98 protein-coding genes, 1 tRNA gene, 2 rRNA genes, 1 other RNA gene and 2 riboswitches (2 of these 104 only partly in view) are annotated in these 115,343 nt (G+C 61.5%); of the genes, 45 read left to right on the top strand and 57 right to left on the bottom strand.

Going from position 1 to position 115,343, the window contains the following annotated elements:
- A protein-coding gene (locus ACSMXM_RS15885; protein ID WP_460317410.1) for a cation:proton antiporter crosses the window boundary here: on the bottom strand, nucleotides 1–592 show its 5' end (the start). 1,301 nt of this gene lie to the left of the window's left edge; 592 of the gene's 1,893 nt are visible here — the first part of the coding sequence; its start codon is at nucleotides 590–592; its stop codon lies off the left edge, out of view.
- Nucleotides 593–731: 139 nt separating this feature from the next.
- On the opposite strand from ACSMXM_RS15885, the gene recJ reads away from it, so the two are divergent.
- Together recJ and ACSMXM_RS15875 are read left to right on the top strand one after the other, a co-directional pair.
- Nucleotides 732–2,480: a single-stranded-DNA-specific exonuclease RecJ gene (recJ, locus tag ACSMXM_RS15880; protein ID WP_460317409.1), complete on the top strand. Its 1,749-nt coding sequence runs from the start codon at nucleotides 732–734 to the stop codon at nucleotides 2,478–2,480.
- Between the two features lie 93 nt (nucleotides 2,481–2,573).
- Entirely contained in the window at nucleotides 2,574–4,688 is a 2,115-nt protein-coding gene (locus ACSMXM_RS15875; protein ID WP_460317408.1) for a malate synthase G, read from the top strand.
- A gap of 6 nt (nucleotides 4,689–4,694) precedes the next feature.
- Here ACSMXM_RS15875 and ACSMXM_RS15870 read toward each other — a convergent pair whose 3' ends face one another.
- A complete protein-coding gene (locus tag ACSMXM_RS15870) occupies nucleotides 4,695–6,464 on the bottom strand; it encodes a sensor domain-containing diguanylate cyclase (RefSeq protein WP_460317407.1) in 1,770 nt (589 codons plus the stop codon).
- A 187-nt stretch (nucleotides 6,465–6,651) separates the two neighbouring features.
- Between ACSMXM_RS15870 and ACSMXM_RS15865 the strand changes: the two genes are divergently transcribed.
- Complete coding sequence (locus ACSMXM_RS15865; RefSeq protein WP_460317406.1) at nucleotides 6,652–7,956, top strand: UDP-glucose dehydrogenase family protein; 1,305 nt, start codon at nucleotides 6,652–6,654, stop codon at nucleotides 7,954–7,956.
- Between the two features lie 65 nt (nucleotides 7,957–8,021).
- Nucleotides 8,022–9,092, top strand: coding sequence for a quinone-dependent dihydroorotate dehydrogenase (locus ACSMXM_RS15860; protein ID WP_460317405.1), 1,071 nt, complete (start codon nucleotides 8,022–8,024; stop codon nucleotides 9,090–9,092).
- An 11-nt stretch (nucleotides 9,093–9,103) separates the two neighbouring features.
- Here ACSMXM_RS15860 and ACSMXM_RS15855 read toward each other — a convergent pair whose 3' ends face one another.
- Nucleotides 9,104–10,513: an NAD(P)H-dependent flavin oxidoreductase gene (locus ACSMXM_RS15855; RefSeq protein WP_460317404.1), complete on the bottom strand. Its 1,410-nt coding sequence runs from the start codon at nucleotides 10,511–10,513 to the stop codon at nucleotides 9,104–9,106.
- A 311-nt stretch (nucleotides 10,514–10,824) separates the two neighbouring features.
- On the opposite strand from ACSMXM_RS15855, the gene ACSMXM_RS15850 reads away from it, so the two are divergent.
- Nucleotides 10,825–13,569, top strand: a complete 2,745-nt coding sequence (locus ACSMXM_RS15850; RefSeq protein ID WP_460317403.1) for a TonB-dependent receptor — start codon at nucleotides 10,825–10,827, stop codon at nucleotides 13,567–13,569.
- Nucleotides 13,570–13,605: 36 nt separating this feature from the next.
- Here the strand turns inward: ACSMXM_RS15850 and ACSMXM_RS15845 are convergent, their stop codons facing one another.
- The 13 genes from ACSMXM_RS15845 to rpmI form a co-directional block, all read right to left on the bottom strand.
- Complete coding sequence (locus tag ACSMXM_RS15845; RefSeq protein WP_460317402.1) at nucleotides 13,606–14,340, bottom strand: ribonuclease T2 family protein; 735 nt, start codon at nucleotides 14,338–14,340, stop codon at nucleotides 13,606–13,608.
- Nucleotides 14,327–15,172, bottom strand: a complete 846-nt coding sequence (nadC, locus tag ACSMXM_RS15840) for a carboxylating nicotinate-nucleotide diphosphorylase (protein WP_460317401.1) — start codon at nucleotides 15,170–15,172, stop codon at nucleotides 14,327–14,329. Before nadC ends, ACSMXM_RS15845 begins: the two co-directional genes overlap by 14 nt.
- Nucleotides 15,173–15,191: 19 nt before the next feature.
- On the bottom strand, nucleotides 15,192–16,541 hold the full coding sequence (locus ACSMXM_RS15835; RefSeq protein ID WP_460317400.1) for a DUF2254 domain-containing protein: 1,350 nt from the start codon (nucleotides 16,539–16,541) through the stop codon (nucleotides 15,192–15,194).
- Nucleotides 16,542–16,550: 9 nt separating this feature from the next.
- Nucleotides 16,551–18,701 carry a prolyl oligopeptidase family serine peptidase gene (locus ACSMXM_RS15830; protein WP_460317399.1) on the bottom strand — a complete coding sequence of 717 codons (2,151 nt, stop codon included), beginning with the start codon at nucleotides 18,699–18,701 and terminating at the stop codon, nucleotides 16,551–16,553.
- 4 nt (nucleotides 18,702–18,705) lie between these two features.
- A complete protein-coding gene (nadA, locus tag ACSMXM_RS15825; RefSeq protein WP_460317398.1) occupies nucleotides 18,706–19,740 on the bottom strand; it encodes a quinolinate synthase NadA in 1,035 nt (344 codons plus the stop codon).
- A gap of 67 nt (nucleotides 19,741–19,807) precedes the next feature.
- A complete protein-coding gene (locus ACSMXM_RS15820) occupies nucleotides 19,808–20,440 on the bottom strand; it encodes a DUF4230 domain-containing protein (RefSeq protein WP_460317397.1) in 633 nt (210 codons plus the stop codon).
- Entirely contained in the window at nucleotides 20,422–21,300 is an 879-nt protein-coding gene (locus ACSMXM_RS15815; protein ID WP_460317396.1) for an MBL fold metallo-hydrolase, read from the bottom strand. Before ACSMXM_RS15815 ends, ACSMXM_RS15820 begins: the two co-directional genes overlap by 19 nt.
- 202 nt (nucleotides 21,301–21,502) lie before the next feature.
- Nucleotides 21,503–22,720 carry an acyl-CoA dehydrogenase family protein gene (locus ACSMXM_RS15810; protein WP_460317395.1) on the bottom strand — a complete coding sequence of 406 codons (1,218 nt, stop codon included), beginning with the start codon at nucleotides 22,718–22,720 and terminating at the stop codon, nucleotides 21,503–21,505.
- A gap of 9 nt (nucleotides 22,721–22,729) precedes the next feature.
- Nucleotides 22,730–23,836 (bottom strand): acyl-CoA dehydrogenase family protein, encoded by a 1,107-nt coding sequence (locus tag ACSMXM_RS15805; RefSeq protein WP_460317394.1) that lies wholly within the window; start codon nucleotides 23,834–23,836, stop codon nucleotides 22,730–22,732.
- A 128-nt stretch (nucleotides 23,837–23,964) separates the two neighbouring features.
- Nucleotides 23,965–26,340: a phenylalanine--tRNA ligase subunit beta gene (gene pheT, locus ACSMXM_RS15800; RefSeq protein WP_460317393.1), complete on the bottom strand. Its 2,376-nt coding sequence runs from the start codon at nucleotides 26,338–26,340 to the stop codon at nucleotides 23,965–23,967.
- Nucleotides 26,337–27,431 carry a phenylalanine--tRNA ligase subunit alpha gene (gene pheS, locus ACSMXM_RS15795; RefSeq protein ID WP_460317392.1) on the bottom strand — a complete coding sequence of 365 codons (1,095 nt, stop codon included), beginning with the start codon at nucleotides 27,429–27,431 and terminating at the stop codon, nucleotides 26,337–26,339. Before pheS ends, pheT begins: the two co-directional genes overlap by 4 nt.
- 91 nt (nucleotides 27,432–27,522) lie before the next feature.
- The gene (rplT, locus tag ACSMXM_RS15790; protein ID WP_460317391.1) at nucleotides 27,523–27,888 is read right to left on the bottom strand and encodes a 50S ribosomal protein L20; all 366 of its coding nucleotides are present in this window, start codon (nucleotides 27,886–27,888) and stop codon (nucleotides 27,523–27,525) included.
- 45 nt (nucleotides 27,889–27,933) lie between these two features.
- Nucleotides 27,934–28,134, bottom strand: coding sequence for a 50S ribosomal protein L35 (rpmI, locus tag ACSMXM_RS15785; protein ID WP_460317390.1), 201 nt, complete (start codon nucleotides 28,132–28,134; stop codon nucleotides 27,934–27,936).
- 149 nt (nucleotides 28,135–28,283) lie between these two features.
- Between rpmI and ACSMXM_RS15780 the strand changes: the two genes are divergently transcribed.
- The 4 genes from ACSMXM_RS15780 (at nucleotide 28,284) to rpoN (ending at nucleotide 34,609) form a co-directional block, all read left to right on the top strand.
- On the top strand, nucleotides 28,284–30,266 hold the full coding sequence (locus ACSMXM_RS15780) for an AsmA family protein (RefSeq protein ID WP_460317388.1): 1,983 nt from the start codon (nucleotides 28,284–28,286) through the stop codon (nucleotides 30,264–30,266).
- Nucleotides 30,267–30,300: 34 nt separating this feature from the next.
- A complete protein-coding gene (locus tag ACSMXM_RS15775; RefSeq protein WP_460317387.1) occupies nucleotides 30,301–32,190 on the top strand; it encodes a M1 family metallopeptidase in 1,890 nt (629 codons plus the stop codon).
- A gap of 92 nt (nucleotides 32,191–32,282) precedes the next feature.
- Nucleotides 32,283–33,083, top strand: a complete 801-nt coding sequence (lptB, locus tag ACSMXM_RS15770; RefSeq protein WP_460317386.1) for an LPS export ABC transporter ATP-binding protein — start codon at nucleotides 32,283–32,285, stop codon at nucleotides 33,081–33,083.
- Nucleotides 33,083–34,609: an RNA polymerase factor sigma-54 gene (gene rpoN / locus ACSMXM_RS15765; RefSeq protein ID WP_460317384.1), complete on the top strand. Its 1,527-nt coding sequence runs from the start codon at nucleotides 33,083–33,085 to the stop codon at nucleotides 34,607–34,609. Before lptB ends, rpoN begins: the two co-directional genes overlap by 1 nt.
- A 40-nt stretch (nucleotides 34,610–34,649) precedes the next feature.
- Here rpoN and gmk read toward each other — a convergent pair whose 3' ends face one another.
- The 7 genes from gmk to ACSMXM_RS15730 form a co-directional block, all read right to left on the bottom strand.
- Nucleotides 34,650–35,264 (bottom strand): guanylate kinase, encoded by a 615-nt coding sequence (gene gmk, locus ACSMXM_RS15760; RefSeq protein ID WP_460317383.1) that lies wholly within the window; start codon nucleotides 35,262–35,264, stop codon nucleotides 34,650–34,652.
- A gap of 27 nt (nucleotides 35,265–35,291) precedes the next feature.
- Complete coding sequence (gene fumC, locus ACSMXM_RS15755) at nucleotides 35,292–36,680, bottom strand: class II fumarate hydratase (RefSeq protein ID WP_460317382.1); 1,389 nt, start codon at nucleotides 36,678–36,680, stop codon at nucleotides 35,292–35,294.
- 132 nt (nucleotides 36,681–36,812) lie between these two features.
- Nucleotides 36,813–37,328 carry an SspB family protein gene (locus ACSMXM_RS15750; RefSeq protein WP_460317381.1) on the bottom strand — a complete coding sequence of 172 codons (516 nt, stop codon included), beginning with the start codon at nucleotides 37,326–37,328 and terminating at the stop codon, nucleotides 36,813–36,815.
- Nucleotides 37,329–37,659: 331 nt separating this feature from the next.
- Nucleotides 37,660–39,948 carry a CDC48 family AAA ATPase gene (locus ACSMXM_RS15745; protein ID WP_460317380.1) on the bottom strand — a complete coding sequence of 763 codons (2,289 nt, stop codon included), beginning with the start codon at nucleotides 39,946–39,948 and terminating at the stop codon, nucleotides 37,660–37,662.
- 144 nt (nucleotides 39,949–40,092) lie between these two features.
- Nucleotides 40,093–40,450: a transfer-messenger RNA gene (ssrA, locus tag ACSMXM_RS15740) on the bottom strand.
- Nucleotides 40,436–41,236 (bottom strand): sulfotransferase family protein, encoded by an 801-nt coding sequence (locus ACSMXM_RS15735; RefSeq protein ID WP_460317379.1) that lies wholly within the window; start codon nucleotides 41,234–41,236, stop codon nucleotides 40,436–40,438. Before ACSMXM_RS15735 ends, ssrA begins: the two co-directional genes overlap by 15 nt.
- Nucleotides 41,233–42,384, bottom strand: coding sequence for a glycosyltransferase family 4 protein (locus tag ACSMXM_RS15730; protein ID WP_460317378.1), 1,152 nt, complete (start codon nucleotides 42,382–42,384; stop codon nucleotides 41,233–41,235). Before ACSMXM_RS15730 ends, ACSMXM_RS15735 begins: the two co-directional genes overlap by 4 nt.
- A gap of 20 nt (nucleotides 42,385–42,404) precedes the next feature.
- On the opposite strand from ACSMXM_RS15730, the gene ACSMXM_RS15725 reads away from it, so the two are divergent.
- On the top strand, nucleotides 42,405–42,710 hold the full coding sequence (locus tag ACSMXM_RS15725) for a hypervirulence associated TUDOR domain-containing protein (protein ID WP_460317377.1): 306 nt from the start codon (nucleotides 42,405–42,407) through the stop codon (nucleotides 42,708–42,710).
- A 93-nt stretch (nucleotides 42,711–42,803) separates the two neighbouring features.
- On the opposite strand, the gene rpoC is transcribed toward ACSMXM_RS15725, so the two are convergent.
- From rpoC to queG, 5 genes are all read right to left on the bottom strand, one after another.
- Complete coding sequence (gene rpoC, locus ACSMXM_RS15720) at nucleotides 42,804–47,024, bottom strand: DNA-directed RNA polymerase subunit beta' (RefSeq protein WP_460317376.1); 4,221 nt, start codon at nucleotides 47,022–47,024, stop codon at nucleotides 42,804–42,806.
- A 149-nt stretch (nucleotides 47,025–47,173) separates the two neighbouring features.
- Complete coding sequence (gene rpoB, locus ACSMXM_RS15715; protein ID WP_460317375.1) at nucleotides 47,174–51,544, bottom strand: DNA-directed RNA polymerase subunit beta; 4,371 nt, start codon at nucleotides 51,542–51,544, stop codon at nucleotides 47,174–47,176.
- A 248-nt stretch (nucleotides 51,545–51,792) separates the two neighbouring features.
- Nucleotides 51,793–52,785, bottom strand: a complete 993-nt coding sequence (locus ACSMXM_RS15710; protein WP_460317374.1) for an adenosine kinase — start codon at nucleotides 52,783–52,785, stop codon at nucleotides 51,793–51,795.
- A 96-nt stretch (nucleotides 52,786–52,881) separates the two neighbouring features.
- Nucleotides 52,882–53,826, bottom strand: a complete 945-nt coding sequence (locus tag ACSMXM_RS15705; RefSeq protein ID WP_460317373.1) for a hypothetical protein — start codon at nucleotides 53,824–53,826, stop codon at nucleotides 52,882–52,884.
- 66 nt (nucleotides 53,827–53,892) lie between these two features.
- Nucleotides 53,893–54,978 carry a tRNA epoxyqueuosine(34) reductase QueG gene (gene queG, locus ACSMXM_RS15700; protein WP_460317372.1) on the bottom strand — a complete coding sequence of 362 codons (1,086 nt, stop codon included), beginning with the start codon at nucleotides 54,976–54,978 and terminating at the stop codon, nucleotides 53,893–53,895.
- A gap of 140 nt (nucleotides 54,979–55,118) precedes the next feature.
- Between queG and ACSMXM_RS15695 the strand changes: the two genes are divergently transcribed.
- The 6 genes from ACSMXM_RS15695 to ACSMXM_RS15670 all read left to right on the top strand — a co-directional run bounded on the left by ACSMXM_RS15695 (nucleotide 55,119) and on the right by ACSMXM_RS15670 (nucleotide 60,879).
- Nucleotides 55,119–56,063, top strand: a complete 945-nt coding sequence (locus ACSMXM_RS15695) for an ABC transporter ATP-binding protein (protein ID WP_460317371.1) — start codon at nucleotides 55,119–55,121, stop codon at nucleotides 56,061–56,063.
- Nucleotides 56,060–57,541: an ABC transporter permease gene (locus ACSMXM_RS15690; protein ID WP_460317370.1), complete on the top strand. Its 1,482-nt coding sequence runs from the start codon at nucleotides 56,060–56,062 to the stop codon at nucleotides 57,539–57,541. The genes ACSMXM_RS15695 and ACSMXM_RS15690 overlap by 4 nt, the downstream gene beginning before the upstream one ends.
- Nucleotides 57,542–57,791: 250 nt before the next feature.
- Nucleotides 57,792–58,382 (top strand): GNAT family N-acetyltransferase, encoded by a 591-nt coding sequence (locus ACSMXM_RS15685; protein WP_460317369.1) that lies wholly within the window; start codon nucleotides 57,792–57,794, stop codon nucleotides 58,380–58,382.
- A 1-nt stretch (nucleotide 58,383) separates the two neighbouring features.
- The gene (locus tag ACSMXM_RS15680; protein ID WP_460317368.1) at nucleotides 58,384–58,848 is read left to right on the top strand and encodes a RidA family protein; all 465 of its coding nucleotides are present in this window, start codon (nucleotides 58,384–58,386) and stop codon (nucleotides 58,846–58,848) included.
- 37 nt (nucleotides 58,849–58,885) lie between these two features.
- Nucleotides 58,886–59,638: a glycerophosphodiester phosphodiesterase family protein gene (locus ACSMXM_RS15675; protein ID WP_460317367.1), complete on the top strand. Its 753-nt coding sequence runs from the start codon at nucleotides 58,886–58,888 to the stop codon at nucleotides 59,636–59,638.
- A gap of 92 nt (nucleotides 59,639–59,730) precedes the next feature.
- On the top strand, nucleotides 59,731–60,879 hold the full coding sequence (locus ACSMXM_RS15670; RefSeq protein WP_460317366.1) for a GNAT family N-acetyltransferase: 1,149 nt from the start codon (nucleotides 59,731–59,733) through the stop codon (nucleotides 60,877–60,879).
- Nucleotides 60,880–60,888: 9 nt separating this feature from the next.
- Here ACSMXM_RS15670 and ACSMXM_RS15665 read toward each other — a convergent pair whose 3' ends face one another.
- Nucleotides 60,889–61,218 (bottom strand): hypothetical protein, encoded by a 330-nt coding sequence (locus ACSMXM_RS15665; protein WP_460317364.1) that lies wholly within the window; start codon nucleotides 61,216–61,218, stop codon nucleotides 60,889–60,891.
- A 739-nt stretch (nucleotides 61,219–61,957) separates the two neighbouring features.
- Here ACSMXM_RS15665 and ACSMXM_RS15660 point away from each other — a divergent pair.
- The 12 genes from ACSMXM_RS15660 to ACSMXM_RS15605 all read left to right on the top strand — a co-directional run bounded on the left by ACSMXM_RS15660 (nucleotide 61,958) and on the right by ACSMXM_RS15605 (nucleotide 72,795).
- Nucleotides 61,958–62,857 (top strand): DUF7146 domain-containing protein, encoded by a 900-nt coding sequence (locus ACSMXM_RS15660; protein WP_460317363.1) that lies wholly within the window; start codon nucleotides 61,958–61,960, stop codon nucleotides 62,855–62,857.
- Nucleotides 62,838–64,169 carry an AAA family ATPase gene (locus tag ACSMXM_RS15655; protein WP_460317362.1) on the top strand — a complete coding sequence of 444 codons (1,332 nt, stop codon included), beginning with the start codon at nucleotides 62,838–62,840 and terminating at the stop codon, nucleotides 64,167–64,169. Before ACSMXM_RS15660 ends, ACSMXM_RS15655 begins: the two co-directional genes overlap by 20 nt.
- A gap of 286 nt (nucleotides 64,170–64,455) precedes the next feature.
- Nucleotides 64,456–65,067: a recombinase family protein gene (locus tag ACSMXM_RS15650; RefSeq protein ID WP_460317361.1), complete on the top strand. Its 612-nt coding sequence runs from the start codon at nucleotides 64,456–64,458 to the stop codon at nucleotides 65,065–65,067.
- Between the two features lie 88 nt (nucleotides 65,068–65,155).
- Nucleotides 65,156–65,863 (top strand): hypothetical protein, encoded by a 708-nt coding sequence (locus tag ACSMXM_RS15645; protein WP_460317360.1) that lies wholly within the window; start codon nucleotides 65,156–65,158, stop codon nucleotides 65,861–65,863.
- Between the two features lie 5 nt (nucleotides 65,864–65,868).
- On the top strand, nucleotides 65,869–66,339 hold the full coding sequence (locus ACSMXM_RS15640) for a terminase small subunit-like protein (protein WP_460317359.1): 471 nt from the start codon (nucleotides 65,869–65,871) through the stop codon (nucleotides 66,337–66,339).
- Entirely contained in the window at nucleotides 66,336–66,692 is a 357-nt protein-coding gene (locus ACSMXM_RS15635) for a hypothetical protein (protein ID WP_460317358.1), read from the top strand. Before ACSMXM_RS15640 ends, ACSMXM_RS15635 begins: the two co-directional genes overlap by 4 nt.
- Nucleotides 66,693–66,704: 12 nt before the next feature.
- Nucleotides 66,705–68,252: a terminase large subunit domain-containing protein gene (locus tag ACSMXM_RS15630; RefSeq protein ID WP_460317356.1), complete on the top strand. Its 1,548-nt coding sequence runs from the start codon at nucleotides 66,705–66,707 to the stop codon at nucleotides 68,250–68,252.
- Nucleotides 68,253–68,753, top strand: a complete 501-nt coding sequence (locus tag ACSMXM_RS15625) for a phage virion morphogenesis protein (RefSeq protein ID WP_460317355.1) — start codon at nucleotides 68,253–68,255, stop codon at nucleotides 68,751–68,753.
- Nucleotides 68,750–71,665: a phage tail length tape measure family protein gene (locus ACSMXM_RS15620; protein WP_460317354.1), complete on the top strand. Its 2,916-nt coding sequence runs from the start codon at nucleotides 68,750–68,752 to the stop codon at nucleotides 71,663–71,665. The genes ACSMXM_RS15625 and ACSMXM_RS15620 overlap by 4 nt, the downstream gene beginning before the upstream one ends.
- Complete coding sequence (locus ACSMXM_RS15615; protein ID WP_460317353.1) at nucleotides 71,662–72,012, top strand: hypothetical protein; 351 nt, start codon at nucleotides 71,662–71,664, stop codon at nucleotides 72,010–72,012. Before ACSMXM_RS15620 ends, ACSMXM_RS15615 begins: the two co-directional genes overlap by 4 nt.
- Before the next feature lie 10 nt (nucleotides 72,013–72,022).
- Nucleotides 72,023–72,238 (top strand): hypothetical protein, encoded by a 216-nt coding sequence (locus tag ACSMXM_RS15610; RefSeq protein ID WP_460317352.1) that lies wholly within the window; start codon nucleotides 72,023–72,025, stop codon nucleotides 72,236–72,238.
- The gene (locus ACSMXM_RS15605) at nucleotides 72,238–72,795 is read left to right on the top strand and encodes a hypothetical protein (protein WP_460317351.1); all 558 of its coding nucleotides are present in this window, start codon (nucleotides 72,238–72,240) and stop codon (nucleotides 72,793–72,795) included. Before ACSMXM_RS15610 ends, ACSMXM_RS15605 begins: the two co-directional genes overlap by 1 nt.
- A 3-nt stretch (nucleotides 72,796–72,798) precedes the next feature.
- Here the strand turns inward: ACSMXM_RS15605 and ACSMXM_RS15600 are convergent, their stop codons facing one another.
- Nucleotides 72,799–73,014, bottom strand: coding sequence for a hypothetical protein (locus ACSMXM_RS15600; RefSeq protein WP_460317350.1), 216 nt, complete (start codon nucleotides 73,012–73,014; stop codon nucleotides 72,799–72,801).
- A gap of 212 nt (nucleotides 73,015–73,226) precedes the next feature.
- The gene (locus ACSMXM_RS15595) at nucleotides 73,227–73,655 is read right to left on the bottom strand and encodes a type II toxin-antitoxin system PemK/MazF family toxin (RefSeq protein ID WP_460317348.1); all 429 of its coding nucleotides are present in this window, start codon (nucleotides 73,653–73,655) and stop codon (nucleotides 73,227–73,229) included.
- Nucleotides 73,656–73,761: 106 nt separating this feature from the next.
- Between ACSMXM_RS15595 and ACSMXM_RS15590 the strand changes: the two genes are divergently transcribed.
- Both ACSMXM_RS15590 and ACSMXM_RS15585 read left to right on the top strand, forming a co-directional pair.
- Nucleotides 73,762–74,337: an SOS response-associated peptidase gene (locus tag ACSMXM_RS15590; protein WP_460317347.1), complete on the top strand. Its 576-nt coding sequence runs from the start codon at nucleotides 73,762–73,764 to the stop codon at nucleotides 74,335–74,337.
- Nucleotides 74,338–74,520: 183 nt separating this feature from the next.
- Nucleotides 74,521–74,793, top strand: coding sequence for a hypothetical protein (locus ACSMXM_RS15585; protein WP_460317346.1), 273 nt, complete (start codon nucleotides 74,521–74,523; stop codon nucleotides 74,791–74,793).
- Between the two features lie 231 nt (nucleotides 74,794–75,024).
- On the opposite strand, the gene ACSMXM_RS15580 is transcribed toward ACSMXM_RS15585, so the two are convergent.
- Together ACSMXM_RS15580 and ACSMXM_RS15575 are read right to left on the bottom strand one after the other, a co-directional pair.
- Nucleotides 75,025–75,405: a DUF2513 domain-containing protein gene (locus ACSMXM_RS15580; protein WP_460317345.1), complete on the bottom strand. Its 381-nt coding sequence runs from the start codon at nucleotides 75,403–75,405 to the stop codon at nucleotides 75,025–75,027.
- On the bottom strand, nucleotides 75,402–75,530 hold the full coding sequence (locus ACSMXM_RS15575; protein WP_460317344.1) for a hypothetical protein: 129 nt from the start codon (nucleotides 75,528–75,530) through the stop codon (nucleotides 75,402–75,404). Before ACSMXM_RS15575 ends, ACSMXM_RS15580 begins: the two co-directional genes overlap by 4 nt.
- Nucleotides 75,531–75,680: 150 nt before the next feature.
- On the opposite strand from ACSMXM_RS15575, the gene ACSMXM_RS15570 reads away from it, so the two are divergent.
- The 5 genes from ACSMXM_RS15570 (at nucleotide 75,681) to ACSMXM_RS15550 (ending at nucleotide 78,784) form a co-directional block, all read left to right on the top strand.
- Nucleotides 75,681–76,157: a hypothetical protein gene (locus ACSMXM_RS15570; protein ID WP_460317343.1), complete on the top strand. Its 477-nt coding sequence runs from the start codon at nucleotides 75,681–75,683 to the stop codon at nucleotides 76,155–76,157.
- Nucleotides 76,154–76,726 (top strand): hypothetical protein, encoded by a 573-nt coding sequence (locus ACSMXM_RS15565; protein ID WP_460317341.1) that lies wholly within the window; start codon nucleotides 76,154–76,156, stop codon nucleotides 76,724–76,726. The genes ACSMXM_RS15570 and ACSMXM_RS15565 overlap by 4 nt, the downstream gene beginning before the upstream one ends.
- A 129-nt stretch (nucleotides 76,727–76,855) precedes the next feature.
- The gene (locus ACSMXM_RS15560) at nucleotides 76,856–77,512 is read left to right on the top strand and encodes a hypothetical protein (protein ID WP_460317340.1); all 657 of its coding nucleotides are present in this window, start codon (nucleotides 76,856–76,858) and stop codon (nucleotides 77,510–77,512) included.
- Nucleotides 77,512–77,754, top strand: a complete 243-nt coding sequence (locus ACSMXM_RS15555; RefSeq protein WP_460317338.1) for a hypothetical protein — start codon at nucleotides 77,512–77,514, stop codon at nucleotides 77,752–77,754. Before ACSMXM_RS15560 ends, ACSMXM_RS15555 begins: the two co-directional genes overlap by 1 nt.
- Nucleotides 77,747–78,784, top strand: a complete 1,038-nt coding sequence (locus ACSMXM_RS15550) for a tyrosine-type recombinase/integrase (protein ID WP_460317337.1) — start codon at nucleotides 77,747–77,749, stop codon at nucleotides 78,782–78,784. Before ACSMXM_RS15555 ends, ACSMXM_RS15550 begins: the two co-directional genes overlap by 8 nt.
- A gap of 55 nt (nucleotides 78,785–78,839) precedes the next feature.
- On the opposite strand, the gene ACSMXM_RS15545 is transcribed toward ACSMXM_RS15550, so the two are convergent.
- Nucleotides 78,840–79,637 (bottom strand): sensor histidine kinase, encoded by a 798-nt coding sequence (locus tag ACSMXM_RS15545; RefSeq protein ID WP_460317336.1) that lies wholly within the window; start codon nucleotides 79,635–79,637, stop codon nucleotides 78,840–78,842.
- A gap of 91 nt (nucleotides 79,638–79,728) precedes the next feature.
- Nucleotides 79,729–80,325 (bottom strand): DUF4136 domain-containing protein, encoded by a 597-nt coding sequence (locus ACSMXM_RS15540; RefSeq protein WP_460317335.1) that lies wholly within the window; start codon nucleotides 80,323–80,325, stop codon nucleotides 79,729–79,731.
- A 119-nt stretch (nucleotides 80,326–80,444) separates the two neighbouring features.
- On the opposite strand from ACSMXM_RS15540, the gene galE reads away from it, so the two are divergent.
- Entirely contained in the window at nucleotides 80,445–81,446 is a 1,002-nt protein-coding gene (galE, locus tag ACSMXM_RS15535; protein ID WP_460317624.1) for a UDP-glucose 4-epimerase GalE, read from the top strand.
- A gap of 9 nt (nucleotides 81,447–81,455) precedes the next feature.
- Here galE and ACSMXM_RS15530 read toward each other — a convergent pair whose 3' ends face one another.
- Entirely contained in the window at nucleotides 81,456–82,205 is a 750-nt protein-coding gene (locus ACSMXM_RS15530) for a metallophosphoesterase family protein (protein WP_460317334.1), read from the bottom strand.
- Nucleotides 82,206–82,342: 137 nt separating this feature from the next.
- On the opposite strand from ACSMXM_RS15530, the gene ykgO reads away from it, so the two are divergent.
- Nucleotides 82,343–82,468 (top strand): type B 50S ribosomal protein L36, encoded by a 126-nt coding sequence (ykgO, locus tag ACSMXM_RS15525; RefSeq protein ID WP_011415100.1) that lies wholly within the window; start codon nucleotides 82,343–82,345, stop codon nucleotides 82,466–82,468.
- A 6-nt stretch (nucleotides 82,469–82,474) separates the two neighbouring features.
- Nucleotides 82,475–83,080, top strand: coding sequence for an HAD family hydrolase (locus ACSMXM_RS15520; protein ID WP_460317332.1), 606 nt, complete (start codon nucleotides 82,475–82,477; stop codon nucleotides 83,078–83,080).
- Here ACSMXM_RS15520 and ACSMXM_RS15515 read toward each other — a convergent pair.
- The 13 genes from ACSMXM_RS15515 to ACSMXM_RS15455 form a co-directional block, all read right to left on the bottom strand.
- Nucleotides 83,077–84,213: an acyl-CoA dehydrogenase family protein gene (locus tag ACSMXM_RS15515; RefSeq protein WP_460317330.1), complete on the bottom strand. Its 1,137-nt coding sequence runs from the start codon at nucleotides 84,211–84,213 to the stop codon at nucleotides 83,077–83,079. The two genes, ACSMXM_RS15520 and ACSMXM_RS15515, sit on opposite strands and share 4 nt — an antisense overlap.
- 47 nt (nucleotides 84,214–84,260) lie before the next feature.
- The gene (locus ACSMXM_RS15510) at nucleotides 84,261–85,454 is read right to left on the bottom strand and encodes an acyl-CoA dehydrogenase family protein (RefSeq protein ID WP_460317328.1); all 1,194 of its coding nucleotides are present in this window, start codon (nucleotides 85,452–85,454) and stop codon (nucleotides 84,261–84,263) included.
- Between the two features lie 66 nt (nucleotides 85,455–85,520).
- On the bottom strand, nucleotides 85,521–87,575 hold the full coding sequence (locus ACSMXM_RS15505; RefSeq protein WP_460317327.1) for a 3-hydroxyacyl-CoA dehydrogenase NAD-binding domain-containing protein: 2,055 nt from the start codon (nucleotides 87,573–87,575) through the stop codon (nucleotides 85,521–85,523).
- A gap of 152 nt (nucleotides 87,576–87,727) precedes the next feature.
- Nucleotides 87,728–88,966 carry a serine hydrolase domain-containing protein gene (locus tag ACSMXM_RS15500; RefSeq protein ID WP_460317326.1) on the bottom strand — a complete coding sequence of 413 codons (1,239 nt, stop codon included), beginning with the start codon at nucleotides 88,964–88,966 and terminating at the stop codon, nucleotides 87,728–87,730.
- Between the two features lie 56 nt (nucleotides 88,967–89,022).
- Nucleotides 89,023–89,799: an acyl-CoA thioesterase gene (locus ACSMXM_RS15495; protein ID WP_460317325.1), complete on the bottom strand. Its 777-nt coding sequence runs from the start codon at nucleotides 89,797–89,799 to the stop codon at nucleotides 89,023–89,025.
- A gap of 72 nt (nucleotides 89,800–89,871) precedes the next feature.
- Complete coding sequence (locus ACSMXM_RS15490) at nucleotides 89,872–92,208, bottom strand: patatin-like protein (RefSeq protein ID WP_460317324.1); 2,337 nt, start codon at nucleotides 92,206–92,208, stop codon at nucleotides 89,872–89,874.
- A 53-nt stretch (nucleotides 92,209–92,261) separates the two neighbouring features.
- Nucleotides 92,262–92,732 (bottom strand): DUF4112 domain-containing protein, encoded by a 471-nt coding sequence (locus tag ACSMXM_RS15485; protein WP_460317323.1) that lies wholly within the window; start codon nucleotides 92,730–92,732, stop codon nucleotides 92,262–92,264.
- 5 nt (nucleotides 92,733–92,737) lie between these two features.
- On the bottom strand, nucleotides 92,738–93,304 hold the full coding sequence (locus ACSMXM_RS15480; RefSeq protein WP_460317322.1) for a superoxide dismutase family protein: 567 nt from the start codon (nucleotides 93,302–93,304) through the stop codon (nucleotides 92,738–92,740).
- A gap of 74 nt (nucleotides 93,305–93,378) precedes the next feature.
- A complete protein-coding gene (locus tag ACSMXM_RS15475; RefSeq protein WP_460317321.1) occupies nucleotides 93,379–94,803 on the bottom strand; it encodes an NAD(P)(+) transhydrogenase (Re/Si-specific) subunit beta in 1,425 nt (474 codons plus the stop codon).
- Nucleotides 94,804–94,806: 3 nt separating this feature from the next.
- The gene (locus ACSMXM_RS15470) at nucleotides 94,807–95,118 is read right to left on the bottom strand and encodes a proton-translocating transhydrogenase family protein (protein WP_460317320.1); all 312 of its coding nucleotides are present in this window, start codon (nucleotides 95,116–95,118) and stop codon (nucleotides 94,807–94,809) included.
- Nucleotides 95,119–95,128: 10 nt separating this feature from the next.
- Nucleotides 95,129–95,497, bottom strand: a complete 369-nt coding sequence (locus ACSMXM_RS15465; protein ID WP_460317318.1) for a PH domain-containing protein — start codon at nucleotides 95,495–95,497, stop codon at nucleotides 95,129–95,131.
- Nucleotides 95,497–96,627, bottom strand: coding sequence for a Re/Si-specific NAD(P)(+) transhydrogenase subunit alpha (locus tag ACSMXM_RS15460; protein ID WP_460317317.1), 1,131 nt, complete (start codon nucleotides 96,625–96,627; stop codon nucleotides 95,497–95,499). Before ACSMXM_RS15460 ends, ACSMXM_RS15465 begins: the two co-directional genes overlap by 1 nt.
- Complete coding sequence (locus tag ACSMXM_RS15455) at nucleotides 96,628–96,765, bottom strand: aa3-type cytochrome c oxidase subunit IV (RefSeq protein WP_460317316.1); 138 nt, start codon at nucleotides 96,763–96,765, stop codon at nucleotides 96,628–96,630. It lies immediately after the preceding gene.
- A gap of 136 nt (nucleotides 96,766–96,901) precedes the next feature.
- On the opposite strand from ACSMXM_RS15455, the gene ACSMXM_RS15450 reads away from it, so the two are divergent.
- Nucleotides 96,902–98,401 carry a sigma-54-dependent transcriptional regulator gene (locus ACSMXM_RS15450; protein WP_460317314.1) on the top strand — a complete coding sequence of 500 codons (1,500 nt, stop codon included), beginning with the start codon at nucleotides 96,902–96,904 and terminating at the stop codon, nucleotides 98,399–98,401.
- A gap of 21 nt (nucleotides 98,402–98,422) precedes the next feature.
- On the opposite strand, the gene gcvPB is transcribed toward ACSMXM_RS15450, so the two are convergent.
- The 5 genes from gcvPB to gcvT all read right to left on the bottom strand — a co-directional run bounded on the left by gcvPB (nucleotide 98,423) and on the right by gcvT (nucleotide 103,819).
- Nucleotides 98,423–99,991: an aminomethyl-transferring glycine dehydrogenase subunit GcvPB gene (gene gcvPB, locus ACSMXM_RS15445; protein WP_460317313.1), complete on the bottom strand. Its 1,569-nt coding sequence runs from the start codon at nucleotides 99,989–99,991 to the stop codon at nucleotides 98,423–98,425.
- 46 nt (nucleotides 99,992–100,037) lie between these two features.
- Nucleotides 100,038–101,405 carry an aminomethyl-transferring glycine dehydrogenase subunit GcvPA gene (gene gcvPA / locus ACSMXM_RS15440; protein WP_460317312.1) on the bottom strand — a complete coding sequence of 456 codons (1,368 nt, stop codon included), beginning with the start codon at nucleotides 101,403–101,405 and terminating at the stop codon, nucleotides 100,038–100,040.
- Nucleotides 101,406–101,524: 119 nt separating this feature from the next.
- A complete protein-coding gene (locus ACSMXM_RS15435) occupies nucleotides 101,525–102,268 on the bottom strand; it encodes a class I SAM-dependent methyltransferase (RefSeq protein ID WP_460317311.1) in 744 nt (247 codons plus the stop codon).
- Nucleotides 102,269–102,326: 58 nt separating this feature from the next.
- On the bottom strand, nucleotides 102,327–102,698 hold the full coding sequence (gene gcvH, locus ACSMXM_RS15430) for a glycine cleavage system protein GcvH (RefSeq protein ID WP_460317310.1): 372 nt from the start codon (nucleotides 102,696–102,698) through the stop codon (nucleotides 102,327–102,329).
- A gap of 11 nt (nucleotides 102,699–102,709) precedes the next feature.
- Nucleotides 102,710–103,819, bottom strand: a complete 1,110-nt coding sequence (gene gcvT, locus ACSMXM_RS15425; RefSeq protein WP_460317309.1) for a glycine cleavage system aminomethyltransferase GcvT — start codon at nucleotides 103,817–103,819, stop codon at nucleotides 102,710–102,712.
- A 61-nt stretch (nucleotides 103,820–103,880) separates the two neighbouring features.
- Nucleotides 103,881–103,986, bottom strand: a riboswitch (glycine riboswitch).
- 5 nt (nucleotides 103,987–103,991) lie between these two features.
- Nucleotides 103,992–104,095, bottom strand: a riboswitch (glycine riboswitch).
- Between the two features lie 112 nt (nucleotides 104,096–104,207).
- Between gcvT and ACSMXM_RS15420 the strand changes: the two genes are divergently transcribed.
- The 6 genes from ACSMXM_RS15420 to ACSMXM_RS15395 all read left to right on the top strand — a co-directional run bounded on the left by ACSMXM_RS15420 (nucleotide 104,208) and on the right by ACSMXM_RS15395 (nucleotide 112,687).
- Nucleotides 104,208–104,885, top strand: coding sequence for a hypothetical protein (locus tag ACSMXM_RS15420; protein ID WP_460317308.1), 678 nt, complete (start codon nucleotides 104,208–104,210; stop codon nucleotides 104,883–104,885).
- Between the two features lie 68 nt (nucleotides 104,886–104,953).
- A complete protein-coding gene (locus ACSMXM_RS15415) occupies nucleotides 104,954–107,749 on the top strand; it encodes an ATP-dependent DNA helicase (RefSeq protein WP_460317307.1) in 2,796 nt (931 codons plus the stop codon).
- Between the two features lie 70 nt (nucleotides 107,750–107,819).
- Nucleotides 107,820–109,073: a murein transglycosylase A gene (mltA, locus tag ACSMXM_RS15410; protein WP_460317623.1), complete on the top strand. Its 1,254-nt coding sequence runs from the start codon at nucleotides 107,820–107,822 to the stop codon at nucleotides 109,071–109,073.
- 3 nt (nucleotides 109,074–109,076) lie between these two features.
- Entirely contained in the window at nucleotides 109,077–109,613 is a 537-nt protein-coding gene (locus ACSMXM_RS15405) for a Smr/MutS family protein (protein WP_460317306.1), read from the top strand.
- Nucleotides 109,614–109,751: 138 nt separating this feature from the next.
- A complete protein-coding gene (locus ACSMXM_RS15400) occupies nucleotides 109,752–110,750 on the top strand; it encodes a GlxA family transcriptional regulator (RefSeq protein WP_460317305.1) in 999 nt (332 codons plus the stop codon).
- A 149-nt stretch (nucleotides 110,751–110,899) separates the two neighbouring features.
- Nucleotides 110,900–112,687: a putative bifunctional diguanylate cyclase/phosphodiesterase gene (locus tag ACSMXM_RS15395; protein WP_460317304.1), complete on the top strand. Its 1,788-nt coding sequence runs from the start codon at nucleotides 110,900–110,902 to the stop codon at nucleotides 112,685–112,687.
- Nucleotides 112,688–112,834: 147 nt separating this feature from the next.
- Here the strand turns inward: ACSMXM_RS15395 and ACSMXM_RS15390 are convergent.
- The 3 genes from ACSMXM_RS15390 to ACSMXM_RS15380 form a co-directional block, all read right to left on the bottom strand.
- Nucleotides 112,835–112,911 (bottom strand) — tRNA-Met (locus tag ACSMXM_RS15390).
- A gap of 74 nt (nucleotides 112,912–112,985) precedes the next feature.
- Nucleotides 112,986–113,100: ribosomal RNA gene (rrf, locus tag ACSMXM_RS15385) — 5S ribosomal RNA — on the bottom strand.
- Between the two features lie 119 nt (nucleotides 113,101–113,219).
- Nucleotides 113,220–115,343: ribosomal RNA gene (locus ACSMXM_RS15380) — 23S ribosomal RNA — on the bottom strand (it continues 669 nt past the right edge of the window).

Raw genomic sequence — 115,343 nt, 5'->3', positions numbered from 1 at the left:
CGATGGCGAACAGAGACGCCAGTCCGACATGCATGCCGATATCGGCCAATGCACTGCCCGGGCTCACCTCTGTCGTATTCACATAAGCGAGCGTCAGCACGGCAAGAAGCGCGCCGATGGGATCGTTTACGATGCCTTCCCATTTAAGAATATCGCGAGGGCGGTTGCCGATGCGCAACTGCCGCAGCATCGGCCCGATCACAGTCGGACCGGTGACCACCAATATGCCGCCGAACAGAATCGCAGGCTCCCACGCTATATCGGCGGCGTAGTGCAATGCCGCGGAACCGAGGCCCCAGGCAATCAACGTGCCCAGCGTCACAAGCCGCGCCACCCCCCAGCCCGCATGTTTCAACTCGCGGAAATTCAGGCTCAGACCGCCTTCGAACAGGATGATCGCCACCGCCAGCTTCACCGCCGGCTGGTACAGCGCGCCAAAGTCCTGTTCCGGATTGATGAAGCCGGTGATTGGTCCGGCGATAATTCCGCCTGCCAGCATCAGCGCAATCGCGGGCCAGCCGGTCCGCCATGCAACCCACTGGGCGAAGATGCCGATGGCGCCAATGGCGGCCAGCTTTACGGTCAGGTCCATAGCTGAGTCACGTGCACCAAGTGCCCCCCAAATTGCAACATTGCCAACAGCAACGCAGCTCCGCGCCATGTGTTGCCGAATGGATCACCCGCGTCAAAGGATTCCCAAACCGCCCGTCTCCTTCTAAAAGCGGAAAATGATGAACAATTCCGTTTTTGGTATCAGCGAATCGGTCTCGGGGCGCAGCTGGCGCTGGCGCGGAGGGCGGGCGACGGAAACAGGCCACGATCTGGTGCGGCAATTATTCCTGGCCCGCGGTGCACATGCAGACAGCATAGAGAGGCTGCGCGCGCCGACGATCCGCGACCTTTTGCCCGACCCTTCCATCTTCCTCGGCATGGATGTCGCCTCCCGCCGTACGGCAGATGCGATTTTGAAGGGCGAACGGATCGTCATTTTTGGCGATTATGACGTTGACGGCGCAACCAGTGCCGCCCTTTTGATCCGGCACATCAAGGCATGCGGAGGCACGGTCGGCCATTATATCCCCGACCGCCTGCTGGAAGGGTACGGCCCCAGTGCCAGCGCCCTGTCGGCATTGAAGGAATCCGGCGCGGACCTCGTCATCTGCGTTGATTGCGGCACACAGGGTTTCGCGGCGCTGGAGGCCGCTGAGGCCTGCGGTTTGGAAGTGATCGTCGTCGACCATCACAAGGCATCGACCGCGCTGCCGCCCGCCATTGCCATCGTCAATCCGAACCGGATGGATGAGTGCGTGGAGGCGGCGGCATACGGTCATCTTGCGGCAGTGGGCATGGCATTCCTCCTCGCAGTTGCCGTGTCCCGCGACCTGAGGGGACGCGGCCATTTTGGCGGTCAGGCAGAGCCCAATCTGATGGGCCTCCTCGACCTCGTAGCGCTCGGCACGGTTGCCGATGTGGTCCCCCTGACCGGACTTAACCGCGCTTTTGTCGCACAGGGCCTGAAGATCATGGCCGCGCGCGGGAATCGCGGGCTTGCGGCGTTGACCGCCGCCGCCGGGCTGGAGCGGTCTCCGGGCGCGGGCGACCTCGGATTTGCGCTTGGCCCGCGCATCAATGCCGGTGGCCGCGTGGGCCGGGCCGACCTCGGTGTGCGTCTGCTGACCAGCGAAGGCGACGAGGAATGCACCGGCCTTGCTGAAGAACTAAATCGTCTGAATCAGGAACGCCGCGCCATTGAGGCGGATGTGACAGAAGGCGCGCTCGCTGCCGCTGCCCGTACCGGCAACATGCCGGTCGTCGTCGTGTCGGGCGCAGGCTGGCATCCCGGTGTGATCGGCATTGCCGCCAGCCGCCTGAAGGACCGGCTCGGCCGCCCTGCCATCGTTATAGGCACGGATGAACATGGCGTCGGCAAGGGGTCCGGTCGCTCGATCGCGGGCGTCGATCTGGGCGGTGCCATCCTGTCGGCAAAAGAGCACGGACTGATTTCTGCCGGGGGCGGGCATGCAATGGCGGCGGGGCTGACGGTGCAGGCCGATGGCGTCGAGCGTCTGGCCGACTTCCTGTGCGAACGCCTGGCAAAGCAGGTCGCGCAGGCGGAGGGAGAGCGGTCGCTCGACCTCGACTTGGCCCTGGCACCGGGCGGCGTGACGCCAGACCTGGCGGAGGAACTGGAGGCGGCGGCCCCCTATGGCGCGGGCTGGCCAGCCCCCCGCATCGCCGCGGGACCGGTCACCGTCGTCGATTGCGGCGTCGTGGGCAGCGGACATGTGCGTGCGGTATTGGCTGGCGCCGACGGGCGCAGAATGAAGGCCATCGCCTTTCGTGCAGAGGATACGCCGCTGGGCGCCGCCATCCTGACGGCGGCCGGACGGCGCCTTTACGTCGCAGGCCGGGTGAAGCGCGACGACTGGAACGCGACACCGCGTGCGGAACTGCACCTGGAGGATGCCGCCTGGGCCTGAAGCGTCCATTTTATCGTCAAGGTAGCGAAAATCGGCGCTTTCCTGTAGCGGCGTCGCACGCATCCAGTCTCTACATCTAAATCAAGGCCAGACATGACCCACAGCACCCGTGCGAACATCAGCGTTGACGATCGCCTGATCGAGTTTGTCGAGAACCGCGCCCTGCCCGGCACCACCGTTGACAAGGACGCATTCTGGAACGGCCTGTCCGCCATCGTCCGCGATCTGGCGCCGGTGAACGCAAAGCTGCTGTCGAAACGTGATGTGCTGCAAAAACTGCTGAACGAATATTATGCCCGGCAGAAGGGCCAGCCCTTGGATGTGGATGCCCAGATCAAGGAACTGACCCGTATCGGCTACCTCGTCGAGGCGCCGAAACCTTTCAAGATCGAGACGAGGAACGTCGATCCCGAACTGTCCACCATTGCCGGTCCGCAACTGGTCGTGCCCGTCACCAATGCCCGCTATGCGCTGAATGCGGCCAATGCGCGCTGGGGCAGCCTTTATGACGCCCTTTACGGCACCGATGTTCTGGGATCGCGGCCGCCCGCAGGCGACTATGATGCCGACCGGGGGCAGCAGGTCATCGCCTATGCCAAGGCTTTCCTGGACAAGAATTTCAAGCTGGCGTCCACCACGCATGATCGCCTGCCGGCGTACAAGGTGGTCGGTGGCCAGCTGGCGCCGACGCTGAAGCAGCCGGAACAGTTCGTCGGCTGGCGCGGGGATGCGGACGCCCCGACCGCCATTCTTCTGAAGAACAACGGCCTGCACATCGAAATCCAGATCGACCGCGACAACCCCATTGGCAAGACGGACAAGGCGGGCGTGGCGGATATCCTGGTGGAAGCCGCGATTTCCACCATCATCGACTGCGAAGACAGTGTCGCCGCCGTCGATGCGGAGGACAAGGTGCTGGCCTATGGAAACTGGCTGGGCCTGATGCAGGGCGACCTTTCCGAAAGCGTCACGAAAGGAAGCAAGACCTTCACCCGCGCGCTTGCTGAGGACAGGGACTATACCGCGCCCGACGGTTCCACGCTGACACTGATGGGGCGGTCGATGCTGCTGGTCCGCAATGTGGGCCATCATCTGATGACCGACATGGTGCGCGACGCCAATGGCAACAAGGTTCCCGAAACGCTGGTCGACGCCGCCATCACCGCGCTCTGCGCCCTGCACGACCAGGGCACGAACAGCCGCGAAGGGTCCGTCTATATCGTCAAGCCAAAGCTGCACGGCCCGGAAGAGGTCGCCTTTGCCTGCGATCTGTTCGACCGCGTCGAAAAGATCCTCGGCATGGCGCCCAACACGCTGAAGATCGGCGTCATGGACGAGGAACGCCGCACCAGCGCCAATCTTGCCGCCTGCATCCATGCGGCCAGAAAGCGCCTCGTCTTCATCAACACCGGCTTTCTCGACCGTACCGGCGATGAAATCCACACGGTGATGAAGGGCGGCGCGGTCAAGCGAAAGGCCAATATCAAGCAGGATCCGTGGATCGACGCCTATGAGGCTCGCAATGTCGGCATCGGCCTCGCCTGCGGGCTGAAGGGGAAGGCGCAGATCGGCAAGGGCATGTGGGCCGCGCCCGACATGATGGCCGACATGATGGAACAGAAGATCGGTCATTTGCGCGCGGGCGCCACCTGCGCCTGGGTGCCCAGCCCCACGGCCGCCACGCTGCATGCGCTGCATTATCATCAGGAGGATGTGCTCGCACGTCAGGATGAACTGGCGCGCGATCCGGTAACCGGGCGCCTCGGCGACCTTCTGACGCCGCCGCTTGCCCAGGGCCATAATTGGTCGGCAGACGAAATAGCCGAGGAGCTTGAGAATAATTGCCAGGGCATTTTGGGCTATGTCGTTCGCTGGGTCGATGCGGGCGTCGGCTGTTCAAAAGTACCCGACGTTCACGATGTCGGTCTGATGGAAGACCGCGCCACCCTGCGCATCAGCGCCCAGCATATCGCCAATTGGCTGCTGCACGGCGTTGTCACTGAAAAGCAGGTCAGAAAGACGCTGCACAAAATGGCGGAGGTCGTCGACCGGCAGAATGCGAAAGACCCCACCTACACCCCCATGGCGCCGGGCTTTTCCGGCCCCGCCTATCGCGCGGCAGAGGCGCTGGTCCTGAAGGGTGCGGCACAGCCGAATGGCTACACCGAATTCCTGCTAACCGAATGGCGACAGAAGGCGAAGGCCTAGGTCCGGTCAGGCCGCGAAACGCAGGGTATTGCGGCCTGAATTCTTCGCTTCGTACAGGGCTTTGTCCGCCCTTCTGAGGAGGGTGTCCGCGTCACAGCCTGGGCTGAACGTAGCGACGCCAACGCTGATCGTGGCTGAGGGCAGTGCGGCGTTGTTTTTATCCGCGCGCTCGATACTGGTGCGCACGCGTTCGGCGACGCTGCGGGCGGTTGCCGCGTCGGCGATCGGTAGGATGATGACAAATTCCTCCCCACCCAGGCGGCCGACAAGGTCTTGTTCCCGAACCGAGCGGGCTACTGTCTGCGCCACGTGAACGATAATCTCGTCGCCGACATCATGTCCATAGGTGTCGTTGATCGCCTTGAACCGGTCGATGTCGAAGATTGCGACCGACATCGCCTCTCCCGTCGACTCTGCCAGCTCCACGGCTTCGGTCAGGGCGGCGATTGTACGGCGACGGTTCGGCAAATCGGTCAGTTCGTCGGTATTGGCCAGGCGCAGGGCGGCTGCCGTCGCCTCCTCCGCCAGTTCGCGCGCTTCCAGCAATTGCGCCCGCGCCTGAACTTCCCTGGTGATATCGCGGAAGATACCGAACATTGCAGTCGCTTCGCCCTTCATGTTGAATTCTGGCTGCCCATAGGACCGGACGATGCGGATGCTGCCGTCCGGACGCACGATCCTGCCCTCGAAATCGAAGGGCGCGCCTGTCGCCATGCTTTTTTCCAGGACCGCCTCAATTGCGATACGATCTTCCTCTAGAAAGGCGTTCAGGCCCTCGTTTGGAACCACCGCCGATCCTTGGGGCAGGCCGTAAATGCGATACACTTCGGGCGACCAGAAAAGGGTTTTCTGAACCATGTTCAAGCGCCAATGACCCACGGCGGCGATCATTTCCGCCTGGCTGAGCATCGTGTTGGCGTTTTCCAATTTGCGAATCAGCCGCGTACGCGCATTCAGCAGCACCGCTATCGGGAACGCACTGAGCAGCAGGACCAGCAAGTAGAATTGCAGGAAATAGAACCGCATCGCCTCGGTGCCGCCGATGAACTGAATGGGGCCGCTCCCCTCTCCTGTCAGGAAGGCGCCGGTGATGGCGACGATCATTACGCTGGCGGCGGCACCGAATGGACCCAGCCGATAGGTTGCGGCCAGAACCGCAAACGGCGGCAGAAACAGGATCGGCAGCGATGTCTGGCCAAAGGTGATGATGGACACTGCCAGCGTCGCCAGACCGATCAACGTCGCCTCTGATGCAGTTTTGCGCACGATGTCCGCGCGCGTGCCGCGTTCCGTCAGGCTGACCAACGCCAGCAGCAGTGGCGTCGTGATCATCATGCCCAGGAAAACCGTGCACATCCATGAGAGGAAGAACCCTGTCGTGCCACCGGTCAGGAATGTTGCCAGGGTGGCGCTGAGCAGTCCTGCAATGGCAGACGCCCCCAACAGGCGAATCAGCGAACCGATACGGAGAACGGACACATGCCGCGCGCCCTCCTGACGCAGCAACGTAGCTGCCAGAAGTCCTTCGCAGATGTTCGCGATCGTATATGCAGCAGCGACCGGCGCGCTGGCGCCGCCCACCATATTCGCTGCAACGCTGGCAATGGCAACCGTTGCTAAATAGCCCGGCCAGTGGCCCCGCCATGACAGGATCAGCGTCGCCAGCAGAACGCCGCTGGCTGGCCAGATCGTGGCGATGCCGCCCAGGTTCCTTGTCAGCAGAATTCCAAGAACGGCCGCGCCGAAATAGGCGGCGCCCAACGAACCGCAGAGCACCAACTGGCGCCTGCGTGGTAATCCAAGCACACTCATCCGCAAATGGGTAAACGCGCACGGTTTATTCTAGGTTAATGCAAAAATCCGGTCGTGTTGCCCCCGTTTGAATTTAGGGGCTCTTCAACTTGATGAACCTGCGGCATCGCTCTAACGGGCATCGCTCACCTCGGAAAAAACGGGATATCCCATGCGCCTCACCATGATCGGCACCGGCTATGTCGGCCTTGTTTCGGGGGCCTGCTTTTCGGAATTCGGCCATCACGTCGTCTGTGTCGACGTCAATCCGAAAATCGTGGAGCGACTTCAGGCGGGCGAAATTCCGATTTACGAGCCAGGTCTCGACAGATTGGTTGCACGCAATGTGGAGGCGGGGCGTCTGCGCTTCACCACCGATTTGGACGAAGCGGTTGGCGATGCGGACGCGGTGTTCATCGCCGTGGGCACGCCCTCCCGGCGCGGCGACGGCCATGCCGATCTGTCGTTCGTATATGCCGCCGCCGAACAGGTCGCGCGGGCGGCCCCCTCCCCCTGCCTGATCGTGAACAAGTCGACAGTGCCGGTCGGCACCGGCCGAGAGGTTGAGGCAATCGTCCGGCGCACCGCCCCCGAAAAGGCAATCAGCGTTGCCTCCAATCCCGAATTTCTGCGGGAAGGGTCGGCCATCAAGGATTTCATGCACCCCGACCGCGTGGTTTGCGGCGTTGCCGACGAACATGCGGAGCGCATCCTGCGCGGCATCTACCGGCCCCTGTCTCTGCGCGACGTTAAGATCCAGTTTGCGGAGCGGGAAACGGCGGAAGTCATTAAATATGCCGCAAATGCATTTCTGGCGGTGAAAATAAGTTATATCAATGAGATGGCTGATCTTTGCGAACAGGTCGGCGCCAATGTGCAAGAGGTTGCGAAGGGCATCGGCCTCGACAATCGCATCGGTCCCAAATTCCTGCATCCCGGGCCTGGCTATGGCGGATCCTGCTTTCCTAAGGACACGCTGGCGCTGCTGAGAACTTCGGAGGAGGCGGGAACGCCGCTGAAAATCGTGCAGGCTACGGTCGACGTAAACAATGCGCGGAAACGCGCCATGGCGGACCGGGTGGTAAAGGCGCTGGGCGGAAATGCGAAGGGTAAGCGGGTTGCGGCGCTCGGCCTCGCCTTCAAACCGAATACGGATGACATGCGCGATTCGCCGTCGCTCGACATTCTTGCCGCACTGATCGAGGCGGGAGCCACCGTGGTCGCGCACGATCCGGCGGCCATGGAAGCGGCGGCGCCTTTATTGCCCGCGGTTGAAATGGCTGGCTCGGCCTATGATGCGCTGGCCGGGGCGGATGCCGCCGTTCTGATCACGGAATGGAACGAATATCGTGCCCTGGATCTGCAGAAGGTGAAATCAGCTATGGCGTCGCCCGTTTTCGTTGACCTTCGAAATGTCTACCCTCCCGAGGATATGCGAAGTGCCGGGTTTACCTATTCCAGCATTGGGCGCTCATAAAACCATAGGGCGCTTGTCCGTGGGCCGGACAGGTTCGCGTTAATTTTCGAACAGGAGCCGCCGGCATGCCCCACGCTTTTCATCTGGCTCGCCCCCTCATCTTCCGCATGGATGCGGAGCGGGCGCACCGGGCGACGATCTCCGTCCTGAAATCCGGACTTCTGCCCGCCCGGCGGTTTGTCGATCCTGCGCTTGAAACAAATGTCGCCGGACTCAGCTTCCTGAATCCCCTGGGTATGGCAGCCGGATTCGACAAGAATGCGGAGGTGCCGGGCGCACTGTTGGGATTGGGTTTTGGTTTCGTCGAGGTAGGGACGCTGACCCCTCGCGCCCAAGAGGGCAATCCGAAGCCGCGCATCTTTCGCCTGAAGGCTGATCGCGCCGTCATCAATCGACTGGGATTCAATAATGACGGCATCGACCGGACAATAAAGCGCCTGCGCCGTCGCGCCTATCGGGCACCCGGCGGGGAAATGATCGGTGGCCGGGGCCGGATCGGCGTCAATGTGGGCGCCAACAAGCATTCGTCCGACCGTATTGCAGACTATGTGATGGGCGTCGAAAAGGCGGCAGGCGTCGCAGACTATCTGACCGTGAATATTTCCAGCCCGAATACGCCGGGATTGCGGGAACTGCAGTCCCGCGATGCCCTTTCGGAGCTCCTCACCCGCACTCTTGCGGCGCGCGGAGGACGCGACATACCACTATTTGTGAAGGTTGCGCCCGATTTGTCCGACACCGACGTTGCCGACATAGCCAAAGTCGCGGGCGAGACTGGTGTCAGCGGCATCATCATCTCCAACACGACCACGGATCGGCCTGTCGATTTGAAATCGCGCCAGCGCGAGGAGGAGGGCGGCCTGTCGGGACGGCCGCTGACCGCCCCGGCCCTGGCGCGGCTGAAGGACTTTCGGCAGGCCGTCGGACCAGACCTGCCCCTGATCGGGGTCGGGGGCATTTCCAACGCTGACGACGCCTATGCCCGCATCCGTGCGGGGGCCAGCCTGATCCAGCTATATACTGCCATGGTGTACGAGGGGCCCGGTCTGCCTAACCGCATATTGAAGGGCCTGGCGGCACATTTGAAGGCGGACGGCTTTCAGTGCCTCGCGGATGCCGTCGGAGCCGATTTGTAAACCAACCAGATTCAGTCGCCCGTCAGGATACGGTCCACCAACTGTTTCACAGTGGGCACGAACCCGTTCGAATAGAACGGATCGGTCGAAAAATGATGCGCCGAATGTCCGGCGAACATCAGATTGTCGTCGGGATCGCCGCCATGGGCGATGTCCTGCAGCGTCTTCTGAATGCAGAAGCTGCGCGGGTCGGCGAGGCGCCCCGTCGAGTGCTTCTCATTATGTTCGGCCCAGGAAGAAAATTTGCACTGCGATAGACAGCCCATGCAATCGGCCTGATCCTTTCGCAGGATCTTCGCCATCTCCTCTGTTTCGAACACCAGCGTATCGTCCGGCGTTTTCATGGCGTCGGTATAGCCCTGTGCCACCCAGCCGCGGGCATGAATCAGATCGTCCTTCGTCACCCAATAGGTCTTGTTGCCCTTGAAGCCGACATCCAGCTTATGGGTGCGATGATCGCACTGGACAGTGGCAAAGGCGATCTGCCGTTCGGAGCGATGCTGCATTTCCATCAGGAACGGCGTCTTGACGGCGCTGGAATAAAATCCCGTCGGGCTGAAGGGGTGAAGCAGGATGTCGCCTTCCTTCAACAGGGGCAGACGCTCCTTCCAGATTTCCGGTATCGGACTTTCCTTCGTCAGCAGCGGACGCGATCCGAACTGAAACGCGATGGTGCCCAGCTCCGGATTGTCGATCCAATCCTCCCATTCGCGCAAATACCAGACCCCGCCCGCCATGATGATGGGAACATCGTCGGAAATGCCACCCGCGCGCATAACGTCACGCACCTCTTTTACGCGGGGATATGGATCCTGCGGGACCTTTGGGTCTTCGGCATTGGAGAGGCCATTATGCCCCCCGGCCAGCCAGGGATCCTCGTAAACGACGGCGCCAAGCCATTCCGGGTGCTTCGAATAGGATCGCTTCCAAAGGGCGCGGAAGGCACGGCCTGAAGATATGATCGGATAATAATATTTGCCATGCGTCGCGCTGATTTCCGCCAGCTTGTAGGGCATTCCTGCGCCGCATGTAACGCCGTCGACAAGAGCGCCAGCCTCGGATTCGAAGATCCCCTCCAATATGCGCTGCGCGCCGCCCATTTCCCACAGGACATTGACGTTTATGACCGCGTCGGGACCGGCGAGTTCACGCGCCTGCTTCACCTGCTCGACGCCACCATCAATGCCGTATTTCACCAGCTCTTCATGCCGGTCATCGCGGGTGCGACCGTGATAGATTTGCGGAATGATATTGCCATCTTCATCATAGCTGTCGGCATTGACGGCGCTGACGGTACCGATGCCGCCTGCGGCGGCCCACGCACCCGACGACATGCCGTTCGTGGCGCTGACGCCCTTGCCGCCCTCGACGAGGGGGAGGACGTCGTGCCCACCCATCCTGATAGTATTAACGGCCTTCATAAAAATCCTGTCTTCCCAATCCCAGGCCGATATAGGGAGACGCGCGCGCTTTAGCGACCACTATTGGCACGAATGCCGATAAAGAAGGATGGCATCATTGCCGCCGGGCGACGTGTTTCCGCGCTCTCGGTTTTCACCGCATCCAAGAGGTGCCGAAGGCGGGACGAAGACGGCGAACGCGTTCATATCGATGGTGAGACATTCTCGCCACAGTGGAATTAAATAGCCTCACACAGATACTACACCCCTCTAAGAGTGATATAAAGAACAGGCCTGAAAAGCAGGCACGACGTTTTCTTGGGGAGAATTCGATGAGACATGCACTTCTTTGCAGCGCTGCGCTTCTGGCTTTCGCTGGTCCTGCATTTGCCCAAACAGAGGTCGCGGAGACCGCCAGTGTCGATCCAACACCCGCGGTCGACGCAGAACTCGATTCGGAAGTAATCGTCGTGACCGCACAGGGACGATCGCAACAGCTTGCCGACGTTCCTATTGCCATTTCTGCCGTGTCTTCTGAACAATTGCAGAATTCGGGCGCGAACGACATCCGCGAACTCAACCAGCTCGCACCGTCGCTGCTCGTATCCTCCACCGGCAATGAATCGAATGGATCTGCTCGTATTCGTGGCATCGGCACCGTGGGCGATAATCCTGGCCTCGAAAGCTCGGTCGCCCTGTTCATCGACGGCGTTTACCGCTCGCGGACGGGCAATGGCCTTTCCGATCTGGGGCCGATCGACCGGGTCGAGGTTTTGCGCGGCCCGCAGGGAACGCTCGGCGGCCGCAATTCGTCTGCAGGCCTTCTCAACATCTTTACCGAGGCACCAAGCGATATCTTTGAAGGCTACGGTGCGGCAACCTACGGTAATTACGACCATTACAGGTTCGAGGGCGGCGTCAACGTCCCCTTGGGAGAGCGTATCGCCGCCCGCGTGGACGGGCTCTATTCAAAGCGTGACGGCTTCTATCGCGATGTTGTCAACGACACGGACGTCAATAATCGCGATCGTTACCTGATCCGCGGACAGATCGCCGCCGATCCCACGGACACGCTGTCGCTGCGCCTGATCGCGGATTATTCCAGCAAGGACGAGGCATGCTGTGCGGCGACATTCCTGCCGGCCAGCGAAGCGCCTTTGGCACGGGTGTCTCCGGCCCTTGACCAGTTCGATCCCAATGTCGCGGGTCAGCCGGGCCTGACCAGCACCGGCAACCCTATTATTCCCGTTCTTCTGGGGCTTGGGCAAAACCCGGCCGCACTCGGGGACGATATCTATGACCGCAACATCTATGTGACACCCGGCCGCTCCTATGAGGGCGAGACGGAAGATTATGGCATTTCGCTGCAGGCCGACCTGGACCTCGGAAATATCAACCTGACGTCGATCACCGCCTATCGCCAATTCGAAAACACGCAGGGAATGGATGCAGACTATACCCAGATCGATATCCTGCATCGCAATCCTGGCCCCGATGCCGGATCCCGCCGTTTCAAGACGTTCAGCCAGGAATTGCGCCTGAACGGCACCCTGTTTGACAACCGGCTCGACTGGCTGATCGGCGGCTATTACGCGCAGGAGGATCTGCTCGTCCGCGACAATCTCAGCTTTGGCGATCAATATGGGCAGTTCGCTCAGTGCCGCCTTGCGCTTGGCCTGAACGATTCGCTGTCGCCCTTCGCCGGTGGCTCCGTGGTTTCGCCGGGCAGTGCCCGCTGTCTGACGCCGACTGGTAATGCCATTCTGGGCAGTGGCGCCGTGTTCGGAGCAGCCACTCCCTCAATCCTGGCCGGTATCGACCGCCTGAACGGGATTGGCGGCCTCGGCGATTCCGATACGCGCTACATGCAGGACAGCGAGAACTTCGCCATCTTCACGCATAATATCGTGCATCTGACCGACAAACTCGATCTCACCCTGGGCGCCCGCTATACGCACGAGCAGAAAGACTTTTCAGCGGAGTTCAACAACAGCAATACCGTCTGCGCGGCAAACCGGGAGGCGCTTGGGCCGCTGCTGGCCACAGGCGCGGGTGCGTTTGCCGGCGGCATCATCGGACTCAGCTGCGTCGGCAACTCGACCTCCGAACTCAACGACTATGATCTGACCGACAGCCGGACGGAGAATGAGGTAACCGGAACGGCTATCCTGTCCTACAAGCCGGTGGACGATCTGCTTCTCTACGCCAGCTATTCCCGTGGTTACAAAGCCGGTGGCTTCAATCTCGACCGCTCCGCACTCGTCGACTCCACGATTTTCTCTTTGGCAAATCCGGCGAGCAATTTCAGCGTGTCGAACCTGCAGTTCGATCAGGAGGAAGTCGACGCGGTCGAAGTGGGTGCAAAATATGCCGCACGTGATTTTTCGGTCAGCGTTTCCGCCTTCTATCAGCGATTCAGCAATTTCCAGCTGAACACGTTTAACGGCACGGTATTCCTGGTGCAGAATATCAACAGCTGCGGCAATGACCTTGCCGGGGGCGACATGGACGGCAGCGCCGCGACCGGTAGCTGTACCGCTGACGATGTCGAGGCCGGCGTCGTTTCACGGGGCATCGAGCTGGAAGCGACGATGCGCCCCACCTCCACCGTGGACGTGAGTGCGGGTCTGACGCTGACGGACGCGGAATATAAGGATGACCTGATCGGCAGCGACAATGGTGAGCCACTCGATCCGGCCCTCCGCCTTCTCCCCGGCCAGGATCTTTCCAACGCGCCGAATTATGTAGCGACGGCATCGTTCGCATGGACGCCGCCACTCGGGGATAGCGGGCTTTCCGGGCTTTTCTATCTGAACGGACGCCTGACCGGGGATTTCAACACCGGTTCTGACCTGCTGCCCGCCAAAACCCAGGACGGCTTCTTCATCGCCAATGCCCGTATTGGCATCCGCGGCCCGGATGACCGCTGGGCGATTGAGGGCTGGGCACAGAACCTGTTCGACACGGACTACACACAGGTCGCGTTCAACACACCTGTGGTTGCCCCGCAGCAAACGTTCAGCGCGTATCTCGCCGAACCGCGCACCTATGGCGTCACGGTCCGCGGTCGGTTCTAGGCTTCGTAGCTAAAGGGAAAAGCCGGACGGAGAGCCTTATCGCTCCGTCCGGCCACCCCGCCAGATGGCGGCGGGCGCTTCATCCGCCGCACCATATTCGCGATCATCGCATGGCCGTGGCGCCTCCTGCAGATCGAGACAGAGAAACACCTCCTCCAACCAGCCGCGATTATTCAGATCGACGCCGATTGCCTGCCGGGAAAGTTGCGGGTTGGCGGTCATGAACGCCTCTCGCACATCACCTGCGGTCAGGCTGCTCTGGCGACTGAGGACGAAAAGATCTGGTCGCCGGAAACGTGACCACAGCGCGGCCGCCGTCTCATAATAATCTTCCGGGCGATCCCACTGGCACGTTCCATGGGCGGACCATTCATGCTGCAGCAGATAGGCCGACGGCATCATGCAATAGTGCGCCCGCATCGTTTCCAGCGGGACGGGCGATGCCAGAGCACAGGCGCGCGGATGCGGCCCGTCTCCCGCCTGCGGCCACAGGCCATGCAGGATAAAGCCAAATCGATTGTCGACGCACTGGCCGCGATTTTGCGGCTCATCTGAGCGGAAGCGGCAGAATTCCGGCGACCAGGACAGGGCGAGGACATAGCCGGTCGTCGCTGCATCGGGAATGTTATCCGGCGGGGTTGGCTGCGATGCCGGCACCAGGTCCGCCGGAATGACGCAGGAAGACGCCCCGGCACTGTCTGGCACGGCATTGGGCCCGCATGCCGCCAGCAGAAGGGCAAGGAAAAGGCCGGCGCCGCTACGCCCCGGCATAATCCAGGCCGATATCTACGGCTGGCGACGATTGGATGATGCGCCCCACGGAAATATAGTCGACCCCCGTTTCCGCAATCGCGCGGATCGTGGTCAGATTGACGCCGCCGGATGCTTCGGTGGGGACGCGCTTGCCGATCATCTCAACCGCCTGCCGCAGCAGATCCGGGCCCATATTGTCCAGCAACAGCCGGTCCGCCCCTGCGATCAGCGCCGGCTCGACCTGATCCAGGCGGTCCACCTCCACCACGATGTCGGTCAGGCCCGCTGCCTTTGCGCGGCGCACCGCCTCAGCGACGGAGCCGGCAATTGCGACATGATTGTCCTTGATCATCGGCTGATCCCCCAGCGTCATGCGATGATTGGTGATACCCCCGGTGCGAGTGGCGTATTTCTGCAATCTGCGCAGGCCGGGATGCGTTTTCCGTGTGTCGAGCACCACAGCGCCCGTCCCCGCGACGGCTTCGGCATAGCTGCGCGCGGCGGTCGCGATGCCGCTGAGATGCTGCACGGTGTTAAGCGCGGGCCGTTCCGCCGTCAGCAGCGCGCGCGCATTGCCCGAAATGCGCATCAGCGCCGCGCCCGCACCCACCGGCGCGCCCTCTGGCTGCATGATATCGATCTGGCAATCGGGATCGCGCCTGCGGAAGAAGGCTTCGGCCAGAGGCAATCCGCAGACGATGATTGCGTCACGGCTTTCCATCACCGCCACCAGCCCTGCATCTGCGGGGATGACGGCGGCAGAGGTCACGTCCCCCCTGTCGCCCGCGTCTTCTGCAAGCGCGCGGGTAATGAAATCATCAAGGTCGAAGCCGGATAAGGTGAAGGTCATGCGGTCGCCTTTTCCTTGCCTAGCGAAACTTGTCCAGCGCCGGAGGGGATTCTGAAACCACGGTGTCAAAGCGCGCGCCACAGGCCTCAACGGCTTTCAGATCGGGGCCATCCAGCGCGATCCGTGCCTGCGCCAACAAAGCGCGCGCTTCGGCCTCTAGTGCCCCCATGGCCTTCTCATTCTCCACCGCTCCGACCGCTGCGTGCGCCAGCGCCGCCAAATGGCCTTCCGCCGCACGCACGTTTGTGGCGCTGACCTGCCGGATCCGTCCCATTGTGCCCTCCAGATAGGATGCGAAGCCGAGCGGCTCGACATAGACGCGGAAACCGCCTTCCTCGCTGCGACGATAGGGTATGGGATCCGGCGTGCGGGCAATCTCCGCCAGTGCCGCCCCCAGCCATTGCATGCACGCAATTGCGGTATAGGGGTCGTTGATGCCGGGACTTAGCGCCCGCATGGCGATCTCAGTCAGTTCATCGGCGAGAAATTCGATATCCTGACTGGGCGTCCGCAGCTTTGCGACGGCAAAGGCCGAGCGGAGTTCGTCCAGGCATTCGCCCTCAGGAACCGCCATGGCATGCACATCGGCGATCGGTTGGCCGGGAACCAGGAAATCACCCGGCCGCGTCCGCAGAACCACCAACGCATCCCCGCGCTCTGCAATCAACGACAGCTTCTCCCCGTCGATGATCGACACGACGCCCGCCTCTGCCGCGAACAGGGGAAAGGACGGCCCGCGTGCCTGGTAGCGTGCGCCTGCCGCATCCAGATCCTCAGGACATACTGCATGCCCACACGTGCCGGGGAACCTTGTGCCGGCATTCTTCAGCAGGCTGCGGCCGATCTTCGAAACCGCCTGATTGATCCTCAGCGCGGAGGGGGCGTGATGCAGGAAATAAATAAGGGCGGCGACGCTGGCGAGAGCGAATACCATCGCCACAATCCCGGCAATGCCATAGCCCTGCGTGTCCTCGCGGATCGACGCATAAACGATCAGCGCATAGACGAAGGATGAAACGAAAACCCCCAGCGTCACCTGCGTCGCGCGGTCCGCCAGAAAATTCGTCAACAGGCGCGGACCATATTGCCCTGCGGCGGTGACGGATGCGGCCACGATGACGGAAAACGCTACCGCACCCGTGCCTATCGTGGCCGAAGCGATCAGGCTCATCAGATCGCGCATCGCATCGACACCCGGCGCAGGGGGAAGGCCCACAGCCTCGGCGAGGGCGGCACCCCAGCCAGGCGGCGCGGACAGGGCGGCAATGGCGATCAGCACAGTTACCGTCGCCATTACTGCCGGCAGGAACCCATAGCTTGACCTAAGCTGCGACAGCCAGTCGGTGACGGACGCGCCAAGGTCCCGCATGGCGGTGCCCTAGTCCCCGCTGCTCAGGACATCCTCGGCATAGCGCATGACGAGCGCGGCCCGATACGCTTCGCCTTCGGCATCGGCGGCACCTGCATGGCCGCCGTCGATATTCTCGAAATAATAGACCTTGTGCCCCTGTTCGGTCAGGCGCGCCGCCATCTTGCGCGCATGGCCGGGATGAACGCGGTCATCCTTTGTGGACGTATAGATCATGACGGGCGGATAGTCGGCATCCGTCCGTAGATGCTGATAGGGTGAATAGGCGCCCAGATAGGCCCATTCCTCGGGGATATCCGGATCGCCATATTCGCCGACCCACGATGCGCCCGCCAGCAGCTTGTCATAGCGCCACATGTCAGACAGCGGCACGCCCATGATAATCCCGTCGAACAAATCCGGGCGCTGCACCAGCGCCGCACCGACGACCAGCCCGCCGTTGGAACGGCCAGACGCCGCCAGGGTCGACGTCAGACCCGACGATTTCAGATCCTCGCCCACCGCGTAAAGGTCGTCATGCACCTTTTGCCGGTTCGCCTTCAGCGTCTGCGAATGCCAGGCCGGGCCATATTCGTCGCCGCCACGGATATTGGCGATGACGAAACTGTTCCCCTGCTCCAGCCAGAACAGCGCCATCGGCCCCAGGCGGGAAGGATTGTCAGTCAGATATGTCGGTAATTGCCCGCCGCGAAAGCCGCCATAGGCATGCATGATCGTCGGCAGCGGCGCGGTCGCACCGGCGGGTCGAACGACGAAATAGGGGATGCGCGTGCCGTCCTTCGACGTCGCAAAACGCTGCTCCACCTCGATCATGTCGGGATCGAATGCGGGGTCGAGACTGTCGATCAGCGCGGGCTCCGCCCCCGACTGAGTAGCATATAATGCCGGTGGGGACGCGAAATTCTCAACCGTCAGGAAGGCAATATCCGCCTGCCCGCCCGCTGCCTCAAGCGTCACGACGCTATTGTCCGGCAGCGGCACGTCAGCGGCATTCCAGTTTCGGTCAAGCGCGAGCAGGCGGCCGCTGACATCGTCGAGCAGGGAAAGATAAAGCCGGTCCGCGCCTGCCTCTATCTGGCGCACCGATTGAGACGCCGACGGCACGAAAACAGGTTCGACGCCAAATTCGCCGCGCTCGATCAGCGCCTCCAGATCATAGGCGAGGACGGTACCGGATTCGTAATCGCCCCAATCCTCGTTCAGCTGAACAATGCCCTTACCAGCAAAACCTTCGCTGACCGTGGCACTCTGCGGGATCGGCACCTTCACCAGCGTTCCGTCCGGCCGAACATGGGAATATTCATAGTCCCAGAAGGTGATATTGCGGACAAGGAGCGGGTAATTTTTACCCCGCGTCCGCAGATTGCCCACGGTGAAGCCGACATCGGTTGCCGGAATTTCCTGTAATACGGGGGCATCCTGCAATGCTATGCCGCGACGCCACAGGCGGACCTGCCGACCATAACCGGATTCGGTCAGGGAACCGGGGCCAAAGTCGCTGGCGATCAGCATCGCATCTTCGTTCAGCCAGCCATAATCATGCTTTGCGGGAGGCAGCGTGAAGCCGCCGTCCACGAAATCCCCGCGTGATACGTCGAATTCCCGCACCACGCCGGCATCGCTGCCCCCCTCAGACATGCGTACCAGACAGCGATCATATTCAGGGGCCAGGCAGGTGGCGGCGCCCCAGACCCAATTCTTGCCTTCCTTGTCGGACAGAGCATCAAGATCGAGAAGAGTGCGCCAGCCGGGCGTTCCAGCGAGATAGTCGTCGATGGTGGCGATGCGCCAAAGGCCGTGGGTGTTCGTCTCGTCGGTCCAGAAGTTCGACACCTTGTCGCCCATCACCGCATAGGGCGTGGCGATGCGTTCGGGGTTGCTAAGGATAGCCTTGGCCCGATCGCGATATGTCGCAAAGGCGGGCGATGCGGTCAGTTCCGCCGCCGTCTCCGCATTCCAGTCCCGAACCTGCGCGAGCGCGCGTTCGCCCTCAACTTCTTCCAGCCACAAATAGGGGTCATCCATCTGCGGCGCCGATGCCGTATCCCCCTCCGCCGACGTCACAGTGGCGCAGGCCGACAGACAGAGAAAAGATGCGATAAAGAGGCGCGAAACGGCGGCTTTGACAGGCGCGGTGCGACGGGCGTGTGAGATCGCCAATTCATCAATCCCCATCGACGCTGTTGATCGCGGCGGGCGCAACGGGCTGGTCTGGATCGCCCAGATCCCCCTTGCCAACCGCACTGCCCGCCATTTCCAGCATGCGTTCAAGCGGCTTCAGCGCCTTCACGCGCACCTCCTCCGACATTTCGATCCGTGGTTCCAGATCTCGCAGGGCGAAATAGAGTTTTTCCAGTGTGTTCATGGCCATGAAGGGGCACATGTTGCAATTGCAATTGCCGTCCGCGCCCGGCGCGCCGATGAATGTTTTCTGCGGTGCCGCCTTTTCCATCTGATGGATGATGTGCGGCTCCGTCGCGACGATGATCGTCTCGGCCTCATGCGCCAGCACCCAGCTGAGGATCGAGCTGGTCGATCCGACATGATCGGCATGGTCCAGAATATGCGCCGGACATTCGGGATGCGCGGCGACCGGCGCGCCGGGATGCTGCGCCTTCAGCTTGATCAGTTCCTTCTCCGAAAAGGCCTCGTGCACGATGCACGCGCCCGGCCACAGCAGCATGTCGCGCCCCGTCTTGCGGTTGAAAAAGCCGCCCAGATGGCGATCGGGCGCAAAGATGATCTTCTGATCCTTCGGCAGTTGCGACAGGATATCTTCCGCCGAGGAGGAGGTAACGATAATGTCGCTGAGCGCCTTCACCTCCGCCGAACAATTTATGTAGGTCAGCGCGATATGGTCCGGGTGCTCCTCCCGGAAACGCCTGAACTGTTCCGGCGGGCAGGAATCCTCCAGACTGCAGCCTGCATCCATGTCCGGCAGGATAACCGTTTTGTCGGGACTCAAAATCTTTGCCGTCTCCGCCATGAAACGAACGCCGCAAAACGCAATGACATCAGCATCGGTCGCAGCCGCCTTTCGGCTGAGGTCCAGGCTGTCGCCGACGAAGTCCGCCAGATCCTGGATCGCCGAATCCTGATAATAATGCGCCAGGATGACGGCGTTGCGTTCCTTCTTCAGCCGGTTGATTTCCTCGATCAGGTCAAGGCCGGCAAGGCTGTCGGCGGCACGGGCGTCCATATAGTCACTCCAAGAAATTCAGGTTCCATCCAGCTAAATGCCGGGACGTGAATGCGTTTTAATTTCGTCAGCTACCAGAGCCCACCTCGTCGGGGAAGCGCACGATGACCCGCGCCGGCACTCCTGCGGCCTCCAGCGGCAGGCGGAAGCCTCGTGCGACGGCGTCGCGGGCGGCGTCACGGGCCAGGTTCAGCATCAGCGGCGTATCCGCCTCCTGCCGCACCGCCTCGCCGACCTTGCGGCGGTTGGCGCTGTCGAGCGCCTGCTCCGCATTGCCCAGCGTCATCAGCATGCGCCCCTCGCCATATTCCCGCACCTTGGTCAGATCGACCTCGGGCGCAGAGATTTCGACGGCGGGCAGGTTCACCTGCATCGTCGACGTCTCGGCATCCCACCGGACATCGGCGGGCGTCAGCTTCGCATAGTCAATCTCATAGCGGACCGTGGCGGGCACGATCATGGTCTTTTCCGCACTAAGGCCAAGCCGTTCGGCGCGCGATGTCACCGCCACCGTGAAGCGGCCTGCAAAAACGGTCAGCCGGTTCTGCGCGCGTACCGCCTCCAGGCTCGCGGCTGCGATACTTTGGACATCCGGACCGGCATCCTCTTCTTGGTTCAGCACTGCCCAAAGCGCGCCCGCCCCGACCACCAGACCAATGAGAAGGGCGAAGAGCGTACGCATCAGGCCACCAGACGCCATTCGGCGCCCTCGCCTCTTTCAACCAGATTGCGCCGTTCCAGATCGATCAGGTGCGCTAGGACCGACCGCCCGGCCGCGGGGTGCAGCGCCTTCGACACCATGGCGTACATCGCCGCCACCATGCCGGGAATTTCACGCGGGCCGTCGGCAAGCAATTTCAGGATCTGCGTCTCCCTCTGCCGCCGGTGGACCAGATAGCCGCGCACCAGCTTCTGCGGATTTTCAACCGGGTCGCCATGCGTGGGATAATAGATGGCTTCCCCGCGCTGCTGCAGCTTTTTCAAGCTGCTCAGATAGGCGGTCATATCGCCGTCAGGGGGTGAGACCACGGACGTCGACCACCCCATGATATGATCGCCGGAAAACAGCGCCTGCTCTTCGTCCAGCGCGAAACACAGATGGTTGGACGTATGACCAGGCGTGTGAACGGCGGTCAGCGTCCAGTCCGGCCCCGATACGCTTTCACCGTCCGACAGCACGCGGTCCGGCGAATAGGTGGCGTCGAATGCGGCGTCGGATCGCGGCCCGTCGTCTTCCAGGACAAGTTCCGCACAGCCCGCAATCTGCGCTCCCGTCGCCTGCTGCAGACGTACGGCCAACGGGGAGTGGTCCCTGTGGGTATGCGTTACGAGAATGTGGCTGACGGTCTCCCCCTCCGTGGCGGAGAGGATCGCCGCAAGATGATCATCTTCGTCGGGGCCGGGGTCGATCACCGCCACCGTATCATTTCCCACGATATAGGTTCCGGTGCCCAGATAGGTGAAGGCGCTGGGATTCTTCGCGAGAACCCGGCGCACACGCGGGGTCATGCGGTCTGCCTTGCCATAGGGCGCGGCGGCGATGGCGTCGTCGATGCTCATGGGGAATAGGTGGCGGGCCGGGACCCGATTGGCAAGAGTATGACGTTGCGCAGTAGCCCTGAATGGAAACGGCCGGATGGACAGGAGGCGAAGCCCTGTCGATCCGGCCGAGTTAATCAAACGCTACCTTTACAAGATGCGCAAGCATCACTCTAAAAACCGCTCGCAAAAGAGATTGTTCCTCAAATTTGGGATTTTTTGATCAAAGAGGCTGCACCTCGTTGAACGGAGTATCCTTTGGCGGTCGCAGATCACCGGGCAAGCCGAGAACGCGTTCCGCGATGATATTCCTAAGGATTTCGTCGGTTCCGCCAGCGATGCGCAGGCCGGCAGCCCAGAAATAACTGTCCTGCAAACGGGCCAGATCGCTGCCGTCCTCGCCCGTCAGGAACCCCGCGCTTTCCGATAGATCCAATGCGAAGCGGCTGATTTCCTGCATTTGCCGGGCGACGACCAGTTTCGCGATCGACTGTTCCGGGCCAGGCGTTTTTCCCTGTGAAAGGGCGGAAAGGGCGCGCTGCTGTGTCAGCGCCACGCCGCGGTCATTGATATAGGCCTGGGCAATCCTTTCGCGCACATCCGCCTGTTGCACCGCCGGTCCACGCGCCGTTTCGGTTATCGCGGCGACCCTCATCAACATCGACCAGTCCGGCGAATTTCGCGGCTTTCCGCCCACGGCCAGACGCTCGTTCATCAGGGTCGTCAGTGCGACCTGCCAGCCCTCCCCTTCCGCGCCCAGCCGCCAGGCATCCGGAATGCGCACATCGTCGAAAAACACTTCGTTGAAATCCGAAGCGCCCGACATTTGTTTCAGCGGGCGACATTCGACGCCTTCGGCGTGCATGTCGACGATGAACATGGTGAGCCCTTTATGCTTGGGGGCGCCTGCATCAGTGCGTGTGATGATGATGCCATAATCGCAAAGATGCGCATTGGTGGTCCACACCTTCTGACCGTTGACGATCCAGTCCGTCCCGTCCCTGACGGCTTTCGCGCGAATGCCGGCAAGATCGGACCCGGCGCTTGGCTCGGAGAACAGCTGGCACCATATCTCGTCACCCTCCAGCGCCCGGGGGACGAACCGCTGGATCACGTCCGGGCTGCCATGGGTGAAGACCGTCGGGATACACATGCCGAGGCCGATATCGTACAGCCCTGTAGGCGCGGCGCTCCTGCTTTCTTCCTGGCTGAAGATGATCGCCTCAATCGGCGCCCTGCTCTGGCCACCGAATTTCTTCGGCCAGGTAATACCGGCATAACCGCCGCCATATTTCTTCTTCTGCCAGCCGCGCTGCCGTGCCACATATTCCTCTGGCGTCTTGGCTGGCGGCAGCCCTTCATATTCCGCCGCATTCTCTGCGATCCACGCGCGGACCCGTGCACGCAGGGCTGCCTCTTCGCGATTATCATTGAAATCCATGTCGCGCTCCTACGCCGTTTCCGCGTTTCTTTGTTCCAGCGCGCGTACCAGCCGCTCCGACCAGAATCCCCGGCTGCCCAGCCCCGCACTCAGCGCGCGCGCGCGGCGATAATAGAATTGGCAATCGGATTCCCATGTGAAGCCGATCCCGCCATGTATCTGCACATTTTCCTCTGCCGTGAAGGTCAGGGCATCCAGGCTGGCGGTACGCACGGCAGCCGCAGCCTGCCGCAATTCCGGCGCATCGGCCGCAAAGGCCCAGGCGCCGTGCATGGCATGCGCCATGGCGAGCTGCTGTTTCACATACATGTCCGCCGCCTTGTGCTTGACGGCCTGATAGCGGCCGATCCTCTGTCCGAAGGCGACCCGCTCACGGGCGTAAGTCACCGCCATGGTCATTGCGGCATCCTGCGTTCCGATCGCTTCAAAGGAGGTGAGTACCGCCGCCTTGTCCAGAAAGTCCGAAAATGCGGATGTGCCGCCCATCGGCTCTGCGCGCGCTCCATCCAGCGCGATACGACCGTGGGGACGCACCAGGTCCAACACGTCCACCCGCTCCACTGCCGCCGCGTCCTGCGCCAGGTCGACCAAATATAGGCGCGGCCCATCATCCCCCGCCACGGTCAGCGCGGCGACATGCGCAATGGGCGCATCGGCAACGGGAACCTTCGTGCCCACCAGTCCCCCTTTTGCCATGCGGGTGTCCGGCATTGCGGTGGGCAGCTGGCTGCGGCCCTCACCCCAGCCAAAGCAACCGATGACCGAACCGTCGGCGATGCCGGGCAGCCAGCGTTCCTGCTGTTGCGGCGTTCCCGCGACCAGCAGCGCCTCAGTGAACAACAGCGTCGACATCAGCGGCACGGGCGCCAGGCTACGCCCCGCCTCTTCCGCGATCAGGCATATTTCTTCCGCGCCGAGACCCAGGCCGCCATGCGCCTCGGGAACGCGCAGCGCGGTCAGCCCAAGGTCCACGATCCCCGACCACATCTTGGTGTCAAAGGCGCGCTCTTCGTCATTCAATATCCGGCGGGCCGCATCCGGTCCCGCCTCTGCATCGAAAAACCGGCGGGCCTGCGCCTGCAGCTCCCGCGCTTCTTCGGAAAAGTCGAAATTCATGCGGGTCTCCTGAAACGGAAGCCCCCCTTATGAACGCAGCAGACGCGCGTCAGCGACCCTTAGTTTGAAGGGGTCGGCCGCAAAAGCCGACCGCCCTCCCGGGGGGGGGGGGGGGGGCGGCGAACAGGCTATTCGCGCAGGTCCGCCCCTACGGCCTTCTTGGCCGCCGCCACGACTTTTGCCGACAGCGCCACAATATCCTCATCGGTGAAGCTCTTTTCACCGGGCTGCATCGTCACCCTGACCGCGACGGAGACCTTGCCTGGCGGCACGCCTTCGCCCGTGAAGCGGTCGAAGAGGCGCGCGCCCGTAATCGCCTTTTTGTCCGCTGAGGCACAGGCCCGCACCAGATCGGCGGCGGCGACTTCCTGATCGACCAGAAAGGCAAAGTCGCGGTTGATGCTTTGCAGGGCGGGGGGTGCGAATGGCGGCCTGCTACGCTTCGCCTTCGACACGGGCAAGGCATCCAGGAAGATTTCGCAAACAGCGATTCGGCCCTTCAGGTCGAAGGCCTTGGCAACGCGTGGGTGCAGCTCGCCAAATTCGGCCAGAACTGTCTTCGGGCCCAGTCGCAGCGTGCCGGACCGGCCCGGATGGTACCAGTCGGCCGCGCCGCGCATCACCTGCAGTTTCTCCACCGGGGCGCCCGCCGCAGCGAGTGCCGCCATGGCTTCGGCCTTGGCATCGAATATGTCGAAGCCGCGTGCCGCCCCGTCGCGCCAGTCCTTTTCGCGCGCCGCCCCGGTCATGACGACACCGATGGTAGGATGCTCGCTGTCGGCGAGATAACGGCGCGCGACCTCGAACAGGCGCACGCCCTGTGCCCCGCGGTTCAGGTTCGCCGCGGCCGCCGACAGAATCCCGGGCAGCACCGACGGCTGCATGACCGCCAGATCGGTGGAAATGGGATTGGCCAGCCGGTGTGTGCCGCCGCCGAAATGGCGGGCCTGCTCATCGGAGATGAAGCTCCAGGTGACAGCCTCGTCCAGCCCGCGGGCCGCCAGCGCACGTCGCGTCCGACGCTCGATCAGCTGAGCTGCCGTTGCGGTCGGCTGCGCCACCCCCTCGGCACGCGGCAGCGGCGTCGATGGAATATTGTCCAGGCCGTGAACGCGAATCACCTCCTCGACCAGATCGGGTGCACCGTCGACATCCTGACGCCATGTCGGCACCGCGACAGTCCACGTGGCGCCCTCCTCCACGGTGAAGCCCAGTCGTGACAGCGTTTCTGCCTGCTGCTGCCGCGGAATATCGAGACCCGACAGCGACGCGCAGAGACTGGGATCATAGCGTACCAGCCGCTGTTCCGTCGGTGCATTACCGGCGGCAATCCGCTCCGATGCCTCGCCCCCGGCCAAGTCCATGATCATGCTGGTGGCCAGGTCCAGCCCCGCTGGCAAGAAGGCGGGATCGACGCCTCGCTCAAATCGTGCACGCGCGTCGGAATTCAGATTCAGCTTTGCACCCGTCTTGCGGATACCGACGGGATCAAAATAGGCGCACTCGATCAGAACATCCGTCGTCGTTGCATCGACACCCGTGCGGGCACCGCCCATGATACCGCCAATGTCGTGCACACCGGTGTCGTCGGCCAGCACGGTCATGCTCTCATCCAGGGCATAGCTCTTGTCGTTCAGAGCGACGACGCTCTCTCCCGCACGCGCCTTGCGCGCCACCAGCGGACCAGTAAGCTTCGCTACATCATAAACGTGCAGTGGCCGGCCACGGTCGAACATGATGTAATTTGTTATGTCGACCAGTACGTCGATCGGCTTCTGGCCGATGGCGGTCAGCCGGCGTTTCAGCCAGTCCGGGCTTTCGCCGTTCCTGACACCACGGACGACCCGCGCATGAAGGGCGGGACAGCCATCCACATCATCGGTCCGTACTTCTACCGGGCAAGGAAAACTGCCCTTCACACGTTCGATCGCCCCCTGTTTCAGCGTGCCGAGGCCCGCCGCCGCCAGATCGCGCGCAATGCCATGAATGCTTAGAGCATCCTGCCGGTTCGGTGTGATCTCGATCTCGATCACCGGATCGTCGAGGCCGGCATATTCCGCAAAGGGGGTGCCGACCGGCGCGTCGGCAGCCAGATCGATGATCCCGTCATGATCCTCGGACAGTTCCAGTTCCCGCTCCGACACCATCATCCCGCGGGACGCGACCCCGCGAATGCTCGTCGGCTTCAGGATCAAGTCGGTGCCTGGAACATAGCTTCCCTCCGGCGCGAAAACGCCTTTCATCCCGGCGCGGGCATTAGGGGCGCCGCAGACCACCTGCACGGGGTCGCCAGAACCGGTGTTGACGGACAGGACCTGCAGCTTGTCGGCATCAGGATGCCGGTCCGCCGTCAGCACCTCGGCAATGCGGAAAGCAGACAGCTTTTCCGCCGGATTTTCGACGCCGGCAACTTCCAGGCCCAGCGTGGTCAGCTTGCCGACGATCTCTTCCAGGGACGCAGTCGTCTCCAGATGGTCCTTCAACCAGGAAAGCGTGAACTTCATGCGCCGACTCCTCCGGACAGCGTGGGAACGCTGAAAGGGCTAAATCCGTAATGGCGGATCCACCGCAGATCGCCGTCGAAGAAGGCCCGCAGGTCGGTCATGCCGTATTTCAGCATCGCAAGCCGGTCGATACCGACGCCAAAGGCGAACCCCTGCCATTCATTGGGGTCGAGGTTGCACATCTCGATCACGCGGCGGTTGACCATCCCCGAACCCAGGATCTCCAGCCATTCGCGGCCCTCTTCATCGCCGCTGCCGCCGATTGAGAGCGTCCCACCGGCAAAGGAACAGCCGACATCGACCTCCGCCGATGGCTCGGTGAACGGGAAATAGCTGGGACGGAAACGCAGCACGACGTCATCGACCTCGAAAAATGCCTTCACGAAGGTTTCCAGCGTCCATTTCAGATGACCCATGGTGATGTCACGATCGATGACCAGCCCCTCGATCTGGTGAAACATGGGCGTGTGCGTGGCATCGGAATCGGAACGATAAACACGGCCGGGTGCGATGATGCGTATCGGCGGCGCCTCCGACATCATGGTACGGATCTGCACCGGGCTGGTATGCGTGCGCAGCAGCTTTGGCGCGCCCTCTCCCTCTGCGGGAAAGTAGAAAGTGTCGTGCATCGCGCGCGCCGGATGGTGTTCCGGAATGTTCAGCGCGGTGAAATTGTGCCAGTCATCCTCGATCTCCGGGCCGCTTTTGACGGCAAAGCCCAGATCGGCGAAAATTTCCGCCAGTTCGTCCATGACCTGGCTGATCGGATGGATGTGGCCCGGCAGGCGATCCGCGACTGGCAGGGTGATGTCGACGGACTCCGCAGCCAGGCGATCGTCGAGCTCCGCATCTTCCAGCGTCACCTTGCGGGTCTGAATGGCGTCCTGCACCGTCTGCCGCATATTGTTGAGAGCCGCGCCGACGGTCTTGCGCTCCTCCGGCGTCATCTTACCCAGCGTTTTCATGCGCGCGGTGATCGCGCCCTGCTTGCCCAGCGCTTCGATGCGGATCGTCTCCACATCCGCAGGCGTCGCTGCGGCGTCGATCCGGGACAGCCAGTCGGCACTTTCTTTGTCGATGTCGCTGCTCATGGTTCGGGTCCTCGAAAACGAAAAAGGCGCGCGGTGTCGGTCCCGAACGGACCGGCCACCGCGCGCCTTCTAAAAGCTGCTGCCTGTAGGTCTAGGCGGCTTTATCGAGTGCGGCCTGGGCCTGCTTGACGATGGCCTTGAAGCTGTCCGCCTCTTCCATCGCCAGACCCGCCAGCACCTTACGGTCCAGATCGATGCCGGCCAGCTTCAGGCCGTGCATGAACGTCGAATAGGTCAGGCCGTCTTCGCGGACCGACGCATTGATGCGCTGGATCCAGAGCGCACGGAAATTGCGCTTCCGCACCTTTCTGTCGCGATAGGCGTACTGCCCCGCTTTATCGACGGCGGCGATCGCCGTGCGGATGGTATTCTTGCGGCGACCGGAAAAGCCCTTCGCCTGCTTCAGGATTTTCTTGTGGCGGGCTTGCGTCGTAACGCCCCGTTTGATGCGTGCCATATATCTTACTCCGCTTCACTTCGTGGCGGCTGGGCCGCCCTTACATCACAGGCCGTACGGCGCCCATTTCTTGATGGCCGGCGTATCGCACTTGGCCAGCAGCTTGGTGCCGCGATTCGTGCGGATATATTTGGCATTATGGCTCGAAAGGCGGTGGCGCTTGCCGACCACGCCGTGCTTTACCTTGCCGGTGGCGGTGATTTTGAAGCGTTTCTTGACGCCGCTCTTGGTCTTTAGCTTGGGCATTTTCGTCTCCTGATGTGTAGAACGATAAAAAACCGCCACGGCAGCCCACACTGGCCGGACGGTTCACGTCGAAGGCGTTGCAATAGGAGTGCAGGGATGAAAAAGCAACCGATTCCCCGGGGCGGCGTTCCGCTTCCATGACAAGCCACGTGCGCCGTTCCTTCCATGCCCCGATCGGTTGGACGCTCGGTATAGTGGCCAGTCTTGTCGGCATCATCGCTCTCCTCTGGCTGATCCTCTTCATCACCAAGGGCCGCTTTCTTCAGGAGCCGTTCGAGACATATGCTTCGGATCAGTTGGGCCGCCCAGTCGCGATCGCCGGTAATTTCCAGCTTTATTCCAATCCCCACATAAAGTTCGTTGCGGGGGGGCTGACCGCCGCCAATCCCGACTGGGCGCAGAACGAAAACCTGGCCGATGTAGAGCGCGTCGAGCTGTCCATCGACATACTGCGCGCGATCTTCGGCGATATGCTGTTCCGTTATGTCGATCTGGATCAGGCCCAGTTCGCGCTGGAATGGAACGAGGACGGCAGCGCGAACAGCTGGACCTTTGGCGAGGAAGAGCCGGAGCCGTTCACGATGCCGGTGATCCGGCGTGCCGATGTACGCGGCACACGCCTGCGCTACCGCGACCCGGTCATGCGCCTGTTCACGCAGATCGGTTTCCAGCCGATAGAGGCGAGCGAGAGCCGTGTCGGCAAGTCGATCGGCTTTTCCGGCGGCGGCATGTCACACGGCACGGCCTTTCTCGTTTCCGGCAAACTGGACAGTCCGAACGCCACCATCGCCGGGGGCCGTAACGAGCTGACAGCCAATATCGAGGTTGGCGACAGCCGCATCGATATTTCTGGAACCCTACCTGGCGTGACAGAATTGGAGGGGAGCGACCTTTCCGTGCGCGCACGCGGATCGAATCTGATGGTGCCAATGCAGTTACTCGCCATTGCCGTTCCCGAAACCCGCAGCTTCGATCTGAACGGCAAGGTCACGAAGGCAGGCGATGAGTGGCGCTTCACGAATATCACCGGCACGTTCGGCGACAGCGACCTTGCCGGGCGCATGACCGTCCGTACCGGCGGCGAGCGAGTTTTCCTAAGTGCGGACCTCAGGTCGGACAGGCTCGATATCATCGATGCCGGCCCCTGGATCGGTTACGATCCGGCACGTTTAGCGGCAGAGGGCGCGGATGGAATCGTGACCAACGAAGGCGGACGCCCGCGCGTTTTTCCCGATGCGCCCCTGAATTCCGATGGTTTGTCACTGCTGGACGTCGACCTGAAATATGCGGCGGCAAATGTCCTGACCAGAACGATCCCGATTACCAATCTCAGCCTGAATCTTGCGCTCGACAATCGCCTTCTGACGCTGAAACCAGTCAGCTTCGATCTTGCCGGCGGAACGCTGACCGCGAACATAGATCTCGACGCGCGCGAATCGCCGGTAAAGACCATCTACGACATCCGCCTCAGCCCGGTGCGCCTGTCGGATCTTTTGACCGGCTTCGATATTGAGGGAACGGGAACGACCGGCACCATGCGTGCGCGCATCGATCTGACCGGCTTTGGCGACAGCGTTCGTGAATCACTCGGCAGTTCCTCCGGGCGCGCAGCTTTCGTGCTGCCGCGTGGCAGTCTGCGCATAGGCAGGGGGGAACTCGTCGAGCTTGATATTGGCGACTTCCTGGAGGCGGCGATCAGCGATGATTTGAAGAAACCGGCGGACATTCGCTGCGGCCTCGTCGCCTTTACCTTCCGGCGCGGCGTCGGCACGACCGATCCTATCTTCATCGACACGGAAAAAGCGGTCATCCGCGGCGGCGGCAACCTGTCCCTGCGCGACGAGAGCGTGAATCTGGCCATCGAAGCCGATTCGAAGAATTTCAGCATATTTTCCGGGCAATCTCCCATCGGCATCGATGGATATATCGCTGAGCCGTCCGTGCATCCTGTATCGCGAAAACTGCTCGGTCGGGCGGCGGCGGGCATCGCGCTCGGGGTTGTGGCATCGCCAATCGCCGCCCTTGCCGCCTTCGTCGATCTGGGGGATGAGGAAGATACGGATTGCCGGCCTGTTCTTGCCGGCGCTTCCGGCACCGAGGTCAAGGCTGCGGACGACGCGGCTGAGGACTGAGTTTCGACTGGTCAAAGTCAGTTAAGGATTTCCCATGCCCATCGTTCGTATCGTCCTTGCCGCGGCGGCGCTAACTGCCACGGCGAACGCAGGCGCTGCCGAGCGGCTGGACCCAGCGCCCGTCCTCACGACGAAGGAAGCACTCGATGTCTGGACGCATGCCAAACCTCAGGAAGCACGCGTCACGCATGTGGATCTCGATCTGGTCGCAGACTTCGAAGATCAGCGCATGTACGGTACGGCAACGCTCGACCTGGACGTGGCGCCAGGCGCAAAAGAGGTACGCCTGGACGATGCCGGGCTGCTGATCAGCGCAATCACGGGAGAGGACGGAAACGCTCTCGACTGGAAGGTGGGTTCCATGGACGCCGACATCGGTGCGCCGCTGTCCATCGCGCTGCAGGGAAATGACAGGATCACGATTTCCTACGCCTCCGCTCCCGGTGCGGAGGCTTTGCAATGGCTACCGCCGGAGGCGACGGCCGGCGGTGAACAGCCCTTCCTGTTCAGTCAGGGGCAGCCCATCGCCAATCGCAGCTGGATCCCAACGCAGGACAGCCCCGGCATTCGTCAGACCTGGTCCGCCCGCATTACCGTACCGCAAGGAATCGTGGCCGTGATGAGCGGCGACAAGCTGACCCCCGAGGGGGTTCCACTGGGCAACGGGCGCGTCAGTTATCGGTTTGAAATGAACAATCCCGTGCCGCCCTACCTGATCGCGCTGGCGGCAGGCGACCTGGAGTTTCGTTCGCTCGGCCCGCGTTCGGGTGTGTTCGCAGAGGCGGAATTCGTGGACGCGGCCGCAGAGGAATTTGCCGACGTCGAAAAGATGATCGACGCGGCCATCGATCTTTACGGTCCCTATCGCTGGGGCCGCTACGACATGCTCGTTCTTCCCGCCAGTTTTCCATATGGTGGCATGGAAAACCCAACGCTGACCTTTCTGACACCCACCATCATTACCGGCGACAAGTCGAACACCGACGTTGTGGCGCATGAACTGGCACATAGCTGGTCGGGCAATCTCGTTACCAACGCCACCTGGTCGGACAATTGGCTGAACGAGGGGTTCACGACCTATTTCGAGAACCGCATCATGGAGGCGCTGTACGGGAAAGAGCGGGCAGCGCTTTATGCCGACCTCGATTTCGCGGCCATGGAGGACCAGATACAGGCTGCGGGCGGCGCGGATGCACCGGCCACGCGCCTGCACGGCGCCCCGGGGGAGACCGCGGGGCAACTGGACTATTTCAAGGGCGCCACCTTCCTGCGGACCATCGAACAGACGGTCGGGCGCGATCGCTGGGACGCCTATTTGCGTTCCTATTTCGACCGTCACGCCTTCCAGCCCCAGACCACCGCCGGCTTTCTGGCCGATCTGCGCGCCAACCTGATCAACGGCGACCAATCGCTTGAAGGATCGCTGCAGCTTGATCGCTGGGCCTTCGCTCCCGGCCTGCCGGAAAACGCCGTCCACCCGACATCGGAAACTCTGGGGCAGGTCGATGCTACACTGGCCAGGTTCAACGCTGGCGGCGCGGCGGAAGAGGTGGATACAGCGGGCTGGACGACGCAGCAGTGGATGCGGTTTCTGCGTGGCATTCCCCGCGAACAGACGCTCGACCGCCTGAAAGAAATGGATCAGGCGCTGGACCTGTCTGCTTCCTCCAACCCCTATGTACGCTCCGCCTGGTACGAAATCGCGATTGCCAACCGCTACGATCCCGTCGTGCCGTCGCTGACCGCCTATCTGAACGAGGTCGGACGGATGCTGTTATTGCGCCCGCTATACGAGGGCCTTGCGGCGCAGGGCGAGTGGGGCACGGCCATAGCCCGGGACGCCTTTGCTTCGGCCCGCAGCGGCTATCATCCCTTCACGGTGCAAATGGTGGAGGGCATCCTTCAAGGCGAGGCCGGGCGCTAAGCCGCTATACGCCTTAACTGCCCAGCATAATTCGTGCCAGATTACGCTATTCATCATTTGTCCTTAACGTCTGCTTCGTTAATGACCGGCCAATGACCGATAGCGAAATGACCGATACCATAGGCGAAGCCCACCAGATTGCCCGCGAAGCCGAAGCGGCGCCCGAAGGCGTTGGCGGCCTGGCGGTCATTTCCATCGGCAAAAGCTATGACAAGCGCCTGGTCCTGCGTGACGTCTCCCTCGGCGTACGCAGGGGCGAAGTGGTCGGTCTGCTTGGCCCGAACGGTGCCGGCAAGACCACCTGCTTCTATTCCGTCATGGGCCTCGTACAGCCCGACCATGGCCGCATCATGCTGGACGGCATCGACATTACGCAATTGCCCATGTACCGGCGCGCCGCCCTTGGCCTTGGCTATTTGCCGCAGGAAACCTCGATCTTTCGGGGTTTGACCGTCGAACAGAACATTATGGCGGTTCTGGAAATCGTCGAACCGAACAAGACCGCCCGCCAGGACCGGCTGGATCAGTTACTGGACGAATTTTCCATTACCCGTCTGCGCAAATCGCCCGCCATGGCGCTGTCCGGCGGCGAACGGCGACGCTGCGAGATCGCGCGTGCGCTTGCCGCCGATCCCTCGATCATGCTGCTGGACGAGCCCTTTGCGGGCATCGATCCGATTTCCATCGGCGATATCCGCGAGCTGGTCCATCAGCTGAAGGATCGGGATATCGGCGTTCTGATTACCGACCATAATGTGCGCGAAACGCTCGACATCGTCGACCGCGCGTGCATCATCTTCGACGGCAGTGTGCTGTTTGAGGGGACGCCGGACGCACTGGTCGCGAACGAGGAGGTGCGCCGCGTTTATCTGGGCGAGGGCTTCTCCCGCTAATGGCGCTTGGCCCCCGCCTGGACCTTCGTCAGACCCAGTCACTGGTGATGACGCCGCAGTTGCAGCAGGCGATCAAGCTGCTGGCGCTTTCCAATATGGAATTGGAAACCTTTCTGCAGGACGAGTTGGAGAAAAACCCTCTTCTGGAGATGCAGGAATCGGAAAGCGGTGAGACAAAGGGGGAAGCGCCCGCCGAAACCGCCGGCTCCGACGAACTGATGATGTCGGGCGGCGGTGATGGCGAAGACGCGCCGCTCGACATGGATGTGGCGGACACCTTTCACCATGACGGCCCCAGCGACATGCCGGAACAGCAGGCCGGCGCGCTCGATGGAGGGCTCAGCCTCAACGGTACCGCACCCGGCGCCGTCCCAGAGGATGCAATCGATATCGGCGAGGCGCAGGCGGCCGGCAAGTCCCTGCACGAGGTCCTGATCGAGCAGACCAGCATTTTCGATCAGGTCGAGGCGATGGTAGCGCGGCACATCATCGACCTGATCGACGACAGCGGATATTTCACCGGTAGCTGCGAGGAGATCGGCTGGCGCCTCGACATGGGCGAGGCGGCGGTTGAGGCGGTCCTGCTGAAGATCCAGACATTCGAGCCGACCGGCGTTGGCGCCCGCGATCTGGGCGAATGCCTGGCGCTGCAGGCGAAGGAGGCGGATCGCTATGACCCCTGCATGGCGGCGCTTCTGGAGCGGCTGGACTTGCTGGCCCGTGGAGAATTGGGCGCGCTGCGCCGATACTGCAAGGTAGATGCCGACGACCTTGCCGACATGATTCAGGAGATCCGGCAATATAATCCGAAGCCAGGCCTGCTGTTTGGCGGCGGGGAGGCCATGCCGATCGTTCCCGACGTCTTCGTGGCCGCAAAGCCGCAGGGCGGCTGGAAAGTGGAAATCAATTCCGCAACGCTTCCGCGCCTTCTGGTTAATCGCGCCTATGCGGCAGAGCTCCATTCCGGTGGCAGCCGGTCAAAAGATACGAACGCATTTCTGTCTGAATGCCTGCAGTCCGCCAATTGGTTGATGAATGCCCTCGATCAAAGGCAACGCACGATCGTCCGCGTCGCGTCAGAAATCGTGAAGCAGCAGGAAGCGTTTTTCCTGGAGGGCGTTTCCCGCCTGAAGCCGCTGACCCTGCGTGCCATCGCGGAAGAAATCGAAATGCACGAATCGACCGTCAGTCGCGTGACGTCGAACAAATATCTAATGTGCTCCCGCGGGCTATTTGAGCTGAAATATTTTTTCACCAGTGCCATCCAGTCGACCGCCGCCGATGGCGACGCCGTGAGCGCCGAGGCAGTCAAGAGCCGCATTGCCGCCCTGATCGGCAGCGAATCACCGAAAAAAGTGCTGTCCGACGATAAGCTGGTTACCCTGCTGAACGAGGATGGCTTTGACATCGCGCGTCGTACGGTCGCCAAATATCGAGAGGCGCTGGGGCTTGGCAGCTCCGTGCAGCGCCGCCGCAGCTATGCGCTTGAGGGTAATTCAGGCCGCAAACGGGCAGGCACGGGCTGACCACGCCACCTGCGATGCCTGGCTCGCCTCATCCCGCTGGTCACATGGCGCGCACAAAATCCGTCAGCCATGCGCCCCGCCGCTCCCGGCGCAGCCGTTCGCCCGCCACGATCTTCCTGACATCGGCAAAGCAGGCCTGCAGTTCCTCATTGATCAGGACGTAGTCATATTCCGCCCAATGGCTGATTTCAGCGCCAGCGCGGGCCATCCTGCCGGCGATGACCTCTTCCGAATCCGTACCCCGGCCGCGCAACCTGCGCTCAAGTTCCGCAAGGGATGGCGGCAGCAGAAATATGGAGACGATATCCTCCCGCATCTGCTGTTTCAGCTGCTGGGTTCCCTGCCAATCCACATCGAACAGCATGTCGTTCCCCGCAGCCAGCGCAGCCTCGACGGGCGCACGGGGCGTTCCGTACCGGTGATCGAACACGTTCGCCCACTCGATCAGGGCATCGGACGCGATCAGAGCGTCGAATTGCTCGTCGGTTTCGAAAAAATACTCGCGCCCATGTTCCTCGCCGGGGCGCGGGGGGCGCGTCGTCGCCGAAACCGAAACCCGCATTGCGGGTTCCGCCTCCAGCAACATGCGCGCCATCGTGCTCTTGCCCGCACCCGAAGGTGACGACAGCACGAACAAAATGCCCCGCCGGTTCACGCGCGCCTCCCCCTGCCGGGCAGGATGTCAGCCAATCATCGTCTCCGGACGAACGACTTCGCGGAACCGCTCTTCCGAAATCAGGTCCAGCGCGCGCGCCGCCTCCAGAAGCGTGGTGCCCTCCTTATGGGCTTTCTTCGCGATGTCGGCGGCGCTGTCATAACCGATTTCCGGCGCCAGCGCGGTGACCAGCATCAGCGACCGTTCCAGAAGTTCGCCAATCCGCTCGCGATTGGGCTGAACACCCTCAACGCAACGATCCGTGAAGGACACGCTGGCATCGGCGATCAGTCGGATCGACTGCAGCACGTTATAAGCGATGACAGGCTTGAAAACGTTCAGTTCCATGTGGCCCTGCGCACCGCCGACGGTGACGGTGGTGTGGTTGCCCATGACCTGCGCGGCCACCATGGTCAGCGCTTCGCACTGCGTCGGGTTGACCTTGCCGGGCATGATGGAGGAGCCGGGTTCGTTTTCCGGCAGCTGCAATTCGCCCAGACCAGAACGCGGCCCGGACCCCAGCAAGCGCAAATCATTGGCGATCTTGTTGAGGCTGACGGCCAGCACGTTAAGGGCACCTGACAATTCGACCATCGTGTCATGCGTCGCCAGCGCCTCGAACTTGTTGGGGGCAGTCTCGAAGGGCAGCCCTGTCAGCTCCGCCACCTGCGCCGCGAAATCCTCGGCAAAGCCCTTGGGCGCATTCAGGCCCGTACCAACGGCCGTACCGCCCTGGGCAAGACGGTAGACGCGCGGCAGCGTCGCCTCGATGCGCGCAATGCCGTCCTCGATCATGCGGGCATAGCCGCCGAATTCCTGGCCCAGCGTCACGGGCGTCGCATCCTGCATGTGCGTGCGACCGATCTTGACAATGTCGGCGAATTCCTCCGCCTTCTCCTCCAGCGCGCCGCGCAGATGTTCCAGCGCGGGAACCAGCAGCGAATTGATTTCGCGCCCCGCTGCGATGTGCATGGCGGTCGGGAAGGTGTCGTTGGACGACTGGCCGCGATTGACGTGGTCATTGGGATGCACCGGGTCCTTGCCCCCGCGTGTCCCCGTCAAAATCTCGTTCGCACGCCCGGCGATCACTTCATTCGTGTTCATATTGGACTGAGTGCCGGAACCGGTTTGCCACACGACCAGGGGAAACTGATCGTCAAATTCACCGTTCGCGACCTGCTCTGCCGCCGTCTGGATGGCGCCTGCCAGCTTCGCATCCAGGCCGGACTTCTCGTTCACCAGCGCGGCGGCATGTTTCACGATCCCCAGCGCGTGCACCAGTGCCTTTGGCATACGCTCGTCGCCAATAGGGAAATTGCCAATCGAGCGCTGCGTCTGGGCACCCCAATAGGCATCAGCCGGCACCTTGATGGGGCCAAAGCTGTCGGATTCGGTGCGGGTCTTCTCGTTTGTCATGCTGGCTCCATTAAAATCGTCATTCCGGCGCAGGCCCGGGCCACTCACGCGATGCCCGGATCCTGATTCGATGTCCGAAAGGCGGATCGCCGCCCCCGCGGGATGGTTAGAAAGAGAGGCTCTGCGCCTCAATCATTTCTTGCGAAAATCGACCGAAACCACGTTCCCCTTTGACTCGCCGCCAGACGTTTTCGGCGGCTCACCCGCATCTCCACCGGCCTCAGCATCCCCGTCGGCGTCGTTCTTGACGGAGGAAAGCGATGAACGGGGGACGTGTGGCGGCGGGAACTGCAAGGCAAAATTCACCGATGGATCGACGAACCCGATAATCGCATCGAACGGAATAACCAGCTTCGCAGGAACCTGATTGAAGCTGAGGCCGATCTCGAACCCCTCCCGATCGACCTTCAGATCCCAATAGCGATGCTGGACGACGACGGTCATTTCGTCGGGGTAACGCTCCAGCAGGTGCGCCGGGATATCGACGCCCTTCGCGCGCGTCTTGAACGCGATGTAGAAATGGTGCCCGCCGGGCAGCGACCCCTCCGACGCGATATTTGTCAGTGTCAGGTAAACGACACCGCGCAGCGCCTCCTGAACATATTCGTCATAGGGGATCAGGCTATCGGGCGGGGTTTCTTCGGTCATTCGGTACAGGTGGGCCAGACGACGGAATTGGTCAAGTGACGGCGGACGCTACAGCTGCTCAATTCCACCAGAAAAGAATGTAACCGCACCGGACCAAACTCGCCTATCGCGACTCCACACTCTGGCTGCAGAAACAGCCTATGGCATCTGCGGAATTACCCTGTCTGACATGTGGATGCATCGACTGCGATTGTCCGCCGCCGCCATCACGATTGATCGACGGACTTTCCCACATGGTGCAGGTCGTGGGACGGCGGCTGAGGCCGGATATGACATCGCGCCCCCGGCCTGACCCTATCCGTCGATTGCGGCGATGACGCCGGGCTAGCTTTCATTCCTCCCGCAGCTTGGGGGTGAGGAAGCCAATTCCCTGGGTTGCCATGGCATCCTGCTTCAAAGTGCTCTGCATCTTCTCATATTCGCGTTCCAGTTCAGGCGTCACCGATGCACGGCTTTCCTTTAGTGCCAGATCGAAATGTGCGTTGGTGACGTTACTGATCGTCAGGTTCTCTCGCAACGCGGCCATACCCGCCCGCCGCACCAGATCGTTCAGATCGGCCCCGGTATAATGATCCGTCGCCGCCGCGATCCTTGATAGTTCGACGTCGCTCGCAAGCGGCATCTTCGCTGTCTGGATTTCCAGGATTTTCTGGCGGCCCGCCTTGTCGGGAACAGGGATATAGACCAACTCATCAAAGCGTCCCGGCCGCAATAGGGCAGGATCAAGCAGAGTGGGCCGGTTCGTCGCCCCGATGACGATGACGGAATTCAGTTCTTCCAGCCCGTCCATTTCGGCCAGAATCGTGTTGACGACGCGTTCGGTCACCTGCGGTTCGCCCATACTGCCGCCGCGTGACGGCGCTAGGCTGTCGATTTCATCTATGAATATGATGGCCGGCGCTACCTGACGCGCCCGCGCGAACAGGCGGCTGACCTGCTGTTCCGATTCGCCGTACCATTTCGACAAGAGGTCGGACGATTTGGTAGAGATGAAATTCGCCTCCGCCTCTCGCGCGACTGCCTTCGCAAGCATGGTCTTGCCAGTGCCCGGCGGGCCATAGAACAAAAAGCCGGAGGCCGGTTCAATGCCCAGACGGCGAAACGCATCCGGATGTTTCAGCGGCAATTCGATCCCCTCGCGCAGCTTCGCCCGAACCTCGTCCAAACCGCCGACATCGTCCCAGGCAACGTCGGGCGCCTGGATCATGATTTCGCGCAGTGCAGAGGGCTGCACCCGCTTCAGCGCACTCATGAAATCCGCCCGCCGCACGTCCAGCCTGTCGAGCACCTCCGCAGGGATGGTATTCTCGTCCAGATCGATCTCGGGCAGCGTCCGCCGCAGCGCCTCTATCGCCGCTTCCCGCGACAACGCCGCGATGTCGGCACCGACAAAGCCATAGGCGGTGCGGGCAAGCTCATCCAGATCGACATCTTCGTTCAGCGGCATACCGCGCGTGTGAATGCCCAGGATTTCCCGGCGCCCCTTCTGATCGGGCACGCCGATGACGATCTCCCGGTCGAAGCGGCCCGGCCGGCGCAGCGCTTCGTCGATGGAGTCGGGCCGGTTCGTCGCTGCGATGACGACGGTATTCTGCCGCGCGGTGATGCCATCCATCAGCGTCAGCAGCGTGGCCACCAGCCGCCGCTCCATTTCACCGCGTGCTTCATCCCGCTTCGGCGCAATGGAATCGATTTCGTCGATAAAGATGATCGACGGCGCATTATTTTCCGCCTCGGCGAAAATCTCGCGCAGTCGCTTCTCGGATTCGCCATATTGGCTGCCAATGATTTCCGGTCCGGCGATCTGCAGGAAATTCGCCTCGGATTCATTGGCGACCGCCTTTGCCAGCCGCGTCTTGCCGGTGCCGGGCGGGCCATGCAGCAGCACGCCCTTGGGAGGATCGACGCCCAGCCGCTGAAACAATTCGGGGTGGCGCAGCGGCAGTTCGACCATTTCCCGCACCTGATCGATCGTCGACCCCAGGCCGCCAATATCGTCATAGGTGACATCGATGCGGCGGCTTTCCTTGGGCCGCTCATATTCCGTTCTCAATTCGACCTCGGTCGAATCGTCGATCACGACGATACCGGCGGGAGAGGCGGACACCACGACGAGACGAATTTCCTGCAGTCCATAGGACCGGCGGACTATCTGCGCCTGCATTTGTGGCGGCAAGCGGGGATCGACCTGCGGATTCTGGCGGCCAACCGTCGCGACAACATCGCCCGGTGACAGGGGCCTGCCGCTGAAAAAGCGTTTCAGCCCCTCCGTATTGCCCGACAGTCGCACTTCCTGCTGGGCCGGCGCGAACACCACTTTCGTGGCCGGTTTTACGTCGGCGCGGGACAGGTGGACGAATTCGCCGGAGGTGACGCCGGCATTGGCGCGAAGCAGGCCGTCCAGACGAACCAGATCCAGCCCCTCATCCTCCTCATAGGGGCCGATGGCGATGGCCGTAGTGGTGCGATTGCCGGCAATTTCGATAGGCCCGCCCTCGCTAATGCCCAATTGGGCAAAGGCGGTGCGTGGCAGGCGGGCAATTCCCTTGCCGGCATCCTCGCTGCGCGCATTCGCCACCTGGAATTTGATGCTGGGTTGATCGTCGTCCCGAGGCGCCATGTCGATCCTTCCTGTCGGTTTCTCCGACAACGGGAGCGATGCGCGCCTGTTCCCTGAAACGGCGCAAACATAGGCGGTCAGGCTGCCGAACCTTGTGATTTGTGGAATGGAGGGCTTCTGTTGCCCGGTGCCCTCCGGACCGCTGGACTGGCGCTTCTGTTACCCGGTGCGCCCCGAACCGTGCTTAAGTCGTTCTAACCTAATCCTAGAAGGATTTGGGTTAGGCGGCCATCGCAAATGCTTCGTTATCGTTAGCATTTATTGAGATTGAACAGTTTAACGGCTCATTCAGGCCGGGCAAAATCACCGTCTTTCAGTACATGTCGATCCTGTTTCAGCCCCATCAGAGACAGCGTTTCCAAAGGGTCGCGCGGTCTGTGGTGGAGCTGCCGGGTACCGCCCCCGGGTCCATTATACCTATTACACGGCAACATTTATCACCATATTCCGCCGCTAAGCGGACAGGAGGGATATAGCGCGGGCCTGCTTAATTTTCAATATGGACCGCATAATCATGCCGTTTGCAAAAACGTCGAAAGATCGGCGCGATCTCCGCATCCGCCATTAAGGGTGCGGCAGGATCCTCGCTCAGGCGGCGCCACTTGCCGACGGAGGCTGGATCCAGGTCGCGGATTTCACCAACCGCCTCCAGCAGATATTCGTCGAATTCCTTGGGCGCGCTGGCCACATTGGCGGCCATCGCGCCCAGTCCCGCACTTCCGGGCTTCACCGTCAGGCCGAAGTGATCGTGCAGGCGCTGCGCCACCATGTCGGGTGCGCCAGCCAGATCCTCGTACCGCAGCAGTAACAGCGCTGGATCGCCAGCCATGGCGTCCTGCAGATATGCGCCGCCCTCTATGCTGCGCCTCCAATGCCCCGGACTGACATAGTCCGGCAGGCCGCCCCGACCCGAATGGCTGGACAGCATCACGTCACGCGGATCGCGCACCATCAGGATGATGCCCAGTCCCTCGCTGCGGGTAAGCGCGATCAGCCGGTCAAGTTGCTGCCGTTCAAACCAGCCATGGTTACGCTTGGTGGCGTAGAACTTCGCCTCATCGCGGGACAGGCCGGCCCGGCGAAAGGCGTCCAGCGCCTCCAGACGGTCGCGCAGCAAGGGATGGTCCAGCGACGTTTCCTCATAATGAAAATGCAGGCCGCGAAAGGCGGTCATCGCCATGTGCATCATCGTCGTGCCGCTGCGCGAACAGCCGACGATGTGCAGCCGGCGGACATTGTGGCGCGCAAACAGATGCCGCCCCCATGCCGCCTTGGCCCGTGCGATCATCGCGGCGCGGTCTTGCGCTCCGCGACCAGCAGGTAACGCTGCAGCAGCCCTTCGTTGATCGTGTCCCAGTCGAATCGCTTCGATCGTTCCCGCCCCGCCTGGCCGGCGCGGGCGCGTTCCTCTGGATCATTCAGGTAAAATGCCAGGGCATCGGCGGACTGGCGGATCGAATCCGGCGTCGTCAGGCGACCGTTGACCCCATCCTCCACCAGGCTGAGGCTGCCCGTGGCGCGCGCGGCCACCACCGGCAGGCCGGATGCCATCGCCTCCAGCGTCACATTGCCAAAGGTCTCGGTGGACGACGGATTGAACATGATGTCTGCGCTGGCAAAGGCGCGCGCCAGCGCCTCGCCCGCCAGAAAGCCGGTGAAAACTCCCTGCGGTGCACGCTCCTCGATCCACTTCCGGGCGGGGCCTTCGCCCACGAACAGGGCGCGATACGCCACCTTTCGCCGGTCGAGTTCCGCCAGCGTATCGGCAAATGTATCGAGTCCTTTTTCAAGGACCAGCCTGCCTACGAACAGGATGACCTTCTCATCATCGCCAATGCCCAGTTCGCGGCGCCAGGGCAGATCGCGTTTCTCCGGGCAGAATATGTCGCCGTCTATGCCACGGCTCCAGATCTTCACGTTACGGTTCATGCGCTGATCGGTCAGAACCGCCGCCATAGATTCGGACGGGGCATAGATTTCCGCGCATCTGCGATACAGCCTGCGCAGGGCCGCCTCGATAAAGGTCTGCATCCACGCCGCACGGTAATAGCGAAAATAGGTTTCAAAGCGCGTGTGCACGCTGGCGACGAGCGGAACATAGTGGCGATGCGCCCAGGCGGCCGCGCGGTGTCCGATCAGATCCGGGCTGGCAATGTGGACAATGTGGGGATCAAAGGCGGCGATGTCGCTGCCATTGCCGATCAGGCCAAAGCCAAAGCGATATTCATCGCGTCCGGGCAAGGCGACCGACGGAATAGACACCACTTCGCCCGTCGCGGGGAAAGGCGGATTGTCGACGGTGGGCGAATAGATGCGTACCTTCACCCCGCGCGACAGCAAGTGACGCACCAGGCGGTTCAACGCCTGGTTCGCCCCGTCCTTCACATAATTGTAATTGCCCGAAAACAGGGCGACGCGCAGATCTTCCGGTTGCATCCGGCGACGCTTACCGCCGCATGAGCGAAAATGCCAAGCGCAACGCACCGCCCTATCGCGCGTTTTTCCGCTTTAAGGAGAGGCGCACCATGTCGAACGCGAACAGTTTTCAGAAAAACCAATACGTAAAATGGTCTTGGGCCAATGGCACCGCAAAGGGCCAGATCGCGGAACGCTTCGAGCGAGAGGTAACTCGCACGCTGAAGGGATCGGAAATCACCAGAAAGGGCGATGCCGATAATCCCGCCTATCTGATCACGCAGGATCACGGCGACCAAGTCCTGAAGCTGGGTTCGGAGCTTCAGGCCGACCCGCAGGACGGCTGACCGCGCGGTCGATCGGCCGCCGCCCCGGCCCCAAAGAAAAGGGCCGCCCGGACGATTGTCCGGACAGCCCCTTTTTCGGCGTAGAAGAGCGCTCTACTCGGCGGTTTCCACCGGCGTCGGCGCTTCCGGCACCGATGCGTTTGCGGCTTCCGCCGCCGCCTCGGCTTCGGCGGCATCTTCTGCGGCCTGCGCTTCCAATGCCCGCTTCTGCTTGTCACGCAGCTTCTGATCGCGGCGCTGTGCCTCGATACGTGCGCGGTTCATGGCGGCGCCCGTGCCCGCAGGGATCAGGCGGCCCACGATGACGTTTTCCTTCAGGCCGTCCAGGCGGTCGATCTTGCCCTGCACCGATGCCTCGGTAAGGACGCGGGTCGTTTCCTGGAACGATGCGGCGGAGATGAACGAACGCGTCTGCAGCGACGCCTTCGTGATGCCGAGAAGCACGGGCTTGCCTTCTGCCTTTTCCTGGCGGCTCGACAGCTTCGCATTCTCTTCTTCCATCTCGCGTCGATCGACCTGTTCGCCGACCAGCAACGTCGTCGCGCCGGACTTCGTGATCTCGACCTTTTGCAGCATCTGACGAACGATCGTCTCGATGTGCTTATCGTTGATCTTCACGCCCTGCAGACGATAGACCTCCTGAATCTCCCAGACGAGATATTCGGCCAAGGCCTCGACGCCCATGACGTCCAGAATATCGTGCGGGCTGGGATTGCCATCGATCAGATAGTCGCCCTTGCGCACCATATCCCCGTCCTGGACGGTCATATGCTTGCCCTTGGGGACCATGTAATCGACCGTCTCGCCCTCACCATCCTCGGGATGAATGAAGATCTTCTTCTTGGTCTTGTAATCACGCCCGAATTCGACGCGACCGTCGATGCTGGCGATGACCGCATTGTCCTTCGGAATGCGGGCCTCGAACAGCTCGGCGACGCGCGGCAGACCGCCGGTAATGTCGCGGGTCTTGGCGGCTTCACGCGGAATACGCGCGATCACCTCACCCGGCTTCACCTCCTGCCCTTCGGCAACCGACAGAATGGCGCCGACGTTCAGCTGATAGACGGCGGCATCTTCCGACTTGCCGGATGTCAGCGTGATGCGCGGCTTCAGGTCGCCCGATTTCGGCTGCCCCTTCCAATCGACAACGGTCTTGTTGGCGATACCGGTGGCTTCGTCGGCGGCTTCCTCCATGGAGATGCCTTCGATCAGGTCCTGATAGCCGACAACGCCGCCCTTATCGGTGATGACCGGGGCCGTGTACGGATCCCATTCCGCGATCCGGGCACCCTGCTTCACGATATGGCCGTTCTCGCCATGCAGCTGCGCGCCGTAGGGAATACGGTTCACACTGCGCTCGCGGCCTTCCATGTCGATCACGGCCAGCTCGCCGCCACGCGACATGGCGATGGTGCGGCCCTTTGCATCGACGATGGTTTCCAGGTTCCGGTATTCCAGCTTGCCGTCGAAGGATGATTCCAGCGTCGACTGCTCGGACACCTGTGCCGCGCCGCCGATGTGGAAGGTCCGCATGGTCAGCTGCGTACCCGGCTCACCGATGGACTGCGCGGCGATAACGCCGACAGCTTCACCGATATTGACCGGAGTACCGCGTGCCAGGTCACGGCCATAGCAGGAGCCGCAGACGCCAAGCTTCGTCTCGCAGACCAGCGGACTGCGGATCTGCACCGACGCGGGCTCTGCCTCTTCGACGATTTTCACGTCTTCCTCGTCGAGAAGCTTGCCCTTTGCCATGACGACTTCGCCCGATTTGGCATCGACGACATCGTCGGCCAGCGTGCGGCCGAGGATACGTTCGCCCAGGGACACGATGGTCGTACCGCCTTCGACGATGGCTTTCACGGTCAGGAAGTTTTCCGTCCCGCAATCCTCTTCCATGATGACGCAGTCCTGCGACACGTCGACCAGACGCCGCGTCAGATAGCCGGAGTTCGCCGTCTTGAGCGCCGTATCGGCAAGACCCTTACGGGCGCCGTGGGTGGAGTTGAAATATTCAAGAACGGTCAGACCTTCCTTGAAGTTCGAGATGATTGGCGTTTCGATGATCTCGCCCGACGGCTTGGCCATCAGGCCGCGCATACCGGCCAGCTGCTTCATCTGGGCGGGGGAGCCACGCGCGCCGGAGTGCGCCATCATGTAGATCGCGTTCACCGGCTTTTCACGGCCATTCTCGTCCAGTTCGTGCGCCTTCAGCTTGTCCATCATGGCGTCGGCCACCTGGTCGCCGCAGCGGGACCAGGCGTCGATCACCTTGTTGTACTTCTCACCCTGGGTGATCAGGCCGTCCTGATATTGCTGTTCGAAATCGGCGACGGTCGCACGTGCATCCGTGACCAGCTGCTCCTTCTCGAACGGGATGATCATGTCATCCTTGCCGAAGGAGATGCCGGCCTTGCAGGCGTGCTTGAAGCCCAGGTCCATGATGGCGTCGGCGAAAAGTACCGTGTCCTTCTGACCCGTCTCGCGATAGACGACGTCGATAACGTCGGCGATTTCCTTCTTCGTCAGAAGGCGGTTGACGAGTTCATAGGGTACCTTGTGCGAATTCGGCAGCTTTTCGCCCAGAAGCATACGACCCGGCGTCGTGTCGACGCGCATCATATATTCATTGCCGGCTTCGTCGGTCTGCGGAACACGTGTGGTGATCTTCGTGTGCAGCGTGACCAGGCCGTTGTCGAGCGCATGCTGCACCTCGACCGCACCGGACAGGACCATGCCCTCGCCCGGTTCGCCCTGACGGTCCATGGACAGATAATAGAGACCCAGAATCATGTCCTGCGACGGCACGATGATCGGCTTGCCATTGGCAGGCGACAGGATGTTGTTCGTCGACATCATCAGGACGCGCGCCTCCAGCTGAGCCTCCAGGCTCAGCGGCACGTGAACGGCCATCTGGTCACCGTCGAAGTCGGCGTTGAAGGCCGAGCAGACCAGCGGATGCAGCTGGATCGCCTTGCCTTCGATCAGCACAGGCTCGAACGCCTGGATGCCCAGACGGTGCAGCGTCGGCGCCCGGTTCAGCATGACCGGGTGCTCGCGGATGACCTCCTCCAGGATGTCCCAGACTTCCTTGCGTTCCTTTTCGACCCATTTCTTGGCCTGCTTCAGGGTCATGGAAAGACCCTTGGCGTCCAGACGGGCGTAGATGAACGGCTTGAACAGCTCCAGCGCCATCTTCTTTGGCAGGCCGCACTGGTGCAGCTTCAGCTCCGGACCGGTCACGATGACGGAACGACCCGAATAGTCGACGCGCTTGCCAAGGAGGTTCTGGCGGAAGCGGCCCTGCTTGCCCTTCAGCATGTCGCTGAGCGATTTCAGCGGGCGCTTATTGGCACCCGTGATCGTGCGGCCGCGACGGCCATTGTCGAACAGCGCATCGACGGATTCCTGCAGCATGCGCTTTTCGTTGCGGACGATGATGTCCGGCGCGCGCAGCTCGATCAGGCGTTTCAGGCGGTTGTTCCGGTTGATGACCCGGCGATACAGGTCGTTCAAATCGGACGTCGCAAAGCGGCCGCCATCCAGCGGCACCAGCGGACGCAGGTCCGGCGGGATCACGGGAACGACCGACAGGATCATCCATTCGGGACGGTTACCCGACTGCTGGAAGCTCTCGATCACCTTCATGCGCTTGATGATCTTCTTGGGCTTCAGCTCGGATTTCGTGACCGCCAGTTCCTCGGCCAGCGTCGCGTGCTCGGCCTCAAGATCCATGGTTTCCAGAAGCTCGCGGATCGCCTCGGCGCCGATGCCGGCGGTAAAGCCGTCCTCGCCATATTCGTCCTGTGCGTCGAGAAGCTCGTCCTCGGTCAGCAGCTGGAACTTCTCAAGCGGCGTCAGGCCCGGCTCGATCACGATGAAGCTCTCGAAATACAGCACCTTCTCCAGCTGCTTCAGCTGGATGTCGAGCAGCATGCCGATACGGCTGGGCAGGGATTTCAGGAACCAGATATGCGCGACGGGCGCGGCCAGTTCGATGTGGCCCATGCGGTCGCGGCGGACCTTCGACACGGTCACTTCGACGCCGCACTTCTCGCAGACGATGCCCTTATACTTCATGCGCTTGTACTTGCCGCACAGGCACTCATAATCCTTGATCGGGCCAAAGATGCGCGCACAGAACAGGCCGTCACGCTCGGGCTTGAACGTGCGATAATTGATGGTTTCGGGCTTCTTGATCTCGCCGAACGACCAGGAACGAATACGCTCCGGGCTCGCCACGCCGATCTTGATCTGGTCGAACGTCTCCGGCTTTGCAGCCGGGTTGTAGAAGTTCATCAGTTCGTTGTTCATGCCGCTTCGTCCTCTTGGTGGGTCCATCGACCCGTTTTCCATTTCGTCATCCCGGCGAAGGCCGGGACCCATCTCCTGAATTTAATCCCTGGTGCGTCGGTCCGGAGATGGACCCCGGCCTTCGCCGGGGTGACAACCTAGGGGGACTTTTATTCCGCTGCCTGAGCCAGCTGCTCCGGACCCGCGGGGTCGTCCTCATCATCGCCCTCGTTCTTGAGTTCGATATTGAGGCCGAGGGAGCGGATCTCCTTCAGCAGCACGTTGAAGCTCTCGGGGATGCCCGCCTCGAACGTGTCGTCGCCCTTGACGATCGCCTCATAAACCTTGGTGCGGCCCTGAACATCGTCCGACTTCACCGTCAGCATTTCCTGCAATGTGTAGGCGGCGCCATAAGCCTGCAAGGCCCAGACCTCCATCTCGCCGAAGCGCTGGCCACCGAACTGCGCCTTACCGCCCAGCGGCTGCTGGGTGACGAGCGAATAGGGACCGATGGAGCGTGCGTGGATCTTGTCGTCCACCAGGTGATGCAGTTTCAGCATGTAGATATAGCCGACGGTCACCTTGCGGTCGAACTTCTCGCCGGTCCGGCCGTCGTAAAGGTCGACCTGACCCGAACGATCAAGACCCGCGGATTCCAGCATGTCGGCCACATCCGCCTCTCGCGCACCGTCGAACACCGGGGTGCCCATCGGAACGCCGCGCGACAGATTGTGCGACATCTCCATCATTTCCTCATCGGAAAGTCCGGCGATTTCCTTGTCATACTGGCGGCCGTAGATGGACTTCAGCTTCGCCTTCAGCTCCTCGGAGGGCTTACCGGCATTGTTGGCGTGAATGTCCTCCAGCAGGTTCTTGATCTGCACGCCCAGACCGCGCGCGGCCCAGCCTAGATGCGTTTCAAAGATCTGACCGACGTTCATGCGCGACGGCACGCCCAGCGGGTTCAGCACGATGTCGGCATGGGTGCCGTCCTCCAGGAACGGCATGTCCTCCACGGGCAGGATGCGCGAAATGACGCCCTTATTGCCGTGACGGCCGGCCATCTTGTCGCCCGGCTGCAGCTTGCGCTTCACCGCGACAAAGACCTTCACCATCTTCAGGACGCCCGGCAGCATCTCGTCGCCGGCCTGCAGCTTCTCGACCTTCTCCTCGAAACGCGCCTTCAGGTCCTTCTGCGCCTCGTCATACTGGCCCTTCATCGCCTCCAGGTCAGACTGGACCTGATCGTCGGTGACGGCGAACTTCCACCAGTCCGAACGCGGCGTGATTTCAGCAAGAGCCTCGGCAGTGATCTGCTCGCCCTTCTTGAATCCCTTGGGCGCCGCCGCAGCCATCTGGCCGACCAGCGTCTGACGCAGACGGTTGAAGGTGGCGCGGTCCAGAATCGCGCGCTCCGTCTCGCGGTCATTCTCCAACCGCTCGATTTCCTCACGCTCGATCTGCAGGGCGCGCTCGTCCTTGTCGATGCCATGACGGTTGAACACGCGCACCTCGACGACCGTACCGGCAACGCCCGGCGGCAGCTTCAGGGACGTGTCGCGTACGTCGGAGGCCTTTTCGCCGAAAATGGCGCGCAGCAGCTTTTCTTCCGGCGTCATCGGCGATTCGCCCTTCGGCGTGATCTTTCCGACCAGAATGTCGCCCGGCTCGATTTCGGCGCCGATATATACGATGCCAGCCTCGTCGAGGTTCCTCAGCGCTTCTTCGCCCACATTGGGGATATCGCGCGTGATTTCCTCCGGACCCAGCTTCGTGTCGCGGGCCATCACCTCGAACTCTTCGATATGGATCGACGTAAACACGTCATCCTTCACGATGCGTTCGGAAATGAGAATGGAATCCTCATAATTATAGCCGTTCCAGGGCATGAACGCGACCAGCACGTTACGGCCCAGCGCCAGCTCCCCCAGCTCCGTCGACGGACCATCGGCGATGATATCGCCCTTGGTCACGACGTCGCCCACCTTCACCAGCGGACGCTGGTTAATGGCGGTGTTCTGGTTCGAACGCTGGAACTTCCGCAGCTTGTAGATATCGACCGCGCTTTCGCCCGGGTTCAGATCTTCCGTCGCGCGAACGACGATACGCTCGGCGTCCACCTGGTCGATCACACCGGCGCGGCGGGTTGCGACGGCAGCCCCGGAATCGCGGGCCACCGTGCCTTCCATGCCGGTACCGACGAACGGCGCCTCGGCCTGCACCAGCGGCACCGCCTGACGCTGCATGTTCGATCCCATCAGCGCGCGGTTGGCGTCATCGTTTTCCAGAAACGGAATCAGGGAGGCGGCAACCGACACCAGCTGCTTTGGCGACACGTCCATCAGCGTGATTGTGTCGCGCTGGGCCATCAGGAATTCACCTGCCTGGCGAGAGGAGACGATGTCCTCGACGAAGCTTCCGTCATCGTTCAGCTTGGCGTTCGCCTGCGCGATGGTGTGCTTCTGCTCTTCCATCGCCGACAGATAGAGAACTTCCGGCGTCACCTTATTATCGACGACCCGGCGGTACGGTGTCTCGATGAAGCCATATTGGTTGACGCGGCTGAACGTCGCCAGGCTGTTGATCAGGCCGATGTTCGGGCCTTCCGGCGTTTCGATCGGGCAGATGCGGCCATAGTGCGTCGGGTGGACGTCGCGTACCTCGAAACCGGCGCGCTCGCGGGTCAGACCGCCCGGGCCGAGTGCGGAAACGCGGCGCTTGTGCGTCACCTCGCCCAGCGGGTTGGTCTGGTCCATGAACTGCGACAGCTGCGAAGAGCCGAAGAATTCGCGCACCGCAGCAACGGCAGGCTTCGCGTTGATCAGGTCGTTCGGCATGACCGTGTCGACGTCGACGGAGGACATGCGCTCCTTGACCGCACGCTCCATGCGCAGCAGGCCGACGCGATACTGGTTTTCCAGCAGCTCGCCGACAGAGCGCACGCGGCGATTGCCCAGATTGTCGATGTCGTCGATGTCGCCCTTGCCGTCCTTCAGGTTGACCATGGTCTTGACGACTTCGAGAATGTCCTCGTCGCGCAGGGTCGTCTGCTTGTCGTCGACATCCATATCCAGGCGCATGTTCATCTTCACGCGACCGACGGCGCTCAGATCATAGCGTTCCGGGTCGAAGAACATGCCGGCGAACATCGATTCCGCCGTCTCGCGCGTGGGCGGCTCGCCCGGGCGCATGACGCGGTAAATCTCGGCGAGGGCGGCATCGCGCTCTTCTGCCTTGTCCGCGCGCAGCGTGTTGCGGATCCAGGGTCCGACATTCTGGTGATCGATGTCCAGCAGCGGGACATCCTTGATCTTCGCGGCGTCGAGCGTATCCACCAGCGCCTCGTCCACATCGTCGCCGGCTTCGGCATAGATGCGGCCCGTCTTCGGATCGACCAGATCGTGCGCGATATAGCGTCCAACGATCTCCTCGTTCGGGATCAGCAATTCTTCCAGGCCGCTATCGACGGCCTTCTTCACCGCGCGCGGTGAGATTTTCTTGTTCGCCTCGAATACGACTTCGCCCGAGCTTGCATCGGCAATGTCATAGATCGGCTTCTTGCCGCGCCATGCGTCGCCGTTGAAGGGAACCTTCCAGCCCTTCTTGTCGCGCTTGTACGTAACAGTCCGGTAGAACATGCCCAGAATATCTTCGGGGGAGCTGCCACGACGGACAACCTTCTGAATCTGCGCCTTCGCGCCGGATTCGCCGCCCGTCACCATGCGGCCGGCCTCGACCAGGCCGTGCACGCCGGAAATGATCAGGCGGTCTTTGGTGATTTCGGTGATCGTTCCCGCCGTGACGGAACCCTCGATCAGCGCATCCTCGCCCAGTTCGAACTTGCGCTCGGGCCGGTCGATTTCGACCGTGACGGGGCCCAGCGCCTGCAGCAGCGTGGTCGCCGGAATCTTGCGCTTACGGTCGATACGGACGTTGACGATGTCCTTGGCGTCGAATTCGAAATCCAGCCATGATCCGCGATAGGGAATGATGCGCGCGGCAAACAGGAACTTGCCGGATGCATGGGTCTTGCCGCGGTCATGGTCAAAGAACACGCCAGGACTGCGGTGCATCTGGGACACGATGACGCGTTCCGTGCCGTTGACGATGAACGTGCCGTTCTGCGTCATCAGCGGCATGTCGCCCATATAGACGTCCTGCTCCTTGATATCGAGCACGGAGCGGGCTTCGGTATCGGGATCGATTTCGAACACGATCAGGCGCAGCGTCACCTTCATCGGCGCGGCATAGGTCAGCCCGCGCTGGCGGCATTCTTCCGTGTCGTATTTCGGCTTTTCCAGTTCGTAGGTAACGAAATCCAGTTCCGCCGTGCCGGCAAAATCGCGGATCGGGAAAACCGAACGCAGCGTCTTTTCCAGACCGGAAACATAGTCATCCTCGGGACGCGAGCGCAGGAAATGCTCATAGGATTCGCGCTGCACCTCGATCAAATTGGGCATTTCGATCGCTTCGGTGATGTCACCGAACATCTTGCGGACGCGTTTTTTGCCGATGAAGCTCTGGGCCTGCTGCGTTGCCATAAATATCCTCGAAGATCGTGGTCACTGGGTTCCGGGCACGAAAAACGACGCGAAAGAGACCGGCCCCACCCCGAAAGCCTGTCCGGGGAAGCTCAGTCTGCATATCACGTCGCGAACCATCCGTTCCATCCGTGCAGCCCGCTGCGCGACGGCAGGCCATGTCTCGGAATCGGTGGTGAAGGCGATATAGGAACTTTGCCGCACAATGTCAAAATTGTGCGGCAAAGACCGCCTTGTGTTCGTCGGCGCTAGCTTGCGGCCAGCGTCTGGGCGGCCAGGGTCTTCAGATCCGCTTCGGGCCGCGCACCATAGTGAGAGATGATCTCTGCCGCCGCGACCGCACCCAGACGCGCGCAATCGCCCAGATCCAATTGCCGTTGCAGACCCGCCAGGAAACCCGCCGCGAACAGATCGCCCGCCCCCGTCGTATCGACTATCTTGCCGGGGTCTGCGGCGGGAATTTCGATCGTATCCTCACCGGACAGGACGACCGCGCCCTTTGCGCTGCGGGTGACGACAGCAATATCTATGCGCCCGCGCTGCTGGGCGATGGCGGCCTCGAAATCGTCCGTCTGATAGAGGCCTTTCAGTTCCTCCTCATTGGCGAACAGGATGTCGACACCGCCTGCGGCCAGTTGCTGGAAATCCTGCCGATGGCGATCGACACAGAACAGGTCGGATAGCGTAAAGGCGACCCGGCCGCCGCCATCCCGCGCCACGTCCCGTGCGCGCATCATCGCGGCGCGGGCGCTGTCCGAATCCCACAAATATCCTTCCAGATAGGTGATGGGCGCTGCACCGACGGCGCCATAGTCGACATCCGCTTCGCTCAGATCGACGCTGGTCCCCAGAAAGGTGCTCATCGTGCGTTCAGCATCGGGCGTGACAGAGATCAGGCAGCGGGCGGTCGGCACGCCATCCGTCGACGCGGGCGTCTCATAGCTGACGCCAACGGCGCGAATATCATGGCGAAAGATGCGGCCCAGCTGGTCGTCGGCAACACGTCCGACAAAGCTGACGGAACCGCCCAGCGCCGCGATGCCCGCCGCCGTATTGGCCCCCGACCCGCCGGAAATTTCCGTTGCCGCCCCCATTTTCGCATAGAGCGATTCCGCCTCTTCGGCGTCGATCAGGCGCATCGCGCCCTTGGGAAGGCCGTTTTCGGACAGAAAAACATCCTCGGCAGGGGCGATAACGTCGACAATGGCATTTCCGATGCAGACGAGGGGGGCGTTAGGCATCTTTTACATTCTCCATTACCAACAAATTTGATAAATTCATTATGCAACTCCAATCCAGATCAATTTCTATAGATTTCATATATCAAAGTGCGACCTTCATCTCCTTTTAGGAAGCGGCCTCCCCCGCGCTTGGTATTCTTCAGCCACTGCCCTCTCTAAGGCCGCCGATCCAAAAAGATGGGCATCTAATCTCTTCGCAATATCCACGAAAGCTCGCTGATCAGCGGTCACTTTCTCAGACGCCTCGGCCATCTTCGTCCATTGCCGTTCTGACATAGCTTCCGACCAATTCTCAGCAGTGGAGGCCTCTCTAACAAGCTCATGGTAAAGCTGCCTGGGAAGCAGGGAGTCTATTGCCTCGAAAGATCCATCCTCTTTGACCTGTCTCTGAATATATTGGCTTTCCCCGGTACTTAGCTTTCCTAAAATTAAAAAGCGTGCCAATTTGACATATAAGAAATCTTCAACGCCCCCATTCCCCTTAACGCTGATAACACCGTGTCCAATTGATCTAAGAATAAACAAGTTCCAATTTTTTGGGGGAATCAAGTCAACATGAGAAAGACATCTTAATGGTTTCATAGCTATAAAATATATTGGAAAGCAATTATTCGCAGTTTCACCTAAGGTGTATTCGCGCCAATTTTTTTCAATATGAGAAAATTCATTTTTCAACTTTTGGTTATGTTCGCTCATAACCATAACGCGCCACAGTAGGCTCACACAAAATTTTTTTAACCAAAGCCCGTAAGAAATGCCAATTAGATCCTCCTCAAGAACTCGAGGATGGAATACCACATTCGCGAAAGGCGTCTCAAAGTCATTGAGAGTACTTTCACATTTTGAACATAAAAAATGGCGATGGGGGCCATCTTGTGGAACAAGATTTGGGTTACTTTTGCTACGAAAAACACCTGTTGGAGAGGTATCTTTCATCCATTTGAATGCGAACTTCGGAATCATATGAGAATCGACAATTTCTCTTTGCTCTCCACACAGGTTACACAAGCCGACCCCAAAACTGTCTCCAACAATTTGCATGCTTTTCCTTTTATATTGATTGGTAGTTTCGCCGGCAGAAAGCGGGCATCATCAAATAACGCGATTTTAAATTAAGCTAATATTTCCTCTACTTTCTTCAAGCCCCCATCGCGCCGCCTCCCGAACGCCTTCCGAGGTGTCATCAAGCAGCGGCGTCAACGCTGCCACCGCCCCGTCGCCTCCTTGATTGCCGAGGGCGATTGCAACGTTTCGCACGAAACGCTCGCGCCCGATGCGCTTTACTGGCGATCCCGCGAAAACGTCGCGAAAGGCGCCATCGTCAAGCTGTGCCAGATCAGCGAGGCTCGGTCGGACGAGCGCAGGACGCGGGGCAAAGGCGATTTCTTCGGCGGCCCTGGCGAACTTGTTCCACGGACAGACGGCCAGGCAATCATCGCAGCCATAGATACGATTGCCAATGGCGCGGCGAAACTCGTGCGGGATCGGTCCCTGATGTTCGATGGTCAGATAGGAAATGCAGCGCCGGGCATCCAGGCGATATGGCGCAGGAAAGGCATTGGTGGGACACGCGGTCTGGCAGGCATCGCAACTGCCGCACCGATCCGGGTGCTGCCCAGTCGGCTGCAGGTCCAGCGTCGTATAAACCGCGCCCAGGAACATCCACGACCCTTCCTGCGTGGACACGACATTCGTGTGCTTCCCCTGCCAGCCGATGCCCGCCGCCTGCGCCAGCGGCTTTTCCATCACGGGCGCCGTATCGACAAACACCTTTAATTCGCTGTCTGGCGCTTCGCCGACGATCCAGCGGGCAAGCGACTTCAGCCGCTTTTTGACGACATCATGATAATCGCCGCCATGCGCATAGACCGATACCGCCCCGATCGCGGGCTGGTCAGCATGGCGCAGCGGGTCAAGCGAGGGGGCGTAGCTCATGCCCAGCATGATGACGCTCTGCACCTCCGGCCACAGGTCACGCGGACTGGTGCGGCGGTCCGCCTTTTCCACCATCCACAGCATGTCGCCGTGCATTCCCTCGTCCAGCCATCGCTTCAATCGGGCACCGGCCTGCGGTACCGCGTCGAAACGCGCGATGCCGCAGGAGGAAAAGCCCAGCCGTGCGGCTTCGGCGCGAATATCCGCAGCGCCAGGCTCTGACGCGCGATAATCTGGCAAGGCTTTCTTATCATTCACTCTGCCATATGTAGGCAGGAGAGCGGCAACGTCACCCCGAACTTGCGCCCCGGGCGTCGTTGCGCGCAGGAAAATTTGCTTTGGCCATGCGCTTACCCTTCCCGGCGAGCGCATGGTGCGGCCGGAATGGAAAGACCCGGATGACCTACGCCATAGAGGCACATGGCCTCGCCAAGCGATTCGGCGATAAGATGGCGGTGGGCGGCGTCGACCTGACCGTGCCAGCGGGCAGTATCTTCGGTTTCCTGGGACAGAATGGGGCGGGCAAAACGACCACGCTCCGAATGCTGCTGGGCATCCTGTCGCCTGACGCGGGCTATGTGACGGTTCTGGGTGACGATTATCCGCTCAGCGTGGCACACCGCATCGGTTACCTGCCGGAGGAGCGCGGCCTCTATCCTTCGATGACGGCACGCGAGACCATCGCGTTCATGGGCGCCCTGCGCGGCATGCCGCTGAAGGCCGGGCGGGAACGCGCCGAGGAATTGCTGTCTACCCATGGCCTCGGCGACGAAATCCATTCAAAGATCAGAACCTTCTCAAAGGGAATGGCGCAAAAGGTTCAACTGCTGGGCAGTTTCGTGCATTCGCCGGACCTGATCGTCCTGGACGAGCCATTTTCAGGCCTCGATCCGGTGAATCAGGCCGCTTTGGAATCGATCATCATCGGGGAACGAGCACGCGGCGCGACGATCCTTTTTTCCACCCACATCATGTCCCATGCCGAGCGTCTGTGCGACGGTCTGGTCCTGATTGCAGGCGGGCGAACGCGCTTTTCGGGTTCCGTGGCGCAGGCGCGCGCTGTTCTGCCCGCGCAGGTGGTGATGCGCACCGTCGACCCGCTGGAAAATGCAATCGGTCATCTGCCGGCAACATTCGCCCGCGATGCCAATGGGCTTTATCGCTTTCCCCTGCCCGATGAAGGACTCGATGCGACGCTGAAGCGGCTGGTCGCCGCAAATGTCGGCATCAGCGAACTGACGACGGAGCGGCCGACGCTGCACGATGCCTTTGTGGCCATGGTCGGCGATCCAGAGGCGGACGACATCAACCTCCGATCATCCGAGCAGGAGACGTACCGATGAACGCGCCCGGTTTCGTCAGGGCGGCATGGACGATCGCGCGCCGCGACATCACCGCGACCATCTTTTCGCGCGGCTTTCTCATATGGCTGACCATGCCCATCCTGGGCCTCCTTTTCGGCATCCTCGCCAGTGTCGCGCAGGGCGGTGGTGGCGACTCGTCACGAGAGCCGACCAGCGCGGCGGTAATCGATACAGAGGGCGCCTTCGCACCCTGGCTGCTCGAGACAGCAAGGCTGGAGCGTGCGCGCGACCGCTATGCACAATTACGACGCAGATTTTCGACGGTGCGTCCGACCGAGGCACTGCCAGAGGCGCTGTCACCGCCGCCGGCGCGCCTTGACTTCGAACAGCTTCAAACCCTGACAGAAGATAATCGACTGGACCGCATAGAGCGGGAATTCCAGTTGGGCACCGGGGACACGCTTAAGGCGCTGGGGCTTGAACCGACACGCATGGCGCTGACCCGCGTCACGGCGGAGGGCGACCTTGACCGCCAGGCGCAGCGATTGCTGAGCGGCGATCCCGGCCGCTTTGGTGCCGTCGTTCTGGTCCGGGAAGGCGAAGTGTCGGTCGTCCGCCGCGACGGAACGAATGTGGACCGTCTGCGCACCCTTGCCGGACAGGCATGGGAACGGCGTGCACTCGATCAGGCCGGGCTGCTCCAGCCCTTGAAGACAGCGATGGCGGGACGCCCGGACATCGGCGTCGAAACCATCGCCGACGATGATCGCGAAGCACCCGCCGGGCAGCGGCCTGATGATCGCAGCACAGCGCTCGCAACCGGCGCGGCCATTGTCCTCTTCACGCTCATCTCCCTCCTGGCAGGCGCACTCCTGTCCAACATGGTGGAGGAGAAGGGCAATAAGGTGATCGAGATACTCGTTGCTTCGGTACCGATTCCCGCGATTTTCGCCGGCAAGCTGGTGGGCATGCTCGCAGTTTCGCTTCTCGGCGTCGGTGTCTGGGGCGCGGTATTCGGCGGTGGCGCGATGTTCATTCTTGGGCAGCTTCCCGCCGGCATTCTCGCCGACCCAGCACGCGGCTGGCCCCAATTCGTGACCCTCGTTTCCGCCTATTTCGTGACCGCCTATCTGATTTACGGCGCTGTATATCTGGGTATCGGCAGCCTTTGCACGTCGATCCGAGAGGTTCAGACCCTCTCAATGCCGATCACCATCCTGCAAATGGTCGTGCTCGTATGGACCATCGGTGCCATCAGCGATCCCGATGGGCTCAGCGCCACCATCGCCAGCTGGTTCCCGCTGTCCGCGCCCTATATGTGGGCCGCGCGCGCCGCTGCTGGCGAACAGCTCGGCATGCACATGCTGGCCATCGCCTATCAGCTGGCCTTTGCGGGGTTGATCATCTTCGTCGCCGCCCGCCTGTTCCGCTATGGCGTCCTTCGGTCCGGGCCGCCGCCCAGCCTGAAGCAGCTGGGAAGTAGCGCGAGGTTCTGGGTGCGCGGCCGCTCGGCTTAACTTGGGGGTGCAGTGCGCTAATATTTTGAGAGTGCGGTAATCTTAGACAAATGCTGCGCAGCATTATCTGCAGCATTTTGCGCGTTCCCCGCCACGTGTACCGCAGCCCCCGTGTCTCTCTCTTTTGCAAAGTCCGGCCGCTTCGGCCCCGTACAGCTTTCCGGGCTACCTTCAACCGAGAATTGAACGCCCCAACGCATCGGGGCGCCGGACGCTTGCACGTGCGGCGCCATCGCGGCAGACGCGCGCCATGGACGATACCGAATTCAGCATCCGCCCCGCTGAGGCTGCAGACGCCGCGCGCCTCTCGCTGATAGGTCAGGCAACATTCCTGGAAAGCTTCGCCCATGTGCTGAGGGGCGAGGATATCGTGATGCACTGTATGCACCAGCATTCGCGCGACGATTATGCCGCCCGCCTGCGGTCTGCCGACGGGGCGCTGTGGCTTGCCGAACTCAGGAAGGGGGCACCGATCGGTTATGCCGCCCTCAGCCCACCGGACCTGCCGGATGTGGAGGTCGGACCGGGCGACGTGGAATTGAAGCGCATCTATGTCCTGTCCCGGTTTCACGGCTCTGGCGTTGCGGCGCAATTGATGGGCCGGGCAGTCGAACATGCCTTGGCCGCCGGTAACAGCCGTTTGCTGCTGGGTGTCTACAGTCGTAATGGGCGCGCAATCCGCTTTTACCAGAAGAACGGTTTTTCCCTGATCGGCAGCCGCCGCTTCATGATCGGTGCGAACCATTATGACGATGTCATCATGGCAAAACCGCTTCCCGTCGCTAATCGGAAACATGACGAAGCGCTTGCCTTTGGAGAGGCAAGCCGGAAAGAGGGGTAATATGTCAATCGAAGAGCGCCTCGCGGCTCATGGGCTCAGCCTTCCACCAGCGCCCTCTGCGGCTGCCAATTATGTGCCGTTCGTGCGCACCGGCAACCAGTTGCACACCGCCGGCCAGATCCCGTTCGACGCCGATGGGGAATTGATGTGCGGAACCCTGGGCCAGGATGTGACGACGGAGCAGGGCTATGAAATCGCCCAGCGCTGCGCGCTCGCCATCCTTTCTCAGGCAAAATCCGCGCTGGGATCGCTGGATGCCATCCAGCGAATCGTCAAACTGAACGTGTTTGTGGCGTCGGCGCCCGGCTTTACTCAGCAGCCGGAGGTTGCAAACGGCGCCAGCGATCTGATGGTGAATATATTGGGTGAATGCGGGCGCCATGCACGCAGCGCGGTCGGCGTTGCCGCCCTGCCCCGCGGCGTTGCGGTCGAAATCGACGCGATCATCGAAACAAATGCTGACTGACGCAGCCAGGCACAAGCGGCGCCAGCTAGAGGCAAAGATGGCAGCGCTTTCCGCGCTGCCATTTGCGCATCGCGGCCTGCACGTGGATGGCGGAGCGGTCGAGAATTCTTTTGCAGCATTCGACGCAGCGATAGAGGCGGGGCTGGGGATCGAACTTGATGTCCAGTTGACCCAGGAGGCGGGGGCCGTCGTTTTTCACGATGCGACGCTGGAACGCCTGACCGATCAGACCGGGCAGATCATCAAATCCTCGATGAAGCAATTGTCCCAGGTCCGTCTGCGCAATTCGGAGGAGACGATTTCCAGCCTGCAGGATGCGTTGCTGCACATTGCTGGCCGCGTTCCGGTGCTGATCGAGGCGAAGGCCGGCGACAATTCCCCCATCGCCCTCGCCCTCGCCGTTCGCCGCGCGCTTGAGGGCTATGTCGGCCCGGTTGGGATCATGTCTTTCAATCCCGCCGTCTCGCGCTGGTTTCATGACCATTTTCCCACGATGCTGAACGGCCTGGTGATGAGCGAGGAATCGGACACGGTCGGCGCGCCATGGCGCGGCAGCGGCCCCGCCCGCATGCTGATGATCCAGCAGGCGAAGCCGAAATTCATCGCCTATGATGTCCGCTCCCTGCCCAGCCGCATTGCGAAGATGTTCAGGAAACCGGGGCGCCGCGCCTTCACCTGGACGGTGCGCAGCGAGGCAGACCTGGAACATGGCAGGCTGCATGCCGACCAGGTAATCGTCGAGGGGCTGGCCGCCAAATCCCTCGCAAAGGCCGGCCCATCCCCAGCGTGATTCAGCGGCGTCCCGGCGCGGTTGCCACAAAGCGGGCGGGTGCGCCCATCTGGCGCTTTGCCTGAGATTTTCGCGCACTATCTTATGGGCAGATGACAGACCCCCGTATCGAACTCCTCACCTCGGCAGACGCCTTCACAGCCACCGAATGGAATGCCTGCGCGGGTTCGGCGAACCCATTCGCGCTGCACGAATTTGCCGTCGCGCTGGAAAGATCGAACAGCGCGGTGGCCGCAACCGGTTGGCAGCCCGCGCATCTTGCACTGCGGGAGAATGAGGGCCTGCCCGCGACGGCCATCATGCCCGCCTATGTAAAATCGCACAGCCGCGGCGAATTCGTTTTCGATCATGGCTGGGCAGACGCGTTCGAGCGTGCCGGCGGTCATTATTATCCGAAATTGCAGATCAGCGTGCCCTTCACGCCCGCCACCGGGCCGCGCCTGCTGACCGAAGCGGGCGGCGATCCGGCGCTATTGCTGCAGGGTGCGGAGGCGGTGTGCCGCCAGCATGACCTGTCTTCGGCCCATGCGACCTTCATCGATCAGGCGCAGCTGCCCGTTTTTCAGGATGCCGGATGGCTGGTCCGCCACGGTGAGCAATTTCACTGGTTCAACCGCGACTATGGAGATTTCGAAGAATTTCTCGGCGCGCTTTCCTCACGAAAGCGAAAGGCCATACGCCGCGAACGCCGCGGCATTGCAGAGGGGCCACTGACGATCCACCGCCTGGAGGGCGCGGAAATTACGGAGGCCGACTGGGACGATTTCTGGGAATTCTATCAGGATACTGGCGCGCGCAAATGGGGCTCGCCCTATCTGACGCGCAGCTTCTTCTCCCTCGCCAGCGAAACCATGGCCGATCGGCTGCTGCTCGTCGTGGCAAAGCATGAGGGGCGGACCGTTGCAGCAGCACTGAATTTCATCGGCGGCGACTGCATTTACGGTCGCTATTGGGGCACGGTTGTGGACGTGCCCTTCCTGCATTTCGAACTCTGCTATTATCAGGCCATAGAGTTAGCCATTGAGCGCGGCCTTTCGCGCGTAGAGGCCGGCGCCCAGGGCGAGCACAAGCTGGCGCGCGGCTATGAGCCGGTCATAACCTATTCAGCACATTGGATCGCAAATCCGGGATTGCGCACGGCGGTCGCTGCCTTTCTCGATCGGGAGCGAGAGGCCGTTGAACGCGAGATCGAGGTGCTCGGGTCGATGGGTCCGTTCAAGCGAGACGGTACGCCCCGATAAGGGCCGTCCTCAGGCCGCCGCCTTCAAGAAGGCGCGCGCTTCTCGCTGCGCCGCCGCAATCTCTTCGGAATTCATCTCGCTGGCGACCTCGCTGCGATTCTCCTTTGCCCGCACGTCACCCTTCGCGGCGGCCAGATTGAACCATTTATGCGCTTCGATCAGGTTCATGTCGACGCCGTCGCCACCGACGGAATATGCCACGCCAAGCTCGTAGAGAGCTTCGGTATCGCCGATCATGGCTCGCAGCAATTGCTGCTGCAGAAACCGCGCATCGCCCTTCACCACTTTCGCCATTTCGTTGATCCACCTGTTGTGTTGTGTCGTCTCAACAATGGACATGATGGTGTTCAAAAATGGTTAACGAGAACAGACGCATTTCCGCCATTTATTAGCTATCGCAGCGGAAAACCGCGGGAAATACTTTCAATAGGTTGGCCGAGTCCGGAAAACCTCAACTACGCCCGTTCCGATCTTCTAGCCCTAATCTTCCCTGGCTCGGCGCCGGAGACGCCGATTGAGCAGCCAACAGTGTTGGCATGTCTTTCACGCGCCGAAGATTCGATGGTCTCACTTGGCGAGGCAAATGCCCTCGCATCGCAGATCACGGAGGCAACAGCGTGAACATAATAGACACTGTAGAGGCAGCGGACCTAGCGACGAACCAAGGCTTTCCGATCACCGCAAGGACGTTGGAACGATACCGGCAGAATGGTCGCGGGCCAGTTCATTTGAAGCTTGGATCGGCGCCGAATGCGCCGGCGCGCTACCGCCCATCCGACGTGCTGGAATGGGTCCAGACCCAAATTATCGAAGTGCAGACAGCCGCATGAGCACGCCCACGAAAAAGGGCCGCACCCAGGCAGACGCGGCCCCCATCGCAATCATCCCAGGCACCCCTGCCACAGGAAGATGCAATGCAGGGTAGCCTCGCAACGCCACAAGCCAAGCCCGCATTCAGCGCCGATTTAAGGCAAATGCTCGCTGCCGCGCGCGATCCTCTGGTACGTCGATACGCTTCGACCGGTCGCGAAATCCTGTACATTGGATGGCGGCCGCAACGGGTCGAGGGTGGCCGCCAGTGACCGGCGAAACCATCGACTTTGCTGCCGTAATGGAACCTGTCGCACGTGCATTGCTGGGCGAGCCAAACCGGAAGATGTCGACTCGCACCGCCCTACGGTTCGGGAACAGGGGATCGCTTGCCGTCGATCTTCAACGCGGGCGATGGTTCGACCATGAAGCGGGCGAAGGTGGGGGTGTTCTCGACCTCGTAAAGCGCGAGCTGCGCTGCGAGACGCGGGATGCGCTGACATATCTCGGCGCCGAACCAAGCCAGCGCCCGGTTGCCCGAACTGCGACACCACGACCGCCAGTCGATGACGTTGCCCAGCGGCGGCGCGACAGGAATTCGCGGCATCTCTGGAACTGTGGCGACGATCCCCAAAGAACGCTCGCTGAGACTTACCTGAGGTCGCGCGGCCTGAGTCTCCCGGAAGACTGCCCGGAAGAGATATTCCGCTTCCACCCTGCCTGTCCGTTCAAGGGCGAGCGGCACCCGGCCATGCTGGCGCTGATGCACGATCCTGTCACTGGTGCACCCTGCGGCGTGCACCGCACGGCGCTCACCCCGGACGGTAAAAAGATTGATCGCGCGATGCTTGGTCGTGCCGGCGCCATCATGCTCACCGACGCTGCGGACGTGACGACGGGCCTAGGAATTGCCGAGGGCATCGAGAACGCAATGACCGTCTTGCAGGATGGCTTTGCCCCGATGTGGGCAATGGGCAGTGCGGGCGGCATCGCCCGGTTGCCGGTTCTCGCTGGCGTCGAATGCCTCACGATCTTCGCAGACCACGACGAAGCCGGACTTGAAGCGGCACGGGAATGCGCACGGCGCTGGTCCAGCGAAGGCCGCGATGTCGAAATCAGGATGCCAGGTACTCCCGGCACGGATTGGAATGACCATGGCCGGCTTTGAGAACGTAGCCAAGATCGAACACTACCCACCCTTCGCTTCTCCGGCGGGTGAGGAGAACGGCGGCGTTTTCTCAATCACTGCGACCCCTTTTGGATGGCCGGACCCCGCTAAAATACCTGAAAGGGCCTGGCTTTATGGGCGGTGGCTGCTTCGAGGCACCATGACGGCGGTCATCGCCCCAGGGGGCGTCGGGAAATCGTCTTTCATGGCGGCAACCGCTATGGCTCTTGCAAGCGGCACCGCATTTCTCGGCAAGACCATATGGGGCGGGCCACAGCGCGTTTGGCTGTGGAATCTCGAAGACGATGGCGACGAGCTTGCGAGGCAGTTGTCAGCTGCAGCTATACATCATCGACTAACGGCAGAGCATTGCCAAGGACGGCTGTTTGTAGACAGCGGGATGGATGGGGCCGGACTGTGCACCGCAACGGAAACAGCTGAAGGCGTAAAGATAAACACCCCGGTCATCGAGGCTTTGGTTTCGGAGCTTCTCCGCCGGGAGATTGACGTTTTAGTCATAGACCCTTTCGTCTCCTCTCATCAGGTCGAAGAGAACGCGAACAGCAAAATAGACAAGATCGCCAAGGAATGGAGCCGGGTAGCTAAGCGCGCCAACTGCGCGGTGGTCCTAGTGCATCACACCCCAAAAATGGGCGGTGAAAAGGTTACTGCGGAAAAGAGCCGTGGGGCCGTCGCGTTGCCCTACGCCGCGCGCGTAGCCCTCACTCTGAACCGGATGACGACCGACGAGGCAGAGCAGTTCGGAGTCAGTGACGATGAACGTAGAGCCTACTTCGCTGTCCAAGACGACAAGCACAATCGAGCCCCTGTAGAAGCGGCAGACTGGTTTAAACTGGCGTCCACATACCTTCGCAACGACCCTTCCGGACAGTGGGGCGATAGCGTCGGTGTTGTCGAAAGCTGGACGCCGCCAGATGCTTTTGACGGCATAAACCACACCGTGCTTCGCGCCGTTTATCAGGCAGTCTCTGAAGGTGAATGGCGGGACAACTGGCAATCCCCGGACTGGGTAGGTCATGCAATTGGCAACGTCATCGGAGAGGACGCTTCCACTCCCCCGGGACGCAAGCGGATACTCACCCTGCAGAAGCAGTGGACGGGAAACCTTCTGGCAATTGAGGAACGCCCAGACGCTAAACGAATGACCCGGAAATATGTTGTTCCCGGCACCCCCCCGAACAATGTTGCCCCACCTAAACCGAGTGAGGCGGTGCAAGGTGTGGCAGGTGTTGCGCATCATGCTGCCCCACCACCACCCCCCCCCTGTAAGGGGTGGGGGTGTGGCAAGTGAGGCTGAGGCGGTTTCATTCAGTGGGGCGGACGAACCGGGCGACCAGAAGCGTGGGTCCATGCCCGCACCGAGGTTCTGATGATGGGCGAGCCTACCTTCTCGGCCAGCCTGTCAGCCTCGCGTGCGCATGCGCGAGGGACTGTACCGCAAACCCCTGCTGGAACGGCTGCATCGAAAGCACGCATTTCTGCGGTTCTGACACCCTGCATTAAATGTACCGCAAAACAGTTGTTTTATAGCACATCATGGAATACGGTGATTGCCTCACTGATCGAGGACGAACTCCATGACCCGCGCCGCCCTGTACCTTCGCGTCTCCACCGACCGGCAGACCGTCGAGAACCAACGGCGGGATCTGCACAAGCTGGCGGACCTGAAGGGCTGGACGATCACTCAGACCTATACAGACGAGGCGCTCAGCGGTGCGAAGGGGCGGGACAAGCGACCGGGGCTGGAAGCTCTGATGAAGGACGCTGCCCGTCGGAAGTTCGATATCGCGGTGTTCTGGTCAGTGGACCGGCTGGGCAGATCGACCAGCCAAGTCGCAACGGCGATGGCGGAACTCGACGCACACGGCATCGCGCAGTTCTATCATTCCCAGGCCATCGATACGTCGACCCCTCACGGTCGGGCCATGCTGCAAATGGCGGCCGTGTTCGCCGAACTGGAGCGGGCGATGATCGTCGAGCGTGTGAAGGCTGGGCTGGCGAGGGCAAAAGCCGAACCGGATCACATTCGCCGCGCCAAGGGCAAGAGACCTATCGGGCGCCCGTCCCTGCCGAAGGCCAAGGCCACAGAAATCGTTCAGTTGCGAAGCGCGGGCCACAGTCTGCGCGCCACTGCCAAGGCATCGGGCGTGTCGCTCAGTACCGTGCAGAAGGTTCTCGCAACCGCCTAGCTGTTCATCCAAGTCTTTCCCCGTCCACCCTGCCGCTAGCGTGCCGGCCGGAATGGGCAGCTTCAGCTGCACGCTGGAGCAAAACCTCATGAATACCATCATCACCGACAAGCGTGCCACCAAGGCAGCCGAGCAGGCTATCGAAGCCTACTTCGACGCTGAACGCGCGTTGACGCTCACCAAGGCTGAGATTGAAACCCTGCAGACCAGCACAGACCGATTGCAGGCCCGTCTCGACCATGTGCACGAAGAAACCCCATCGACCACGGGCTACGGCGATGCCGACGCTGCGGATGCACTTCTGGCCGATCCTGACATGAAGACGGGCAGCGCAATCATGGCAAAGCTCAAACAGGCTGTGACCCGCGACAAGTCGGCAGTGAAGGCTCATCGCGAGGAAGCGGCGCCCCTCCGTGGCGGCATTGCCCGTGGCAAGCAGCGCATTGCCGCGCTGGAAGCAAAAGTCCCCGAACTGGAGGCTGATCTACACGACGCCATCCTTTTCGCTGCCCATGCCTGCAGCGAAGCGTATTACGGCGAACTCGTCTCCCGTTCCGAAGCGATGCGCACCGAAATTCTCGATCCGATGTTTAACCTCTGGCGCATCAATGACGGTGCCTACAGACACCCCATGCGACATGGCCGGAAGACGCCGGAGGGTTGCTCGGTTCACGATCCCCGCCAGCTAGCAAAGCTCAGCCGTGCGGATGGCCGGCACACGAAAGCCATCTTCCCTGCTTGGGACATCGATGCGGTCGAGCCGTCTGTCCTGTTTTCTGCTTTCCGCAAGGGGTAGGTCGGATGCCCAAAGACTCCCCTGCCCCTGCCCTAATCGACGACCAGCGCCGCGAGATTGCGATGGCGATCATCGACCGGATCGCGGCGGGGGAGTTTTTGAAGACGGCTTGCGAGGCCGATGGACGGATATCATCCCGCACATTGCACCGCTGGGTGAAGGCGGACGATGATCTCGCTGCAGAACTGGAATCCGCATGGCACGAACACGCAGAGAACCTCTACGCGGAGCATGCTGCCTTGGCCGCAACCGCAAACCCTGAGAATGCGCAGGCGATCAAGGTTCGGCTTCACGCGCTGCAGTGGCGCATCGAGAAGCTATCACCTGAGGTTCGGAAACGGGTTGAACATCACGTAACCGGCTCCGTCGATCATCGACACCAGACGCTCGACCAGCACGGTATTGAGGTCATCTCGGCAGCATTCGGCTTTTCGCCTCAAGTCCTCCTGCCTGCCCCCAAAGGGGATGACGAATGAGCTTCGCGAGCAGCACCGAAGTGCGAGAAATGATCGGCGATGCGGGCTTCCGGCGTCTCGTCGAGCATCATGCTGGACGGGAGATCTATGTCCCCTTCGAAGGTAGCACCTCGGACGCTGCCAAACGGTTCGAGAGGATCATGGGCGACGACGCGCCCGCCCTGCAGGAAGCGTTTGCGGGAACCCATATCCGCGTACCCCGGCGCCTTGGCCCTGCGCGTGTGGAAGTCCCCCGTCTTGCTGCTGCCGGCCTGTCCCTGAACGAGGTTGCGGAGCGGCTCGATATATCCTTCGTCACTGCCGCCAAGTTTTACCCTATTCCGGTGCGTAACCCGGGCGTGTCAACGACTTAGGCCACGGCTAACATGCTCCGCATGTTCGAAACACCCGCCTCCATCTTCATGCCCTACCAAGTCCAGGCGCTGCAGGACATGCAGCAGTACGATCTGGTTGTGTACGAGAAGTCGCGCCAGATCGGACTGACCTGGACGGCGGCTTTCGCGGCGGCGGCTACGGCGATGAAGAGCAAGGCTCTGGGTGGTCGGGATTTCCACTATTCACCGCCTGCGCAGGATCTGTCTGCCGAGTTCATCGACGAGGTGAAGTTCTTTGCCGAGATCGTCTTCAAGCTCACGATGTCCGAGCCGGAATATGACACCGAGAACAAGCTCAAGCTGACATTCTCAAGCGGAAATTCAGTTTACGGCCACACTGGCGCGGCGCGGTCCCTGCGTGGTTCCAAGGGCAGTATCCTGATCGACGAGGCGGCGCATGTCGACGATCTGGAAGGCGTCATGGCCGCAGCCAGCGCGTGCACGATGTGGGGTGGTTCTATCACGGTCATCTCGACGCACTGCGGCGCTGAAAACCCCTTCGTGAAGCTCATAAACGATATTCACGCGGGGAAGCGCGGCGCCAGTGCAGTAGCGCGCCGTGTGACGTTTTCAGATGCTATCGAGCAGGGGCTGTACCGCCGCATCTGCATCGAGAACAAAGAGAAATGGACGCCGGAAAAAGAGGCTGCGTGGGAAGCCAGCGAGAGGGCGAAGGCCGGTCCCGCAGTTTCCGAGGAATATGACTGCGTTCCACAAGCCGGCCGGGTTCAGTATCTCCTGCGCAGCGAGATCGAACGGGCGATGATCTCTGTCGGCGCGCGCATGGCGCGGCTGAGCCTCAAAGACGATTTCACGGCCTTGTCAGAAAGCGAAAGGTTCGACCGCATCAATGGCTGGTTCGACGCCGACGTGATGCCGGCCATTGCCGCAATGCCGAAGGACCGGTGCAGCTACATCGGACAGGATTTTGGGCGCTCGCACGATCTGAGCGTTATAGCTGTAGGACACGACACCGACACAGTGCGCCTCAATGTCCCGCTGATCGTCGAACTGTCGAACGTCCCTTACGTGGAACAGCAGCATATTCTCGACCGGATCGCGGGTGCCATTCCCCGCTTTGCCGCTGCCAAGCTGGACGCGACCGGCAACGGCGCCGTCATCGGGGAGAACTTCGTCCGTCGCTGGGGCGAAAGCCGCGTCGAGGCCGTGAAGCTGTCAGAGAAATTCTATCTCGCGCACATGCCGCGCCTGCGGGCGAAGATCACCGACGGTTTGCTCCACCTGCCCCGCGATGCGGAAGTTCTGGAGGATCTGCTCGCCATCGAACTGGTGAACGGCATCCCGAAGATCGGACGCGCGAGCGGTAAGCGTGGCCGTCATGGTGACGCTGCGATTGCCCTCATGCACCTGGTGGCGGCGGCTGATCGTCCCGCAGTGATAGAACCTCATCGCTCGGCAGGGCGCCGGGTCAGTTACATGCATTCGGACTGGGATCAGTTCCGTTTCCCCCATCGTGAGCCGCTCGGCAGCAGCGGGTTCGGGATCGTCCGGTCGCATCGTGTCGGATTGGCGGCGTAGATGGGTGTCAAGATCACCTTCGACGATGGCGGGTTGAGCCTCGCGCTACGCGGTATGGCAAAGAACAGCCAGGACTTGCGGCCGCTGTTCACTCAGGCTGCGAACTACATCGAGGATTCCGTCCTTACGAGGTTCAACACCGGACGGGGGCCGGGTGGAACGCCGTGGAAGCCCTCACGGCGCGCGCAGGAGCAGAACGGGCAGACGCTGATCGACCGTGGCAGGTTGCGGGGGTCTATTACCTCGAATGTTGGGGAGGACTTCGCCGAAGTCGGATCGGACGCCCAGGCGGACAGCGCGAGCTACGCGGCCACTCACCAATTCGGCGCGAAAATCACTCCCAAGAACGGTGAATTCCTGATCTTCAGCGGCGCCGATGGCGGCATGGTGTTTGCGCGGGAAGTGAACATTCCTGCCCGTCCTTTCCTGGGCTTCGATGAAGACGACCGGGCGGAACTGGAACTGCTTTCCGACACGTTCTGGCAGGGGCCGGTACGATGAGTGAATTCGTCACCTCGGTACGCTTCAAGGCGGACGGCACCGACGGCCTGGTAGGGCAGCTGTCGGCGGCGGAAAAGCAGACGAAGAAGCTCGGTACGACGGTCGATCAGCTGAGCCGCGAATTCCAGAAGGAAGCGACGGAGAGCAAGCAGGCCGCAGCCGCTCTGGGCACGCTCGACGCTGCCAGCGACCGTGTGGCGGCAGGGTCTGTCCGCACCAGAAACGCCGTCGACGCCGTTACGAAGTCCGTGGGCCAACAACGCGCCTCCATGGCGAACCTGAGCTTCCAGATTCAGGATATCGCGCAGGGGTTCGCTCTTGGCACGCCGCCGATGACGATCTTTGCACAGCAAGGTGGGCAGCTGGCGTTCGCCATGTCGGGGCTAAGCGGGAAGATCGGGACCGTTGCATCGTTCCTTGCGGGACCGTGGGGATCCGCATTGCTCATCGCCACAGCGGCCGGCGGCGCGCTCGTCAGCAGCCTCCTCGATACTGACAAGGCTGCCGACCAGGCGAAGGAAGGGCTGACTGAATTCGCCAAGCGCCAGTCCGACATCGCGCAATTCATCGACCTGACGACCGGCAAGCTGAAAGAGCAGAACGAGGCTCTGATCGCCAACGCGCGCCTTACCCGCATCGAAGCGATTGCTGCGAATAATGCGGAGATCCGCAATCTCGCTGGACAGGCGCGGTCCCTTGTCGGTGAGGCTGGGCAGGGATCGATTTCGGCCCTCGATTACAGCGCTCGTGAAGGTGTACCCGGATCGAAGCAAAGGGCGCTCGCCGCTGCGTTCGACAAGGAACTGAAAGACATTCTCGACCGGACGCGCGGCAATGTGCAGGCGTTGGACCGGGAACTGCGCGAACTGGCGGAAGATCGGCCGGAATTCGCCAAGCTTGCGGGCGAGGTGAACGAATACGCATCGAAGGCGGTGCTGGCATCCCGCGACAGCGAGAGGCTGAACAAGGAACTGCGCGCGCTTGCAGGTGACACGACGGCGGTGCGGGAGGAAGCCAAGAAGGCGAAGCTTTCGGTCGACAAACTGTCCAAGACTGAACGTGAGGCAGCAGCTGCAGCGAAGAAAGCCGCCGCTGAGACGCTGGCCTTCGACAAGTCGATGAATGACCTCGCACGGTCACTGGAACAGGCTGAGCGCGCGAAATTCGCATCCGAGGTCGACCGGCTCACGAATGCCTATACCCCTCTCCAGGCAGCCGCAGAAAACTACCGTGAAGAACTCGAGCTGATCGACAAGCTTCTGAAGCGGGGAGAGATCAGCGCGGGACAGGCAGGGCAATTCCGCAAAGGTGCGGAGCAGGCCCGTCTTGAAGCCCTGGACGCGGCCCTAAAGGATGAATTCGGTGCTGCTGGCAAAAAGGCTGGTGAAGCCTTCAACCGGGAAGCTCTAGCGCGCGCAGAAGCCATCGGACAAATCATCGGTGGAAAAGCCGGAGACGCACTGACCACGGTCATCGGGCTTATCAGTGGCGCGAAGACCGGGGACTTCACCGCCATAGGTGGGCGTACCGGCGGTTTCGCGACCATTCTTGCAGATGTATTCGGCGGTAAGAACAGTCCGTTCGTCACTGGCCTGAAGGATATATTCAACCCGCTCAAGGATGGGCTGAAGGATATTGGCGGCGACATCGCCAGCGCGCTCGGCATCAAGGGTGGTGCTGGAGGAATAGGTCAGATCGCTGGGCGTGCGGCGGGTGGTGCAGCCATCGGTGCAGGTGTCAGCGGAATTATTGGCGGTTCAGGCCTTGGTGGTTCGCTGGGGGGCGCATTGGGTGGCGCTCTCGGGGGCGAACTTCTTGGGTCACTTGGCAGCTTCGCCGGCCCTGTCGGGTCCATCGTGGGCGCTATCGGTGGAAGTCTGATCGGTGGCCTCCTGAAGGGCAACAAGACCGCTGGCGCAGTCATTACCGGCCCCGGCAATGCGCGTATCGGTGGCGCTGATACGGCAGCGTACGGCACTGCAGGCGATCTGGGCAGCGCGGTAACTTCCGGCCTCGATCAGATCGCACAGGCGCTGGGCGGCACCCTCACGGCGGGTGGGATTACCGCCATCGGCACACGCGGCGGTGAATTCCGGGTCAATACGACTGGCGACAGCCTTAAGGGTAAGAACGGCGCGCGCGGTTTCGGAGACGATAGCGCTGCGGCGGTGGCGTTCGCACTCGCGGACAGGATCAGCGACGGCGCGATCACCGGCATATCGCAGAAGGTGGCGCAGGCTCTCAGGTCGTCGTCAGACATCGATAGCGCCGTTCAGGAGGCTGTGAAGGTCAAGGCCATCGAAGAGCTACTGGCGGGCATCCTCAACCCGTTTGAGACGGCTATCAATGAGTTTGAAGGCCAGATGGCCGAACGGCTGCGCATAGGGCGGCAGTATGGCTTCGATCTGGTGGCGCTGGAGGAGCAGAACAACAAGGAACGCCTGGCGCTTCAGGAGCAGCTTCTGCGGACGCAGGTGGGGTCCATTCAGGACTTCCTGGATGACCTGTCGTTCGGCGATCTGTTCCAGGGATCGAGCGTTGAAAAGCGCGATCAGCTTCTGACGGAGATAGATGCGGCGCGCGCTGCGGCGGAGGAAGGGCAGGCAGGCGCAGCGGATCGGCTTGCAGGGCTGCTCAGGAACCTTGTCAGCACATCCAAGGATGCGTTCGGCACGGCGGGCGGCTTTGCGTCGGATATCAATCTGGCCCGCACCACCGGTGAAGGAATCGTTTCCGAGGCGCAGCGCCAGCTGGACGAGGCGGTCAAGCAGACGCAGCTACAGGATGAGGCCAACGAGCAGTTGGCCCAAATCAGGACCGGCATCGAGCAGACAAACCAGTACCTAAAAGGCCTGAACCTTACCGGCCTCAGCTTCGGCATCAATCCATACATCATTGAGGGTTCTCTATGATCGATCCGGCCACCCTCGCGAAGGAACTGGATGCGCAGAAAGCGCGCGTCGACAACCTCCTCGCCGAGATGAACGATAACAGCCTTCATATCCTCGCATCGGTGAACCTGTTGCGTGATCGTATCCAGCGCCTCGAAGCGTCTGTCGGCCTCGCGGAAACCTTCCTTGTCGCCGTGATGAAGGGCGCCGCCGGCGCGGTCGATGTCTCACGCATCATCAAAGACGCGGAGGACACCCTCGCGAAAGTGCGAGAAACGGCGCAGGAAGCCCCACACAGCGCCGATGAGGACGTTGGCGGCACCGATGGACCGAAGACGCCTTCAGATTCCCCCACGACCCTAAATTAGGAGACAGTCAGTGCGCTACGTATCGAACTTTACCCAGATCATCCGCGAAACGTCCTACAATCCGGGCGACGAGATCAACGAACTCGTTTCTACCGAGGGCAAGACGCCGGGTCAGGTCGAAACCGAAGAGACAGAGCTTGCCGGCGCCCTTGCCTATCTGGCCAGCCAGGGACGCCTTACAGAATGCCCCGACGAGGGCGAGCTTTACACCCATACGGCTCCGTAATGCGGGAGATCGAGGTATTCCGCGCCGGAACGTCCGCCTCAAAAGGAATCACGGCGGCCGACCTGCAGAAGATCGTAGGAAGCTACAACCCTGCCCTGCGTTCCGCGCCCGTGGTCAAGGGCCACCCTCAGAACGATATGCCTGCCTACGGCATCATTCAGAGCCTGCGGCAGGACGGAAACCGCCTGTTCGCCACTTTGGCAGACCTGGCAGGCAGTATCTTGGACGAATTACGGCTTGGGCGATGGATCAATCGTTCAATGGCGTTCTGGGCTGAGGATCACCCCTCGAACCCGACGCCTGGCGCATTATACGCCAAGCACCTAGGCTTTCTCGGTGCGGCACAGCCTGCCATCCCCGGCATGGATCCGATGACGTTTGCGGCTGAGCCTGTCATCACCAGCGCGCCCGACAATTGGACTGCTCGGAACACTGAAGTTTACAGCCAGGCGGACTGGTTCTGCGAGCAGGCGGATGCGCTGGTCGCGAGGGGGCTGTTCCGCGACGGCGGTGCAGCGCTGGATTATGTGCTCAGGAAGGCTGCGCAGGCGGCTTGAGCTTTACGGCCTTTCGGGACGCAGCACCCAAACCTGTGTGTAGTTCCGCAGAGCTTCAGCGTGGTCTGGGGCGTTTGCTTCCAGCCTCTTTATCGTTCCGAGTACAACGTTCCGCCATTCAGCTTCGCTGACGACCTTCTTGGAAACAAGTAGTTCCCTAAGCTCTTCCATGAACGCCAGCGTCGTAGGCTCATCGCTCTCGATAGGTTTGTTCGTCATAGTGTTTCCTCTGCCCCATCACACCCTTGCTGAAGGGTTTCTTCCCGTCAATCGCGGAACAAAGAAAAAGGGCCACCCGCGAGGATGGCCCTTAGAACACATCGAACCTACCAGCTTGTTATCGCCTTTGTAGGTCCGGCTGCCACGCTATAAGGAGGCAGTCTCCAAGCCCGATGCTTTCGCAGAGCGGGAACAGTCCCGTATGTAGGCGATCAAAGGTGGACAGTCAATGAATCGAACCCAAGACCACATAGCAAGCCAGCGCGAAGATCCTGCAGCTGGGCAGCAGTGATCCTGCCATTTACCCATTGCCTCTGACCGTCGAGCCGGGAGCGAGGCAGGCGAAATCTATCTAGTCGAGCGCGAGCAACAACGGCGAACATATCGCATTTCGCCCACATCGTCGCATTGTCGAAAGGTGGAGGTAATGGCCGCGAAAGCGTAATCTGCCGGTGATAAGGCTCCACAGTAGTGGGCGCACTAGTGCTAAGGGGAACAACGCCTACGAGCCCTTCACGCCGACGCAGGCGCGGCCCCATGACAACGACAGGCCTAACTTTAACCATTTCGGGCTGAGTAAAACCGGTGGAGTAATCGCAAGAAAGGATTTCCCCGGCGGAAGGATAATATCGCAAAGCCATTAGCGGGGCCTACTCACGACAAGAAAGCCTGCCAAGCAGGGCTATTCACCGTTTTTTGGAAATTACTCCTCTTGCTTCACCGGCAAAAATCGCGCAGCCGCACGACATGTGTAACCTCTACCGCATGCGCTCCAATGCCAGTGAGATCGCCTCACTGTTCGGCGCGAAGAACGCCGCCGGCAACATCCCAGACCTACCGGAGATATACCCGGATCAGGATGCGCCCATCGTGCGCAGCACAGACGCTGATCGCGTCATCGAAACCTTCACCTGGGGCTTTCCTCCGCCTGGCGCAGTGAAGCGGCCTGTCACGAACGTGCGGAATCTTGAAAGTCCTTTCTGGCTGAACGCATTGAAGCGACCGGATCGCCGGTGCCTCGTGCCGGTCACGTCATTCTGCGAATGGACTGGCGAGAAGGGTTCCAAGCGAAAGGTGTGGTTCGAACTCACGGATGAGCCGCTATTCGCCTTTGCGGGTATCTGGCGACCAGTGGAGGGCGAGAAGCCCCGCTATGCTTTCCTGACGACCGATCCGAACGAGATCGTCGGAGCAGTGCATCCGAAGGCGATGCCGGTGCTCCTTACCGCTGAGACGGCCGCGACATGGTTGGAGGCACCATGGGAAGAGGCGCAGAACCTGGTGGGGCCATTTCCAGACGATCAGATGAAAATTTCGGCGTAAGTTGCGCACTAGGGTCTGACAAACGGGGGACTGGAGTCTGTCAGACCCTAGTTTTCACGGGAATAGGAGAGAGCCCCATTGCCGCGTCGCATGGGTAAAACAAGGCTAATGCGGCATCGTTCCGTGAACGCAACATTAATGTGAGTAATTGACCTCCGTTCCACTTTCGTTCTCATGTGCGGCATGAGCCTGTCAGCCCTTTATCGATTCGCGACTATCAACGGGGGAGAGGTGCGCCAGGCGCATCGGTTCGTGCTGGACGTTGTGCAGCTGCGGCTGAAATACGTACCCCTATACGGGCAGCCAATCGTATTTGCTGGCGGCTGTAAGATCGGAGACAGCGTACTGGAAAAGATCGACGAGATTGCAGAGTTCGTGCTGAAGGCGGCGCAGAGCCAGGAGGCTGGGCGGGAGCGTGTGGACCCGCATCGGAACAAGCTCGCGGATATCAACTGACGGCGGTAACGATCCTACCCGAACAAAGCGAAGATGCCGGTCGAAAGGATAATCGACCATGCAGACGCTCGAACTCTACGCCCAGATCGCTACCATCATCATGCTGATCCTCGCCATCAGTGACCGCTTCGGGGACCGAACCAAATGACGACAGAACCGCCGACCCTCTCGGTGTAAAGGAGATGCTTTAGGAGCACTGTTTTCGGGAGGCAGGGGCCGGAGGTTCAGCAGTCAGATCGGGATACCTAAACGCTCTGCCGCGAGATGTTTGCCGTAAGCTTTCGCAAGGTCCCAAAGGAAGCCAACACTCGCACCCCCCGCCTTCTCAGCGCCAGATTTCGTGCGCTGCCAAATTTCTGGATCGCGAATGGAATCAAGGAATTCGTGCCCGCGATAGGTCAGGTGCTTTGGTTGCCAATCGAATCCGTCAGCACCTGAGTGACACAAGTTGGCAGCCTCTAAGAATCCCGCTTCGTGGAGCTGCATGACATGATAGGCGATTTCCCGCTTTGAGTGCCCTTCAAAGTCTAAGCTGAAGAACTTGTAGGGGTGATCTGTGTCGGCTTCGACAGCAAGCAGAATGTCTCTGACTAGATCCTTGTCTAGTTTCATTCAGCGCTCAATCCCCGCTCCACCAGCCGCCTGATCGCTTCAGGACGTGACGGCGGATCGTCCTGGGCTTTTCTCCAGCCGTCCAACGCCGCCAGCATTTCCGGCTGCACGCGAACAGCGATCATCTTTCCAGACTGCCCAGGGCGCCGCCCAAACGGCGACTTGCTATCAGGTGTTGACGTATTCATAGGGAGTTGATAGCAGGATAGCAGCCTGAGGGGAAGTACCAGTTCCCGCCCAGGCCTGACCGCAACTGATCATTAGGGAGATCAATCATGGCTACCGCACACACTACAACTGCGCCCGCTGCGCGCATACCCCTCCCTCCCGCATTCCACTCTTCCGGCATGACCTATGCCCGACGGGATGCACTGGAGGATATGATCGAGCAGCTGATCGAAACGCTCGACGCTGCCGACGGCGACACTGACTTGGAGGATACCGGCGCTGAAGACGATTTTGGCGATTATTCGCTGCACGACGACGGCCCCGGCTGCATCCTTGCCGACAGCGACCAGGGCGTCGATGATCAGGAAGCCGGATATGACGGTAAACCCGGCGACCCTGAAGATTGCGAAGAGGACGACCACTCAGGCCTGCCCTACGACGAAGACAGCTTCGACATGAAGGTGGGGACGGAGGAGCCGGTCTATCGCCCTCAATACGGGAGCGACCAGACTACCGCTCCGATAAATGAGCGGGCAGAGCAGCTGGCCTATTACCGATCCCTGCACCGGGGGGGCGTCCAATGACCGCCCTCACACGCAGAGCCGCTATCGTCGGCACCTCCGCAGCCGTTGTAAGCCCCCTATTCGCACAGACGGCCCATTCAGCGCCTTCCAGCCGCGTACAGTGGGACAAGGCCCTCGCTGCCTATCGTGCGGCCAATGAGCACCATGATCGCATCTGGGATCAAATGGAGGCTGCCGAGGAGGGCTTTTATGCCGCCCGCAAGCCGAAGCCGAACCGTCCCCAGGAGCGGTTCGATTTCCAGATCATCGACGGCGAAGTGCACATTCCGTTCACCGCGAAGAATCAGCATGAGGTCGCCAGCTATGACCATCGTCTGGCGCAATGGAAGCGCGAGACGGCAGAACTGGAGCGGTCCACCGGCAAGCTGAAACTGGAAGCTGACCAAAAGCAGGCGGTGAGAGAATTGCTCAAGAGTGAGCAAGCGCTGTACGACACGCCCGCCCCTGACCTGACTGCCTTTGCACTTAAAATGGAAATCGCGCTCGAGCCGCATTGCGACATCAGCGAGGAAGCGAAGGCTGCTTTGCTGGCGGATGCAAAAAGGTTCGCAAACCGGAACGCCGCGTGAACAAACCCCCGCGCTTCAGGTTGCATCCTTGGTGCATGGAGTTGCGGGGAACACCCACCCAATCATGCTCCAACCGCCCTCCGGACGACGTTACTTGCATGTGATACTCATATGAGTTACAGAAGCCACATGTTGCCCATCGAACTCCGATATTTCCGCAATCCCGACGGGAGCATCTGGCACTATCCCAAAATGGATGAGCGAAACTCTTCGCTCCCGTTGGCGATAGATGTTTCAGGGATCGACGAAAGACAGCTTCGTAATGGCCTGAGTCGAGGCACGATAAAAATCGGTGAGCAGGACAAAAATAATCAATGGCGTCTATCTTTAAGGGAAATTTTCGTTCTCACCGTGATGAACAAATTGAACACCGATGCCATGCTACCTCCAAAGGCAGCTTTTAGTATTGCAAGCGCCGTAAAACACTACAGCGAAGTCGCTTTCGAACTTGGCGGTTTAATTCATAAGGTAGATTCCGAAAATGAAGGCGCCAGCGACGATCACTCTAGGATAGATCTTTTACTTGTATCCGACTCTCCGGGCACAGTTATTGATATAGAACATATTCACCCGAAAGGTGCATCAAGCTTCTATAGAAGTGGCGATGAGATTATTGCACCGTCCGTCTTACGCGATCTGACGTATATAAAATTATCTCTCACCCAAGTTAGCAAATCCGCTTATTACAATCTACTTCTTTCCGATCACTTAGAGGTTAGCGAGGAAAAACCCTCTACAGCTACTGAGAAGCTCGCGAAGCGAGCGAGCAGAGCGGCAAAGACCTAATGGCGCGTCCTCTCCCCCACTGGCCCCGCGTCCTGCATGCCGTCCCGGCGGCGGCATATGCAGGGTATCGCGGAGAGCGTAGCTTCCGTGCGGCCGTGTCTGCTGGGGAGATGCCCCCTGCCTTCAAGATCGGCGGGAAAGAGGCTTGGGACGTTCACGAATTGGACGCGGCGATCGACGCCATCAAGGCCTCATCGGGCGGCAAGAATTCCTGGCGCGAAAGGCTCCCTGAGCGTGTCTAAGGTACAATGGCCTGGCGTGAAGCGTGTGAAGGCGAAGGGCCGCGCCTATTACTATTGGAGCCGCACGGACCCCATGGTCCGCCTGCCTGATCCCACTGGCGAGCCGGATGCGTTCATGCGCAAGATAGCCTTCCTGCAAAAGAATACGAACCTGATCGAGCAGCGCGCCCGTGAAGGCACCCTTCGCGCCCTCATAAGGAAATACAGCGCATCTAAGGACAAGCGCGGCCTGCTGACCAAGGGAGAACAGACACAGCGCGTCTATCGCATCTATCTGGACCGCCTGGAGCATGGCCTGGGTGGCGTGCCCCTGATCGAGCTTACGCCCGAGATTATTCAGGAACGCGTGATGGATGCCAACGAGGAAACCCCCGCTGCCGCCAACATGATGCTGGCCATCCTCGCAGCGCTCTACAAATTCGGCGTCAAACGCGACCGGCGAATCGAGGACTGGACCGCCAACATCGACCGGTTCGATGCCGCAGGCGAACATGAGCCGTGGCCTGCCCATATCCTCAAGATTGCGCTGACCAGCGAGGACGAGTCTTTCCGCCGCGCCGTCTATCTGCACCTCTACACGGGCCAGCGTACCGGCGACACCTGCAAGATGACGTGGAACAGCATTCGCGGCGCCCGCATCCCCGTGAAGCAGGACAAGACGGATATTGAGCTATCTATCCCCCTGCACCCCGACCTTGCCGCAGAGCTACAGCGCGGCCCACGGACGACGCTGACGATCCTGTCTAACCAGCAGGGCAATGCGCTGAAGTCCAAGACGTTCAGGGGATGGTGCGCCGCCTTCAGCAAGGAACATGGCGTCAAGGTCGTTCCCCATGGGCTGCGCAAGAACGCCGTCAACGCCCTTCTGGAGGCGGGTTGCACCCCCTTCGAAGTCCACTCCGTCACCGGCCAGTCAATGCAGATGATTGAACACTACGCCAAGCGGGTGAATCGCAGCCGTGGGGCAGACGCAGCCATCCTCAAATGGGGAACGGAAACGAAACGCGAACGGGAAAACTCGGTAAAATGATGGAAAACTTTCAGCCTAACCAATTGAACGAAGGACGGAAAAGTCCGTCTGGTGTTCAAAAATGGTTAACGCCGGCGGATGGAGACAGGGGACGGCAGAAAACGAACGCCTGCTGCAAATCTGCATCGCCGCCGACAATCCTGCTGGCGGGCAGGATAACACGGGCATGTGTGCCGCATCCCGGCTGATTTTCCAGGTTCAGCGTCCCGTCGTGCAGCTCCACCAGCGCCTTTGTCAGGGGCAGGCCCAGGCCATGGCCCGGTACGCGTTCCGCACGATCCACACGGCCAAATGGCGCCATCGCTACCTTCGCTTCTTCAGCCGACAATCCCGGGCCATCATCGCTGATATCGATCAGCAGCTGGCCCGTTGCATTGACGGATGCCGAGATACCGACGCGTCCTCCTTCGGGACCATATTTGATGGCATTGGAAATCAGATTGGTCAGGATTTGCGTCACCATTCGCGAATCACCGATGATTTGCGGCAAGTGCGGCGGCATGGCCAGGTCCAGCGTGACGCCCCGAACCTTTACAGACGTTATCAATGTGCGCACAGCGGCCTCTGCGCACAACCCGAGATCAAAATGGGAATTATCAAGCTCCAGCTCGCCCTGATCCAGCCGGGCCAGATCCAGCATGGCCTCTACCGTACCCTTCAGCGTTTGCGCCGCTTCCCATAATATCGCGGCATGTTCGCCGACGCGATCCGGGGACACGTGGCCGCCGGCCAGCATTTCGGCATATCCGCAAATGGCGCCAAGCGGCGTCTTCAGCTCATGCGCCAGCGTCGCCAGAAACAGGTCATTCTCTCCGCCTGCATATGGTTGTTCACCCGCACATGGCGCATTCATGGGAGTTCCTTGCCCGCTTGGTTTCCTGCGCCCCCCGGCACACTAAGCTTTCGTTAGGCTGCCTTAAAATATGGTAAATGGCTGCCCGAAATTAATCATCATAAGTAACTGTCTTGCCTGATTCGCCGGGAAAGTCGCGCAGCAGATCACGCGCAAGCCCTGGGATTGCTGCGGAAAGCACCGCTTCCTCGGAATCCTCTCTGGCTTCTGTCACGGCCCGCCCCTCCCACAGGGGGGCTTCGTCGCTTGCCCGTATCAACCGCACCTCCAGCATGGAAACGCGAACATCTTTCGGCTTTCCGCCCAGGCCAAAGCTGGTGCCGAGACCGATACCGGTGCTGCGTCCGAACGTGCCGCCACCAACCCCGACGGATACCGGTGAGCGGCCCTCGATCGCTTCGCGCGTATTCTGGGCATAGTCGATTGCGGCAATGATGTCGGCGCCTGCCCGATCCGCAACCGGATTGAAGCCCACTGCGGCCAGTTCCTGCGATACCGCGCCGGCATATTGCTGAAATTCCAGACTGCCCTGCCGGTCGGGGACGATCGGTTCGACAAAGACGGTACCCCGCTGCAACTGCTGGTTCAGGTGGAACCGGGTCACGTCGGTGCCGCTATCGACGGTCGTGCAACCGGCGACGAGACCAAGTGCAGCTAGCGGCAGAAACGCGCGGGCAAGACTTTGCATGATTGAAACCTTCCTTTCACCCTCGGCGGCTACACATAGCCGCTCGACGTGATATGGCGGATGAACGCGCGGCCCCCTTTCCGGGTTTCGTCGCCACCCTTAGCGAGGAACGACTTCAGATGATCAGCCAGGGCCGAGTGTTGGTAACGGGCGGCGCGGGATACATAGGCAGCCACGCCGTCCTCGCTCTTATTGATGCCGGCTATGAGGTTTCCGTCGCCGACAATCTGGTGACCGGCTTTCGCTGGGCGGTCCCCGACGCAGCGGTTTTTCACGAAGTCGACATTTCCGATACGGACGCGATGGCTGCCATTCTAAAAGGGGATGCCATCACCGCCATCATGCACTTCGCCGGGTCCGTCGTGGTGCCTGAATCCGTCGAAAACCCTCTGAAATACTATCGGAATAACACGGCGGCGACGCGCAACCTGATCGAGGCGGCGGTGCGCGTTGGTATTCCCCACTTCATCTTTTCCTCCACTGCGGCCACTTATGGCACTCCCGACGAAGTGCCGGTCAAAGAGACCACCCCGCAAATCCCCATCAATCCCTATGGCATGTCGAAACTGATGTCTGAGGCGATGCTGGCCGACACGGCCGCCGCCCATGATTTCGCCTATTGCGCGCTGCGCTATTTCAACGTCGCGGGCGCCGACCCTGAGGGTCGCGCGGGGCAGGCCACAAAGGGGGCAACTCACCTGATCAAGGTCGCCAGCGAAGCGGCAACGGGAAAGCGATCCCATGTCGACGTTTATGGCACGGACTATGACACGCCCGATGGAACCGGCATTCGTGACTATATCCACGTCACGGACCTTGCCGCCGCTCACGTCCTGGGGCTTGGCTGGCTAGATGCTCACCCCGGCGAATCAGTCGTGATGAATGCGGGCTACAAACGCGGTTTCAGCGTCCTTGAGGTTTTGGACGCCGTCGAACGCGTCTCCGGCAACACGATAGAACGCCGCCTATGCCCCCGACGCGCCGGCGATCCGGGCGAGTTGATCAGCGACAATTCAAAGATCCTGTCCACGCTGGGATGGCAACCTCAACATGCCGACCTGGATCAGATCGTCCGCCACGCGCTTAGCTGGGAGTCGCGGCTGCACGAACGCCAGAACTGACCGCTTCCATCACGTAGAGATGGACCGGCGGTCGGTCCCTTCCAGCACCAAGGCGGTCAGCCGATTCGTCTTATAGGCACCCGTGTCGACGCCGGTTCTGAACTTCTGCGAATCGAGGCCGTTCGAGATCGTATGACCGTGCACGATGTGGGGGCCAAAGCTCTTGCGGTGATTCAGGAAGTCCTCCCTGATCCAGATCAGGTCCTTTTCGCGCTGCTTCTCAAGCGACACGTGCGGCCGCACGCCGGCATGAACGAACATATAATCGCCGACCGTCTTCGACAGTTTCAGCTTTCTGAAGAATTTGCGATGCGCCTCCGGCATCGCCTCTGCCAGTGCCTTCATCGCGGTCTGCGGATCCTCACCATAGATCAGCCCGCGGCGAATGCCCCAGCTTTGCATCGCTTCCGCGCCACCCTGCTCGATCCAGTTACGGTATTCCCGCATCTTCGGCTGTTCCTCCCTCAACAGGGACGACAGGAACGCGTCGTGATTCCCCTTCAGGAACGTCCATTTGTCACCGGGCCCCGGCCCCGCGCACAGCCGCTCGACCACCTGCGCTGAATCCGGTCCGCGATCGATATAATCGCCCAGAAAGACAATCCGGCTCTTGCCTACATAGCCGTCCAGATCGACGGCGATCTTTTCCAACAGCCGGTCCAGCAGCCCGGCCATGCCATGAATGTCGCCGATCGCGTAGATACGCTTACCGTCGGGAATGGCGGGCGTGGGCGCCTTGCGGGCGAACGGATTCTTCATGCCGTCCCGCGATACCGATGCCGGGCGATAGAGAAAAGCCTCCTTACACTATGACCTACAAAGGTTGACTTTCGCACCGCCCGACCCTAGCTACGCGCCTCGATTCCCAGACAATCTGAATGATAGCAGGCACGGCCATGAAAGTTCGCAATTCCCTCAAGTCGCTGAAAAATCGTCATCGCGACTGCCGGGTCATCCGTCGTCGTGGCCGCACGTACGTCATCAACAAGACGAATCGTCGGTTCAAGGCGCGCCAGGGCTAAACGCCTATGTCCGCGCTCGACGCGGTCATGTTCGATGTCGGCCATGTCCTGTATGACTGGGACATTCGCTACCTATACGAAAAGCTGATCCCGGATACGCAGCGTCTCGACTGGTTCCTGGCGCACGTCGTCACGCCGGAATGGCATTATCAGCACGATCGCGGTCATCCCTTCAGTCAGACAAGTGCGGACCTGATCTCCCGGTTTCCGGAAGAGCGCGATCTGATTCTTGCTTACGGTCCCCGTTGGCTGGAAACGATTGGCGAGCCCATACCCGGCATGATCGAGCTGGCCGGCGAACTGCATGATCGCGGCCTGCCGCTTTACGGCCTTACCAATTTTTCCGACGAATTCTGGCGGATGTTCCGTCCCACCGCGCCCGTCTTCGACCGGTTCACAGATGTCCTGGTGTCGGGCACGGAGCGCCTGGCAAAGCCGGACCCGGCCATTTATCGCCTGGCCATGGATCGGTTTGGCGTAACCCCGGCCCGCACCCTATTCATCGACGACCGCGGCGAAAATGTCGAAGCGGCGCGCGCGCTCGGTTTCATCGCGCACAGGTTTCGCGACCGGCAGGGCGTCGATGACGTGCTGGCGCCGCTCCTTCCTTAATAGCCCGCCTCGCGGGCAAGCCTGTCTGCATGATAATTGGCTTCGCCGAACAGTTCCGCCAATGTCCGCGCACGTTTCATGTACAGGCCGACGTCATATTCATCCGTCATGCCGACGCCGCCGTGCATCTGGACGCCCTCCTGCACGGCCAGCTGCGCAGTCAGGCCGGTCATGGCCTTGGCCGTGTGGACGGCGCCATGGGCCTTTGAAGAGCCCGCATCCAGCAATTGCTGTGCCTTCAGCGTGGCGGCGCGTGCCACCTCCAGTTCCGCATACAGATGCGCGGCGCGGTGCTGCAGGGCCTGGAACGTGCCGATAATCACGCCGAACTGCTTACGCTCCTTCAGATAGGCCATCGTGCGGTCGGCGGCGCCCTGCCCCACACCCAGCAACTCGGCACTGGCCCCTGCGCGTCCAGCGGAAAGCAGAGCGTTCAACGGTCCCCATCCGGCATCTACCTCCCCAATTACGGCATCGGCATCGACCTCGACGCCGTCGAACTCGATTCGTGCGGCAATGGATGCATCGGCCAAGCGTCGTGGGTCGACGGTCATTCCTGCCGCGCCCTTTTCTACCGCGAACAATGTGATGCCGTCGCTGTCACCCGGCGCGCCGCCCGTTCTGGCCGCGACGATCAGCATGTCGGCATTATGCCCGCCAACGACGAACTGCTTACGACCCGTCAGCCGGAAACCATTGCCCGACCTCTTGGCGCTCATCGCCGTCCTTTCCGGGTCATGTTTTGCACCTTCGTCGATCGCGAGGGCGACCGTCGCGTCGCCCGCGGCGATTGCCGGAAACCATCTGTCGCGGTGATGCTTGCCACCCTGCTGCAGCGCTGCCACCGCCGCGATACCAGTCGACAGCAAGGGGGAGGGTGTCAGATTCCTGCCAATCTCCTCCAGAACCACGCCTGCCTCGACATGGCCAAGGCCCAGCCCCCCCTCATCCTCTGAGATCAGGATGGAGGTAAACCCCATCTCTGCAAATTCCTTCCAGAGCGCCGGATCATATCCATTGGAATCGTTCGAATCCCGTAATTTGCGCAGATGCGCCACAGGCGCCTTTTCGGCCATGAAGCCGCTGGCGCTGTCGCGCAGCATTTCCTGATCTTCGGTCAGATAAAGTGGCATGAATTTCCTTTCGTCTCTTCCCTTGGGGAAGAGCGGGAGAGCTGTAATCAGCTTGGCAGTTCCAGAATGCGTTTGGCGACGATGTTCAGCTGGATTTCGCTGGTGCCGCCCTCGATGGAATTGCCCTTCGACCGCAGCCAGTCGCGCGCCTTTTTGCCGCCATCAGAATCGCCCGATTCCCATTCGAGAGCGTCCGAGCCGCCAGCCGCCATCACCAGCTCGTTGCGCCGCTTGTTCAATTCCGTGCCGTAATATTTCATCATCGAGGCTTGCGCCGGGTTCAGCCGTCCCGCCTTCCACTCATCGTTGAAACGCTCACCCTGTGCGCGATAGGCTGCGGCGCGGACCTCGAACAGCGCGATGTCGGCGCGCATCAGGGGATCGGCCAGTCGCCCCTCCGCATCGGTGCCGACAGCCTCTACGGCCATTTGCGGCAGCGTCTTGCCGGCGCCATCATGCCCCATGCCGGAAATCATTTCCCGCTCGTGGCCCAGCAGATATTTGGCCACGTCCCAGCCCTTATTCTCCTCGTGCACCAGATTGCGCTTTTCCGCGCGGGCGTCGGTGAAGAAGGTCTCGCAGAAGGGGCTGGACCCTGAAATCAGGCGGATCGGTTTCGGCTCTACGCCCGGCTGGTCCATGTCGAACAGAATGAAGCTGATGCCCTGGTGCTTCGGGGCCTCGGGATCGGTGCGGACCAGACAGAAAATCCAGTCCGCCTTGTCGGCATAGCTGGTCCACACCTTCTGGCCGTTGATGACATAATGGTCACCGGCATCGACCGCCCGCGTCTGCAGTCCGGCAAGGTCACTGCCCGCGCCGGGTTCGGAATAGCCCTGGCACCAACGGATTTCCCCGCGCGCGATAGGCGGCAAATGTTCCTGCTTCTGCGCCTCCGTGCCATATTTCAGCAGCGCCGGGCCCAGCATCCATATGCCAAAGCTGGACAGCGGCAACCGCGCGCCAAGACGCGCCATCTCCTGCCGCAATATCTTGGTCTCTTCGCGGCTGAGGCCCCCGCCGCCATATTCGGTCGGCCAGTCCGGCACCGTCCAACCCTTTGCCGCCATCCGCTCCAGCCACAGTTTCTGCGCGTCGGACTGAAAGGTGAAGTTGCGGCCACCCCAGCACTGATCCGCATCGCCCATCATCGGCGTACGCATTTCGGGCGGGCAATTTTCCTCCAGCCAGGCGCGCGTGTCGGCGCGGAAGCTGTCCAGATCGGCGTCAGCAGCGGGCATCGTTATCTCCCCAACATTCACATGGGTCCCCCCGACACGGGGCCGGGGGGACCGCTATTCTGTTTCCTAGTTAAAGGTACCGCCGGACGCGGCCTTCTCCTTAAGTAGAGATGACATGGGCCATTCCGGCATTTCCGCAGCATGTTTTTCCAAACCTGCGACGATTTTGTCGAGCCCCGTCAGGTCGGCCCACATCATCGGCCCGCCGGTGTAGCGCGGCCAGCCATAGCCGTAGATCCAGACCACATCGATGTCGGACGCCCGCTGCGCCATGCCTTCCTCCAGGATGCGCGCACCCTCATTGACCATGGTGTAGAGGCAGCGTTCGCGGATTTCCTCGTCAGAAACGTGGCGCTGCTCCTTGCCCTCCTTCTCGGCCCATTTGGCGATCATCGCCTCCACCTCGTCGGACGGCGATCCGCGCCGGTTCTCGTCATAATCGTAGAAGCCCTTGCCGGTCTTCTGTCCCCAGCGGCCCTTGGCACACAGCTCGTCGCGCAAGGTTTCCACCCGGTTTTCGTCACGATGCCATCCGATATCCAGTCCGGCGAGATCGGACATCTGGAACGGCCCCATGGGGAAGCCGAATTCGACGAAGACGCGATCAATATCCCACGGCTTCGCCCCTTCCATGATCAGCTTGTTCGCTTCCACCTGACGCGGCTTCAGCATACGATTGCCGATGAAGCCGTCACAGACGCCGGCGACGACGGCGACCTTGCCGATCTTCTTGGCCAGCTTCATCACGGTCGCGAGGACGCTTTTCGACGTCTTTTCGCCGCGCACGACCTCCAGCAGCTTCATGATATTGGCCGGGCTGAAGAAATGCGTACCGACCACGAATTCCGGCCGTCCGGTCGCGGCGGCGATCTCGTCAATGTCGAGATAGGAGGTGTTGGAGGCAAGGATCGCTCCCTGCTTCACATGCTGGTCCAGCTTCTGGAAGACCTCCTTCTTCACGTCCATATTTTCAAAGACGGCCTCGATGACCAGATCGCAATCGGCGAGGTCGGCATAATCGAGCGTACCCGTCCACAGGTCCATGGCACCCTTGGCCTGCGCTTCCGTCATCCGGCCGCCCTTGACGTTCCCCTGATAGTTTTTGCCGACGACGCCCCGGCCGCGCTCCAGCGCCTCCTGGCTCATTTCGACGGTCGTCACCGGGATACCGGCCGACAGAAAGTTCATGGCGATGCCGCCGCCCATCGTGCCAGCGCCGATAATGCCGACCTTCTGAATATCGATCAGCGGCGTATCGGCCGGCACATCGTCGATTTTCGCGGCTTGACGCTCGGCAAAGAACAAATGGCGCTGCGCCTTCGACTGATCCCCGGTCATCAGCTTCATGAACTCTTCGCGTTCGATCTTCACGCCCTCTTCATAGGGCAGTTCGACCGCCGCGCGGATGCAGCGCATATTGGCGGCGGGGGCATCGAAACCGCGAATTTTGCGACCGTTCTTTTGCTTGAATTCCTCAAGGATGCGATCGGCCTCGGCCAGATTGGGCAGCATGTCGTTTCGGGTGGAGGAAACGGGATGATCATCCTTCGACGCGACCTCCCGTGCAAAGGCGATTGCCGCGTCGGCCAGATCGCCTTCGACGACCTTGTCGACCAGGCCGCTTTTCTCTGCGGCGCCCGCAGAGACCGGATTTCCGAACACCGCCATCTGCAATGCCTGTTCTACCCCGACAATACGCGGTAGCCTCTGCGTGCCGCCGGCGCCGGGCAGCAGGCCCAGTTTCACCTCCGGCACGCCCAGCTTCGCCGAGGGGACGGCAATGCGGTAATTACAGGCCAGCGTGACCTCCAACCCGCCGCCCAGGGCGGTCCCGTGAATCGCGGCGATCGTCGGCTTCGCCACTTTCTCCAGCTCGTCCAGCAATTCCGGCAGGCCGGGCTGTTGCGGCGGCTTGCCGAATTCCGTGATATCGGCGCCCGCGTGAAAAGTGCGCCCGTCGCAGCGAACGACGATGGCTTTCACGGCATCGTTCGCCGCGCCCTCCCGTATCCCGGCCTGCAGCCCCTGCCGCACCGCCGCGCTAAGGGCGTTTACCGGCGGATTGTCGCTGATGATGACGAGAACATCGTCATGTAGTTCGGTGCGGACGGGGCTGGTCATGATAGGTCTCCAATGATGAATATTGCTGCGCGTCAGGAACTCTGGCCAATGCTGTCCAATAGGGTCGGGGCGACTATGGCACGGGGGGCGAAGCGCGCGTTACCTCCCCAAATTCACAATGCCTCCCCAAAATTCCGAACCATCGCGCCTTCTCACGCATGGCTTTGCGTCATGGCGGCGTGAATCATCGTCTTCAACTCCCGACGCACGTTGAACTGCATTGACGGGCCCATCTGGGTCATGAAAATCACGATCAGCCTTTCGACCGGATCGATGATCAGGGCCGTCGAGAACAGCCCGCCCCAGCCATATTCCCCAACACTGCCCGGCACGAGAGTCGTCGACGGGTTCATCACAACCGATACACCCAGTCCAAAGCCGATGCCTTCATTGCTCGCTTCGGAAAATAGCGATCTCGAAATCCGTGTCAGGTCGACGCCTCCCGGCAAATGATTGGCCGTCATCAGGGCGACGGTCTTGGGGCTCAGGATGCGTGCACCCTCCAGCTCTCCGCCATTCAGCATTGCGTGGGCGAACCTGTGATAATCGGCACTGGTGGCCACGAGCCCGCCCCCGCCCGACAAAAGTTTCGGTTTCACGGCCCATGCGCTTTTGGAACGACTGTCGAACAGTCGCTTGCCCTTTTCAGGATCGACGAACCAGCAGTCGGTAAGGCGGTCTAGCGTGTCGGGGCGCGCGAAAAACCCGGTATCGGCCATGCCCAGGGGCGCAAAAATGCGTTCCTGCATCACCTCGTCCAATGGCTTGTCCGTCAATCGCTGTATGACCGCGCCCAGCACGTCAGTGGCGATGGAATAGTTCCACCCTTCGCCGGGCGAGAATTCCAGCGGCAATTTGCCGAGTTCGCGGACGAATCCGTCCAGATCGAAATTTCCGTGGGTGTTCTCCAGCTTCAGTTCGCGATGCGCCAGGTCCACCGCGCTCCTGTGCTGAAAACTGTAGGTAAAGCCCGCCGTGTGGCGCAGCAGGTCAACCATCTGCATGGGGCGCTTTACGGGCTGGGTCACGAACGGAACCCCCGCACCACCGCTGGCCAGAACCCCGACATCCTTCAACTCGGGCAGCACTTTCGCGACGGGCGTATCCAGCTGGACCTTGCCCTCTTCGAATAGGCTCATGAAGATTGCGGACGTGATCGGCTTCGTCATGGACGCGATGCGGAACAGCGCGTCTTCCCTCAGCGCCTCGCCATCCTCCCGCAGCGACCCTTGGGTAGAAAAATGAATTGGGGCACCGTTGCGGCTGACCAGCAGCTGCGCCCCAGGAAACCGCCCGCTGTCGATATAATTATCTCGCAGAAAATCATCGACCCTGGCGAGCCGCCCGGCGTCAAAGCCATGGGCGGCGGGATCTTGGATGCTGATCGTCATGGGGGCAAAATCTCCTGGGTTCTCGCTTCGGTCCGCTCCACAGCACCTAGACCGCCCTATCCGAATAGCGCAATCGACTGCATCGCGCGGACAACCAGTGTCCCGTCCGCATTCCACATGCTCATGTCCTGACTGGTATTGCCATGTTCGATATGATCGCTGGTGGACCGCAACAGCCACCAGCCATCCGCACTGACGGGATTCGGCGTCAACGCGTTGAACATCCAGGTCAGCGAGGAAACAGGCGCAACTTTCGTCATTAGCGGCAGGGCGGCGGGCGGCAGCGCATCGCCGATCGCCAGCAGCTCCGTCATCGGGTCCAGGTGCTGCCTGTCCTTCAGCCTTATCCAGCGCACGATATCCGCCGGGCGGCCATCGGCCCCCGTTTCCATCACGCCCATATCGAACATGCCGACGAAGGCAGGCCCCACCCCCTGTGGCACTTCCGCGGCCGCGGGCCGGGGATGATCCGGCGGGGGCGCGTCCGCCGCCAGGTGCACCGCACTTTCCATCTCGCGCATGAACACGAACGTGCCGGTCAGGCCGATGCCCGCTTCACCGACGACATCCGCCTGGATGAAGGCGGCGTTCTTGCCCCGGCGCAGCAGCTTTGCCGTGATCTCCACCGTGCCGGACAGCGGCCCCACGAAGCTGATTTGCGCAGAACGAAGTGGCGGCAGGTCATCCGCCGCCCCCCGCGCCGCCTCATAGGCCAGTGCAGCCGAGAATCCGCCATAGGCCGTGCGCCCCTGCTGCCATTCAGGCGGAATTTCGGTTCGAAAACCGCCGTCTGTCATCTGTTTTGCGGCGAGCAGGGCGGGCAGGCTTATCATGCAATTCCTCCAACGATACAGGCGCTGCTTGGGCTATGCGGACATGCCGCCAGCGTCAGCCTGCGGTTTATGCTAAGCCAGCTCCGCGCGTATGGCCGCGATCAGGTCCGGCACCTTGGTCAACCGCTCTTCCTCGATATCAAGAATGGTGTGAAAAGCGCGCCGTTTCAGGTCAGCCGTTTCACTATCCGGCAGGCGCACCTCTGCGGGCAGGGTCGACAGGACGATATCGATCAGCCGCTCCGCCCCGTGCAGGCGTCCCCACAGATAATCATTCTCGCGATAGGCGCGGCTGAAGAACGCGCCGAAACTGTTGAAGCGGATACCCTTCAGGGTCGCCTCCGCGCCGCCTGCACGAATACTGGTCGCATCGTTGGGAGAGATGCGGTCGACCTTGATCTCGTCATATTCATCCAGCCCCTCCCCCTGCAGCATGGGAAAGGTAACAATGTCGTAGAATGAAAAACCCAGCCAGGCGCGCAACAGCGTCCGCCTTATGGCGGCCGGCATATCCGCACCGTTCAACAGTTCCGACAGGCGCTGATCGGTGCATATGTCGAGTTCCTGCAGCCCAAGCGCGTCGCCATATCTGTCGACGGCATGGTGCGGATCGGCCCATATGTCCGCCGCCGCTGCGCGCACGCCCTCGCCGAAATGGCTTATGCTACGCCGATCGACGAACGGCGCCAGCATTTCGAACAGGGCAGCCTTGGTACGCTCGCCCGCCTCGCGCAGATCCGGTCCCTGCCTATCGATCAGATTTCCCAGCTGACGAATGACATAGCGCAGGCGCCGCGTCCGGAAGCCGAGATCATAGCGCTGCAGAAAGCGCACATAATTGTCTTTTGCGGCGAGTTTCGGTTTCACCGTGCGGGTAATCTCGTCGATCCCGTTTCGCCGCGCCCAGTTCCAGAGCGCCTTGCGGACATCTTCCATGGGGCCAGGCTCCACGTGGCCGCCCAGCTGCGCCAGCGTCCCCGCCATCGTCTCCACGATTTCCGCGAGCTTCAAATGGGCGTAGCCTGGGTAGGCATAGCCCGCCCGGTCCACGGCGGCGGCATTTGCCTGATCGCGTAACGCCGACAGCTTCGCAGGTGACGGTTTCGATGCGAAGGTGCGCGCGCCCAGCGCGGCACTCGTCTCCGCACTCGTCGATTTCGATATACCGGCAAGGACGTGGTGCATCCGGCGCACGCGGCGACTGAACCCCTGCAGCGCTTCCAGATCGTCGCGGATGGGCTGTTCACGCGGAATATCGCTCAGCGACCGCAGGATCGTGGTGAAGAAGCCCGGCGGCTCGTTATCCTCGAAATTGCGTCGCCGCGCGCCGATCGACCTGACGCCCGGCTTCGGATCGATGTAAACGAAGCGTCGATCCACTTCCCGATGCGCGGGACGGTTGCGCAGCGCGGCGATGGCGGGCCGGAACGGCGCATTGTTGAGGATAGAGCCGTCCAGCAGGGGCGCAGTGTCGCGAACATCCGCTTCCGCGCGGTTCGGGAACACCCGCTGCAAGAAGCTTTCTCGTTCGTCCCAGCCCGTTTCCCGGCTATCCAGCACGGCATCCATCTCGCGCGCCTGAAATGGCGGGAAGGCGCCCGGAAAACTTGCCGTCGCGCGCGCCGCGAACGCCAAACTGGCGACCTCGGCAATGCGCCTGTCGGTGCCGCGCGCGCCCTCGTCCCGGAATGCGATGATCTTGCGATGTTCTGTTTCGATGACCTGACGGGGACTGTGCAGCCGCAGCCGCTCCGGGTGCCCGGCGAAATCCGTGACCGTCACGAACAGGTCCAGTGGCTGGCCGTTCGGCAGCAGGGGTGGTCCGGCGGGACTTGACCGGATCGCCTCCAGCGCATCCAGCAGGAACCCGGTAAAGATCTTGCCGGAAAAGGGCGGATGGAACCAGCGAGAGCGCACGAACCGCGACAGCTTCTGCTCCACCTCGGCCTTGGCGTCGACCTCGATCACCTCGTCGGTAAAATCGGCGGTGCGCGTACGGCGCAGGTATAGCAGCAAGGCCGGCGACAGGATCTTCGTCATGCGCGTCCCCATTTTCGCATCGGGGTCAAGCAATTCGTCGATGTCGGCCTTGTCCAGCCACAGGTCGACCAGGGGATCGAGCGAGCGTCCGGACGAAATCGCCTCGGCCAGGAATATACCGTTGATCCCGCCAGCAGATGCACCGGCCACGATATCCACGATGACGCGCAGGCGCACATGTTCATGCACGCGCGACAACAGGTCGTAATAAATTGCCTCGGTATCGTCGTCAGGACGAGGCTCGCCCGCCATCAAGGCGCGGGAGGCGCGAAGCAGCTTCCATACTTCCCGCGTGATTCCGTGCATGTAGACGGCCAGGCTGATGCCGCCATAGCATATCAGTGCGAGGCGGAGTTCCTTTTCACGCATGCCTCATCTTGTGGCAGCGGCAACCGGTCCCTGCAACTCCACCCCTCACAATCTCATAGAGTATCACCATCGATGACGGCGGTCTCCGGATGATGCTTATCCAGATGCTTCCTGACGATACGAAGATTTTTCGTGTTGGAACGGAACAGCACGTCGGCCGCGTCGCCAATAAACGGGACGAAACCTATGGCGGTGTCGAACACCGTGTTCCCGCCCATCCGCGCCAATTGCCATTTCGACATGCCCAGATTGCGCGCTTCCCAGATCATGTAGCTGGACAGCAGGCCGCCGATAATGTCGCCCACCACGGGCACGAACCCCAATATCGAATCCAGCCCGATACGATTGCCGATCACCGGCAGGTGAAAGGGAAGGCGTATCGCCTTTTCCAGGATCGTTTCCAGAACCTCCAGCCGGGCGCGAACCGCTGCCGGAGATTTGGGATCGACACCGTCGCGGTTCAGCTGGCGCGCAATATCTTCGAACGCCTGATTGTCGATATTGAAGGGTTCTGCCTTTGCCACGCGGATTATCCCGTTGTGATGGTGCTGCACGCCATGCGCGCACCTGCGTCACCAGCCGGCTGGCTGACCATGTCGTCGGCATTCATGTGCACGATCAGGCCGGCGCCGTCGCTGTCGAGCATGGGCACCGTGCCACCATTCAGGCTGACATCGTCAATCGTCGCCGTCAGCTGCGCACTGCCGCTGGCATCGACCGTCACATTGCCGAGATCGCCCTTATGTTGCGGATGCGGTTGATTGGTCGGGTTCCAATGGCCGCCGGCGCTGGTGAAGTCCGGGGGCGTACAGGTTCCGGTCTGATGGACGTGCACGGCATGAACGCCGGGCGCCATTCCCGTCAATTGGGCATCCACGTCGACGCCTGCATCCGTCTCCGTGAACACGGCGCGTCCCACCGCACTTCCCTCAGCCGTTGTAAGGTTCGCATAGCCGACCTCTCCGGGGGATGTATCCTCCATGGCTGCGCTGCCGTCGGCGGCGCCAGTCTGCATGCCATCACCCATAGGGTCGGCGCAGGCGGCCACCAGGGTCAGGCCTGTACTTAGGGCGAGCAGGGAAAAAGTGCGTTTCATGAATCGTCTCCTTTGCAGGGCCACAACGCAGTTGCGGGCAATTGGTGCCGTCCGCGTGACAAGCGTCGACAAACTCACAAACTCTTGACGATTTCCTCGACCATCTTCTTCGCGTCGGACAGCAGCATCATGGTATTGTCGCGGAAAAACAGTTCGTTTTCTACGCCAGCATAGCCCGCGCCGCCCATGGAGCGCTTGATAAACAGGGTCGTTGCCGCCTTTTCGACGTCCAGGATCGGCATGCCGTAAATGGGGGACGTCTTGTCGGTCTTGGCCGCCGGATTGGTGACATCGTTCGCACCGATGACGAAGGCGACATCGGCCTGGCCGAAATCGCTGTTGATGTCCTCCAGCTCGAACACCTTTTCATAATCGACGTTCGCCTCTGCCAGCAGGACGTTCATGTGCCCCGGCATCCGGCCCGCGACCGGATGGATGGCATAGCGCACGTCGACGCCCTGCTCTTCCAATATGTCGCCCATTTCACGCAGAACATGCTGCGCCTGTGCAACGGCCATGCCATAGCCAGGTACGATGATGACCTTCTCGGCATTCTTGAGGAGGAACGCGGCGTCGTCGGCGCTGCCCGTCTTGTAGGGGCGGTCAATGGCGGGACCGCCGCCAGCGGCTGCCGCATCCTGCCCAAACCCGCCTGCAATGACGCTGATGAAACTGCGGTTCATCGCCCGGCACATGATATAGCTGAGGATCGCGCCAGAGGAGCCTACCAGTGCGCCCGTGATGATCATGGCGCTGTTCGACAGGGTGAACCCCATCGCCGCCGCCGCCCAGCCGGAATAGCTGTTCAGCATGGATACGACGACCGGCATGTCGGCGCCGCCAATGGGAATGATCAGCAGGAAACCGATGATGAAGCTGAGAAGGACGATGACCGGGATCATCCAGCCCTCTCCCGCACCGCCGGCAGGCGACAGCACATATAGCGCGATCAGTATCAGGATCGCGGCCAGTGTGCCGAAATTGATGACATGGCGGACGGGAAGGATGATCGGCGCGCCCGACATATTTCCGTTCAGCTTCGCAAAGGCGATGACCGACCCGGAAAAGGTAATCGCACCAATTGCTGCGCCCAAGGCCAGCTCAACGCGGCTGACCGCAAAGATCTGACCGGCGGCATCGGCAATGCCGAACGCCGCAGGGTTCAACCATGCGGCCAGCGCCACCAGTACGGCAGCAAGACCGACGAGCGAGTGGAACGCCGCCACCAACTGCGGCATGTCCGTCATCGCGATCTTGCGCGCGATGATCAGGCCGGCCGCGCCGCCAATGGCAATCGCGATGGCAATTTCCAAAATGCCCGCCAGCTCATGCGAAACCAGCGTCGTGACGACCGCGATCAGCATTCCGGCCATGCCATAGCGGTTGCCCGCGCGGCTGGTATCGGGCGACGATAGTCCGCGCAGCGCCAGAATGAACAGGACGCCCGAAATCAGATAGGCGATCAGCGCCCATGCGGGCGTGGTGACGACATGCTCCATGATTTATCCTTCCGCCTTCGCAGCGGCGGGCGTCTTTTTCGGCTTCTTCTTATACATGGCCAGCATGCGCGCCGTGACGGCAAAGCCACCGAAAATGTTGACGCTGGCCAACGCGACCGCGATCAGCCCCAGCCATTTTGCGGATGCGACACCGGCTGCGGCGCTGGCAATCAGCGCGCCGACGATGATGACCGACGAAATCGCATTGGTGACCGCCATCAGCGGCGTGTGAAGCGCCGGCGTTACCGACCAGACGACGTAATAGCCCACAAAGCAGGCCAGCACGAAGATCGACAGGATTGAAATAAAGTCCATGTGCGTCCTTTCACTTCACGCCGAGAACGCGCTCTGCCAGCAGCCTCTGTATCGCCGCCGGGTCACTTTTCCGGGAAATCTTCAGCTCGAAGGGATGCTCGTAGGAGGAAACCCAGATTTTCAGATCGGTGTCCAGGTCGAGCGTTCCGGCGCTCTCCACGCTGAACCGCACGATCGACTTATAGGGGATGCTCATCACCTCGACCTTGCTGCCGGTCAGGCCCTGCACGTCGATCAGGACAAATCGGAAGTTCGTTAGAAACGCGATGTCCCGCACCGTCTTGAACGCGGCCAGAACATCCTCGCCCTGCAACAGGTGCTGGCCGAATTTCTCGACCACTTCCTGATTGCTAACCTCATGCGAACTGAACAGACCCATCAGGCATCCAGCCGTGCATTGCCGACGGTGCCGCCGTGCGTGACGCGTACACCCTGCACGATTTCGTCGTCGTCCGGCCAGACCAGCGTGTTCGCTTCCTTGTCCCAGAAGGCGGACAGGAAATTCCACAGATTGCGTGCGTAAAGCTGACTGGCGACCTCGGCCAGGCGGCCGGGGACGTTGCGATGACCGATGATCCTGACGCCGTGCACCCGGACGATTTCGCCCGCCTGTGCGCCCTCGACATTGCCGCCCTGCTCGACCGCCAGGTCGACCAGCACGGATCCCGGTTTCATGCTCTGCAGCTGTGCGTCCGACACCAGGCGCGGCGCGGGTCGCCCGGGGATCAAAGCCGTCGTGATGACGATATCCTGCTTGGCGATATGGTCAGAAACCAGCTTTGCCTGCGCCGCCTTGTATTCCTCCGACATTTCGCTGGCATAGCCGCCCGTACCCTCGCCCTCGATGCCTGCGACATCCTCGACGAAGATCGCCTTAGCACCCAGGGATTCGATCTGTTCCCGTGTCGCCGCGCGCACGTCGGTCGCGCTGACCTGCGCGCCCAGCCGGCGTGCGGTGGCAATGGCCTGCAGGCCGGCGACGCCCACACCCATGACAAAGACCTTGGCCGCGGAAATCGTGCCCGCCGCCGTCATCATCATGGGAAAGGCGCGACCATATTCCGCCGCGGCGTCAAGTACCGACTTATATCCGGCCAGATTGGACTGAGACGACAGCACGTCCATCGATTGCGCGCGCGTGATCCGCGGCATGAATTCCATCGCCATGGCGGTCAGCCCGGCATTGGCATAGGCGTCCAGCGTGTCGCGCGCCTGCATCGGGTTCAGGATGCCGCAGACGATGGCGCCCCTAGCGGCACCGGCTAGCGTAGCCGCCTCCGGCGCCCGCACGGCAAGGATCGCCTCGGCGCCACTGACGGCCGCCGCGCGCGTCGGTGCGATCTCTGCACCGGCCTCCTCGAAATCCGCATCGGAAAGTCCAGCCTGGGTTCCGGCGCCGGTTTCCACCGCCACCGTCGCGCCCAGACCGGTGAATTTTTTCACGGTCTCGGGCGTTGCGGCCACGCGTGGCTCGCCCCCGCCCGCATCGTTCAGGACGGCAATCCGCATTTATGCGACGAAGATCGCAAGGCCGAGAAGTACGATGACGATGCCGCCGATTGACCATTTCATCAACGACTTGAAGCCAAAATAGGTGGTGGCGTGGTCCTTCATCGCTTTCGCGGTGTAGGGTTTCTGCGGGCTCATGATCCTTGGGGTCCCTTCAAATGTCCGCAGCCCCTTTACCAAATTCGACATTCAAGTGAAGTGAAAGCCGCGACATTTTAGCATGATCTTAACTTCAGGGGCGCCATCTAGCCTTCAAGAGGGGCCACTCTATCGTATGTCTAAAACAGCTTCACACGTACTTATTGTCGACGACGAACCTGCCCAGCGCATGCTTTTGCGCATGATCGCAGAGCGCGAGGGGTATAAAACATATGAGGCGGAATGTGGCGTTTCCGGCCTCAAGACACTCGCGCGGGCCAATGGCGAAATCGGCGCCGTCATTCTCGATCATTCCATGCCGGACATGAGCGGGCTTGAAATGCTGCAATCTCTGCGCCCTGATCGACCGGACCTGCCCGTTATCATGCTGACGGCGCATTCCACGGTAAAGGTCGCCATAGAGGCGATGCGCGCCGGAGCGACCGATTTCCTGCTGAAGCCGGCAGACCCGGACAAGATCGCCGCGGCGCTTGACGGTGCCATGTCGGGCAGGGCCGATGGGGGAGAGTTGCGCCCCCTCACCGAAAAACTTCCGATATCCAGCAATTTTCCCGACATCGTCGGCGATGCACCGGCATTTCGCGCAGTGTTGAAGGTCGCGGCAAAGGCAGCGGAGCGCAACGTCCCGGTTTTGATTGGCGGCGAAAGCGGTACGGGCAAGGAAGTCATCGCCAACGCGATACATGACGCCTCGCCCCGCGCGAAAAAGCCGCTGGTGATCGTCAATTGCGGCGCCATTCCCGCCAATCTGGTCGAATCCGTGCTGTTCGGTCATGAAAAGGGTGCCTTCACCGGGGCCACGGGAAAACATGCCGGCAAGTTTGTCGAAGCGGATGGCGGCACGCTGTTCCTGGACGAGATCGGCGAATTGCCGCTGGACGCGCAGGTAAAGCTGCTGCGGGCGCTTCAGACCGGCCAGATCGAGCCTGTGGGGGGAAGCGGTCATCAAACCGTCGACGTGCGTATCGTCGCGGCGACCAATCGAGATCTGCGCGAAGAGGTGGCGGCCGGTCGTTTCCGGGAGGATCTCTACTACCGCCTGGGCGTCGTACCGATCACCATTCCGCCCCTACGCGAACGGCGGGACGATATTCCCGCGCTGGCCCGCTACTTCGCCCGGCAATTGCACGATGAAGGCGACATTTCCTGCAGTGAAATCGATTCCAGCGCCATGGCGCTGCTGTCGTCCTACGACTGGCCGGGCAATGTCCGCCAGTTGCAAAACGCGATCTTCCGCGCGGGCGTTCTTTGCGAGGGGGGGTGCCTGGGCCTCAGGGACTTTCCCGAACTTGCCCGGCAAAGTGGAACCTTCGTCATCCCGCGCGCCGTCGCGGCGGCGACAAAGCACCCCGTCGATACGCTTTCGCCATCGCCTTCGGCACCCGATGCACCGCTGGGCTCACCGCCCGACAGCGCTGCGTCAATACTGTCCAGCGCCATGCACAAGGCCGTGGACGGCGACGGGCATGTGGTGTCGCTGGCAGAACTCGAATCCGCGCACATCCAGATCGCGTTGCGGCATTATCGCGGAAAGATGAGCGAGGTCGCCCGCCGTCTGGGCATTGGCCGTTCGACGCTCTACCGGAAACTCGGCGAATATGATTTGCACGAGTGACAGGGTCGGCGGAGACTGCCCCTATTCGGCAGCCTCCGCCAGATCCGGCTCCGTCCAGGTCAGAATCGGTTTCCGCGCGGCGGCGGTTTCGTCAAGGCGGCGCAGCGGCGCATAGAATGGCGCTTCCTTGAAACGCTCCACGTCGCCCGCCTTTGCCGCACCGGCAAGGGCCAGGATGGTTTCGATAAAGCGGTCCAGCCCTGCCTTCGATTCCGTTTCAGTCGGCTCGATCAGCATGGCGCCGTGAACGACCAGCGGGAAATACATGGTCATCGGATGATAGCCCTCGTCGATCATCGCCTTTGCAAGGTCGAGCGTGGTGATCCCGGTCCCCTCCAGCCATTCGTCGCTGAACAGCGCCTCGTGCATGCACGGGCCTGACGCCGCGAAGGGCGCGGTCAGTTCGCCCTCCAGCCGGCGCAGGATGTAATTGGCGTTCAGCACCGCATCTTCTGCCACCTGCCTCAGGCCATCGGCGCCGTGCGATTTCATATAGCTGAGCGCACGGACGAACATGCCCATCTGCCCATGAAACGCGACCATGCGGCCAAAGCTGTCGGAATGGCTGCCCGTGCGCGCCTGCTCCTCCTCGACCAGCTCCAGCATATCGCCAGCCTTCCGCACGAAGGGCAGCGGCGCATAAGGGGCCAGGGCCTCGGAAAAAACGACCGGCCCGGAACCCGGACCGCCGCCGCCATGCGGCGTGGAGAAGGTCTTGTGCAGATTGATATGCATCGCGTCGATGCCCAGGTCGCCCGGCCGCACCTTGCCGACGATGGCGTTGAAATTGGCGCCGTCGCAATAGACATAGCCGCCCGCCTGGTGGACCGCCTCGGAAATCTCGGCCAGTTCCGGCTCGAAAAGACCGCAGGTATTGGGGTTCGTGATCATCACGCCCGCGACATCCGGACCCAGCTTCGCCTTTAGCGCGGCCAGGTCCACCCGACCCTCGGGCGTCGCCGGAATGGCGTCGACCTCATAGCCGCAAAAGGCTGCCGTCGCCGGGTTCGTGCCATGCGCGGATTCGGGCACCAGCACCACCTTGCGGGCCTCGCCGCGGGCCTCATGCGCCGCACGGATCGCCAGCATCCCGCACAGTTCCCCATGCGCGCCCGCCTTTGGCGACATGGACACTTCCGGCATGCCGCACAGCTTCTTCAGCCATGTCGCCAATTCGTCGATCAGCTCCAGCGCGCCCTGCACCGACTGCGCCGGCTGCAGCGGATGGATGTCCGCGAACCCCGGCAGGCGCGCCAGCTTCTCGTTCAGCCGGGGATTGTGCTTCATGGTGCACGACCCCAGCGGGAAAATGCCCATGTCGATGGCATAATTCATGCGGCTGAGCCGGGTATAATGGCGCACCACCTCCGGCTCTGCCAAGCCCGGCAGTCCGATCTCGCGGTTGCGCTCCAGCCCGCCCAGCCGCGTTTCGACCTGCGGCACGTCCATCAGGTCGACGCCGGTCGTCTTCGGCCCCGCAATCTCAAAGATCAGCGGTTCGTCCAGCATCAATGCGCGATTGCCGGTAAATGTCTGCGGCGCGTTTTCGGTCACGCTGCCGGGGCTGGTCTGGCGTCCGTTCTTCAGCATGTTACCTTATCCTCGATCGAAATCATCATCTTGTCTGTCCGCACGCTCACGACGCCGCGCCCTCATAGGCGGCGACAAGGGCGTTCACATCCTCGTCGGTGGCCGTTTCTGTCACGGCCAGCGTCACGCAATTCTCGATGCTGCCATCATCTTCATAAAGGCGGCCCAGCGCCACGCCGCCCAGAATGCCGTCATCCGCCATTCGGCGGATCAGCGGCCGCGCCTCACGCGTCAGCCTGATCGTGAATTCATTGAAAAACGCGTCGTTCAGCAACGTCACGCCCTCCACCTTCGCCAGGCGGTCCGCCACCTGACAGGCGCGGGCATGGTTCAGCGCGGCAAGCTTGCGCAGCCCCGCCTCCCCCAGCAAGCTCATGTGGATCGTAAAGGCCAGCGCCATCAGGCCGCTATTCGTACAGATGTTCGACGTCGCCTTTTCGCGGCGAATATGCTGCTCCCGCGTCGACAGGGTCAGCACGAAGCCGCGCTTGCCCTCTGCATCGACGGTTTCGCCGCACAGGCGCCCCGGCATCTGACGGACATGTTTCTGGTTACAGGCAAACAGGCCCAGATAGGGCCCGCCGAAATTCAGGCCGCCGCCGATCGACTGCCCTTCGCCAACGACGATGTCCGCGCCCATCTCTCCCGGTGAACGGATCGCCCCAAGCGAGACCATCTCGGTCACCACGACCACCAGCAGCGCGCCATGTTCGCGGCACTTCGCCGAAAGGGGGGAAAGGTCGGCGACATGGCCGAACAGGTTCGGATTCTGCACGACAACGCAGCTCGTATCCGCATCGACCGCCGAGATCAGTTCGTCCAGATCGTCGCCCGGCGCGCCCTCGGTCAGCACCGGGCGGCGCGCCTCCACTTCATCGTCCGTGAAATGCGTCAGCGTCTGCGCGACGTGAACATAGTGCGGATGAACGCCGCCGGAAATCAGCGCCTTTTTCCGCCGGGTAACGCGCCGCGCCATAAAGATCGCTTCGACACAGGCGGTCGACCCGTCGTACATCGACGCATTCGCCACATCCATGCCGGTCAGGCGGGCGACCTGTGTCTGGAATTCGAACAGATATTGCAGCGTCCCCTGTGCGATTTCCGGCTGATAGGGGGTATAGCTGGTCAGGAACTCCCCGCGCTGGATCAGATGATCGACGCTGGCGGGAACATGATGCTTATAGGCACCGCAGCCGAGAAAGAACGGCGTGTCCGACGCGGTCAGATTGCGCGCCGCCATGCGCGCCAGATCGCGCTCGACGCTCATTTCCGGCGCATGCAGCGGCAAATCGCCGATCGGTCCGTCCAGACGCGCGCTTTCCGGCACGTCGCAGAACAGCGCGTCGATATCCTTGGCGCCAATGGCGGACAGCATTTGCTGCCTGTCGTCTGGGGTAAGGGGCAGGTATCTCATCGGGCCTCTACTTTTCCCACGCCGCGATGGGCGGGGCAGATGTTGATCCATGGAGTGCGCGGCGTGCGGCAATGATCCGCCGCCGGTAGTGAAAGAAAGGCGCCGGTCGCCCGCGCGGTTCAGCCATGCTTCACCGCCCGAAACCGCAGCCGGACATAGTCGGCCATCCAGTTTCCATCGGCGTCGCACAGTGACGGCCGCAGCAGATCGACCACTTCGCCGACCACCTCATCGCGTTCCGCTTCGGGGAGGAAGCCATGGCGAAATGTGGTCAGCCAAGCAGCCATGCCGGTGGGAAGCGGCGTCTGGCGCGGAATCGCCGCGCAGCTTTCGACGGAGAACCCCGCCGCCTCCAGCTGGCGCGCTGCGGATAGCGCGGTAGGATACGTCTGCACGTCGGGCGATGTCAGCCCGCGCTGGGCGAGCACCGCTCTCAATGCGGTGCGAATGGCGGCAATATTGCCATGTCCGCCACATTCCGCAACAAAGCGGCCGCCGGGCTTCAGGGCACGGAACACACCGCGATAGACCGCCGCATGGTCGGGCATCCAGTGCAGCGCAGCGTTCGAGAAAACCGCATCGAATTCCGTATCATGATCCAGCGCCTGACCATCGCCCAATTGGACATTCAGACCCTTTGCGGTCGCGGCGCTGACCATGCCCGCATCGGCATCGACGCCGAAAACATCGGCGCCCGCCGCCGCCAGCCGCTGGGTCAGCACACCGTCACCACAGCCCAGATCCAGGATTCGCTCACCCGGTGCCGCGTCGAGCAGTTCGAGCACGGCCTTCCCCAGCGCCGGCACGAAGGCGGCGTCGCGGGCATAGGCATTCGCATCCCAGGTCTGAGCGGCGGCGGTCATCGCGCGCAGCGCACCGGAGCAGGCAGATACAGGCGGACAAGGGCATCCATCGGATGGCTCAAAGCGTCTTTACGAACGCTTTATAGGCAGCCTGATCCATCAGTTCGTCGAGCTGGCTCTTGTCGGACAGGGACAGCTTAACGAACCAGCCATCTTCTTCCGGCGAGGCATTCACGATGGCGGGATCGTCCTGCAGGGCCTCATTGGCCTCCATCACCTCGCCCGATACGGGCGCATAGACTTCGGACGCTGCCTTTACGGATTCAACGACGGCGGCCTCGGCCCCCTGGTCCAGCATCTTGCCGACATCGGGCAGTTCCACGAACACGACATCGCCGAGCTGCTTTTGTGCATAATCAGTAATGCCGACAATGCCGGTATCGCCCTCGACACTGACCCACTCATGGTCCTCGGTATAATAAACGCTCATCATCTCTCCCTTCAGCGGACGTAATTGTGCGGGACGAAGGGCATGGGCACGACGGTGGCGTCGAGCAGCTTGCCACGGACCTCGACCTGCAATTTGGTACCGTCGCCGGCATCTTCCGACGCGACAAAGGCCATGGCGATGGGGCCGCCGACGGAGGGGGCGTGGCCGCCCGATGTCAGTACCCCTGTCTTGCGCTCGCCTGCAAACACCCCGGCGCCTTCCCGTGCGGGCAAGCGACCGTCGATCTTCAGGCCGACGCGGCGCACCTTCGTCCCCTCCTTGATCTGGCGGTCGATGCGGGCAAAACCGGCAAAGCCGCCTTCCATCTTGCGCCGCTTCGAAACGGCGAAGGTCAGGCCCGCCTCAATGGGCGTCGACATCCGGCTCAGGTCATGCCCATATAGTGGCAGGCCCGCTTCCATCCTCAGGGAATCGCGTGCGCCCAGCCCGACCGGCTTCACGTCCTTGTCCTTCAGCAGCAGGCGCGCCAGGCCAGCGGCATTCTTCACAGGCAGTGAAATTTCAAAGCCATCCTCGCCGGTATAGCCGGATCGGGATATCCACATTTCCACACCGCGCACGCGCACCTCCGACCCGCGCATGAAGGTGATCAGGCCGACCTCCGCGCCCAGCCGCTCCAGCACGGCCGCGGCCTTGGGGCCTTGCAGGGCGAGCAGCGCCAGGTCGGCACGTTCCTTCACCTCGATACTGGCGGGCAGATGCCGCGTCAGGTGGGCAATGTCCGCCTTCTTCATGGCGCCATTCACGACGATGTAGAAATGATCCGCGCGCCGCGTGACCATCAGATCGTCCAATATGCCGCCATTGTCGTCCAGCAGCATGGAATAGCGCAGCCGGCCCTCTTTCAGGCCGATGAAGTCCCCGGGCATATGCGTTTCCAGCGCCTTTGCCGCGTCCTTTCCGCGTACTTCCAGCTGTCCCATGTGGCTGACGTCGAACAGCCCGGCACGGGACCGGGTCCAAAGATGCTCGGCAATGATGCCGTCCTCATATTGGATCGGCATTTCGAACCCGGCAAAGGGCACCATTTTTGCGCCAACCTCCCGGTGCAGGGCATCCAGGGGCAGCATCTTCAATTCGGAGTGATCGGCTTCGGTCATCGGGTTCCACTTGCAACAGTTTCGACTCGTCATGCCGCCATAGAAGGCAGCGGCACACCAGTCTTCCCCCTCTGTCGCGGAACCTGAGAGTTTCGCGTCCCAAAGAACGGGGACGCTTACGCCGTCGGTAGCCTCACATCGCGTGGGGCTTTTCCAGAGTGCCGTTTGCTTGCATCCACGCACGGTCCTGTGCGCCTGAGAGATTCCGGGGGAAGGCTTGCTCCTTCGGCGGCGAAGTACCCGAAACCGGGCCAACGCCTCTCCCGCGCGGGATGCCGGACCGGGGTCCGACGGCATGTTCGGATTTGCGCGAGTGGGCGGCGCGAGTCAACGACCGAGTCGCCGCGGCGAACTTGTTTCTTTTCGCCGCACCGCTAGGCAGCGCGTTATGTCCTTTTCCATCAGCAAGGTCTGGCAGGCGACCACCGCAAACGTCGCGCGGAATCTGTCCCGCTATGCCCTTCCTGCCGCCGCCTTCACCTTCCTGCCTCAGCTTGCAGCCGCATTTCTGGCACCCGCGCCGGAAACCGTGCAGGATTTCAGCCGCTACGACATCGCTTTGCCGCTATTCATCGTCAGCGCCATCGGCCTCTATGGCCAGATCGCCATCCTGTTGCTGGCGCTTAACCCGGAACGCAGCGATGGAAACGCCCTGCGCAGCACCCCGGCACTTTATCTGCCCGCCCTGGGCATCATGGTTCTGACCGGTGCGGCGACGTTCGCCGGCATGCTGGCGCTCGTCATTCCCGGTCTTTTTCTTGCCGCACGATTCGCCATCGCGCTGCCCGCCTTTGTCGGTGCGGGTGGGGGAGTGGTCGAGAATATCGGGCGCAGCTGGGATCTCACACGCGGGCCACAGGTCTGGCTGCCCACCATGGCCGCGCTTGCCATCCTGGCGCTGTTCCTGCTGATCGGTTCCGCCGTCGGCGTAATGGTCGGTAGTCTCGTGGATGGGGAGGAGCCGGGCCTGCTGACCGGCCTCCTGACCAGCGGCGTGGCCGCGGTACTGGCAATCTATTACAGCGTTTTCCAGGCAGAGCTGTTCCGGTCTCTCTCTGACCGCTGAGCGCTTGCCTTTGGCGCCCCCCATCGCCAAGTCGTCCTTATGCCCGTTCCCCTTATGATCCTGGCACGATGACGTCTTTGCCGCACCCGGCGCTCGTGGCGTCTCTCGACGGCCTGTGGGTTGCGGATTCAGGCGGGTCACACAGGCTGGATCGCGCGGATGCCGTGCGAATGCTGACCGACACGCCCGTCATCATCCTCAATGCGCCGGTATTATCGGCAAAGCTCGGCTATGCCGAGGTTTCCGGCCTCGACCTTTTGGAACTGTTCGCCTTCGTGAACCCGGCACGCTTCGCCGTTCCCACCATTGGCGGCCTGGCGCATTTCCTGGACATGCCGGAACAGGATGGCGGCGCGACGGAGGCTTCGGCCCTGCGTGACATGGCGACGCGGCTGCTTGCCCAGATAGAGGCGCCCGACTGGTACGCGCGAGAGGGGGCATGGGGCGCCGCACAGGCGCTGTCCCGCATGCGCTGGCCCTGGGCGCCGGCAATCCTGCAGGCACTTGGCGAGCCGCCCCGACCGGAACGCTCCATCTTCACAAGCCTGCCGAAATGGGAGGAAGCGCCACCCCCCGACCGGCCCAGGACGGTCACTCTGGATCGGGCGGCGGTCGCCGCGCGGCTGTCGCATCTGACCGGCCCCGGCGCAGAGGTACGCACCGGCCAGCGCGACTATGCCGCCGCCGTCAGCCGCGCCTTCGACCCCAGGGAGGTGGACGGCGCCCCCAATATGGTACTGGCGGAGGCGGGCACCGGCATCGGCAAGACGCTCGGCTATCTTGCGCCGGCATCGGAATGGGCGGAACGATCGAACGGCACCGTCTGGCTGTCCACCTATACGAAGGCGCTGCAGCGGCAATTGGATGCCGAAACGGTAAAGCTTTATCCCGACCCTGCCGTCCGCAAGGTAAAGGCCGTCGTTCGCAAGGGGCGCGAGAACTATCTCTGCCTCCTCAATCTGGAAGACGCGGTGCAGGGCAGCTTTGCTGGCCGCGCGGCGATCTATGCCCGCCTGGTCGAACGCTGGGCGCGGTTCACGGCTGGCGGCGACATGGTCGGCGGCGACCTGCCCGGCTGGCTGGCCGGATTGTTCGGGCGCACCGCCCAGATGGCGCTGACCGACCGGCGCGGCGAGTGCGTCTATGCCGCCTGTCCGCATTACCGCCGCTGCTTCATCGAGCGCGCCGCCCGGGCCAGCGCGGATGCCGATCTGGTCATCGCCAATCACGCCCTTGTCATGGTGAACGCCGCGCGCGGCAAGTCGGAGGGGCAGGGCCTCACCCGCATCGTCTTTGACGAGGGGCATCATCTGTTCGACGCAGCGGATTCGACCTTTGCCCTGCACCTGACCGGCTCCGAAGCCATAGAGATGCGCCGCTGGATCGTCGGACCGGAAAAGAAAACGAAGGGCCGCCGCCGCGGATTGACGGCGCGTCTGGGCGATCTCGTCGCCTTTGAGGAGGAAGGTGCGAACCTGCTGGAAGACGCGCTGGAACGCGCCCGCTGTCTGCCCGCCGACAATTGGCTGAAGCGCATTGGGGAGGGCGACCCATACGGGCCGATAGAGACCCTGCTGGCAGAGGTTCGGGGGGCCGTCCTCGCGCGGGCAAAACCCAATGAGGCCGGATATGGTCTGGAATGCGAGGTCGCCGATCTGCCGCCCCGGCTGGTGGAGGCCGCCGGGGTTGCACAACAGGCGCTGGAACAGCTTGCCGTCCCCCTGCGGGCGCTGTCGGCACGGCTAATTTCCCTGCTGGAGGAGGCGCCCGACTGGCTTGACGGATCCGGCCGCGCACGCGTCGAGGGCGCGCTGGGCGGCATGGAATGGCGCATGCAAACCCTGAACGGCTGGATCGCGCTGCTGGCGCGGCTGGGCGGTCCGCCCGATCCGAATTTCGTGGATTGGCTGGCGCTCGACCGGCACGAGGGGCGTGAATATGACATGGGCCTGCGCCGTCACTGGCTGGACCCGACGAAGCCACTGGCGGGCGCGGTTCTGGAACGCGCGCACGGTGTCGTCGTCACCTCTGCGACCCTGCGCGGCAAGGTTCTGGATGATGACGCGCCCGAGGATGCCGACTGGCGCACATCGGAAATGCGGACGGGCGCAAATCATCTGGCGCTGCCCGCGCGCAGGTTTCAGGCGGACAGCCCGTTCGACTATGCGACGAACGCAAAGGTCCTGATCGTCACCGACATTCAGCGTGGCAATATCGCGTCGCTGGCAGGCGCCTATCGCTCGCTGATCGAGGCGGCGGGCGGCGGCACGCTTGGCCTGTTCACCGCCATCCGCCGGCTGAAGGCCGTGCATGCCCGCATCTCCGGCCCACTCGCCGCCGCCAAATTGCCGCTCTACGCACAGCATATCGATCCGATCGACGCCGGCACGCTGGTGGACATGTTCCGTGCCGATCCGCGCGCCAGCCTGCTGGGCACGGACGCGCTCAGGGACGGCGTCGACGTTCCAGGGGAAAGCCTGCGGCTGGTCGTCATGGAGGGTGTCCCCTGGGCGCGGCCAACGGTGCTGCACGCGGCCCGCCGCGCGGCCTTTGGCGGCAAGGCCTATGACGACCTGATCACGGGCGGAAAGCTGGCGCAGGCTTTCGGACGTCTGATCCGGCGCGCCAGCGACCGGGGCGTCTTCGTCCTTCTGGGGGCGGCAGTCCCCACGCGCCTTACACAGGTATTTCCCGGCGGCTGCGATGTGCTGCGCGTCGACCTCGCAACAGCGCGAGAGATTGTGCGGACTCAATTGGCGGAGCGACCGCAGGATGCGCCGCCCGCCATCGTTTCACAGGCGCCGCGGCCGACGGAGGCGGCAGACAGCGATTCCATGCACAGCTTTCAGGCCCCGTCCGACTGATTCCCACCTTCGCGGGGCTGATCATTGCCGCTAGAGGAGCTCCAGATCGGAGTTCACCGCCTTGTTTTCCATGCGCCTTACCAAACCCCTCGTTTCAATTGCCTTGGCCCTTTCGATCGCCGCTTGTGCCCAACGGCCCCTGCCGCCGCCCGTCGCACAGGCGCCGCCCCCGCAGGCGCCCGCGTCGCCCACGCCACCGGAAATAGCGACCGCGCCAGACGAGAACGCGCTTTCGGCCGGATATCGCCTCGGCAGTTTCGCTGACATTCCGGACTGGCACGCCACGGACCCCGCCCCTGCCCTTGCGGCGTTCCGCAAAAGCTGTCGCGGCGTCACCCGGCGCAGCGATCCCAGCCGCCTCGCCATTTCCGACGACTGGGTTGCCCCGTGCGAGGCGGCGGAGAGCGCCGTCAATGCACGGTCATTCTTCGAGGCCAGCTTCACACCCGTCATCGTCGCCGGCGGCGACGCCTTCGTCACCGGCTATTATGAACCGGAAATCGCCGGCTGCCGCCAGCCAACGCCAGATTGCAACGTGCCGATCTATAGCCCGCCGGAGGATCTGGTCCGCGTCGAACGTCCCGACCCTGAAAATCCCGGCAAGACCAGGCTGGCCAAGGGCATGGTCGACGCGAACGGCACCTATTCGCTTTATTGGGACCGCGCCGCTATCGACGGCGGCGCACTGGCAAAGCGGGGCCTAGAAATTGCCTATGCCAAGGACGAGGTCGAGCTCTTCTTCCTGCAAATTCAGGGATCTGGGCGGCTGCGGCTGCCGGACGGCGGCATTATGCGTATCGGCTATGCCGATCAGAACGGCCGGGAATATGTCGGCATCGGTCGCCGCTTGCGGGAGATGGATGCGCTCGCCCCCGGCGAAGCGTCCATGCAGGGCATCATGCGCTGGCTGCGCGCCAATCCCGATCGCGGTCGCGCGCTGATGCACGAGAATAAATCCTATATTTTCTTCAAGGAGTTGACCGGCGAAGGCCCCATCGGCGCCATGGGTGCGCCGGTGACGCCGGAAATCAGCCTGGCGACCGACCCGCGCTATGTGCCGCTCGGTGCGCCGGTTTTCCTGACGACGGAATATCTCGACGAAAATCGACGCATGACACCGTTTTCCCGGCTGATGGTGGCGCAGGATACAGGCGGCGCGATCAAGGGCGCAAACCGGTTCGACCTGTTCTGGGGGGCGGGCGAGCGCGCGCGCACGATTGCGGGCGGCCTTTCATCCAAGGGAACGGCAGCGATCCTCGTCCCCAATGCAGCGGCACGTCGGCTGATGCAGCGGATGAACCTGACGCAGTTAAACCTCGACTAGGCCGTGGCGAGGCGCCGCCCCGGATCCGCGCCCGACGGCCTGCCCGCTGCCGACCGCGACATGTGGGAGCGCATCACCGAAAACGTGCGCCCACTGCAAAACGACCTAACGCGGGAGGAGCGCCGCTTCCCCCGTGTCGACGTGCGCCGACAGGCTACGCCCCCGCCCGCCATGCGCCCGTCCGCAGCGCTCGCCGCACCGGAGCGTGCCTCCCTTGATGGCAGTTGGGACAAGCGCGTCCGCAAGGGCCGCCTGTCGCCCGAGCGCACCGTCGACCTTCACGGCCACAGCAGCGACGGCGCCTACGTCCTCCTGACGCGCTCCGTCGAGGACGCGGCGCTGGACGGCGTCCGCACCCTTCTCGTCATCACCGGCAAACCGCGCGGCCCGGACGAAGCGCCACGCGGCATCATCGCCAAAAGCCTGCCCATATGGCTGGAAACCCCGCAACTCCGCCCCTACATCGCCGCCACCCGCCCGGCCCACCCCCGGCACGGCGGCAATGGGGCAGTTTATGTCATCCTGCGACGGGCGCGTTAAGGGTCCGGGCTTGCGTAATTTTCGCGGAGCTTCAATTGGCAAGGGGCTGCCACTTTTTGCAAATAGCTAGATGCCGTTCGCAAACTGGCGTATCCTAAGGTCGCCCGAGGACCTTGCACCCGAAGCGGAGGGCCGGCCATGCTCATCACGATATTCGCCCCCGCGAAAGTTCATCTGCTTGAGATTGCAGGCCTGCGGGACGCGCTTTTCGAGGCGAATTGCAAGATCGTCACGGGCCAGCCCTACCGCGTCCAACTGGTGACAGAATTCGGCATAACGGAGGAGAGCGCCTCGGGCGTGAAACATGTCCCCGATGCAGGTATCGAAGATGCAATCTGCCCTAGCGACACATTCATCGTCACCGGACCCTATGGTCTCCCAAAAAACCCGAGCAAAGAGACTACGCAGTGGCTGCGAGAGCAGGCCTTCGGTTCGCGTCGCTACGGCTCGACCTGCACGGGCGCGTTCCTTCTTGCTCATGCCGGGCTGCTGACGGGTCGCCGCGCCACGACCCATTGGCAGTATGCCGACCGCCTCGCCACCGTCTATCCCGACATCCACGTCGAGCCCGACCGCATTTTCGTCCGCGATGGGCCGGTCTTCAGTTCCGCCGGGGTCACTGCGGCAATTGACCTCGCTTTTTCGTTGATCGAGGAAGGCCATGGGCGCGCCCTGGCCCTCTGGGTCGCCCGCAGACTGGTCGTTTTCTTAAAGCGTCCTGGCGGCCAGTCACAATTTAGCGATGCCCTGACCGCCCAAACTTCTACCACCAGCCCAATTGAGAAATTGAGGCTGCACATACTCGCAAATCCGCGCTCTGAGTTGGGTCTTGCGGCGCTGTCCGACGTGGCGGGCGTCAGTCCGCGCCACCTGTCGCGGCTGTTCCACACAGAGTTCGGCATGGCGCCGGCCGCCTATGTCGAATTAACCCGGATCGACATCGCCCGCCGCCTGTTGGAGGAGAGCTCGTCTCCGATCAAGGCGATCGCTTATGCCGCCGGTTTCGGATCGACCACGACCCTAAGGCGGGCATTTCTGCGCAGCATCGGTGTCACTCCGCTCCAATATCGCAGCCAGTTTCAAACCACGCGAACAGCAGACGTGCGCGAAAGCGAAGGTGCCGTCGATTTGTCCTGAATTGCCGCCAGTTGCGCGTTGAAGAGACCTAGCCCGGGCGGCATTGTCGGGCCCGGAGGCCCTGCAATGCGATTTAATCTCGTCACGCGTAACGGCTCAAACATTATAGAATTCGGGTCGACCTCACGGGGCCACCCGGGCGCGGCCATATGATGCGGGAGGAAGCGGCAGAGGCCACTGTTCCGGCATCGGATAGCTCGGCATTCAAACCAATGCGGTGTACCCGGCTGATGAGCACACCGCATGAACCGGCGATCCCCCTTGCCGCGTCTTTGCTGGCGCTGTGCCATGTCGGCGACGGTGTCCTGATCGCGGATATGCGACTGAGAGGGCAGCCAATCGTCGAGGTAAATCCGGCGTTCGAGGCGATTACCGGCTATACTGCAGGCGAAGCGATCGGAAAAAATTGCCGCTATTTGCAGGGCTCTGACCGGCTACAGCCTGAAATCGCCGAAATTCGCACGGCTCTGGCGGAGGGGCGTGCCTGTTCGGTGACGCTGCGCAATTATCGGCGGGACGGTACGATGTTCCGCAATGCGCTGCGACTGGTGCCGTTCTGCGACGATGGCGGGCAGGTGACGCACGTCGTCGGCCTTATCCGGGACGTCAAACACGCAGCAGGGATCGATCGCCTGACCGGCCTTCTCGACCGCTATGGGCTACTCGACCGGCTAGCGGTGGCAGACCCCCCTGCAGGCACGGTCCTGATGCTGATGAAGCTAGATGTCCTTCGGTTTCGGGACGTGAATAACGGGTTCGGTTACGATGTCGGTGATGCGCTGCTTCGTTCGGTGGCGGCCCGGCTGACGACGCTGCCCGCGCTGGCGATATCCCGCGTCAGTAGCAATAGTTTCATGCTCGCTCTCGAACTTGACGATCCTGCTCGTGCTGCAGCAGCGGCCGAAGATGTACTGGAGCTCTTGAAGCCCCGATTCGTGGTTCCCGGCGCGTCGCTCGCGATACAGTTCGCCGCTGGTTTTGCGATCGGGCTATGCGTTACGGACCCGCTCCAGCTCGTTCGGCAAGCCGGCGCCGCCCTGCAGCAATCAAAGGCTAAGCCCGGGCAGACTCCGTACCCCTTTGCGGCCGCGGACGAGCGCGATGCGTGCAACCGCAGTCGGCTGGCCAACGAATTGCAAAGCGCTGTCTCGAATCAAGAGCTGCTGCTTCATTATCAACCGCAGGTCGATCTCGGTTCAGGGGAGTTGGTTGGTGCGGAAGCATTGCTGCGATGGAACCACGGCGCGTTTGGCCTGCAAATGCCCAGCCGCTTCATCGGCCTCGCCGAGGAAACCGGCGCAATTCTGGAAATCGGCGCCTGGGGGCTGCGCACGCTTGCTGCCTATGCGGCTAAGGTCAATCGAGGGCGCCGCAGGCCGATCCGCTTCGCAGTCAACATGTCCGCGCTCGAATTCACGCGACGCGATATGGTCGCCTTCGTCGCCCAAATTCTTCAACAGACGGGCTGCCGGCCCGAATGGCTGACGCTCGAACTGACAGAGCATCTGATGGTCCCCGAGCCGGAGGCTATGCGTTTGCTTTTCGCCAGCCTGCGGCGGCTCGGGGTCGGGATATCGATCGACGATTTTGGTACTGGCTATTCCAACCTTCGCTATCTCGAGAGCTTTCCTCTCAGCGAGATCAAGATTGACCGTAGCTTCGTGCACGACGCGACCCAAAGTGCGGCCAAGCGCGTGATCGTAGAAAGCATTGTCAAGCTCGGCGCTGCGCTCGACATACGTATCGTTGCCGAAGGAATCGAAACGGAAGCAGAGCGTAGCATCATGCGTGATCTGGGCTGTACGGTGGGCCAGGGTTATCTTTTCGCCGCGCCACTCGAAGGCTTTGAATTCCAACGCGTGTCAACCGATGGACGAGGCTTGCCTGAGGCTTTGGATGTACCGCGCCTTCCGACGCTGAACGGCAACAGCGAATAGAGCGAAATGATTGTGGGATGCGCTGGCGGCGCTGGCGGCGCTGGCGGCGCTGGCGGCGCTGGCGCGAACATGCGGTCGAGTTGTAAAACAAAGTCGGCGTATAAAACAAAAAAGCCCCGCTGGTGACAGCGGGGCTTTTTTAGTATTTGGTTGCGGGAGTAGGATTTGAACCTACGACCTTCAGGTTATGAGCCTGACGAGCTACCGGACTGCTCCATCCCGCGCCAAGACTTTGGCGACGACCAGAACCGTCGCGCGTTGTGAATGGGTTTCCTTCTGAATGCACAGTGGCCACAAAGGCTGGCAGCGACCTACTCTTCCAATGCTTAAGCACAAGTACCATCGGCGCTGTCTGGTTTCACGGCCGGGTTCGAGATGGGACCGGGTGGGGCACAGACGCTATGACCACCAGCCTATGGGGCCACTATGCGTGTTCAGAAGGGTTTGAAAATCGGATGCTGTGCTGAAATTCTTGTTCCAGTCATCAACAGCTGACTTTGCAGTGCTGTCGATGATGGTGTGAACTCATGAATTCAAGTGCGAACAGAGCAATTAGGACCGGTTAGCTACACGCATTACTGCGCTTCCACACCCGGCCTATCAACGTGGTGGTCTTCCACGGCTCGATGATATCTTATCTTGAGGGAGGCTTCCCGCTTAGATGCTTTCAGCGGTTATCCCGTCCATGCATAGCTACCCAGCTGCACCGTTGGCACGATGACTGGTACACCAGAGGCATGTTCACCCCGGTCCTCTCGTACTAGGGGCAACTCCTCTCAAATATCGACGCCCACGGCAGATAGGGACCAAACTGTCTCACGACGTTCTGAACCCAGCTCACGTACCACTTTAATTGGCGAACAGCCAAACCCTTGGGACCTGCTCCAGCCCCAGGATGTGATGAGCCGACATCGAGGTGCCAAACGGTCCCGTCGATATGAGCTCTTGGGGACCATCAGCCTGTTATCCCTGGCGTACCTTTTATCCGTTGAGCGATGGCCCTTCCACATGGAACCACCGGATCACTATGACCGACTTTCGTCTCTGCTCGATCCGTCGATCTCGCAGTCAGGCTGGCTTATGCCATTGCACTCTGAACAGTCGGTTTCCAACCGACCTGAGCCAACCATCGCGCGCCTCCGTTACGATTTAGGAGGCGACCGCCCCAGTCAAACTACCCGTCACAGAGGGTCCCTCGCCCGGATAACGGGCGCAGGTTAGATATCAGAAACGAATAGGGTGGTATTTCACCAACGACTCCACACCAGCTGGCGCCAATGCTTCAAAGTCTCCCACCTATCCTACACAATGCGTTCCTAATATCACTCTGAAACTGCAGTAAAGGTGCACAGGGTCTTTCCGTCTAACCGCGGGTACCCCGCATCTTCACGGGGAATTCAATTTCGCTGAGCATATTCTGGAGACAGTGGGGAAGTCGTTACGCCATTCGTGCAGGTCGGAACTTACCCGACAAGGAATTTCGCTACCTTAGGACCGTTATAGTTACGGCCGCCGTTTACCGGGGCTTCAATTCAGAGCTTGCACTCCTCCTTTTAACCTTCCGGCACCGGGCAGGCGTCAGACCCTATACGTCGTCTTGAAGCCGACTTAGCAGAGCCCTGTGTTTTTGCTAAACAGTCGCTACCCCCTGGCTTGTGCCCCCCACCAAAAGTTGCCTTCTGATGGGGCCTCCTTCTCCCGAAGTTACGGAGGTAATTTGCCGAGTTCCTTCAGAATACTTCTCTCAAGCGCCTTGGTATACTCTACCAGCCTACCTGTGTCGGTTTCGGGTACGGATCATAGTGGGAGGGCTATTTCCTGGGACAGCTTCACAGCCCGACCAATCCAATAAGGTCGAACCATTTACGCCATCCGTCACACACTCCCGAGTCACGGAATATTAACCGTGTTACCATCGACTACGCCCTTCGGCCTCGTCTTAGGCTCCGACTCACCCTGCGCGGATTAGCCTTGCGCAGGAACCCTTAGGCTTTCGGCGAGAGGGCATCTCACCCTCTTTATCGCTACTCATGTCAGCATTCTCGCTTCCGATACGTCCACGACCCATTACCAGGTCGCTTCATCCGCTTACGGAACGCTCCGCTACCACGTACACTTACGTGCACATCCAAAGCTTCGGTACATATCTTGAGTCCCGTTACATCTTCGCCGCAGGATCTCTTATTTAGACCAGTGAGCTGTTACGCTTTCTTTAAAGGATGGCTGCTTCTAAGCCAACCTCCTGGTTGTTTTGGAAATCCCACATGCTTTCGCACTTAGATATGATTTGGGGACCTTAGCTGTTGGTCAGGGCTGTTTCCCTTTCGACTACGGACCTTAGCACCCGCAGTCTGTCTCCCTGGCTATACTCTTCGGTATTCGGAGTTTGGTTAGGTTTGGTAAGCCTCGCGGCCCCCTAGCCCATCCAGTGCTCTACCCCCGAAGGCAATACCAGAGGCACTACCTAAATAGTTTTCGCGGAGAACCAGCTATTTCCCGGCTTGATTGGCCTTTCACCCCTAGGCACAGCTCATCTAACAATTTTTCAACATTGAATAGTTCGGACCTCCAGTGAGTGTTACCTCACCTTCATCCTGGCCATGCCTAGATCGCCGGGGTTCGGGTCTAATGCATCAAACTCGGTCGCCCTGTTAAG

The organism is Pacificimonas sp. ICDLI1SI03, assembly GCF_054740865.1.
Note: the sequence above shows the minus strand (reverse complement) of the source record. Positions and strands in the feature narration are given on the sequence as shown.

Bases quoted from the DNA above. Each gene is read 5' to 3' on its own strand.
- ACSMXM_RS15400 (WP_460317305.1), top strand. From the start codon at position 109,752: ATGCTCATCACGATATTCGCCCCCGCGAAAGTTCATCTGCTTGAGATT.
- mltA (WP_460317623.1), top strand. From the start codon at position 107,820: ATGCGCCTTACCAAACCCCTCGTTTCAATTGCCTTGGCCCTTTCGATC.
- gcvPB (WP_460317313.1), bottom strand. From the start codon at position 99,991: ATGCTGAAGAACGGACGCCAGACCAGCCCCGGCAGCGTGACCGAAAAC.
- ACSMXM_RS15745 (WP_460317380.1), bottom strand. From the start codon at position 39,948: ATGGCGCCTCGGGACGACGATCAACCCAGCATCAAATTCCAGGTGGCG.
- ACSMXM_RS15435 (WP_460317311.1), bottom strand. From the start codon at position 102,268: ATGACCGCCGCCGCTCAGACCTGGGATGCGAATGCCTATGCCCGCGAC.
- ACSMXM_RS15545 (WP_460317336.1), bottom strand. From the start codon at position 79,637: ATGAATGCGCCATGTGCGGGTGAACAACCATATGCAGGCGGAGAGAAT.
- ACSMXM_RS15420 (WP_460317308.1), top strand. From the start codon at position 104,208: ATGTCCTTTTCCATCAGCAAGGTCTGGCAGGCGACCACCGCAAACGTC.
- ACSMXM_RS15750 (WP_460317381.1), bottom strand. From the start codon at position 37,328: ATGACCGAAGAAACCCCGCCCGATAGCCTGATCCCCTATGACGAATAT.
- ACSMXM_RS15465 (WP_460317318.1), bottom strand. From the start codon at position 95,497: ATGGGTCTGTTCAGTTCGCATGAGGTTAGCAATCAGGAAGTGGTCGAG.
- ACSMXM_RS15645 (WP_460317360.1), top strand. From the start codon at position 65,156: ATGAATACCATCATCACCGACAAGCGTGCCACCAAGGCAGCCGAGCAG.
- ACSMXM_RS15520 (WP_460317332.1), top strand. From the start codon at position 82,475: ATGTCCGCGCTCGACGCGGTCATGTTCGATGTCGGCCATGTCCTGTAT.
- ACSMXM_RS15490 (WP_460317324.1), bottom strand. From the start codon at position 92,208: ATGCGTGAAAAGGAACTCCGCCTCGCACTGATATGCTATGGCGGCATC.
- ACSMXM_RS15605 (WP_460317351.1), top strand. From the start codon at position 72,238: ATGCGGGAGATCGAGGTATTCCGCGCCGGAACGTCCGCCTCAAAAGGA.
- rpoC (WP_460317376.1), bottom strand. From the start codon at position 47,024: ATGAACAACGAACTGATGAACTTCTACAACCCGGCTGCAAAGCCGGAG.
- ACSMXM_RS15450 (WP_460317314.1), top strand. From the start codon at position 96,902: ATGTCTAAAACAGCTTCACACGTACTTATTGTCGACGACGAACCTGCC.
- gcvPA (WP_460317312.1), bottom strand. From the start codon at position 101,405: ATGAGATACCTGCCCCTTACCCCAGACGACAGGCAGCAAATGCTGTCC.
- ACSMXM_RS15810 (WP_460317395.1), bottom strand. From the start codon at position 22,720: ATGGATTTCAATGATAATCGCGAAGAGGCAGCCCTGCGTGCACGGGTC.
- ACSMXM_RS15850 (WP_460317403.1), top strand. From the start codon at position 10,825: ATGAGACATGCACTTCTTTGCAGCGCTGCGCTTCTGGCTTTCGCTGGT.
- ACSMXM_RS15680 (WP_460317368.1), top strand. From the start codon at position 58,384: ATGTCAATCGAAGAGCGCCTCGCGGCTCATGGGCTCAGCCTTCCACCA.
- ACSMXM_RS15815 (WP_460317396.1), bottom strand. From the start codon at position 21,300: ATGAGCATCGACGACGCCATCGCCGCCGCGCCCTATGGCAAGGCAGAC.
- ACSMXM_RS15855 (WP_460317404.1), bottom strand. From the start codon at position 10,513: ATGAAGGCCGTTAATACTATCAGGATGGGTGGGCACGACGTCCTCCCC.
- ACSMXM_RS15510 (WP_460317328.1), bottom strand. From the start codon at position 85,454: ATGCCCGCTGCTGACGCCGATCTGGACAGCTTCCGCGCCGACACGCGC.
- ACSMXM_RS15775 (WP_460317387.1), top strand. From the start codon at position 30,301: ATGCCCATCGTTCGTATCGTCCTTGCCGCGGCGGCGCTAACTGCCACG.
- ACSMXM_RS15415 (WP_460317307.1), top strand. From the start codon at position 104,954: ATGACGTCTTTGCCGCACCCGGCGCTCGTGGCGTCTCTCGACGGCCTG.
- ACSMXM_RS15675 (WP_460317367.1), top strand. From the start codon at position 58,886: ATGGCAGCGCTTTCCGCGCTGCCATTTGCGCATCGCGGCCTGCACGTG.
- lptB (WP_460317386.1), top strand. From the start codon at position 32,283: ATGACCGATAGCGAAATGACCGATACCATAGGCGAAGCCCACCAGATT.
- rpmI (WP_460317390.1), bottom strand. From the start codon at position 28,134: ATGCCCAAGCTAAAGACCAAGAGCGGCGTCAAGAAACGCTTCAAAATC.
- pheT (WP_460317393.1), bottom strand. From the start codon at position 26,340: ATGAAGTTCACGCTTTCCTGGTTGAAGGACCATCTGGAGACGACTGCG.
- ACSMXM_RS15705 (WP_460317373.1), bottom strand. From the start codon at position 53,826: ATGCAAATTGTTGGAGACAGTTTTGGGGTCGGCTTGTGTAACCTGTGT.
- nadC (WP_460317401.1), bottom strand. From the start codon at position 15,172: ATGACCTTCACCTTATCCGGCTTCGACCTTGATGATTTCATTACCCGC.
- rpoB (WP_460317375.1), bottom strand. From the start codon at position 51,544: ATGGCAACGCAGCAGGCCCAGAGCTTCATCGGCAAAAAACGCGTCCGC.
- pheS (WP_460317392.1), bottom strand. From the start codon at position 27,431: ATGAGCAGCGACATCGACAAAGAAAGTGCCGACTGGCTGTCCCGGATC.
- ACSMXM_RS15710 (WP_460317374.1), bottom strand. From the start codon at position 52,785: ATGCCTAACGCCCCCCTCGTCTGCATCGGAAATGCCATTGTCGACGTT.
- ACSMXM_RS15500 (WP_460317326.1), bottom strand. From the start codon at position 88,966: ATGACGATCAGCATCCAAGATCCCGCCGCCCATGGCTTTGACGCCGGG.
- ACSMXM_RS15655 (WP_460317362.1), top strand. From the start codon at position 62,838: ATGACCATGGCCGGCTTTGAGAACGTAGCCAAGATCGAACACTACCCA.
- ACSMXM_RS15580 (WP_460317345.1), bottom strand. From the start codon at position 75,405: ATGAAACTAGACAAGGATCTAGTCAGAGACATTCTGCTTGCTGTCGAA.
- gcvT (WP_460317309.1), bottom strand. From the start codon at position 103,819: ATGACCGAAGCCGATCACTCCGAATTGAAGATGCTGCCCCTGGATGCC.
- ACSMXM_RS15560 (WP_460317340.1), top strand. From the start codon at position 76,856: ATGTTGCCCATCGAACTCCGATATTTCCGCAATCCCGACGGGAGCATC.
- ACSMXM_RS15820 (WP_460317397.1), bottom strand. From the start codon at position 20,440: ATGGCGTCTGGTGGCCTGATGCGTACGCTCTTCGCCCTTCTCATTGGT.
- ACSMXM_RS15835 (WP_460317400.1), bottom strand. From the start codon at position 16,541: ATGCGGGACCTTGGCGCGTCCGTCACCGACTGGCTGTCGCAGCTTAGG.
- ACSMXM_RS15480 (WP_460317322.1), bottom strand. From the start codon at position 93,304: ATGAAACGCACTTTTTCCCTGCTCGCCCTAAGTACAGGCCTGACCCTG.
- ACSMXM_RS15585 (WP_460317346.1), top strand. From the start codon at position 74,521: ATGAGCCTGTCAGCCCTTTATCGATTCGCGACTATCAACGGGGGAGAG.
- ACSMXM_RS15570 (WP_460317343.1), top strand. From the start codon at position 75,681: ATGGCTACCGCACACACTACAACTGCGCCCGCTGCGCGCATACCCCTC.
- ACSMXM_RS15495 (WP_460317325.1), bottom strand. From the start codon at position 89,799: ATGATAAGCCTGCCCGCCCTGCTCGCCGCAAAACAGATGACAGACGGC.
- ACSMXM_RS15625 (WP_460317355.1), top strand. From the start codon at position 68,253: ATGGGTGTCAAGATCACCTTCGACGATGGCGGGTTGAGCCTCGCGCTA.
- ACSMXM_RS15685 (WP_460317369.1), top strand. From the start codon at position 57,792: ATGGACGATACCGAATTCAGCATCCGCCCCGCTGAGGCTGCAGACGCC.
- ACSMXM_RS15640 (WP_460317359.1), top strand. From the start codon at position 65,869: ATGCCCAAAGACTCCCCTGCCCCTGCCCTAATCGACGACCAGCGCCGC.
- ACSMXM_RS15735 (WP_460317379.1), bottom strand. From the start codon at position 41,236: ATGATCGCACGGGCCAAGGCGGCATGGGGGCGGCATCTGTTTGCGCGC.
- fumC (WP_460317382.1), bottom strand. From the start codon at position 36,680: ATGACAAACGAGAAGACCCGCACCGAATCCGACAGCTTTGGCCCCATC.
- recJ (WP_460317409.1), top strand. From the start codon at position 732: ATGAACAATTCCGTTTTTGGTATCAGCGAATCGGTCTCGGGGCGCAGC.
- galE (WP_460317624.1), top strand. From the start codon at position 80,445: ATGATCAGCCAGGGCCGAGTGTTGGTAACGGGCGGCGCGGGATACATA.
- ACSMXM_RS15530 (WP_460317334.1), bottom strand. From the start codon at position 82,205: ATGAAGAATCCGTTCGCCCGCAAGGCGCCCACGCCCGCCATTCCCGAC.
- ACSMXM_RS15395 (WP_460317304.1), top strand. From the start codon at position 110,900: ATGATGCGGGAGGAAGCGGCAGAGGCCACTGTTCCGGCATCGGATAGC.
- ykgO (WP_011415100.1), top strand. From the start codon at position 82,343: ATGAAAGTTCGCAATTCCCTCAAGTCGCTGAAAAATCGTCATCGCGAC.
- ACSMXM_RS15845 (WP_460317402.1), bottom strand. From the start codon at position 14,340: ATGCCGGGGCGTAGCGGCGCCGGCCTTTTCCTTGCCCTTCTGCTGGCG.
- ACSMXM_RS15475 (WP_460317321.1), bottom strand. From the start codon at position 94,803: ATGGAGCATGTCGTCACCACGCCCGCATGGGCGCTGATCGCCTATCTG.
- ACSMXM_RS15875 (WP_460317408.1), top strand. From the start codon at position 2,574: ATGACCCACAGCACCCGTGCGAACATCAGCGTTGACGATCGCCTGATC.
- ACSMXM_RS15540 (WP_460317335.1), bottom strand. From the start codon at position 80,325: ATGCAAAGTCTTGCCCGCGCGTTTCTGCCGCTAGCTGCACTTGGTCTC.
- ACSMXM_RS15565 (WP_460317341.1), top strand. From the start codon at position 76,154: ATGACCGCCCTCACACGCAGAGCCGCTATCGTCGGCACCTCCGCAGCC.
- nadA (WP_460317398.1), bottom strand. From the start codon at position 19,740: ATGGACGCCCGTGCCGCCGACAGCCTTGCCGGCCTTGACCTGATCGAG.
- rplT (WP_460317391.1), bottom strand. From the start codon at position 27,888: ATGGCACGCATCAAACGGGGCGTTACGACGCAAGCCCGCCACAAGAAA.
- ACSMXM_RS15630 (WP_460317356.1), top strand. From the start codon at position 66,705: ATGCTCCGCATGTTCGAAACACCCGCCTCCATCTTCATGCCCTACCAA.
- ACSMXM_RS15865 (WP_460317406.1), top strand. From the start codon at position 6,652: ATGCGCCTCACCATGATCGGCACCGGCTATGTCGGCCTTGTTTCGGGG.
- ACSMXM_RS15505 (WP_460317327.1), bottom strand. From the start codon at position 87,575: ATGACCAGCCCCGTCCGCACCGAACTACATGACGATGTTCTCGTCATC.
- ACSMXM_RS15650 (WP_460317361.1), top strand. From the start codon at position 64,456: ATGACCCGCGCCGCCCTGTACCTTCGCGTCTCCACCGACCGGCAGACC.
- rpoN (WP_460317384.1), top strand. From the start codon at position 33,083: ATGGCGCTTGGCCCCCGCCTGGACCTTCGTCAGACCCAGTCACTGGTG.
- ACSMXM_RS15690 (WP_460317370.1), top strand. From the start codon at position 56,060: ATGAACGCGCCCGGTTTCGTCAGGGCGGCATGGACGATCGCGCGCCGC.
- ACSMXM_RS15575 (WP_460317344.1), bottom strand. From the start codon at position 75,530: ATGATCGCTGTTCGCGTGCAGCCGGAAATGCTGGCGGCGTTGGACGGC.
- ACSMXM_RS15635 (WP_460317358.1), top strand. From the start codon at position 66,336: ATGAGCTTCGCGAGCAGCACCGAAGTGCGAGAAATGATCGGCGATGCG.
- gcvH (WP_460317310.1), bottom strand. From the start codon at position 102,698: ATGAGCGTTTATTATACCGAGGACCATGAGTGGGTCAGTGTCGAGGGC.
- ACSMXM_RS15555 (WP_460317338.1), top strand. From the start codon at position 77,512: ATGGCGCGTCCTCTCCCCCACTGGCCCCGCGTCCTGCATGCCGTCCCG.
- ACSMXM_RS15860 (WP_460317405.1), top strand. From the start codon at position 8,022: ATGCCCCACGCTTTTCATCTGGCTCGCCCCCTCATCTTCCGCATGGAT.
- ACSMXM_RS15695 (WP_460317371.1), top strand. From the start codon at position 55,119: ATGACCTACGCCATAGAGGCACATGGCCTCGCCAAGCGATTCGGCGAT.
- ACSMXM_RS15460 (WP_460317317.1), bottom strand. From the start codon at position 96,627: ATGCGGATTGCCGTCCTGAACGATGCGGGCGGGGGCGAGCCACGCGTG.
- ACSMXM_RS15515 (WP_460317330.1), bottom strand. From the start codon at position 84,213: ATGCCACTTTATCTGACCGAAGATCAGGAAATGCTGCGCGACAGCGCC.
- ACSMXM_RS15600 (WP_460317350.1), bottom strand. From the start codon at position 73,014: ATGACGAACAAACCTATCGAGAGCGATGAGCCTACGACGCTGGCGTTC.
- ACSMXM_RS15470 (WP_460317320.1), bottom strand. From the start codon at position 95,118: ATGGACTTTATTTCAATCCTGTCGATCTTCGTGCTGGCCTGCTTTGTG.
- ACSMXM_RS15595 (WP_460317348.1), bottom strand. From the start codon at position 73,655: ATGGCTTTGCGATATTATCCTTCCGCCGGGGAAATCCTTTCTTGCGAT.
- ACSMXM_RS15670 (WP_460317366.1), top strand. From the start codon at position 59,731: ATGACAGACCCCCGTATCGAACTCCTCACCTCGGCAGACGCCTTCACA.
- ACSMXM_RS15620 (WP_460317354.1), top strand. From the start codon at position 68,750: ATGAGTGAATTCGTCACCTCGGTACGCTTCAAGGCGGACGGCACCGAC.
- ACSMXM_RS15725 (WP_460317377.1), top strand. From the start codon at position 42,405: ATGAGCGAAAATGCCAAGCGCAACGCACCGCCCTATCGCGCGTTTTTC.
- ACSMXM_RS15805 (WP_460317394.1), bottom strand. From the start codon at position 23,836: ATGAATTTCGACTTTTCCGAAGAAGCGCGGGAGCTGCAGGCGCAGGCC.
- ACSMXM_RS15455 (WP_460317316.1), bottom strand. From the start codon at position 96,765: ATGAGCCCGCAGAAACCCTACACCGCGAAAGCGATGAAGGACCACGCC.
- ACSMXM_RS15590 (WP_460317347.1), top strand. From the start codon at position 73,762: ATGTGTAACCTCTACCGCATGCGCTCCAATGCCAGTGAGATCGCCTCA.
- ACSMXM_RS15615 (WP_460317353.1), top strand. From the start codon at position 71,662: ATGATCGATCCGGCCACCCTCGCGAAGGAACTGGATGCGCAGAAAGCG.
- ACSMXM_RS15730 (WP_460317378.1), bottom strand. From the start codon at position 42,384: ATGCAACCGGAAGATCTGCGCGTCGCCCTGTTTTCGGGCAATTACAAT.
- ACSMXM_RS15665 (WP_460317364.1), bottom strand. From the start codon at position 61,218: ATGTCCATTGTTGAGACGACACAACACAACAGGTGGATCAACGAAATG.